Source organism: Shewanella cutis, assembly GCF_022410515.1.
GTDB classification, from domain to species: domain Bacteria; phylum Pseudomonadota; class Gammaproteobacteria; order Enterobacterales; family Shewanellaceae; genus Shewanella; species Shewanella cutis.
The window spans coordinates 1-115343 of record NZ_JACSDI010000003.1; the positions used below are offsets into that span (position 1 = coordinate 1).

Sequence of the window (115343 nt, forward strand, 5' to 3'; positions counted from 1 at the left end):
CTTTTTCATCATCATTACCTTTCTTAAGTTTTTGTATTATAAAAATTAAATTACATTTCTTTGAACCAAGTACGGTGACACTCAGCGCACACGGGAGCCTTTTTCTCATGCTCGCCGTGGCAGGCTAAGCAGCTGGCGCCTTCGTTGTAGTGCAGCGATTTGTGTGGATGGGCTTCAGGGATGGCAAGTTTGGACTCATCAACCGGAATACTGGTGATTTCGCCATGACATTCAACGCAGGCCGCATCGGTGGCATTTTGTTTACCCGAACCTTGGTGGCATCCTTTACAGCCATCTTGGTAGATAAATTCGTGGTTGGTTCTGCCTTGGGTGCTGCCTTTCATCTTGACGAGGTCTCCGGCATTGGCGGCGCCAGTGAACAGGGTTGCAACAACCAGTGTGAGTAGTAATGTTTTCATCATGATTTAAGCCTGCATGTCAGATTTGATGGTTTCAGCAACAATAATTCCCATCGTTAAGCACTCCAGACAAGCTGTTGAACTTAAACGGGTTCCACCGTGAGTGCCGCCAGTTGCTTCACCAACGGCATAGAGATTTTTCATCGGAGCTAGGGTTTGACTATGCAGCACTCTCGCGCCTAAATCGGTTTTTAAACCGCCCATGCAGTAGTGCACCTTTGGCCAAATCCGCGACACAATAAACGGTGGTTTAAGCTCGACAGCCGTATCCATCATGCGGCCAAACAAGGGGTCAATACGCTGTGGCACTTGCTTGTTGTACTCGGCAACGGTTTGTTTGAGCTGTGCAAGTGGAATATTGAATTGCTTAGCTAATTGCTCAAAACTATCGACTTTCCAAGCGATTTGGTCACGTACCGCGCGGGTGACTTCTTCTGCACCAATATGATCGTCATGGTTAAAAAACACCACAGGATAGGCGGGTGAGCCATCAGGATGACGGTTTTTCATAATGGCGTCGGAGCAGGTTTTTCTATCGGCGCGTTCGTTCATAAAACGCTTACCGTCTAACACATTGACTGAAATCCCTTTATGGAAACCAATCGAGAGCAGAGCATTTGACCAGCCAAAGCCGCCTTCATCGGGCGAGCCCCAGTGACCTGTTTGAATAAAGCTCATATGAACCGGGAAAGCACCGTGGGCCATAGCCGTTAGTGTGACTTCGCCCGTTGCGCCTAGGGCATTGGTACAATCTAAGGTTTTATCTAACGCAGGGTCGACCAGTTCACGTAGTACTAAGTTACGTGAGAAACCACCGTGGGCAAGGATAACGGCCTTATTGGCTTTGATGTAGATCGTTTTACCGGTTTTGAGATCTGGGAAGCGATAATTTTGACGTACTTTCAAGCCAACAATCTGTTGGCCATCCATGATGAAGTCTTCAACATAATGCTGCAGACGGTATTCAACGCCTTCTTTTTTACCCACTTCATACAGTTTAGTGGTGATATCGCCACCAACACCGTGTTGGGTACGGATGGCTCGGGCTTTATTGTGGCCACCTACTTGTTGGTTAAAGCCTTCGCGGAATTTGACTCCGGCGTCGATACACAATTGATAGGCATCGAGGGCGCGATTAGCCATTTGGCGCAGCATGTCGGTATTTTGCATGCCGCGGCCAGAAATGATTTGATCTTTCACTAGCTCTTCAGGTGAGTCATCGTTGATGCCTTGAGCTAATTGGATTGGGTTTTTAGGGATAGCTAACCAGCCACCGTTGATCGCTGAGTTGCCACCGATCACCTGCATTTTTTCTAATACCAGTATCGAACCTAAACCTTGACGCTTAGCATTAAGCGCAGATGACAAACCGGCAAAACCAGAACCTACGACGATAATATCGCGTGTTTCATCCCATTTAATGTTTGAGGCGCATTCAGTGGCCGATGCTGCACTTGGCAGTGCTGCTGCGATACCGCCTACCGCAGCGCCTGCACCTAGCTTTAAAAAACTTCTTCTATCATGCATTTTTGTTAACCCTCTATGTCTGTTGCAAGCAAGATAGAGGTTATGAACCGCGTCTAAGGAGAAGTGAGTCACGACTTTTTTTCAGTGACAATTTTATTCGTGAGTTATCTCGTGAATATCTTTTCTTTGATAATTGGGGGCGAGACATGACTAGGGCGTGTTGACGTTTCAGGGGGATTTTTGCAGCAATTTGGCTCTCCGTTTATGCAAGGCAAAGTCCGTGCAGTTATTTTACATAAACGGACGATAACGCAGCAGATGCGTCAGCCAAATACTGCCCGAAGGGGTCGTTTGGCAAGCCTTTGCGCTTACTTTCTGTCATAAGAGCCGCTCGTTATTTGAGTCGAATAACGACACATCATTCCTCGTTTCGCGAGCACGAGCTTGCCAGAACGAACAAATTTAATCTCGAAACGTCAACACGCCCTAAATGAACACAATTTAATTTATGACAAACTCCTGTTGATAAAATGTGTGTTTGAAGTAACTCACAAAGGTTGAAATTTAAGACTTTTAGGTGTGACCTTTATCCCGATTAACTGTTTATTGGCTATGCCTCGTATTTGTGAGCAACCCATAATGTACTTTTCGGTATGCTGGAATGAATAAATGAAATGTCCTTCGGACTCCCTGTCCATTTTACGTTGTAATCAAATATTGGATGCGGCTGAAAAGCTCATTGAGTCACAAGGTGTTGTGTCTTTTAAATTTTCTCAGCTTGCACATGAGGTGGGGTGCTCTACGGGTACCTTATATAAATTTTTTGAACGTAAAGAAGATGTGTTGGTTTGTTTATTTTTGAGAAGTGCTACCTCAAATCACTTACCGATATTTATCCATAAAAATCCAGAGTTAACCGCACAAGAAAAAGTGCTGTTACCCATTTTATTTACCTTTGAAACCATTAAGCGCAGTAGCAGCTTTTTTACGCTGCGTTCGGTTTCTGTCAATACCATGGTATGGAAACTGGCCAGTGACGAAAAAGTTGAGCGGTTTAAAAAACGCATTAATGCTTTTTGGAGTTGGTTTACTGATTCACTGCATTTAGCTGTTGAAAATGGCGAATTAGTGGCAACCCCATTACAAATTAAAGAATTGGTCCAAGGGATAACGTTTTATTTAACAGGGGCTTTGACACAATTTGAAAGTCAACTCATCGCCCCTGAGTTTTTGTCTGATCGTCGTGAAACCTGTTATCGGCATTTGGCAAACCTGATGGAGCGATACGAGTGGAAAAAGCCTTTAACCCTTGCACTGTTTGATTCGTTAGAGGCCAGAACCATCAAGTTTTTTGATCAGCATTATCGTGACCATATGACCTGCTCGGCTTGTTGCGCGCTGTCAAATACCGACACTAAGGCATTATCTCCCTGTACTCGTCATTGTGGTTAGGGCGTCCTGCAATTCTGGGTTTATTTCACCCGCAGTGAGCGTTGTCTCACTGCAACTAAAAATTAGGCATATTAAACATAAACTTAATTTCAAAGTTTATGATTGGCTAGCAACCAAGCAAGTTCGGCGGCGTTACTCACTTGCATTTTTTGCATGACTTTTTGCCTGTGTAACTCAATGGTTCGCTGTGCGATATCCAGTTCAGCCGCGATGACTTTATTCATTTTCCCTGCCAGTATGCCTTCCATGACCTGTGTTTCACGCTGGCTAAGGGTGGCGAGTCGATTGGCGATGTCTAATTGCAAATTTTGTTGATGCCATTTTTGCTCAGTATGTTGTTGGGCTTGGGTCAACAGCTGAAATAGTTTCTCGCCATCTACCGGTTTTTCAAGAAAATTGAGTGCTCCCTGTTGGATGCAGTCTACGGCCATTGCGATGGTGCCGTGGCCAGTGAGCATGATGACGCTGATTGCACTTTGTGCTTGATTTAAATGGTTTAACAGTGCCACGCCATCCATGCCTGGCATTTTGATGTCCAGCAGTAGTACGGCGGGTTGCTTAATATCGACACTCTTTAAAAATGCATCCGCAGCGTTAAAGCCTTTACAGTTAAGCCCCATCCCTTCAAGCATCCAACTTAAGGAATCCAGTACATCTTGATCATCATCTACAAGGTAAAGCGGTGTCATTTTGCTCTCCTAAGCTGGCTGCGAATTGAGTGGCAGGGTGACTTTAATGGTTAATCCTGGATTGGCGTGCTGTGCGTCAATTTTGCCTTTGTGCTCTTCAATAATACGCTTGCAGATCACCATGCCTAACCCAAGCCCTTGAGGTTTGGAGGTTTCAAAGGGGAAGAATAATCGCTCTAACGCGCTATCGCTAAGGCCGCAACCAGCATCGGTGATGTGAATATAGATGTTTTCGCCCATGGTACCCGTGTCAATAACCAGTGATTTGTGGGGGACATTTTCCATCGCATCCAGTGCATTACGTAATAAATTCACCAGCACTTGCTGCATCAAACTGGCGTCGGCAAATACGGGTAAGGTTTGTAAGCTGACCTTAGGGCTGAGTTTGAGCCGCTGAAACTCTGGTTGCATTAAGGTCAAGGTTTCTTCTATCACTGTGCGTAAATCGCAGTGCTGGTAATCACTGGTTTGTTGGCAAAATGTGCGCAATCGATGGATAGTAGTTTGTGCTCTATCGACCTGGTTTATAACCTTATTGAGCGCAGTGGCAAGCTCGGTTTGGGTGTTATCTAAACGATATATACAACCTTGGGTGAGATAACGAATACCAGCTAGGGGTTGCTTAAGCTCATGGGCAATGCCTGAGGCCATTTCGCCCGTCAGTAGCACCCGCTGGGCTCGATAAAACTGTTGTTGTTGCTCGAGTAAGATTTTTTGGGTGTATTGATGATGGGTTATTTCGGCGGATAAGGCTTGGGTGCGTTTAACCACTAAGCGCTTAACCCTTAAGTGATGAATATAGCCCAGTAACAAGGCAAAGATGAAGCTTGCGCCCCAAGGCAAGGCATTGTGCAGTAATCGCTGCCAGTTAGTGACAAAGGGCCATTGTTCTAATTGCTTTAACAGCTCAAATACTGGGCTATCGTCTACTGGGGCTGACCAATATTGATATCTTCCTTGCTGAGCCGCTGGATTGTCTGGGGTAATTTGCAGCAGGCTGGCGACCACTTGTGTCGCGAGTTTATGATCCGTATGGCCTAATTTGGTTAAGGCGTAGCCGGGGTATAATTGAGTCGATACTTCGCAGGCAAAATCTGGATGCGGTTGTTTAAGCACGACTTTTAATTTATTGGCTGGAACCAGCCCTTTATCTACTGCGTTCTCTAAAACGCAGCTAGGTAATACTGCAATATCAGCTTCACCCGATAACAGCATTTGCAACAGTTTTTGCTGTGGAAAACCAATAAAGCGCAGCTTGGGGATATCGCGGTAGGCATTGATGCCTTTGGTTGCCATTGTCGCTGCAAAAATTTGAAATCCACCAAAGGCTTGTGGGTCGCTTGATACTAACTTTTCATCTTTAAGTTGGTCCCATTGGCTCAGGTTGTTGTCAATCCGTGTGACGATGGCAGAGCCTATGCTCTGTTCTGGCGAACGAACTCGATTATGGACTAGGGTGAGTAAGTGACTGGTGCCATAGTTTTTTTTAAATGCGACCGTGGTGAGGGCATTGCCAATTAAAAAGTCGATACTTTGCTTAGTTAATGCCTCATCTAATTGAGATGGCGTTAATGGCGTGAGGTGTACAGGACGATGCAGCTGCTGACTCAGCCAATCAGCGGTTGGGTGCCAATTAGCCATGACTTCATCGGGCTCATTAAATGCCATGATACCAATCCGCACCGGATCACTTGCAGGGGGAGCAGCGGCAATGGCTGGCAGATTGAAGCCAATAAAAAAGGCCAGGATAAACATTAATCGAGTGAAGAATTGATACATGGTTTAAACCTGACAGGGCGATTTCATTAAATGGTTAACACACAAGACCTAACAGCTCGGCAGTAAAGAGGCTACGCGATGCTGAGCTGATGGCCAACAATATTGGCCATATTATGCCTATTAGTGATTGCTGATATATTGAGCCGCTTCACACATTAGCCTAAGGATTGAGCTTGGCGCGATATTGATCAAATTGTGGGGTGTTGATTTTGTGGCCTTGTTCATCCAGAAACCATACTGCTTCAATATCGCCGATACGCTTTATTAAATCTTGTGCTTCGGGCATCGGCAATAAAAATAAACTGGTTGAAATCACATCAGCTAGAATGGGTTTATTCTTCATAATAACCGACACTGAAACACCTTCTTTTTTCGGGTAAAGTGTCGTTGGGTCAATAATATGATGATACTCTTGACCATTCACTGCGTAATAATTGAGATAATTACCACTTGATACAATGGTAATATCTTCACCTTGAATAATTTCATGATAGATTTCACCGTTATTAATCTCGCTAAAATCTTTATGCTCTAATTGATATTTGCGAATTAATGGATTTTCGATAGCCGTAATAAATTGGCGACCATCAGGATGCGTACCAAAGTGGCGGATATTTCCTCCCGCATTAATCATAAAGGCGGTAATGTTATCGGCTTTCAATTGGTCATACACTTTTTCAACCATCCAACCTTTGGCTATACCACCTAAATCCAGCTTCATTCCGGCTTTCATCTGAATGGTATTATTTTTTTTGTCGAGTTTTATCTGTTTTATATCAATGTGTTTTGCTGCGTTGGCTAATTCGATATCGCTAGGTAGTTCGCATGCTCCGCCCTGTTGGCAGCGCTTTCGATAGCTTCGCCAAACCTCTAAAACTGGGGCTAAGGCAATGTTAAATCGTCCCTGGGTAATGCCATGCCATTCAATGCTGGTTGCTAATAGTTCGGTGAGTTTTACATCGATATGGTGTAATTTTTCAGGGTTGTTATTAATGGTCTGAATATTGGTGTAACCGGGGTAAGTACTAAAGTTTGATGCTAAATAATGATATTCCTGCACCACGTTAAGTGCATGGCATAATGCTAAATAAGCTTTATCTTTGTCCGCCTCATAAATATCAATGGTAATGGATGTGCCAAAATACTTTAGCGTATTCATACTGCCTTTACCTTGCTCGTAATTAAACGTTGCATTGGTATTGCAGTCAAACGGTGAAAAAACCGCATTTGCCGTTATTGGCATGAAAAAGATATAAATTAATACAGCAAAAGAAAAAACGTATTTCATACAACCCCCATCTTGATGACGGTTAAATTAGTAGCATGAATTGCCTTTGATGACAGCAATCAATCGGTAAAGTGTTAGCTAACTCAACTATTTTGAATTGAGGTTGGCATATTGCGGTTATCCGCAATTGTCGAATTATTTCCGAGGTCTATGCTGGCGGCAAGTTCATTAGTTGAAGAGCGTTATATGATGAAAACTGAATTACATTTCAAAAAAAGTTTGCTGGTTAGTGCGGTTGCATTGGCAACGTTTGCCCTAGCGGGTTGCGCTACTACTGCGCCTCAAGGGAAATATGTTGATGGTGTCCATCATGTCAGCGGTAAGGGCAAAAAGAGTGAAATCACCCTAGAGGTTAAGGTTGAGCAGGGCAATATCACTCAGGTCAAAACCCTGTCACATAAAGAAACCGAGTCACTGTACCTTAATGCTGAGCGTTTACTGCCAGAAATTGTGAGCCACAATGGCCATGAGGGTATTGATGCTATTTCAGGCGCGACTTACTCATCTAATGGTATTTTAAAAGCCATCAATGATTTACCCCGTGTAGATGGCACCAAGCCTGAGTATCAAAGCGTTGGGGCTCGCAGCCAATCAGGGGATGATGATTTTAAACTGAAATGGTCTATCCAACCCCGTTTAGGCATGGTGAAAGGTGACTACTACTTTGAAGAAGCACGTTTCCGTCAAGGGCATATGGGTAGCATGTTAGTGGTGGTGGATTCAAACAACCTTCAGGATGTGATTCTGGCCGAGTTTAATGAGAGTGGTCGTCCGAATTATTACACTCGCCTATACCAAAATGTGCCTAAGCGTATGTCTGAATACAATTTCTCCATGGGCAAAAAGAAAGGCACTGCGTGGGTACAATCTGCATTAACCATGGAAAAGTTAATGATGGAAAAAGACCAACTTACCTTTGAGTTAAATCCCAACTATGATCCAAAATTAGGTAACCAGCTAACTGAGCCTAATCGTCTTAAATATCAAGGTATTGATATTGTTGCTGGCGCCTCAAATAGTATCCAACAATCGATGATCCCCTTGACCGCTAAGATCCACAACCGCATTCAAGCGGGTGCGAGTGATGCGCTTTTTTATCAGCAAGCGGAAAAAATACTCGATGAAAAGGGCCGTTGGACAGGTGTAACTGCCATGCTGCGGTTAGTGGTTGATAAAAATAGCCACAAAATTACCCATGCCCATTACGATGAGATTTTTGCTGACGAGAAGAAAGATATTCAAGACGCCTCGTTGAAAGCATTTTATCGCCAATCTAAATATGACTCGATTAATTATGTTGAGCCCGCACGTATTGGATTCAACGTGATGATCGATGCCTTATCTTTGCACCTTAAAGAGGGCGGTTCACTGTTCAATATTAATGATTTACCCGCAGCAGGAGATACCGGTAGTTACGCACAAACTGGGTTTACTAAGCGTTCAGATGCATGGGACAACTATCTGCGACTCGCTGATGTGTTGTACAAACAAATGCGCGCCGATGGTGTGATTAATGAACATGCCTTACCTGCCCAGTAATATTGGATATTTAACATTATGAATAAATCATTTGCTATTTCTATGCTCACCTTGGCGCTGTGTGCTACACAGGCCGTGGCGGATGAACATAAATTTTATGGTCGTATCGATTACTCGGTAACCAATTCCGATAGCGGCAGTGCGACCCATAAAAATAAAAGCGGCACCGTATTAGAAAATAACTTTACCCGCATCGGCATTAAAGGCTCTAGCCAATTAACGGATAGCACCTCATTATTTTACCAAATTGAGGTTGGCGTAAATGGTGAGAGTCAAGATAGTGGTGATAAACCATTCTCAGCACGCCCAACATTTATTGGTGTGAAGCATAGCTCTTATGGTGCATTAGCCGTTGGACGCATTGATCCGGTATTTAAAATGGCTAAGGGGATGTCTGATGCAATGGACAATTACTCCTTAAAACATGACCGTTTATTTGCCGGTGATAAGCGTTGGGGTGACTCCTTTGAATACAAATCCGCCCATTGGAATAAGTTGCAATTAGGTGTGAGTTATTTGTTGGAAGACAATCATTACAGTAATAATGATAACCGCCGTGATAATGGCAATTACCAGTTAGCGGTTACCTATGGTGATAAGTTCTTTAAAACCAGTGATGTGTATGCAGCGGTCGCCTACAGTGACGGTGTGGAAGATATTGAAGCTTACCGCGGTGTCATTCAATATAAGTGGGATAAGTGGCAGTTTGCGACAATGCTACAACATTCAAAATTGGTCAATACGGATAAAACCGATTGGCAACAGCGCGAAGGTGACGGTGTTATCGTTAGTGCCAAATATCAATTAGGCCAATTATCATTAAAGGCTCAATATGGATTTGATAACTCCGGTACTGGATTAATCGCTAACCGTATTTATGCTAGTAAAAATACATTGATTGATGAGGTGCCAGAAATCTCCCAATGGGCGATTGGTGCTGAATATAAATTGAGTAAATCAACACGTCTACATACTGAAATCGGTCAGTTTGATGTGAAGCAGTATGATGATTTTGACGATACTATTGTCAGCCTTGGTATGCGTTACGACTTCTAACATATATCAATAATTTGTCACCTTGCTAAGTTATGTATTGTATTTAGCAAGGTGACAATTGTTAATTATCACGATATTAATTCAAACTAAGCTATCCTCCGTAGTTGATAAGATAGTGTTATTTAATTCAATTAGCTACTTGATTGAATTAGCAACTTGTTCTCCAGCTATCCTTCCAAATACGATAGTGTCCGCAATAGCATTGCCTGCCAATCTATTTGCACCATGCACTCCGCCAGTGACCTCTCCCGCTGCAAATAGACCTTTTATCGGTAAACCGTTCTGGTCAATGACTTCCGTTTTAGTGTTAATTTTTAAGCCGCCCATAGTATGGTGAACAGCGGGCTTAATTTTGACCGCATAAATAGGATATTGAAGATCATCGGCCATATTCTTACGACCAAAATCTGCATCTTTGCCTTTCACTTTAAAATCGTTATAACGTTTTATCGCTTGGTCAAATTTTTGAGCATTCATATTCGTCGCTTTAGCCATTTCATCAGCTGAATTGCCTTTGAAGATAATGCCTAAATCTAACATTCCTCGCAGTTGACCCAACCTATCTAAAACAGTTTCATCAAATACTAACCATGCATCTTTACCTTTTTGCGCCCAGATACATTCAGAGACTTTATCCCTTGGCCCCATCTCATCGCAGAATCGCTCGCCATCATTATTCAGCATAATAGCGCCCGCTCCCCGAGCAGTGCCTGAGATAACCATCTTACCTGCCGCTGCTGTCGGGAAGGCTTGAATTTCTTTAACATCAACAACATCTGCACCGACTTTGGGAGCGAAAGTGAGCGCATCGCCTACGTTACCCGGATTATTCGTGGCATCGACACCTTTTAAATCTGGGCGATATTTAGCCACTAATTCATTATTTCGTGCAAAGCCACCAGAAGCGATAATGACCGCTTTCGCGCCGAGTATATGTAATTTTGAGTGCTTTCCTTGAACAAGGACACCAGTAATAACTCCTTGTTTATCTTGCACTAGCCGGATGACTTTACTGTTGGTGCGGGTTTCAACACCGAGTTTTTTGGCGGTTTCTTTTAGGGTGTTGACGATTTCTGGACCCGATTTCGCTCCACCCGTTGGTCTATGTAAACGCTCAGCATTATGTCCGCCCGCACTTGATGCCGACGTTAAATCTGCCCCCATTGCTTGCAGCCAATCAACACCAGCACTGCCGTTTTCTGTCAAGATTTTAACGAGATCAGGGTTGTTTATGTTATGCCCACCTTTCATTGTATCTTCATACCACAGCGCCTTACTGTCAGGGTAATGCTTAAGGGCTTGTGTAACGGTTTCTGCGGCAGACATACCGCCAGCAGCTAACATGCTATTGCCACCAATGTAAGGTTGTTTTTCAAGAATGACGACATCTGCAACGCCATGTTGCCTCGCTGAAATGGCTGCCGCATGTCCTGCTGCTCCCGCACCAATGACAATGACTTGATGTTGTTCAAGTGGATCTTTTGTCAGGGCTGCATCAATCATTTCTTGGGTAACATCAGGAAACTGATAGTTATCTAGAATAGGTTTATCGCCAGAAAAGGGGATTTTAAACTCGTTTTTAAAAGAATCATGGCAAGTTTGGCAAACAAATACCGGTTGTTTATGACCGGAATGACAACTGGTACAGGACACATCAATAAGATGACTATGGTGTGGTGATAGTTTAGATTTTGATTTTGCAGCTAATTCGCCCATCGTTCCGTGACAACTTTCACAGGATTTATTTTCATGGTTTTCTGCATCATCAACTTTTATAGGTTTTGTGTGACACGTTTGGCAGTTGTTACCGTTATCAATATGGAATTCTGATAAAGATTGTCCATAACTAAATGTTGATATAAAAAAAGCCGACATGGCTAACGGTAATAATTTGGTATTAAACATTACTCTTACCTCACTAGTGTTTTAATTCATGTTCATCATTACTGCACGCTTAAAAATTGACAAAGCAAAAAAATTGATGTGTCAGAAGAGAAAAATTCACTTAACAGGATGGAAAGCATGAGAGTTATACCGCCGATAAAATCTATTATTTATTTTGAGGCCGCTGCTAGATTGCAAAGTTTTAAACTTGCTGCAATGGAGCTGAATGTTACGCCAGGCGCAATTAGCCATCAGATAAGCACATTAGAGGATTTTATTGGGAAAAAGGTTTTTGAAAGAGGTAGTCGAAGGGTGACGCTAACTTATTGTGGTTTAAGGTATTACTCCAGAATATCTATTATTTTACAAAACATGGAGGAGGCTACTGTTGATCTCGGTATCGAAGGCAGCAAACCAAAAATTAAAATAGCAATTCCACCCTCATTATTAAAAAATTGGTTACTGCCCAGATTGGTTGATAACAAACTAAAAGATCTCAATCGTAGTGTGGAATTTATTGATACATTAGATTATCTTGAATTTTCTAAGTGTGATTTAGATCTAGCAATACGTTATGGTTATGACTCGTGGGATAATCTTTACTCTGTTTTTCTATTTCATGAGGAAATGATTCCAGTATGCCATCCTAATTATTTTGTTTCAGAATTTACGGGTTTTACTCAGGAGATTATCGATAACTACACGCTTATATTTACGAATAATCGCTTGGTTCAGTGGGATATTGTTATGCAATATTTTGGTCTAGAGCGAAAATCGACCCAGAGTAAGCTCATTTTTCAAAACTCGATTCAAGCAATTGAAGCGGCTATTCAAGGTGCTGGTATTGCCTATGTAAACCGAATTCTTGTGTCAAAGGAGCTGAGTAATGGCAGGTTAATTCAACCTTTTGACATTTATATGCCAAAACATAAATCGCCTGCATATCATCTGGTCAGTACCTATGAGCATATGCAGGACGAATCAACCTTTAAACTTTACCAAACGATATTGGAATTCGCGAAATCAACTCCGCATCAACACATTGTAAATGTTCAAGCTAAGCAAAATGCATGGCTTGAGCATGTTGTTTAACATTTTTATTACAAAGGTGGCTGCTCAGCCGTATTTTGCTAAACAGCATAAAAAATGTGGGAAATTTAAATTTAGCGACATTGCTGCGTTCAGTAATTGCATAAAAATAAAGTTGAGTTAGCTCTCTCAATTGTGTTGTATTCGCGCCTATTAACACATTCAACTTCATCCCCTTATTAAGGTAAAAATAACCTAATAATGTTGTTTATGGCCCATGAATGGGCATAATCAGTGTCTAATTATTTAGATACAAGGAATAACCATGAAGTATTTGGTTAGCGTAGTGACCTGTTTTCTATTATCGGCCTGCTCTTTTGGGGATGCTGATGTTGAGTTTAATCCCCAAAAAGGTGAGGAACGCGCGTATCAGCTGTATAGTAACACCAAGATCACCGTTGATAATGGCGGTCGTACCGAAACGGTTAATGCCGCATCCCATCAATTACTGCGTTATAAGGTTATCGAAACTGGTAAAAACAGCCAGTTTGAAGTGTACGTCGATTATTTGAAAATGCGTGATAGCCAAGGAAGTAGCGTAAGTAGCGGCGAACGGGCTGAGCTGAATCCCGAAATGCACGCTATTTTCTCACAGGGATTTGAATTTACGTTAAATATTGACGATGGCAGCGTTAAGGAATTTAGCGCGCTAAACAAACCCCTGTGGCAAGCGCAATTAGCAGAACGCGGCATTGAGCTTGAGCTGGAGCTCAAAAAGCTATTTAGCTCATCGGCCTTTATTAACACCATACCCGCTAAAGTTGGGGCTATCGTTGCGCTTCCTGCTTATCAAGGCCATGCTAATGCCAAGCTTACCGTGTTGCAGGTGACTGATTCCCATGTGTTAACCCAAGTTGAAAGTGTTGGTGATCAAACCAAAATTTACGGCCAACTGCTGTTAGAACGTGAACGTGGCTGGTTAGAGCAAATGGCCTTAGTGGCAGAGGTGCCTTTTGAGCGCTATGGCTATAAAGGGACAATGCGCAGCAATGTGCTTATGGTGCCGCAACAGCGGCGGTTAGGTGATCTGACGCAACGTGTGGGTTTGGATTATGATTTCCCCGCGCTTGAGTATCAAAAAACGCCAGAAGTAGTGCTGGATGATGTTAATAAACCCTTAACTCAAGATGATGTTTTTCACTTTGATACGGGTTACTTTGAGCAACAAGATGATCTATTAAATATTAGCTATCAACATGATTTTTCGGGTTATAAGCCAGAAGGTGAGTTTCGGCTAACCGATATCACAGCCCACAGTGCCGATGGTAGTGTTTTACCGATAAAACTGAACAAGGTAGGGAGTTACAGTTACGCTGAAAAGGATGGTTTTTATCGCTCCGTTGAGCAAAACCTGCTTATTGGTTGGAATGCGCCAGCTGAACTTTTAGCCCAGGTTGTTGAGTTTCGTGCCAAGGCCCATTATCAAGGGGCGAAACTGGTTAAATTGGAGCTAAAACCCGATCCAACCAAAACGGTGACTTTACAGTATAAAGATTTGCAGCTTGAACTTAGTCCAATCCCTGATAAACCATTGAGTTATTTGCTCAAATCGCGGGATGCGACCAATAAATTTTGGTTGGCAGGGCGATTTGATGGCGCTGAAGGCGCAATGGTGAAGTACCAATTCGCGTTGGCTAACGGACCTGATTGGTTAACATCAGCAGAGCAGAATATGTTGGCGCTAGTCTCATCAGTGAACTATGAATCCACCACGCTGTTTAACTTTCCTGCTGAGCCGCCGATGCTCACCATTTATGTTAATACTGCCGCGGATAGCAGTGAACTCACTAAAAATGTTCGCTTTATTCCGATAAACGATTATGTGCAAAACGCTGCATATCCTCCTGTATATCAGCAAACACTTTACAGTGATGATATGTATGCGAGCCATGATGACCAAGCACAACCTGCGATACCCGTTGACCCCGCATTACTGGAACCACAAATGGTGGCCAAATACGGCGTTAGTCTGTTGTTAACTGCCGAGCAGGCTGCGGTTTGTAGGCTAAGTGTTGTGGATGCACCTAAGGTAAATGGGCACACACTGCAATGGACTCATATAAGTTCTAACAGCAGTTTGGGTGGTGGGCTGGATAAATTAATGCTGTATCAACTGACGAGTGCTGATGGCATCCGCCGCAACTTTTACGATATCCAAGTGAGCAGTACCTTGGCTTGCTCGGGCACGCCCCAATGGCAAGCACTTGCCTATCAACCAGAACAAGGTTGGTTGATTGATATTACGCAGTTGCCAAATCTCGATACCAATCAAACCGTGGCTGACTTTATGCGGCAGTATCGTTTTTTAAATGCGCAGAATTTACCGTTAGCTCCTGCTATGCAAGTTGATAGCAGCGACTTTTATCAGCGTCCGTTGCAGCAAGTATTACGTGAGCAGCGTTGGTTCATGCTGGCGGGACGCGCTGCAGCAATTGAGTATCTGACGATAAGTGGCGAACCTGTTAATAAGCAGTGGGTTAACACCTTCTCTGCGTTACCTTAAGGAGTAGAATATGAGAGTCTTATTACTATTATCTGCGCTACTTCTATCGTTTAACCTGTCAGCTGAGCGGATCTTACTCGACGAACAATGGCGGCTTAGCGATGTGCCGGGCGAGGCTATCTACTACCTGAAACAAGCGGCAACAGAGCAAAATGGCGTTTGGCCAGTACAGTTATTTTATGTGGAGACGGATAAACCAGTCTTTAAGGGCAGCGTCAATGGACCCAATTTAGCGGAGAGTTATATCGTTGGTGATTTCGAGTTTTTCTACCCTGACGGCCAACTGTCTCGTAAGGGGCAGAGTGATGCTAACGGGAGCTATCAGGGGACACATTTGCATTACTGGGAAGATGGAACACTCTCGGGTGAGTACCACTATCTTAATGGCCAGTTGCATGGTGAGCAGAAAAGTTACTATACCAATGGCCAATTGCGCGATCATCAGCATCACGTGAATGGTACAGAGTCAGGATTAGCGCAAAGTTATTTTGACAATGGCCAGTTGCAAACACGCGTAACCTATGGCGCTAACGGTATGGAAGGGCTATATGAAAGCTTCCATAACAATGGTCAGCCGGAGCAAACCGTGAATATGGTGGCGGGAAAAAGAGAAGGTGAGCGACTGTATTGGACAAAGGAAGGTTGGCTATTCACTAAAGAGTTTTACATTAAGGGGAAATTACACGGTGAAGTGTTGGTTTATCAGGCCGCAGATGTGCTACGAGAAATTAAACACTATCAGCATGATAAGCAGGTTGGAAATCAGCAGCATTTTGATCAACTAGGGCGGTTAGCTGAGCAACAACTGTACGATAAAGATGGCCGTGAAATACAAAATACTACCTATGATAATGCAGGTAACGTTGCGACCAAAACTGACACACAATATCTTGCCAAAGGTCAGGTGACAACGGAAAAACGCTTCGATGCAGCAGGCGCATTAATCTATCAATATCAGCGTGATACCGTAAAGGACTGGAGCTTAAGTCAGCGTTTTACTGCAAGCGGTGAATTAATTGGACGCGAAGAACAACTCAAGGGGCAATACCAAGGTTTGTATATCGGTGATGGCTGGAATGGCTATATCAGACGGATAAACTACAGCAAAGGTAAAATGCACGGTGCATATCGCGAAGATAATGTCGTAGACGGCGGGTTTGTCACTGGGCAATATCACTTCGGTGCAAAAGTTGGCAAGTGGGTGACCAAAAACGCTGATATGACCCGTAATGAGCAGTTTAACCAACAAGGCCAGCTTAATGGCGAACAGATTGAAATCGCTACCGATGGTACGGTGATGCTGCAAGCGTTTTATAAAAACGATAAGTTACATGGTGCGTATTTACAGCGTGACTTTGATAAGCAACTGCAGGCCCAAGGCCAGTATATTAATGGTCAACGTGAAGGCAAATGGCTGGTTGATGAAAGTAGCTACAATCAGGTGAAGCTATGGCATGGACAGTATCGGGCTGGGCACGAAGTCGGTCAATGGCAAGCTTTTTCCGCGAACGGCCATTTATTAGGCCAAATGCAATATGACAATAAAGGCCAATTGCAAGGTAAAAGCTACAGCTTTAATGAAGATGGCAGTCTGTTGCGAAGCGAGGAGTATGTTGATAACCAATTGCACGGTAAATTGGTTTACTACTTCAATGGTGAAGCCTCATCCGAGTACCGTTATCAACATGGTGTCGATGTCGGTCAATAACCTATGAAACCTACCTTGGGTGGTTTTTGATTGAACAGGGTGTATTAGCTCAAGTCTGAGTTAGTACACCTAATTAATAGCGACGTTTGGTTTTAAAAAACGCAAGTAGTTGTTTTTGTTTACCGGCTTCAGTTAAAACATCGTGACAGGCTTTACTGGCGTTACCCACCCCCATCACATTTTGATCAACCATTTCTACAGTCGATGAGATATTTTTGGAAATATCTTCGGTGACGCTTGATTGTTCACTAGAAGCAGTGGCAACCACTGTATTGACGTTGGAAATCGCGCTGACGGAGGCTGAAATGCCATGGAAAGCGTTACGCACTTTTTCCGAGATAATTTGAGATTCATCCAACAAACTGGCATTAGCTTTCATATAATGGTCAGCTTTTTCCGCTTGAGACTGTAACTTTGAAATGATCCCCTGAATATCAACAGTCGATTGCTGGGTTTTAGCGGCAAGGGAGCGAACCTCATCAGCGACTACGGCAAAACCTCGACCCGCTTCTCCAGCCCTTGCAGCTTCAATAGCTGCATTTAATGCTAATAGGTTGGTTTGTTCGGAAATACTTGTAATTACTTCAATGACAGAGCCAATTTCAATCGAAAAGTCTTTCAATTGATTTACTATGGTGCCGGAATCTCGAATGGCCGTGCCGATTTTTACCGAAATGTTATTGGATTCACCGAGAGATTTGTTACCCTCAGTGACATTCTCCATCGCTTCGCTGGCACTGGTTTCCGCTTCTGTTGCATTTCTGCTCACTTCTAGAGCTGTGCTGGACATTTCATTAAGTGCAGTCGCTATTTGTTCTACCTGAACCAGCATTTTTTTGGAATTATTCTCAACCTGATTCATGGTGGAGGCGAGTACTTCCGCCGAGGTGGCGGTATTGTTGGCAACAGTAATCAACTGTTCCGTCATTTCAGATATTTTATCTGCAGTATGATTACAATCCTGGGCCAATAAGCCCAATTCATTATTACCGATATCATTAATTCGATCGGTGAGGTCACCATTAGCCAGCTTGGCAATAAAATGTTGGACTGTTCTGATGGAAGTAATAATGAATTTTGAGATAACAATAGATGTAGTTAAAACTAACAGCGAAACAATAACTAAGATGGCTATCATCATCTTGATGGATTCATCGTAAATCTCATCACCATAGTTGCTCGCAGCTTGGGCTCCTTTAGTATTTATATCAGATAATTGCAGTAATAAATCCGAGTATTCGTTGTAAGTTTTTAGTGATTTGGTCAGTAGTAGTTGTTTGGCATCCTCATTTTTATTTTCCCTTGATAAGATGAGGATCTTCTGTTGAATATTCAGGTATTCTTTGTATAATTTATTGAAACTATTAAATATTAACTGTTCATCATTGCTGCTAACCAGTTGTTGGTAAGAGCGGACAGAATCATCAATTTTCGATTTTATTTTTTCCAGCTCACGCTCAGTGTCTTGCATTTGATCATTATCTAGTGAAAGAATATGTCGAGATTCTAACACCCGTAAATCTGCTGTTTGGCCATTCAGTCGCTCGATTACACGGACCGAAGGCAACCAGTTGCTTGATATGACTGTTGACTGCTCATTGATGACTTGCATTTTACTTATCGCCAACATGGCTAACCCTATAATCGCAATTATGGGAATCGCAAAAGCTCCAAGTAAAAGATGAATTATCTTTAGATTACGCATTTAAACCCCGAAATGGTGATTATGCTTCAATTCACTTAGGTGCAGCCCAATGTAGGCTTGTTACATTCAATAGATATATTAGCCTGACTCTAAACTTTTGCTATGACCACACAGTTAATATTTTTAATCCTCGAACCTAACAAATAAGGATTGGCCGCCCGTAGTCGCGACCTTATCCCAAGTGTTGAACAAGCCAGTGCTAGTTATCACCAGATCGCATTTCGTTGATAAAGATAGGTAAACAAAAGGGAAGCCATGTAGCACACTCCTGTAGCACAGTTGTGTCAGACTCAAAAATAAAAATGACCAAAAAATAATTAAATCATAGCTTTAAAAAACAGTGGGCGCGTCATGTGAATCTGTATTGTGAAAGGCCATTGCTTTAATTTACAGATACAAAAACAGCAAAGCCAAGAGCTCAGCCAACGAGCTGGACTTTTTGTTTCTGCAGTACAGACAAACCCATCTATGCTCACCGAATTACATAAATAAATCCATCGAGTAAAGACGGGCGTGACTATGTCATTTGGTCATAATGATGTTTGCGACTATGTTGGCCATGCCTTAAATCAACTCCGGTTCAACTCCTAGGCGAGGAACTGAACCCGCGTCCATAAAAAACCATGCAGAAAACATCAACCATCAAATTCAGCCACGGAAACCAGCGCAGCAGAGAAACTAAGCCACGAAATCCGCACTCTTCCTCACCCTCCTGCGCGGTTTGCATCTTAATTTTTTTTCAGTTTTGGTTTATTGCAGTTCATAGGCACAACCAGCGCCATTCCTAGGGCTTTTAGAAGATCAAAGATCTGAAATGATCGCGGTTTATTTCACTGTTTTACAGTTCTATACAGCGCGTTTAAACGTGCGCGGGAAAGCTTAACTATTGATTTAATTAGTTATTGCGTGGATTTCGTGAGGTTTTTGAATTGGCTGTGAAAAATAATAAAAAGATCTAGTTAAGTAAAATCAACACCTTAGCTAGATCAAAAACTGAAATGAATTTTAGCAGGCTTAAGTGTTAAAGCGGCAGCAGGGAACGACAAAAAACCAAATCAGAAATATCTCGCTGTCGCCATTTTGCCGCCACTCAAAAGAAAAAAGGACTTAGCATTTCTGCTAAGTCCTTGTTTTATTTGGTGGAGGCGGCGGGACTTGAACCCGCGTCCAGAAAACCTACATCCAAGGCACTACATGCTTAGTCTTTCTATTGTTTAACCGTTTGAACTCCGAAAGACAGGATCCCACACGGTGAGTCCGGTACTGTTTCGCGGTTCACCCCCGGACAGGGTTCCCTCGCTAGCACGATGTGAGATGACCATCAAATCCACTGCCCATGTGCAAAGCGTGTGGTAGATGGCTAGCGGCATTAAGCGGCTAGAGCGTAGTTATCGTCGTTTGCAACTATAACTTTGCGGCTTTTTACGAGGCCAACCGCCCCTCGGCATGCTCCCAGGGTTTCGTGAATCCTGTCGAATCCAGAATCGCCCCCAAGAAAGTTGATTGTAACCCGTAGCTTGAAGATAACCTAGTATCATTTGCTGCAAGTTCAATCGTTTGTTCATTATCCGCGCGTTTTTTCCTTTTTCATCACACGGGCTTTTTCGACTTCCCATTCGCGTGCTTTGGTATCTTCACGCTTGTCGTGATCTTTTTTACCTTTACCTAGGCCGATTTCCACTTTGACCCATGCACCTTTGCGCCAGTACATGGAGATAGGGATAATTGAATAGCCTTGGCGTTCCACTAAACCTGCTAATTTGTCTAACTCTTTACGACTTAACAGTAATTTTTTTAGTCGTATAGGGTCGCAGACCACATGGGTTGAGGCGGTATTGAGTGGAATAATGGTACAGCCGTGCATAAAGGCTTCGCCATTTTTTAAGAAGACGTAGCAGTCCGACAGGTTGACTTTGCCCATGCGGATAGACTTCACTTCCCATCCCATGAGAGACAGGCCAGCTTCCATTTTTTCTTCGAAACGGTATTCGAAGGTTGCGCGCTTATTTCGTGCGATTGTCGCAGGCGCGGCTTTTTTTGAGTTTTTCTTTACCATAGTGGCGCCATTATACGCACGGTGAATCAATTTGAAATGGATATAAGGGTTTATTTGAGCTATTTCAAGCCTTCATCAATTCATTGCTGGTTTTTTGTGCAGTTCACTTGGTCATCATAGGGATATGTGAGGGATGCGTTTTTTGTGTATCGTGGTAGAATCCCAACCAATATTTGTTAGCTTCCCTAGAGATTAGGGCGCGCGGAGTTTGCTTGAGACAGCGTGTTTCCTTAGATTGAGAGTGCCAAGCTTTATGCCGCAAATTTCTCGAAGTGTGTTAGTTCGTTTTAGTGCCATGCAGATGTATGACTTAGTTAATGATGTTGAGTCATACAAAGAGTTTTTACCCGGTTGTGTGGGCGGTAAAGTGCTTGAGTTTGATGGTAAAACCATGGTGGCTTCGGTCGATGTGAGTAAGGCGGGGATCCGTAAGACTTTTACCACCCGCAATCAGGTGGTGCCGGGAAAGAGCATCGAGTTAAGACTTGAAAATGGGCCTTTTAAACACTTATTCGGCCAGTGGCGTTTTACCGAGTTGACGGAAGATGCCTGTAAGGTGGAGTTCGATTTAAATTTCGAGTTTTCCAGCTCATTGGTCGATATGGCTTTTGGTAAAGTGTTTAATGATCTTATGGTGTCTATGGTGACGGCATTTACCAGCCGCGCTAAGGTAATTTACAGTGACAAATGAAGCAGATAAGTTTGTAGTTGATGTTATTTATGCGTTGCCGACTCAGCAGAAGGTGATTTCGGTTAACGTATTACCCGGCACGAGTGCCATTGATGTTGTGCGCCAGAGCAATATGGTGAGTTTTTTCCCTGAGATTGATTTAGAGACGGTAAAACTTGGGGTGTTTAGCAATGTGGTTAAACATGATCAAGTGATTGTGCCTGGTCAACGGGTTGAGATTTATCGCCCATTAATTGCTGATCCTAAGGATGTGCGCCGTCGCAGAGCTGATAAGGCCAAGGATGAAGGCCGTGCTAATAAAGTCACTGGTGGGCGGGTGTCTTGAGCTGTCTTTCTCGTGAGTAAACAAAAAAGCGCCATTGGCGCTTTTTTGTTTAAGGCAAATGTTAAAACATAGCACTTACTTGATTGGCTTTTGAACTTGCGCTTCAGTTTGATTTTCTTTCACTAATGGCTTTTCGTCAGGGCGCTGTGCCGGCACCAGCGGCGCAGTTTCTGCGGTGTTTACCATCGGCAACTTACTTTGCTCAAGCGGCGTATTAAACTCTGGGCTTAATTCATAATCACCCTTTACTAAGCTTAATTTGTTACCCGTAAAGTGCAGGATCAGTTCTTTGTGGGTAATGCTCGCATCACGGCCACTCTTATAGTGGTAAACATAGTACCAAGTGTCATCGGCAAAGCTGTCACGCAGCACTGGGCGGCCAAGAATGTATTCGGCCTGCTCTTTAGTCATGTCGATACGCAACTTTTCAACCTGTTGCGGCTCCATGTAGTTACCTTGCGGAATATCGGGCTTATAGATCAGCCAATCAAACACGCTACAGGCACTGAGCGAAACTGAGAGCGCAATGGCACTCAGCAGGGTAAGACTTTGCTTTTTATTGATCATTGTATGCGCTACTTCTGAAAATCTGGCGGCCATCATACCCAAGCAGTCCCCCCTATGACAAGGGTAATTGGGCGTTGCGGCGCTTATCGTTGCAATTGTGTGAGTTTTCGACCTAAGCCGCAGGTTTTAGTTCTCTTTGAGTGAAGATTTTTATCATGGACACTGATTTATGGGGATTGTTACCAGCATCGTTTTTTGGATTGTGTTTATTGTGTAGGGCGCCAAAAAGGTCTGGAAACTTAACCAAATACAGTATTATGGTGTGGTATTGTTTCTGAAATGAGGGTAGTGTTGTGAAGATTTTGTGTTGGTGACGTTGGCGATGATGTCGGCGTGTATGGCGTAGCTTTAAGGATTCATTTTTAGCCCGTGATAAGTATGCTGTTGCTTGATTATTTGATAAGAAGTTTGCGTTAGCACCATTTAAGGAGAGGCATTTGGGATCACTCGTTTGTGTGGGTACGGGGTTACAGCTCGCGGGGCAAATTAGCGTGTTAAGTCGTAGCTATATTGAACATGCCGATATTGTGTTTTCACTCTTACCCGACGGTTTCTCGCAGCGTTGGTTGACGAAGCTCAACCCCAATGTGATCAATTTGCAGCAGTTTTATGCGCAAAATGGGGAAGTTAAAAATCGCCGAGACACCTACGAGCAAATGGTCAATGCCATTCTCGATGCGGTGAGAGCGGGTAAAAAAACTGTGTGTGCACTCTATGGTCATCCGGGCGTGTTTGCCTGTGTATCCCATATGGCGATAACTCGCGCCAAGGCCGAAGGGTTTTCGGCCAAGATGGAGCCGGGGATTTCGGCCGAAGCTTGCCTGTGGGCCGATTTAGGGATTGATCCTGGCAACTCAGGGAATCAAAGCTTTGAAGCCAGCCAGTTTATGTTTTTCAACCATGTGCCCGATCCCACTACCCACTTATTACTCTGGCAAATCGCGATTGCGGGCGAACATACCTTAACCCAATTTCATACCTCGAGTGATAGGTTGCAGATCCTCGTGGAGCAGTTGAACCAATGGTATCCCCTCGACCATGAGGTGGTCATCTACGAAGCGGCCAATTTGCCAATCCAAGCCCCGCGTATTGAGCGTTTACCTTTAGCGAATTTACCCCAAGCACACTTAACACCGATTAGTACGTTGTTAATTCCGCCAGCAAAAAAGCTGGAGTACAACTATGCTATTTTGGCTAAGTTAGGGATCGGTCCTGAAGATTTGGGCTAAATTGAAGTGTGATATTGAATCATTATTAACAATTAAGGAGAAAACATGTCTGCATTATCGGATTTTTTTACCCAGTTAGGCCAAGATGCGCAGTTAATGGAAGACTATAAACAGAATCCTGAGGCGGTGATGCGTGCCCATGGGTTAACTGATGAAGAAATTAACGCTGTAATGACTGGGGATATGGAAAAGCTAAAAGTCTTGAATGGCGACCAAAATTATCAAACCTTTGTTTTAGTTAATCACGGTAATAATTAACTTATCTTGAAACGGTTGCGTAGTGCCCTATTAGCCATCTTTGCTTTGTGTTCTACAGCGTTGATGGCTAACTCTCTCGATTTTGATCAGGCACTCAATGAGCTTGATGTATTACTGCAATCTGATCTTAGTACTGCGCAGAAAAAACTGGCCGAATATGAGAAAGAATTCAGCAAATTAACTTCAGTGCAACAAGGTCGACTGAGGATAGATAGAGCGATAGGTTATTTTTTCACTGGTGAATATGCCAAAGCGTTAGACGATCTGCATCAGGCCGAAACCTTAATCACAAGTTCTGAATTATTAGCATCGGTTTATAGCTATAAAGCCACGGTATATATAGGGATGCGCGACTATGATAAAGCCTTATCGGCTGTCGCCAAAGCATTAGCGCTAGTGGTAAATATCGATGATATTACGATTAAACGTCACTCCTATCTAAGAATTGCCAATATTTATTCCGAAATGGATGCTTATAGCGATATGGGCCTCTATGCCAATAAGGTGTTACAACTCGCTCAGGAAACCGATGTTCGCGATATTTGCCATGCCAAATTGCTGCAGGCGATTTACTTGCTCGGTGTAAAAAATCCCGACACCTTCGATGCCTTCGAAGATAGCCGTCAATATTGTGATGCGAAGCAATTTCCCCTTTTAGCAACGATGTCGATGAAAGGCAAAGGGATGGTTTTGCAGGAGCGAGGTGACTATTTAGGCGCGAGAGCGATTTTGCTATTAGCGTTAAAAGGGTATGAAGCTTTTCAATTTCAATTAGAAATCAGCCATGTGCATGCTCTACTTGCCGAAAATTACTTTGCAACGGGTGAACTGGTGCAAGCAAAAAGTCACGCTGTTAAGGTGCTCACGTTTCCCGATGATAATAGTTATATCGAACATAAGCATATTGCCTACAAAGTGTTTGCCGAGTTGATGGCTGCGGATAAACAATTTGAACAAGCCTATGAATACTCCAGAAAAGAGCAGCATTATAATCAACTGATTTTTGATGAGTCGAGGATGAAAACCCTTGCTTATCAGGCGGCTAAGTTTAATGCCGATGAGCAGGCGCGTGAAATCAACTTGCTGAATAAAGAGCGCGAACTTTACATCGCCCAGCAAATGGTAAAAGAGCGGGAATACACTAATATGTTGATGTTTATCACCATATTAGTGGGTGGACTGTTCTTCCTTGCAATTTTGTTAGTGGTGGGCCATTTGCAAAAGCGGCGTTTTATGCGGATGGCCAAAATGGATGCGCTGACGGGGGTGCTTAACCGTGGTGCGGGGCAAGATCTTGGCGAAAACCTGTTTGTGCAAGTGGCCGCCCGTGGTGAGGATTTCTGCGTTATCTTATTCGATTTAGATCATTTTAAACGGATTAATGACTCCTACGGCCATGGCACAGGTGACTGGGCACTTAAAAAAGTCGTTGAGGTGTTAAAACCTCATATTCGTAATGGCGATGTATTTGCTCGGATTGGCGGTGAAGAATTTGCGTTGTTCTTGCCTTATGCCAATGAGGCTAAGGGGCTGGACGTTGCCGAACAATGCCGTAGCCGAATTGAAGCGATTGATACTCATCTGTCGGGACATAAATTTACCATCACCGCCAGTTTTGGGGTCAGTGGTATGACAAAAGATGACTTAAGCTTGGATCCACTTTTGCACCGTGCTGATATGGCGCTCTACACCGCAAAATCGAATGGTCGTAACTGCGTATCTTGTTACCAGGATGCCTTAAAGTGCGATAAGCGAGCCACCAATCCCACAAGCGAGTTAGCAAGACAGCCCTAAGCGGATTTGTACTCTATCTGTAACTGATTGTTTAGGCTAATGTAAAACAACTCGATACTTTTACACTCTCTAGATTTTCCTGCTTTTTTCTGACGATTTTTAAGTCAACTTTTCAAACTTTTTACTTAACAAATAGAGTATGATTGCACGCAATTGCCTATTGTATTTTGCTCAATATTTTTGCCTTTCGCTAACGTTGTGGAGCCCTAATGGAAGAGTCGAGTCTGCTCACTTCTGTACTGTTATTTTTATTGGCCGCGGTGATTTTTGTGCCCTTGGGCAAACGTTTTGGCGCAGGACCGATTCTGTCTTATCTCGCTGCAGGGGTAATTTTAGGCCCAGGCGGCATGGCGCTAGTGTCTGATCCCGCCGCTGTGCTGCATTTTGCTGAGCTTGGCGTGGTACTCATGTTGTTTGTACTTGGGCTTGAGCTTAATCCGAGCAAGTTATGGGAGTTGCGCAGCGCCATCTTTGGTCTCGGCAGTGGTCAATTACTCCTTTCTTGGGCGGCAATTGGTGGCTTAGCTTGGGGATTTGGCTTATCCGTTGAGGCGGCATTAGTGGTGGGGGCGGCATTATCGCTGTCATCAACCGCCTTTGCAGTGCAGTTGATGAGTGAACATCGACTGCTAACCACGCCTCTTGGCCGCGATGCTTTCGGGGTGTTATTGATGCAAGATCTCGCGGTGATCCCCATGTTGCTGTTAACCGCTTACCTTGCGCCCAATTCGGCCCAGATTGAACACCATGCAGTGCCTTGGTATTGGACCTGTGTGGCTTTAATCGGTTTTGTGTTGGTGGGCAAATATCTGTTACCGCGGGTACTTAAACTTGTTGCCAGCAGTGGCGTTCGTGAGGTGTTAACGGCTTTTGCATTATTGCTGGTGATGGGCAGTGCCCAATTGATGGAGTGGCTGGGGTTGTCGGCGGGGATGGGCGCATTTTTAGCTGGGATTATGCTGGCGAACTCCAGTTATCGGCATCAACTTGAAACCGATATTGAACCCTTCAAAGGCTTACTGCTTGGGCTGTTTTTTATGGCAGTGGGTATGAGTATGGATCTCAAGCTGTTTTTAACCGATCCCTTGCTTATCCTCGCGATTTTGCTCGGCATGTTACTGATTAAGACCCTAGTGCTGATGCTGCTTGGGCGCTTGCGGCACCATACATGGCGCCCGAGTATCGCATTAGGGCTTATCTTGGCCGAGGGCGGTGAGTTTGCCTTTGTGCTGTTATCGCAGGCGCAATTATCCAGCATAGTGGATGATAAGATTGCCCAAATCTTAGTGCTCGCCATTGGTTTATCGATGGCGGTGACACCGATGATTTTTACCCTGTTTAGAGCCACTAAACCTAATATGGTGGATACGCGCTTGCCCGACACTATCAATGTCACTGAGTCTGAGGTAGTGATTGCCGGATTTGGTCGGGTAGGGCAGATCACCGGACGGATTTTAGCCTCCTCTGGCATTCCATTTGTGGCGTTAGATAAGGATGCCAGCCATGTGGATGTGATCCGTCAATATGGTGGTGAGGTCTATTTTGGCGATGCTAGACGTTTAGATATGTTGATGTCGGCGGGGATTGCACGCTCGCGCTTGTTGCTGCTGGCCGTTGATAATGTTGAGGATTCGATTGAAATTGCCCAGCAGGTAAAAACCCATTTCCCCCATATCAATATTATCGCCCGAGCGCGGGATCGTAACCATGCTTACCGATTAATGAGCCTTGGGGTGACCGATGTGTTCCGTGAAACCTTTGGTTCGGCTTTATCAGCCAGTGAGAAGATATTACAGGGCTTAGGTTTATCTCAAGTGCAGGCCAATGAACGGGTGAAGATTTTTGCCGAGCACGATAAAAAGCTTGTGATTGCCAGTGCCGCTCATCAACATGATTTGGCAAAACTTATTGATTTATCCAATAAGGGGAAAGCTGAACTGGAGTCTTTGATGCGTGGCGACCGGGAAAATGTAAGTTAAGTCCGCCAGCTAACACAAACAAGAGAGCCAATTGGCTCTCTTGTGGTTTATGGGTTTAAGGAAAACGCTTAGAAACTGTAGCTATATTGTAGTTTCACATTACGCTCTTCGCCTGGCATACCGCCGAGGAACATGGCTTTGCTGTAATAGTCTTTATTGAATAGGTTGTTGATATTCAATTGTAACTTCCAAGAGTCGGTAGCGTAACTGACTGCTGAATCTACCAGAGTATAACTAGGCACATAGCCATCAGGGATGCCAAAATCTTTTGAGTGAGTGCTTCTCTCATCCACATATTTGGCGCCTAAACTCAGCTCAATTGGGCTCGATAAGGCAAACCAGTCAGCGCCATAGGTTACCCAAGCACTGGCGGTGACATAAGGTACCCCTTTTTGACGGCTGTCGTAGTTGGCTTTGTCATTCGGGTTTTGTTTATCCCTTGCATCTTGATACATGCCATTGAGGTTAACGCGCCATTGATCATTTAGGTGGGCATTGAGATCCAGCTCAACCCCTTGGGTATCTTCACTGCCATCGTAAAAATACACTGGTACATCGGCAGTTGACACGCCGGCGTTATAGTCTGGGTTGTTGTAAGGCACATTAGTCCGTGAGCTTTTAAAGAACACCAGTGAAGCAAGCATTTGATCATCAAAGGCTTTAAAGCGCATGCCAAGATCATTACTGACGGATTCTGAGTCTTCGCGGTCGGTATTTTTCCCTGTAATTGAGCCTAAAATGCTATAGGCAGTGCGTCCTTTAGAGTGGTTAACAAAAAACGATAAATCGTCGATGGGCATATAGGTTAAGCCCAAGTTGTAGGTCACACCATTATCTTTGCTATCGGCTTCAGGGGTTGGGCTCGCTTGACCTGCGCTATAACGCGCATCGAGACCTAAATGCTCATAGCTTTGTTTAATTTCGTTAAAGGCCACGCCAACACGAGTGGTAAAGCCATAACCTAAATAACCCACATGTTGCACGCCTAAGCCCCAAGCGCTGACTTTTTTATTGTAGTTGGCGGTTTTGAGTGGATCGTAGTCCTCAAATTTACCCGTTCCCCAATTAGGATTGCGAATATCGTAAATATAGGGCAGCGAACCACGGTAGATGACGTTGTTTTTCTTGTCTTTAATGACTTGATCCGCATCGTAAATCGAGAATTGTTCGAGTCGAATCGTGCGATCTTCGTAGTTAGCATTTACCAGTAGTTCATTATCGATATTGCCGATTTGGAAGTCATAGCGCAGGTCGGCAAAATACTGCCATGAGGTTTCTTCGGCATCGAGTTTACGGTATTCCTGGCGTCTGGCGGCAAAGGGATAAAGCACACCATTTTCAACGAGCGGTGCTCTAGGATCTTCGTTAATCACATCAGTCTGCACGCCGCCAATCTTGATTTTACGCTTCCAGTAGACATAGTTGTAAGCGCCAGTTTGACGGGCAAAACCTGTGGTGTAGTCACGATATTGCAACTGCTGGTTGAGGAACAAATTATCGGTAAAGTAGATATTGTGGGTCAGCTTAAAGCGTAATTCTTCACCTTCATTATCTTTTGCCATGGGGGAAATTAATCCAGCATCACCAAAAGCATAGGGGGTTAAGCCATCACCACTGGCCAGTGACATCGCTAATTGCTGACGCTGCTCGTCGGTCAGTTGTATGCCTCGGCCATTTGGATCGTTAATCAAATCTTGCCAAGTCACTTCGCCTGCGGTTTTACCGCCTACAGAATCGGCGTTATAAATACGGATTGGATGGCCAATAGAATCAACGGCAATGGCGTCTTTGATATAAGCGCCCGACAGCATCACATCTTGGCTATCAGTTAATACCCACTTGAGTGAGCCGAACACTTCATCTCGGTCTGCACCTAAATCGCGATATCCTTCACTGCGGGCAGTTTTGGCCACTAAACGGTAAGCGACATCATCGGTTATTCCTCCCGTGCTGTCGACGGCGAGTGAGTAGGTGTCCCATTGACCAACTTCTGTGGTGAATTTATGTTTGGACTCAAATTGCGGTTTCTTTTCAATTAGGTTGATAACGCCGCCAGCGCTGCCCATACCATATAGGCCTGTTGCGGGACCTTTTAATACTTCAACGGATTCCACATTGGTTAAAGAACGTGTTGGGTTAAAGGTGTTGCCTAGGCCTGCACCGCCATACATACCATCAAAGGTGTAGTTTGCACCAAGTCCACGGATAACTAAGTTATCACCTATGCCGTAATTATTACCCGCTTGAGTCACACCGCTGATATTGCGAATTAAATCTTGGAGATTATCGACCCCTTGAGTACTGATCAGTTCTTGGTCTACTACCACCACAGCGGCGGGTGTTTCCATCAAAGACATGTCTGACTTAGTCGCGAGCCCAGAGTTTTTCACCACTGAGTTTTGTTTGCCATAAACCGTTATACGCTCGACGTTGGTGTCCGGTGCCGTGGATGTATTTTCGGCGTAGACGTTTTGCGCTAAAGCGCTGAAACAGGCGAGTGCAATTAATGATAAGCGAAATATAGGCTGTGATACTGGCATGTAAAGTTCCCCCAAACAGAATGGTCGCGAATGATAATGATTTACATCCTCTTTGCAACCTTTGATTGATGAACATTAGGTCCCAAAGGCTTGCCATCTTTACGTATGAAAAACGGTTAACCGATTTGTCCTGTGGCGAGCTTTGCCATCACTGTGGTGCTCAATTTGAAGTACCCTCGGTCAGATTTCTAATTTGTTTCATTTTTTTTATAAAAAAGTGATTTTTTTTAGGGTTAACCATTTGGACTAAGCTTTTTGATCGAGAAACATAACCCGTGACGACTATCACGGCTTTGTTATTGTTTGGTAAGTTTACGTAAACGTAATAATGAAACGTATGTTTGAATTTTGGTTTGGGTGAGTTTTATATATCTATATGATTAATAATTATTTTAATGCTTTCCTTTCACGTGAGTTCAAAACGTTTATCGTTTTCGACTTAGGTCGAATAGGTTAAAAGTGGTGTAATTATTTATTTTCACCTGGTAATTTAATTACGTATAAAATTACATTGATGTTTAAGTGGTAAAGTTGTCTGACAAATTTCACTAGATGTTAATGCTTGAAAAGTGTTTGTTTGAAAAAGCTATTAAAATCAAGTGTTAAGATGTTATTTTTTGTGTTGGTCAGACCAATTTTTTCGCTTTTTTTGGTCAAATTTAATTGTTGTTATGCCACTTTTGGATAGTTGCAAATACAAATGTTTGTCTGTAAGTTTTGGTTCTAAACGAACATTTGAATGTTTTGCGGTGAATGTTTGTACTGTTATTAATGTCTTTGCTGGTAATTGAGTCGTAAGCAAGCAAACGTTTAGCCTCTTGGGAGGGCGAGAAGATGACGGAACACACTTTAAGTGAGCAACAAGTAAATTTGACGCTGAATAAAGCCACTGCGAATGGCACTCTGGCTCTGGTGGGAAACACCATTCCTGGGCAAGAGGTGATTTTTACCGAAGGTGCAATGGCGTTGCTTGAATCACTTTGTCGTGAATTTGGGGCTGAAGTGCCAACCTTACTCGCCAAACGTAAAGATAGACAAGCGCGTATCGATAAAGGTGCTTTACCTGACTTTTTACCTGAAACTCGTGCGATTCGTGATGGCGCTTGGAAGATCCGTGGCATCCCAAACGATCTACTCGACCGTCGTGTTGAGATCACCGGCCCCGTTGAACGTAAGATGGTAATCAACGCGCTCAATGCCAATGCCAAAGTGTTTATGGCTGATTTTGAAGACTCTTTAGCACCAAGCTGGCAAAAAGTGGTTGAAGGCCAAATTAACCTACGTGATGCAGTGCGCGGAGAGATTGAATACACGGCGCCAGAAACGGGTAAGCACTATAAGTTAGGCCCAAACCCTGCGGTATTGGTCTGCCGTGTGCGTGGCCTGCATTTAAAAGAAAAGCATGTTGAATTTAATGGTTTGCCGATCTCCGGTTCCTTGTTCGATTTTGCGATGTACTTTTACCATAACTATCGTCAATTGCTGGCGAAGGGCAGTGGTCCTTACTTCTATATTCCAAAACTTGAGAGTCATATCGAGGCGCGCTGGTGGGCAAAAGTGTTTGCTTTTGTTGAGGAAAGATTCTGTCTTCAAGCGGGTACTATCAAATGTACTTGCTTGATTGAGACGCTGCCTGCGGTGTTTGAGATGGACGAAATTCTCTATGAATTACGCTCCAACATCGTCGCGCTAAACTGTGGCCGTTGGGATTATATCTTCAGCTATATCAAAACATTAAAACGTCATGGCGATCGTGTGTTACCGGACCGCCAAGCGGTGACTATGGATACGCCTTTTTTAAGCGCCTATTCAAGACTTTTGATCAAAACCAGCCACAAGCGTGGCGCGTTAGCGATGGGCGGCATGGCGGCCTTTATTCCAGCAAAAGATCCTGCGCAGAACGAAGCAGTGTTGCAGCGAGTTCGCAAAGATAAAGAGCTCGAAGCCCGTAATGGCCACGATGGTACTTGGGTTGCGCATCCCGGTCTTGCGGATACGGCCATGGGGATTTTTAACGAGTATATCGGCCAAGACCATCAAAACCAATTACACATTACCCGCGATGTGGACGCCCCGATTTTAGCCGCTGAGTTATTAAAAACCTGCGATGGCGAGCGCACTGAGCAAGGCATGCGCCTAAATATTCGCATCGCGCTGCAATATCTTGAGGCATGGATCAGTGGCAACGGTTGTGTGCCGATTTACGGATTAATGGAAGATGCGGCAACCGCTGAAATTTCCCGCGCCTCGATTTGGCAATGGATCCAACATGGTAAGTCACTCTCCAATGGCAAACTTGTTACTAAACAATTGTTTAAAGACATGTTGGTAGAGGAGTTGGCTAATGTGAAAAAAGAAGTGGGTAGTGACAGATTTACTCACGGCAAATTTACCCAAGCGGCGGTATTGCTTGAGGATATTACCACTTCGGATGAGTTGGTCGACTTCTTAACCTTACCCGGTTACGAGATGCTAACTGCTTAATTTTAAATGCGTTAACACTTAATGCGTCCTATGGAATGCGTTATGGCGGTGGAACCGTCAATTAAACCAATGGGCAGAGTGGCGCTGTGGGGCAGCGTCACTTGCTACAACACCACACAGAAAGGAGTGACACTATGACTAAGGCAACACAGACTTCACGTCAGGCGCAGATTGACGCGATCAAAAAAGATTGGGCAGAAAATCCACGTTGGAAAAACGTCCGTCGTCCATACACTGCAGAAGAAGTTGTGGCACTTCGTGGTTCAATTGTTCCTGAAAACACCATTGCCAAGCGTGGTGCAGCTAAATTGTGGGATCTCGTCAACGGTGGCGCAAAAAAAGGTTATGTGAACTCGTTAGGCGCACTGACTGGCGGCCAAGCGGTACAACAGGCTAAAGCGGGTATCGAAGCGATTTATCTGTCTGGTTGGCAAGTGGCGGCCGACGCTAACTTAGCGGGCACCATGTACCCAGATCAATCCTTATACCCAGCTAACTCAGTGCCTGCGGTCGTTTCACGTATTAATAATTCCTTCCGCCGCGCAGACCAAATCCAGTGGAGCAACGGTGTCAATCCTGAAGATGAAAACTTTGTCGATTATTTCCTGCCAATTATTGCCGATGCGGAAGCAGGTTTTGGTGGCGTACTGAATGCGTTCGAGTTAATGAAGTCGATGATTGACGCAGGCGCCGCTGGTGTGCACTTTGAGGACCAATTAGCCTCAGTGAAAAAGTGCGGCCATATGGGCGGTAAAGTATTAGTACCAACCCAAGAAGCAGTACAAAAACTGGTTGCAGCGCGCCTTGCTGCTGACGTGAGCGGTGTTGAAACCTTAGTGATTGCGCGTACCGATGCGAACGCAGCGGATCTGCTGACCTCTGATTGCGACCCATATGACCGTGATTTTGTCACTGGCGAGCGCACTAGTGAAGGTTTCTACCGCGTGAAAGCGGGTCTGGACCAAGCCATTTCTCGCGGTCTGGCTTACGCACCTTATGCGGATTTAATTTGGTGTGAAACTGCTAAGCCTGACTTAGAAGAAGCACGCCGCTTTGCTGAGGCAATCCATGCTCAGTACCCAGACCAATTGCTGGCCTATAACTGCTCACCTTCGTTCAACTGGAAGAAAAACTTGGACGACGCGACGATTGCGCGCTTCCAGCAAGCACTGTCGGACATGGGCTACAAGTACCAGTTCATCACCTTAGCGGGTATTCATAACATGTGGTACAACATGTTTGACCTGGCTTACGATTATGCTCGTGGTGAAGGTATGAAGCATTATGTTGAGAAAGTTCAAGAAGTTGAGTTTGCGGCAGCGAAGAAAGGTTACACCTTCGTGGCGCATCAACAGGAAGTGGGCACAGGTTATTTCGACCAAGTGACTACGGTTATCCAAGGCGGCCATTCATCAGTGACTGCGCTGACGGGCTCTACCGAAGAAGAGCAGTTTTAAGCCAACCATGTTGTTTTACCCGTAAGATGTTGTACCTGTAAACCCTGTGTTTAGCTGCATTGCAGCTGTTGTCCCCGTGCAGTTCTCCTACATGTGCTGCACGGGTTTTTAAGTCAACTCTTGTGACTTAACTTCCTACCCAGTCAATACTTTGCTTGCCTGTGCTTGGCGACTCTCTGAGTCGCTATTTTTTTATCATTATACCTCTGATGTTTGTGGTGCAACGCTGGCTCGAGTTGGTGCAAATTTTTAAACGTTTTACAAAGACATAATGCTATCTAATTGTTATTTAATGGTTATTTATCTTGGCCTAAATAATGCTATGAATTGGTTGTAAAACTTGGCATTCACAGTGAGGTCTCCGTCATGAAATATTACAGTCGTCGTTTAGTTAAACCCGAGCATTTAAATCCTGCAAATACCCTATTTGGCGGCCAGTTATTGAGTTGGATTGACGAAGAAGCCGCTATTTTTGCCGCCTGCCAGATGAAGACTACGAGTCATGTGACTAAATTGATTTCGGAAATCAATTTTATGACACCAGCGCGTCAAGGGGATGTGTTGGAATTTGGCTTGGAGCTTGTCAGCCTAGGGCACAGTTCAATTACGGTCAGCTGCCAAGTGCGTAATAAGATGACGCAAGCGCCGGTGGTAAGTATCGATAAGATGGTGTTTGTAAACGTGAATGCACAAGGGTTACCAGTCCCCCATGGTATTCGCGCTAATGCGGCATAATGCCTTGAGCTTGATAAGACCTTTAGCTAATACAGGGTGACGCACTGGCGTCACTCTGAGTCCTTCGTCAAATCTTCTTTTACCGATTTAACTGCATCTCGCGAGGCATGGCCAATGGCTTTGGTGGTGTCACGGGTCGCGTGGCCAATTTCTTTGGTGACATCCTTAGTGGTTGTGCCGATGGCGCGTCCGGCATCTTTTAAATCAGCGCAGGCTGTTGTCGCAAGTAGCAGTGACAGTATAAGGAGTGTGGCTTTTTTCATTGTAATCATCCTGAAAACTAACTTGTGCCACGCAAGATACCAAATAGTTGCGCACTGCGCCTTAAGAATCTTGCGAATGTTATTAGGGCGTGTTGACGTTTCAGGGTTATTTTTGCCGCAATTTGGCTCACCGTTTATGCAAGGCAAAGTCCGTGCGGTGTAGTTATTCTACATAAACGGACGATAACGCGGCAGAAAAGCCAGCTAAATGCTGCCCGAAGGGTTCGCCTAGCAAGCCCTTGCTCTTACTTTCTGTCATAAGAGCCGCTCGTCATTTGAGTAGAACAACGACACATCATTTCTCGTTTCGCGAGCACGTGTTTGTCAGAACGAACAAAATCTAATCTCGAAACGTCAACACGCCCTAATCTGAGCTCAGGATAAGTAGAGCCGCTGAATAGGCCTCTTTTCGGACCTCTCGGCGTTGCTCTGTCTAACCATAGCCCGCTATGGCGTAAGACAGAGCGCCTTGATATGCGCAAAAATCTGCACATTCAGTCAGGAAATAGGTTTTCCCTTTTTGAAATAATCATTTATGGCATTGATTTAGTTTGTTAAATTTAGATTTTTCGACAATCGTTACCCTGAGTTCAGGTTTATTACTGATATGAATCAAGAATGCGTTTAGCAAATATTAGCGTTTGGTAGTGCGTTGAGGGTCGATTTTGTGTTGGCACAACTTGTACTGCTTTAACAAATAAAAAAATGCCAGAGCTTTTGCACTGGCATTTTTGTTTGATTCGATTTGCTCGAGTTAACTGTAATTTACCAATAACAATTAAGCTTGCTCGAGTTTGGCTAAACGTTGCTGATAGTCTTGAATAAGGTGCTGCATAATTTCTTCTGGCGCAGCGTCGTCGCAGCATGTATCAAGGAAGATTTTAAAGGTGACTAGCGCATGGCCATCATTTTTAAGTCTATCGCTTTGCATCGAAAAATAGGCTTCTTCATTTTCGGCTTTGCGCACGACAAATTTGCTGGTTTCAAAGGATTTAGTGCCTGAGAGCTCATGCCATTTGGTGATACGGTTTAGTGCAATTTCACTCGACTGGTTTAATTCGATATGGTTTAACCAACTTGCGTTATGTTCAGGATCTTTATAATGCGGACATCTAACTGTGTAGTTGTATACATGAGTAATTGCTGTCATAGCGTACCTACCTGTAGAGGATATTGCTGCCATCATAGGCATCGTTTTTGAATTCGGTCAATCATTAATTACGCTGATATCGCCCGAGATAAATCACAGTTTTTACAAGTGTTTTTATATAAAAATGAGCCAGTTATTTGATTTCCCATAGGTCTTATTTAGCATGAGTTTTTAACGAATAACTTTGGGCTATCTCTCAGTTTTGCACTCAAATTCGTTTTTGCTTAACTACTGCGCAATAAAGCACCAATTACGAATGGGGTAAAATATAAAAGATGCTTTACGAGTAAGCCATTTAACATTAGCAAAATATGGGGGAAGTGTGTGCTTGGTGAGGGCTGGAATGGAAAGAGGCCCATTCCTTAGAATGGGCCTCTCAGCTGGCTTCATCTTTTGCAGGGAAAAAGCGAACTGAAGCCAGTCTAGCGGATTTGTAACAGCATGTAACCCACCAAGATCACGTTTTTGCGCTGTTTGAAAAAATTTTCGATCTCTGCGATCCCAATTGCTGAAAATTAAGGCTTGGTGGCGGTTTTATGAACGATACAATGACTGTTTGGCGCTCTTTGCGGATAAAAGAAAGGCCCAAACAAGTTCCCTTGTTTGGGCCGATCCTTATGTCGTTAGCTGGCGCTAGCCGAACAACATCCTGTCAATTGGTGCGCAAATTAACGGGCGCTAATGCGTATGCTCTATAAAGCGTATGGGCTTATAACCTTATAACGCGTTAGTAAAGATCTGACAGATCTCTGCATGGGTTGCCTGTTTAGGGTTTGTGAAACCACAGGCATCCTTCAATGCGTTTTCAGCCAACGTTGGAATATCTTCTGCTTTCACACCGAGTAATGTCAGGTTTTCAGGGATATTCACCGCAACGGATAAGGTTTTAATTGCGGTGATAGCCGAAGCTGCACCTTGCTCATCGGTCATATTGGCTACATCGACCCCCATCGCTTTGGCGATATCTTTTAGGCGATGTGGCACCACTTTAGCGTTGTATTCTTGAACATGGGGTAGTAATAGGGCATTACACACACCGTGGGGTAGATCGTAGAAACCGCCTAATTGGTGCGCCATGGCATGCACATAACCTAAGCTGGCGTTGTTAAAGGCCATACCCGCTAAGAATTGCGCATAAGCCATTTGCTCACGGGCTTCAATATCTTGGCCTTGTTTTACCGCATTCACTAAGTTGCCTTGAATGAGTTCAATTGCCTTAATTGCACAGGCATCAGTAATGGGGTTCGCGGCAATAGACACATAGGCTTCAACCGCGTGAGTTAGCGCGTCCATACCTGTTGCAGCAGTTAGGCTTGCTGGTTTTTTCAGCATCAGCTCTGGGTCATTCACTGACAGTAATGGCGTGGTGTGTTTATCGACAATTGCCATTTTGATATGGCGAGCTTCGTCGGTGATGATACAGAAACGCGTCATCTCACTGGCAGTACCGGCGGTCGTGTTGATTGCCACTAACGGCAGTTGTGGCTTAGTGGATTTGTCTAAGCCTTCGTAGTCTTTAATGCTACCACCGTTAGTTGCCACAAGGGCTATACCTTTAGCGCAATCGTGTGGTGAGCCGCCACCGAGTGAAATCACGAAATCGCATTGATTGGCTTTTAACAGCGCAAGACCTGCTTCAACGTTACCAACGGTTGGGTTAGGTTGTACCCCGTCAAATACGGTTGATGTAATGCCATTCTGACCGAGTTTTTCGGCCACTTCACCGACCAGACCAATATTGACTAAAGGTTTATCCGTTACGATAAGCGCGCGCTTAAAGCCTAAGGTTTTGATATCACCAATAGCATCATCTACAGCGCCTTTGCCTAGTACGTTGACGGAAGGAATAAAAAATTTAGCAGCCATATGTCCACCTATTTGCTTGTATATTAAATTTGTTTCTTTCTGGTGACCAAACTACCAATTAAGGGGTAGCCAAGTTGTGATCTAGATCGGTTTAGGTAGATTCCTGAGGTGAAATTCCCACTAAAGTTGGAACTAGATAACTAAATAATGAACTTTTATGACAGAGATTAAGGTTTGCATACGCTATGTTTTTGAAGGCTTTTTTCAGCTTTTGCTTGTTTAGCGATGCGAAGATAGATTGGTGATAATCTGGACATATTGCAGCTAAGATGGACGCAGATGAAATGGATGCGGGGCCCATGCCATTAGTTGGTAACATCCAAGGAGATGAATCATCCCTTCATACTATCACAGCACCAAAAAGCACTGAATCTCCAGTGCTTTTTAGCTTTTGTTCAGTTTGATTAAGCACTAAGCAGTGGGGCAGGTGGTTTCCTTCACGCTATTAATCAAAATCTCTTGTACGGGGGTGTCGCTAAAGCCGTTGCTTGATTTAGTCGGCACAATACTGATTTGGTCAGCGACATCCATACCTTCAACCACTTTACCGAATACGGCATAGCCATAGCTACTCGCTGAAGCATCGAGCTGCGGATTATCTAACACATTGATAAAGAACTGTGATGTTGCGGAATCCGGCACTGTGGTGCGCGCCATGGCGATAGTGCCACGTTTATTGCTGATACCGACAGAGGCTTCGTTTTTAATCGGGGCATTTGTGGGTTTGCTTTGTAATCCCGTGGTAAAGCCCCCGCCTTGGATCATAAAGTTATTGATGGTTCTGTGGAATAAGGTGCCGTTATAAAAAGACTTATCGACATATTGTTTGAAGTTTTTACCGGTAATGGGGGTATTAGTGAGATCGATGGCAAGGGTGATATCTCCCTTCGTCGTGCTCATTAAGTAGCACACATCTGCTGCTAACGTGGGAGGCGTTGGATCCGGTGTGGGGATAGAAGGGGTTTGCTCATCGCCACTGCCACCGCAGGCACTGAGGGCTAAGCTCAAACTGCTGGCTAATATCAGTCCCGTCATGCTTTTCATCTGAATTTCCTTATTGATTGCGCACCATCAGCCCTGCGACACACCTTGCTCGAATGTGTTGGGTAAGGTGATGGAATGTTGCTATTTGGTGTTGTTTTTGTTTTGTGCGCGGATAGTGACAGAGGTGTGAATAGGAGTTCAAGATGAAAAATGCTATTGATACAAAGTGTTGCAGCTAAACTATGATGACTTTCTCGCACGGCTAAGACAGGCCTAAGCCGAAAATTCGGGAGGTCGAGATAAAGCTTGCTCCTATAGTTGCTTGCGCCATTTAAGCGCGCTGCACCTTTTTTAACCACGTCCTGCTTCAATATTGTGCATTTGGATTGAGCGATAGATGAGAAAACATTGGCTTTTACTTCGATGCTTTTTATTCAAGATGCTGATTTATAAATTTTATTTGTTGTCATCTGGCTGACATAAATTTGTCTTCAAGCTGTTATTTTGGACTGGCATGGTTACTGCCTATCTAAGGCTATGGATGAGCGGTTGCGGGAGCGACAAAAATATGGGGCTGGAGAAGTTGCTGTATTTGCGGGGCGTAGGAGCAGACTTTACCGACTGCTTCGGCCAGTACATTCGCATTCCCGAAGCTGACAGGCAAGGGATTTTGACCTGTATGTTACAGGATACTTATGTGCCGAATGACGAGACCGGTGCTGAGCCACCTGTGGCAAATAAGCTGACTGAGGGCACTATTGCAGCCCAAGTTTATCAATTAGATGCACAGCATTGGACCCAAGTAATACCGGCATTTCATTGGTGTTATGTCGATGAACCATGGGTGTGCTTATATTTACCTCAATCTTACCGTGGCGATCTGCTGCTTAAGTTTGCTTGTGAGCAAGGTGAAGTGATTGTCTTTAAGGCGCTGTTCTCAGCCTTAAAGCCTATCGGCGATTATCGTATTGAGAAACCCGAGTTAGCGCGACATGGCGATAGCCCATTTGCCGACGAATGCCAGTTTATTCAATATCGTCTCGATCTTTTAGCGCATGAGTTTGATTGCGGCGATGCCTCTGAGCAAGGCAAGCTCAGCGATGTGTCCTGCCTCGGGCTGGGTTATCACAAAGTCAGCGTCAGCTTGGGTGATACGACTTCAACTTTGGGGGATTGCACTTCAGGGGATCACCACGTTAAGCCAACGGCAAGGAAGGTGAATGAGTTCCATGGCCACTTTATGCTGGCACCGCGAACCGCCTATCAAGGGGTTATGAGCGCTGTGGCTCAAGGAAGGCGACATAAACCTTGGGGCGTGAGTGTTCAGCTTTACAGTGTGCGCAGTGATAACCAATGGGGGATCGGGGATTTTGGCGATCTAGAGCAACTCATCACCTTAGTTGCCGAATATGGCGCTGATTTTATTCAACTCAATCCATTACATGCCTTAGATATTGCCGTGCCGGAACAGCCTAGTCCCTATAGTCCCTGTGATCGGCGCCGGCTTAATCCTCTGTATATTCACTTGTCGAGCGTGCCTGAGTTTGAGTTCTTGGCTGAGGAATTTGCCGCCAAGGAATGGCAAGAAGCCATTGCACTACTCAATACTGAAAATTGGCTCGATTATCCCAAGGTGAGTGAGCTTAAGTACCGTGCCTTTGCCCGTTTATATACAGTGTTTTGTGAAAGCCATTTACAACAACATACGATGAGGGCGCAGCGTTTTGATGATTTTGTCAAACAAGAGGGTGAGGCGCTACGGGAGTTTGCTCAGGCCGAATATTTACGTAGCCCTAGCGCCATTGCGCAGGATGAATGCTTTTATTTGTACCTGCAGTTTGTGGCTGAAGAGCAACTGCAACTGTGCCAGCTTAAGGCAAAAGAAGCGGGCATGGGCATCGGGCTTATTCGCGATCTTGCTGTGGGTGCAGCCTTACAAGGTGTTGAGGTACAAGCCAATTCACAACTGTTTTGTCTAAACGCTAGCATAGGCGCACCGCCGGATCCCTTTGCGCCCCAAGGCCAAAATTGGGGCTTAACCCCCCTCGATCCGATTAAGTTAAAGCAAGATCGGTATCGCCATTTTATTGCGTTAATCCGCGCCAATATGACGCACTGTGGCGCACTGCGAATTGACCATGTGATGGGGCTATTACGGCTCTGGTGGTGGCCTCTGGATAAACGTCTCGGGCAGGGCGCCTATGTCTATTACCCCGTTGAAACCTTGCTGGCGATACTCTGTCTTGAGAGTCAACGTGCCCGCTGTGTGGTGATTGGTGAAGACTTAGGTCTAGTCCCACCCGATATTATTCATCGCCTGTATCAGGCGGGAGTCTATTCCAACGAGCTTTTCTACTTCTGCAAAGACCATCAGGGCTTTAAGCCGCCGAGCCAATATAAGTTTCAAAGTTTGATGATGTTGGCAAACCACGATGTGCCGACCTTAGTCGCTTGGTGGACGGGCAGCGATTTGCACCTGAGGCGTCAACTCGAGTTGCTCACAACCGACGATCAATTAGGTGAGGCACTGGCGGGGCGTGAGCAGGAAAAACACCAGCTTGTGCACAGGTTAATCTCACAAGGTTTATTGCCTGAGACAGATATTCAACAGATTGATCTTGATGATTTATTAACCGCATGGATGGCATTTGGCGCTTCGGGCAACAGCGCGCTTTACAGCGTGCAGTGGTGCGATCTGCTGGCTGATCGCCATGCGGTCAATATCCCCGGCACTTGGCTCGAGTACCCCAATTGGCAGCGACGATTGCCGATCACCTTAAGGGATGCCGCGGCCCAAAACACTGTCGCTCTGCGTTTGCAACGCATTGCTGCTGCGAGACATTTGCCGGAAATCGCTGAACAAACAGATAACACCTTTGACTAAAAATGGAAGCCAAATGATGACTCAAGCCCAGACTTACTTCTATGACGGTAGCGATGTCGCACTGCTTAATGGTCAATATACGGATGTGTTTTCCCTGCTTGGCATGCACAGCATCAATGAGGGCAAGGCCTTGGTTGTGCGCTGTTTTTTACGCAATGCCCAAAAGGTTGATGTGATAAGCCTTAAGGATGGCCGTAAAGTGGCGAGCCTTGAGCGCGTCAATGAGGCGGGACTGTTTGCGGGCACGCTTGGCAGACGGGTTAAGCCGTTTTTGTATGCGTTACGGGTGACTTATCCTCTCTGTGAGCTCGATATTATCGACCCTTATCAGTTTGGCTCTTTCCTTAATGGTGAGGATTTATACCTCTTTGGCGAGGGATGCTCTGAGCAGGCCTATCGTTTTCTCGGTGCCAACTGGCGTCAAGTCGATAGCGTCGAAGGCGTGCATTTTTGCGTTTGGGCACCCAATGCTAAACGCGTCTCAGTGGTGGGGGATTTTAATCATTGGGATGATACTCGCCATGTGATGCGTCAACATATGGCCAACGGCTTGTGGGAGATTTTTCTGCCCAATGTTGTTGAAGGCGCGCACTATAAGTTTGATTTGGTTTATCAAAATGGCGAGCGTCACGTCAAATCAGACCCCATGGCGACTCAAATGGAATGCGCGCCGCACAATGCCTCCATCGTGCCGAAAAAACACCAACACTCGTGGGCGGATGCACAATGGATGGAAAAACGTGCGACCACGGCTTGGCACCGTGCGCCCATGTCTATCTACGAAGTGCAGCTGGGCTCATGGCGGCGAAAAGGTGAGTTTGGTGAGCAATATTTTGATTATCAAGACTTAATCGAACAGTTGATCCCCTATGTTAAGGAACAAGGTTTTACCCATATTGAGCTGATGCCGGTGAGCGAATATCCCTTTGATGGTTCTTGGGGTTATCAACCCGTTGGTCTGTATGCGCCAACCCATCGTTTTGGCGATGCTAATGGCTTAAAAGCCTTTATCGATGCCTGCCATCAAGCTGATATTGGGGTATTACTCGATTGGGTTGCGGCGCATTTCCCTAAAGATCCCCACGGTTTAGTGCGTTTCGATGGCACTTGTCTTTACGAGCATGAAGATCCGCGTAAGGGGACGCATCCCGACTGGGACACGCTTATCTACAACTATGGCCGTGGTGAGGTTCGCAGTTTTCTGCTCAGTAATGCCTGCTACTGGCTGCGGGAGTTTCACCTCGATGGCCTAAGGCTTGATGCGGTGTCGTCAATGTTATATCTCGATTACAGCCGTGAGCCGGGGCAATGGCTACCCAATGCCTATGGCGGACGGGAAAATTTAGAGGCGATAGATTTTCTGCAAATGTTGAATCAGCGTTTGTACCAAGCTTTTCCGGGTATTTGCATGATTGCTGAAGAGTCCACCGCCTTTGCTGGGGTGACTAAGCCGACGGACTGCTCTGGGCTTGGCTTTGGCTTTAAGTGGAATATGGGCTGGATGAACGACAGCCTAAGCTACTTAGGCCGCGATCCCATCTATCGCCAATATCACCATAACCAGCTGACCTTTAGCCTGATGTATGCCTATTCGGAGCAATTTATGCTGTCGATAAGCCATGATGAAGTGGTGCACGGCAAGGGCTCTTTGCTGCATAAAATCCCCGGCGATGATTGGCAAAAGTTCGCCACGCTTAGAGCCTATTACGGCTTTATGTGGGGGCATCCAGGTAAAAAATTATTGTTTATGGGCAGCGAGTTCGCCCAGCGCAACGAATGGAACCATAACCATAGCCTCGATTGGCATTTGCTCGCCTTCGAGCCCCATCAAGGCGTGCAGCGCTGGCTTCGCGATCTGAATCAGCTTTATCGACAATTTCCCGCCTTATCCGTGCTCGACTATGAGTCACAGGGTTTTCGCTGGCTCGACTGCGATAATGGCCGCGACAGTATTTTTAGTTTTGTCCGCTATGGTGAGGGCAGTGATGTGCCCTTGGTGTTTGTGGTGAACATGACACCAACCCTACACCAAGGATTTCGCATCGGCTTACCTCAAGGTGGGGATTTCTGCGAATACCTCAATAGCGACAGCCATCTCTATGGTGGCAGTAATCAGGGAAATGCGGGTAAGGTCATTGCCGAAGATTTACCTTGGCAGGGCATGGCATCGAGCGCGTTGATCACTGTACCGCCTCTGGGGTGCTTAATTCTCGGGCCTGCGACGGATGCGCCCGACAGAGATGTTAGCTTATGACGAATCCTGTGCCTGTAAATGCTGATGGCTCAATCGCCTATAACCTAAGCGCGGGGCAGCCTTTTCCCTTAGGGGCGACGGTCGATGATGGCGGGGTGAATTTCGCCCTGTTTTCGGCCCATGCCACTGGGGTGGAGTTATGTCTGTTCGATGCCCAAGGCGAGGTGGAAATTCAGCGCATCGCCCTGACGGAGCAGACCCAGCAAATCTGGCATTTGTATGTACATGGACTGAGTAGTGGTCAGCTTTATGGCTACCGTGTCTATGGTCCCTACGAGCCGCAATTAGGCCACAGATTTAATCCGCATAAATTGTTGTTAGATCCTTACGCGCGCCAGCTCGTGGGGCGTTATCACCATCATATCGCCAACTTTGGCTATGAGATAGATAGTCCTAATGAAGACTTGTCTTTCAGTACCTTAGATAACGCGGCTTTTATCCCCAAATGCAAGGTCGTCGATATTCGCCCACTGCTTGCTGCGGCAAAATTGCAGGCTATTCGGCCACTTTTACCTCATCGAAATCCACTACCGCTTGAGCAGTGCATTATTTATGAGATGCACTTAAAGGGTTTTACCGTGCTGCACCCTGAGATAGATGTGCCGCTACGTGGCACCTTTGCCGGGTTGGCATCAAAGGCTGCGATAGATTACTTGGTTAACCTCGGCGTGAATTGCGTTGAGCTGTTACCGGTTCAGGCATTTTTCTCCGAACCCTTTTTGCTTGAAAAACAGCTATCTAACTATTGGGGTTATAACAGCATAGGCTTTTTTGCACCAGAGCCGAGTTATCTGTCGAGTGAGAATATCGCAGAGTTTCGCACTATGGTGGATGCATTACATGGCGCGGGCATTGAAGTGATTCTTGATGTGGTCTACAACCACAGCGCCGAAGGCAGTCGCCTCGGGCCGACCTTTAGCTTTCGCGGTATCGACAATCTGAGTTATTACCGCCTACATCCAAATGATAAACGCTTTTATATCAATGATACCGGCTGCGGTAATACCTTAAACCTCAATCATCCTCGCATGTTGCAGTTGGTGTTAGATTCACTGCGTTACTGGGTCGAAGTGATGGGCGTTGATGGTTTTCGCTTCGACTTAGCCGCTTGCCTTGGCCGTGAAGCCTATGGATTTGACCCTGGTAGTGGTTTTTTTGATGCACTGCTGCAAGACCCGGTACTTTGCCGGGTGAAACTGATTGCTGAACCTTGGGATATTGGCCCAGGCGGTTATCAGCTCGGTAATTTTCCGGTGGCCTTTAGCGAGTGGAACGACAGATACCGCGATACCATGCGGCGTTTCTGGCGTGGTGATCATGGCATGCTGCCGGAGTTTGCGCGGCGATTTCATGGCTCGGGGGATTTCTTTGAGCATAGCGGCCGCCCGCCCGCTGCCAGTATCAATTTTTTAACCAGTCACGATGGTTTTACCCTGAAAGATTTAGTGAGTTATTGCGAGCGGCACAATTGGGCCAACGGTGAGGAGAATCGCGATGGACACCATGCGAACTTCAGCTATCACTACGGAGTGGAAGGGAACACTACAGACGCCACCATTCTGGCACTTCGCGCCCGTCAGCAACGCAATTTGCTGACCAGCTTATTCTTATCCCAAGGCGTGCCAATGCTGCTCAGCGGTGATGAAACGGGCCGCACTCAAGGCGGAAATAATAACGCCTATTGCCAAGATAACCCGATGAATTGGTTTGATTGGTCATCTGAGGGAATGGATAAAAATCTGCTGAGTTTTACCCAACAACTTATCGCCCTGCGTAAACGCTTTCCGCTGTTGTGCGCCAAACGTTTTATCCATGAACAGCTGGTGGCTCATTCTCTCGAATCGCCCTCAGAGTCGCCTTTAGGTGCTGCAAAGTTCTTAACCCAGCCAAGCGCGAGGTTAGATTGGTTTAGTCGACAAGGTAAGCCAATGACAAAAAGCCTGTGGAGCGAGTCTATGTGCCGCAGTCTCTGCGTGGTGTTATCCGGTGATTTAACCGCCGGCAGCGATGTGGCTGGTGACAACCACTTTCAAGCCTTGCTGTTAATGGTGAATGCCGATGAGCATCCATTGGCTTTTACCCTGCCTGTTTTTGAGCATTTAGGTCCGTGGCAATGCTTGCTACATACTCAAACCGAACCGCAATACCTTACTCCCACTGAGCCGCTGGATGCTCAGTCCTCACCAACACGATACTTACTACAAGATCGCAGTCTTATGCTGTTTCATGCTGATTTTATAAGGAATTAATTATGAGCCACGACAGTGAGTTGAGCCCAAGTACCAGCGGCGTTACCCCTAAAAAGCGTGCAACGATAGCTGTTGAGAGTCTAAAAACGCTTGCCCATGAACCCTGTGACCCCTGCGATGCTTTGCCCGCTTCTTTTACTCGCCATGTGCGTTACGGATTAAGTCGTGGCGAAGGCGCTAGAGGAGAGTTATTTCAGGCTTTTGCCCTTAGCGTTAAAGAGCAAATGCTGGACGATTGGCGTGAGACTCGCATCAAAGATAGTAGCTATGACAACAAACAAGTTGCTTATTTGTCACTTGAGTTTTTAATGGGCAGGACACTAGGTAATGCCTTGTTAAGCTTAGATTTAGAGCAAGATAGTCGTGAAGCTTTAAGTCATTACTCGGTTTCTCTTGAGGAGCTTGAAGAGGCCGAACATGATGCGGGGTTAGGCAATGGTGGCTTAGGACGACTCGCGGCTTGCTTTCTCGACAGTTGCGCAAGCCTAGATTTATCCGTCACTGGCTATGGTATTCGTTATGAATACGGCATGTTTGCCCAGAAAATTGTTGATGGTTATCAGGTTGAGCGCCCAGACCGCTGGTTACGTGAGGGTAATCCTTGGGAGGTACGTGTTCCCCATCATAATGTGACTGTAAAGTTCTTCGGTCACACCGAATCCTATGTCGATAAACAAGGGCGCAGACACATGATTTGGGTTGATACCCAAGATGTACTCGCCGTGGCCTACGATATGCCTGTACCCGGTTATCGCAATGGCCGTGTCAATACCCTCAGACTTTGGAAGGCTGAAGCTACCGATGACTTTGATTTAGCAGAGTTTAACCAAGGAGACTATACCGAGGCGGTGGCGCGCAAAAACCTCGCCGAACAGATCACTATGGTGCTGTATCCCAATGATGCCAGTGAGAACGGTAAGGAACTGCGCCTGCGTCAGCAGTATTTTTTGTCCTCCGCCAGTTTGCAGGCGATTTTGAAACGTTGGGTGCATCACCACGGCCATGACTTCAGCCATTTTGCGGCAAAAAATGTGATGCAGCTGAATGATACTCACCCAAGCATCGCCGTACCTGAGTTAATGCGTTTACTGGTGGATGAATACGCCCTCGAGTGGGATGCCGCTTGGGCGATAACCAGCCAAACGATGGCTTACACCAATCATACGCTGTTACCCGAAGCATTAGAGCGTTGGCCTGTGCGCATGATGGCGCTGATGTTGCCGCGGATTTTAGAAATCATCTATGAGATCAACGCCAGATACCTCGATTTAGTCGCTCACCACTGGCCAGGGGATGCTGACAAGCTTGCCAGTATGTCGATTATTCAAGAAGGCCCCGATCCCCATGTGCGGATGGCGTACTTAGCGATTGTGGCGAGCTTTTCGGTGAACGGTGTCGCTGGATTACATACCCAATTATTAAAGTCGGGTCTGTTTAAGGATTTTTACAGCCTCTGGCCGCAGAAGTTTAATAATCGTACCAACGGAGTAACGCCAAGGCGTTGGTTAGCCCATTGCAATACTGCGCTCGCCAAACTGTTAAGTAGCCATTTGGGGCAGGGTTGGGTAACGGATTTAAGCCAGCTTATGGCGCTCAATGCCTTAACCCAAGATGCCAGTTTTATTCAACAGTGGCGTGAGGTGAAGCAAGCCAACAAGGTATTGCTGGCAAATATGATCGCCAAGGAATGTGGCGTTGAGTTTGACCCTTCTATGCTGTTTGATGTGCAAGTTAAGCGGATCCACGAGTACAAGCGTCAGCTACTCAATATTCTGCATGTGATCCATCTTTATCATCAAATTCAACAGGGGCATACAGAGCATCTGGTACCACGCTGTGTGCTGATCGGCGGTAAGGCCGCGCCCGGTTACTTTATGGCGAAGTTGATTATCAAACTCGCCAGTAATGTCGCCCATATGGTCAATTCCGATCCTGTGGTGGCGCCTTATCTACGTTTTGCGTTTTTGCCCAATTACAACGTCAGTGCCATGGAAAAAATCTGTCCGGGCACCGATGTCTCCGAACAAATCTCCACCGCGGGAAAGGAAGCCTCAGGTACGGGCAATATGAAGTTTATGATGAACGGCGCACTTACCATTGGCACCTTAGATGGCGCCAATATCGAGATGCTTGAAGAGGTGGGCGAGGATAATTTTTTCCTCTTTGGACTCAATGCTGAGCAAGTTGCTGCTATGCGCTTAAATTATCAACCAAAACGCATTATCGCTGAGTCTCAAGCCTTATCTGAGGTGATGGCGCTACTAAAAAGTGGCCACTTTAATCTGCTGGAGCCGGGGATTTTTGACCCCATTATCGCCGCGATTGAAAGTGAGGATGATCAATGGATGACGGCGGCGGATTTTGATAGTTACCGCTTAGCTCAGGAGGCTGTCGCTAACGCTTACAAAGATCAGCAAAAGTGGACCCAAATGAGCATTCGCAACACGGCGGCCAGCGGCCGTTTCTCCAGCGATGTGACGATTGCAGGCTATCGGGATGAAATTTGGAAGTTATAAGGGAGTCGGAATATGAGCGAAGGAACACGCAGGAAAACGCCGCTATGTGGCCTATTCGGTCCTGAAATGAGTGGTGGAAAAGTCATCGGCACTAATGTGCTATTTGGGGAGTAGAGCCTATGTCTAATGTACGTTATATCAGTAATTTAACTCGTGAAACCTATGCATTGATTCTGGCTGGTGGCCGAGGCTCGCGTTTACATGAACTCACTGACTGGCGGGCTAAACCCGCGTTGTATTTCGGTGGCAAGTTTAGGATCATCGATTTTCCACTGTCGAATTGTATCAACTCGGGGATCCGCCGCGTTGGTGTGGTGACCCAATATAAATCCCACTCGTTAATTCGCCATGTGATGCGCGGTTGGGGCCACTTTAAAAAGGAGTTGGGCGAGTCGGTAGAGATTTTGCCTGCCTCACAACGCTACTCTGAGAATTGGTATCAAGGCACGGCGGATGCGGTATTCCAAAATATCGACATTATCCGCCACGAGTTACCTAAGTATGTGATGGTACTGTCGGGTGACCATGTGTATCGCATGGATTATGCAGGCTTACTGGCCGCCCATGCTGAATCTGGCGCCGATATGACCGTCTCCTGCCTCGAAGTGCCAGTGGCTGAAGCGGCGGGCGCATTTGGGGTGATGGAAGTCGATGATGATATGCGTATCTTAGGCTTTGAAGAAAAGCCTCAGCTACCAAAACATTGCCCCGGTAATCCCGAGAAATGCCTAGCTTCGATGGGCAACTATGTGTTTAACACAGAGTTTTTATTCGATCAGCTAAAAAAAGACGCGCAGAACGCCAACTCCGATCGCGATTTTGGCAAAGATATTATTCCCTCGATCATCGAAAAACATAAAGTGTTTGCCTATCCCTTTAAGAGTGCCTTCCCGAACGAGCAAGCCTATTGGCGCGATGTGGGTACCTTAGACTCCTTTTGGCTGGCCAATATGGAATTGTTATCGCCTACACCCGCATTAAACCTTTACGATGCGAAATGGCCCATTTGGACCTATCAAGAGCAATTACCGCCCGCCAAGTTTGTATTCGACGATGATGATAGACGCGGCATGGCGGTGGATTCGATCATTTCCGGTGGCTGTATTATCTCGGGCGCAACCGTACGTCGCAGCGTATTGTTTAATGAGGTGCGAGTCTGTTCCTACTCGCTGGTTGAAGATTCGGTAGTGCTGCCCGACGTGGTGGTGCTGCGCCACTGCAAGATTAAAAACGCCATTATCGACCGGGGTTGTATTATCCCCGAAGGTACTGTGATTGGTTATAACCACGACCATGACAGGGCAAAAGGCTTTAGGGTGTCCGAGAAGGGCATCACCTTAGTCACCCGCGATATGTTAGGGCTGCCGGTGGGCTACGAATAATGCTAAGCCGTTAATGAGCTTGAATATTAACCTTGTTGGAGTATTAAGTTAGGTGAAACGCATATTAATGGTCGCAGCCGAAAATGGGGCACTCAAAGGAGCAAAAGTAGGGGGGATGGCGGATGTGATCCGCGACTTGCCCCAAGCTCTCGCGGGCGTTGAGATCCAAGCCGATGTCATTATGCCCAGCTACGGTTTTTTAACCGCCCAAGGCGCTAAGCAAATTGGTGAGTTTGAGGTGAGCTTTGCTGGGCGCAACGAGCCGATTAAGTTGTATTGGCTGGCGCATCCAAAGGTGAAGGGCGCCAATATTTACTTGCTTGAGCACGGGCTTTGGCAATCGATCCCCGGGCAAATTTATAGCCAAGGCACAAAGGATCGCCCCTTTGCCGATGATGCGACTAAGTTTGCCTTCCTCTGCGTAAGCGTTGCCAAAGCCTTAGTGACTGGGCTTGTGCCTATGCCGCATTTGCTGCATTTGCACGACTGGCATACGGGCTGTTTAGCCATGTTGCGGGCATTCGCGCCTGAATATCAGGCATTGCAAGCCATTGAATGTGTGTTTTCAATTCATAATCTGGCGTTACAGGGGATTAGGCCGCTCAGCCATGATGCATCCTCTTTCGCGGCTTGGTTTCCTAGCCTGTTTGCCCACTTGGATGTCACTCAACTCGCGGACATTATTGATCCGCGTTATCCCCATTGTATTAACCCGATGCGGATGGGTATTCGACTCGCCGATAGAGTGCATTTAGTCTCACCCACCTATGCCAAGGAAGTGCTATTACCCTCGCAACCCGAGCGAGGTTTTTTCGGTGGCGAAGGGCTTGAGGCCGATTTGCAACATAAAGCTGACCAAGGTCGGGTGCTGGGGATTTTAAATGGTTGTGAATATCCCCAAGCGTTGACGAAAAAGTCTTTCAAGCGAATGGGATTAGCTGAGTTTACGGCGCTACTGAGTGGTATTGAGTCGGCTTTAGTACAGTGGCAGGCAGCTCAAAGTCAGGTTAGTGGCGTCGATATGATTGCCTTTACTCGGCTGCAGGCGCTGTGGCGCCAAGCCTCTGTGGGGGAATTTCCGACTTTTCTGCTGACGTCAGTTGGCCGACTTACCGATCAAAAAGTACTGATCCTTCGCCATATTTTACCTTCTGGCTTATCGGTATTAGAGACGTTACTGCAACAGTTACAGCAGACGCAGCCCAAGGCGTTATTTGTGCTGCTTGGTAGTGGTGACCCAGAGATCGCGCAGTTTTTTCAAACCCTTGCGGCTAAGTATGCCCATTTTGTGTTTCTTCAGGGCTACCATGAGGAACTCTCCCAATGCCTTTACCAAGTGGGTGACTTGTTCCTGATGCCAAGCTCCTTCGAACCCTGCGGTATCAGCCAAATGCTCGCCATGCGTAGCGGTCAACCCTGCCTCGTCCATGGGGTGGGCGGATTACGAGATACGATCGAGGATGGTGTCGATGGCTTTGTGTTTTATGGCGAAGATATCAAAAGTCAGGGCGAGGCTTTACTGGCGAAGCTGGTCGAAGCACTAGAGAGATTTGACAGTAGTGATTGGACGCAACTAAAACGTAAGGCAAAGGCTCGGCGGTTTGATTGGCATAGCATCGCCCTTGATTACAATAAACAACTTTATAACATTTTGTGAGTTAGCCCTTGTAATTAGAGCATGATTTGTAAGCAATTCTGCTACACTTGTGGGAAAAAGTTATCGTAAGATAATTCTCTCACTCATTTCTGGAGTTGCTTCCACATTCATGGATAAAAGCATTTTCTTACCTTTAGTGCAAAATGCGGCTTTATTGCTGGCGCTGGTATTTTTGTATGATGCGATTCCTAAAAAGCATCAGCGGCAGTATTTTTTACTCTGGCGGCTGGGAATTGGCGTACTCATAGGTGGCATTGGTGTCGCGATTATGAGTACACCATGGATGTATGAACCTGGGATTATTTTCGATACCCGTTCAGTGCTTTTATGTGTTTCAGGTTTATTTTTTGGCGGTTTGCCAACGGCAATAGCCGTGGTTATCACCGCGCTTTACCGGCTGAGTATTGGTGGTGTTGCCATGTGGGTTGGGGTTGGAGTGATTATTACCTCTGGCCTTATTGGTGTGATATGGCGCCATTATCGAAAGGCTCACCTAGCGAGTATTTCGGGCACAGAAGTGATTAGTTTTGCTTTCTTAGTGCATTTAGTCATGTTGTCATGGTTTTTTCTATTGCCTGGCCAACATGTAGTACCTGTTCTGTCTAAAATCACCTTACCGATATTATTGATTTATCCCCTCGCAACATGGTTGTTGAGTCGTTTACTGTCCCGCCGCTTTGAATTGGAGCGAGATGAACAAATCCGTTTGCAAGATGATTTCTTGTTCCGTAGCCAATTTAACATCGGCAATATTGGAATTGCGATAACGGGTATTGATCAAAAGTGGATAAAGGTGAATCCAAGGCTGTGTCAGATGCTGAAGTACTCAGAGGATGAGTTGTTGCATATGACCTGGAAGCAGCTTACTCACCCAGATGATCTTGACGCTGATGTTGCCAAATTTGAGCAGATGCTTGCTGGTAATATTGATAATTATGAATTAGATAAACGCTTTATCGCTAAGGATGGTTCACTGGTTTACACCCATATGACGGTGGCCTGTAAGCGTACGAATCATCAGGTATTACTGGTTATTTCGGGGTATTTGGATGTAACAGCTCAAACCCTTGCCGATAGAGAAGTACTTGCCAGTCGTGAACAGCTCGAATTGGTATTAAGCAGTAGTGATCTTGGGGTATGGGACTGGGATATTCGCAATGATCATATTGAGCGCAATACTCGCAGCGCCGATATTTTAGGATGTGATATCGACATGCTTAATGCCAATAGTCGCCAGTGGATGGACTCGATTGTTGCAGAAGATCGACCTCAAGTGCTGCAATCAATTGAAGCCCACATTCGCGGAGAAACGCCGCAGCATAGGATGGAATACCGCTTAAAAACCCTCAACCGTGATGTTCGCTGGATATTAGATACGGGCAAGGTGGTGAGTCGCGATGCCAACAATAATGCCCTAAGAATGTGTGGTACTTATACCGATATCACTGAAGCTAAGTTGATTGAAGAGTCCTTAAAACTCTCGGCATTGGTGTATGACAATAGCTCAGAAGCCATGAGCGTGCTCGATGAAAACGGTGTGATTATTACCGTAAACGCTGCCTTTACCGAAATCACAGGCTATAGCGAGTCTGAAATCCGTGGGCAGCATATTCGTATGATGTATTGCGACCTCAATGGCCATGAGTTTTATCAGCAGATGAATGATGATATCCGTGATAAAGGTCAGTGGCAGGGGGAGATGCGGCAACGGCGCAGAAACAATGAAGAATATGTAATTTGGTTAACCATCAACACCATCAAAGATAAAGACGGTTTACCGTACCGCCGTGTTGCACTCTTTTCCAATATTACCGATAAAAAACAAAGTGAACATTTAATCTGGAAGCAGGCAAACTACGATACCTTGACTGGCTTACCTAACCGGCGCATGTTGCTCGAATATTTAAGTGCTGAAATTAAAAATGCCGACCGTAACCGTACTCACTTTGCCTTGATGTTTCTTGATCTCGATTACTTTAAAGAAGTCAACGATACCTTAGGTCATGCTATGGGGGATCAATTACTGATAGAAACCGCTATTCGCCTAAAATCCAGCGTGCGAGAGGCGGATGTGGTTGCGCGACTTGGCGGCGATGAATTTACCGTTGTGCTCAGTTCAATGGCGGATCATAAGGGGATTGAGCGCGTTGCGGAACATATTTTAAGGCGTATTGCCGAGCCCTATTACTTAGGTGAAGAAACCGCCTATATCAGTGCGAGCATTGGGATCACGCTTTATCCGGACGATTCGACCAGCATTGAGGGTTTGCTAAAACATGCAGATCAAGCCATGTATGCTGCAAAAGATCAGGGGCGTAATCGTTTCAACTACTTTACCCCTTCGATGCAGGAATACGCAAAATATCGCATGCGATTAATCCACGATCTCCGCCAAGCCGTGCTTAACAAAGAATTTGAGCTGCACTATCAACCTATAGTGACCATGGCGACGGGTGAAGTGCTTAAGGCTGAAGCCTTATTACGCTGGTTCCATCCGGAGCGGGGCTCGGTGTCGCCGGCGGAGTTTATTCCCGTCGCTGAAGATACTGGGCTAATTGTTGAGATTGGTAATTGGGTATTTGAACAGGCCGCGCGCCAAAGTGCCCAGTGGCGTAAGACCTTGGGCGTTGAAATTCAGATCAGTGTGAACAAATCGCCCATTCAGTTCCGTGATGAGGGGGCATTGTTACACAATTGGCTCGAGTTACTGCAACAGCTTGATGTTACGGGCGCGGGCGTTTGCGTCGAAATCACCGAGGGCTTATTGCTCGATGCCAGCATGGGGGTGACCGAAAAACTGTTAGCCTACAGGGATGCGGGTGTACAAGTCTCTTTAGATGATTTTGGTACTGGCTATTCATCACTGGCGTATTTGAAAAAATTCGATATCGATTATTTAAAAATCGATCAATCATTTACTCGTAATATTGATACGGATGAAAACGATCACACCCTGTGTGAAGCCATTATTGTGATGGCCCATAAATTGGGCATGAAAGTCATCGCAGAAGGGGTTGAGACCGAGGCACAGCGTCAAGTGTTACTCGACGCAGGCTGCGATTATGGTCAAGGTTACTTATTTTCAAAGCCGGTGAACGCCAGTGAGTTTGCGAACAAGTATTTAGTGAAAGATATTTAGTTGATAGCAGTGAAACTATTGCCCTGCGCTGATGGTCATTTTTTGCCTATAAATGCGCCGTAAACTTTGCTAGACTCCGCGGCCCCGTAAAGGGCTATATGGCAGCTGATTCGAATGGCAGTTCATTCTTGCCGCAGTTGATTAGAGTGGCGGTTGATAATGACAGCTAACGACGCCGCACTTTATTCAACCAAGCTGCACTCAGTGGTTTTGCATTAACACTTCGCACTAACAAAAAGAGCTTTTATGAAATTTGACACACTCGACTTATCTTCCCCTATTTTGAATGCGATAGCTGAGTGTGGCTATCAACAGCTCACGCAAGTGCAGCAGCAGGTGATCCCCCTCGCGCTCGAAGGAAAAGACATTATGGCCTGCGCCCAAACGGGCACGGGTAAAACCGCATCCTTTGCCTTACCCGTACTTGAGCAACTGTCAAAGCAGCCAAATGATAAGCCTTTGCTTAGGGCGCTGGTGATGACGCCAACCCGAGAACTGGCGATTCAAGTGTGCGCGAATATTCAGAAATATAGCCAGTTTTTGCCCCTGAAAACCTTAGCCGTTTATGGCGGCGCGAATATGAATCCCCAGCGTAAAGGGGTGGAGCAGGGCGTGGATATTCTGGTGGCAACGCCAGGGCGACTATTCGACATTATTGGCCAGTTCCATTTAGATCTCTCGACTGTGACCACCTTAGTGATCGACGAAGCGGACCGTATGCTCGATTTAGGTTTTGTGCGCGATATTGAAAAGGTAAAACGTCTAATCGCCACTGAGCATCAAACCATGTTGTTTTCAGCCACCTACAGCGATGCGGTCAAGCAGCTTTCCCATAAGATGCTCAATCAACCCGAGTGGGTCAATGTGGCTGAAAATACCACGGCATCCACCGTTGAGCAGCTCGTTTATCGAGTCGATAAGCGCCGCAAGGCCGAGTTATTGTCAGAGCTTGTCGGGCGCAATAATTGGCGTCAGGTGCTGGTATTTGCTAGCACCAAGGAATGCGCTGAGCATCTATTGCAGGAGCTCACCCTCGATGGGATCAGTGCGGGCGTGTTCCACGGGGATAAAACCCAAGGTGCGCGTAATCGCGTACTCGATGATTTTAAGGCGGGCAAACTGCGGGTGCTGGTGGCGACCGATGTGGCGGCGCGCGGCTTAGATATTCAGGCGCTGCCCTTAGTGATAAACCTAGAGTTGCCTTTTTTGGCGGAAGACTATGTTCACCGTATTGGTCGCACTGGCCGTGCGGGGCTCTCGGGGCGTGCGATATCATTTGTGTCTCCTGCTGATGATGAGATGCTGGCCGAGATTGAGGCCTTGATTGGCCAAACCTTGCCAGTGACGGTGCAACCGGGTTACGAGGAAGGCACACCGCTGCCTGCGCGTTACCGTGAGGCGCCTACGACAACCACAAAGCCAGCTAAGTGGAATTACAAGAGTAGTCGCAATACAGGGGCTAAAGGGGCGGGCGGCAATGGCACTAAAGCTAATGGCACGCGAGGTAAGGGTGGCTTTGGCGGCAACGCCGGATTTGGTCAATCGAGCGAAAGCCAAGCTCGGGCGCGTAAATCGCCAGCCCGTGAAGGTAAATACGCTAAAAATAAGCCGAATACTCAAAAGGGTAAATAATTTATCAGCATCGGTTTATCCATTTATCAGCGCGCCATTGGCGCGCTTTTTGTTGAGCTTTAACGGGATAATCCCTACACTCGAGTGCCCTCAATTCTGTTCGTTGCCATGAGAGTGTCGTCCATGATAGCCAAAGCTATTCCCACCAATATCATCACAGGTTTTTTAGGCGTCGGTAAAACTAGCCTTATCAAACAGTTCCTTAAGACTAAACCCGAAGGCGAAACCTGGGCGGTATTAGTCAATGAGTTTGGCGAAGTCGGGATTGATGCAGGGTTGATGGATGCCAGCGGCTGCGGCGTACAAATTCGAGAGGTGGCGGGTGGCTGCATGTGCTGCGCCGCAGGCGTGCCGACTCAAGTGGCCATTAATCAACTGATCGCCCGTGCTAAACCCGACAGATTGCTGATAGAGCCGACGGGGCTTGGGCATCCCAACGAGATAATCAAAGTGCTAAGTGCGCCCCATTATCACAATGTTATCAGCTTACAGAGCACCCTATGCCTTATCGATGTCCGCAAATTAAGGGATGAGCGTTACCATGGGCACGATAATTTTATCCAGCAGTTGCAAGTTGCCGATGTGATAGTCACAACGAAAACCGATTTATACCCCGAGTTTGAAGCGGCAGAGGGCGGACACTTGAAGCACGACTTAAGTCAATATTTGAATGAGTTACAGCTGAGTGATACTCGTGTGATTGAACACAATGCGTCACAGGGATTATCCAAAACGTTGCTCGACAGCCTTAAGCTGCCACGGCGTCAAAAAGCATTGAATGGCAAATCCGCCGCTTTTACACCAGTGACAGCATCTTCAAGTTTTTTGCGTAAACCTACTGACAACTTAGGATTACAGGGTGTTTTTGCCGAGGGCGCGAGCGAGCAACGATTTCAATTCGATGCGCGCGGCCTAGTACGTAAACACAATCAGGGGGAAGGCTGTTTTAGCTGCGGCTGGGTCGTTGAGCCAATGCAAGAGTTTGATTTTGATAAATTCATGCAGTTTATTTCGGCGCAGACTCAAGGCCATTCTGCACTTTTGCGATTAAAGGCTGTGATGATCACCAACGAGGGTATTGCTGGGATAAATTGGAGTGATGGTGATATGGCGGTGACAGAGCTGGACGATAGCCTAGATTCCCGACTGGAAATTATTGCCACCGAGGCATTGAATTGGGATGCCATTGAACAAGCGCTGCTTGATTGCTTAGTCGTCTAAGTGTGGTTAAGAGATTAATCGATAAGCGCTGTGCTAGGGATGGTAACCTCTCTGATTTTTGCAAGCTTTGCAAGTTCTCCTGAGTCATGCATTGCTTGTAAAAATTGATCAAAATCTTGCTGAAGCGGTTGAAACTTCGGATATTTGGGGAAGGCCATAAAACCATCTTGAATATCAATGACCGGCATAATAGGTGTAATGGCCTGCGGGATTTTGATTTGCGAAAGCACGGCTTGAGTATTACGCACATTGGTGGCAAGTAAATCGAGATCGCCGCGGGATAAGCGCTCTATACCACTTTTGAGATCGGCAAATTCATTAATTGTCAGTGTTTTTGTTCGCTCATTAAACCGATAGCCGTAACTCCAGCCCTGCATTTTACCTATCCGCAAGCCGTGGATACTGTCATAGCTGCCATCCCAAGTTGTAGGATTATTTGTTTTCGCATAAAAAACAATTTCATCGCGATAAAAGGCGAGGGACGAAAAGGCTAAGACTTTTTGCCGTGCTTCTGAAATATAGGGGCCAATTAGAATATCCGCTTGTCCTCTTTCGACCATTGCCTGAGCCCGTCGCCAAGGAGCGATTTGATAATGAATAACGACTTTCTGTTGTTCGGCAAATCGATTGAGAATATCTACACCTAAACCGCTGTATTCACCATTCGATTTTTGTTCAAAAATCTGGCTAAAAGAGGTGCCAACGGCGAGCAATTCTTGCGCTTTTACGGGAGTGATTAAGCAAGTTAGAATTGTTAATGCCAACTTTATCAATGTGTTAGTAGATACCATGGCATTCCTTTTAACGCTGCTCATCCCAAGAGGAATATAGTGCAAGTATGAGGAGTGTGTTAATTGAATGGTCACTCATTTTGGATATTGGCAAATTGTACATGACTATGTATTCCTACCTGCGCGTACCAGTCCTTTACTTAAGAGCAACTTATTTTGATGATTAATTGTTTAACTGATTGAATTTATCCATAATTAACCGATTTGTTAACGCAGACTTATTGGTTTAAATTTGTATCATTGCCCCTTTTTCTTAATATGTTGAGGCTTTTATTATTCAGGCAAGCTCAAGCAAACTGGGTTATGCTGCGCCGCAAACGCGTATTTTGGTAAAAAGTGAGTCCATGAAGTTACAGCAAATTGATAAAACCCTTTATCGCAGCAATATGAACCGGTTTATGGTGGCCTTAGTATTAGGTTTGATTGTCTTATCCCTAAGCTTTGGAGCTGGGTTGATTGCGCTCTTTGGTGTTGAGGCTGTGCCCGGTGAGCCAACAGGGAATTTCCACTGGAATCTACTCGGGGTGATATTGGCGCTATTGCTTTGTAGCGCCATAGTGTATCAGCTAAAAACACAGCCTTTTTTGAAAGAAATTTATTATGTATGGCAGTTAAAGCAACTGCAAAATCGCATTTACCGTAAGCTGAATAAAATCAAAGCCGCAGCCACGAGCAATGATATAAATTCATTGATTACACTACTGTTTTATTTCACCAGTTTAAGACAGGTGTATTTGCTGGATGATAATACGCTGACTTTATCAGCCGTTGATAAGGAGCTTTCGCAGGTACAGAAACAGTGTGAAGCTTTAGGGTTAACGCTATCGGCTGAGCAATTTGAGGTCGAACTGTTAGCTGGGTTTTAAGACTAGATTTAATGACTTAGTCGCGAATCAAGGCCGTTAAATAAAAAGTGAGTGCGTGCACACTCACTTTTTTATTGGAATCGATTAGCGGCTTAGATAACGCGGTTAATCCATTAGTGTGCTGCTTGCTGCGCCCGTTGCAGCGTCAGTAACCACTTACCATAGATATAAATACCGACAGCCGAAATGGTGCCGATCGCGGCGATAATATACCAAGCCATGCCGATATTGTGGCTGTGGTAGAGTAGCTGAGTCAGATCATGGGCGCTTTCGCCAGTAAAGCTCACTAAGGTGGTAAAGGCTTCCCCCTGTGGGATAGCACTCACATCCGTCGCACTCATGCCGCGCTCAAGTAATAAGTCGCGTGAGAATAACTCTTTAGAAGCATAAATCTCGTAAAGTTTAGGGCCAAAATAGCCTTCTAAGCCCCAACCAATTCCTTGGGGTAACATCACAAAGCCTAGGTACATGGCTTTTTTACCTTCGGGGGCAATGTTACCCATAAACTCGTTTTTCTTCGGGCTAATCATCATCTCGCCAAGGGAGAACATGGCGATGGCAAGTACGATAAACCAAGCCGCATGGAAGGCGCCGATAAACACAAAGGCTAAGATACTGAGTAAACAGCCAATTAGCATTGCTGTGGTAATACGGTATTTGGCAGTCAGGGCAGCAACTAAAAAGCAGCTGGTCATAATCAGGCCGGCGTTGAGGTTCAGCATACCTTCAGGCATCACCTTAGTGCCTTCGTTATTTAACCCAAGCCAGAATTGTAAAATGCCGTTGCTGGTTCCTTCGCTGCCAAACAGGCTGGTGACAATCACACTGGTATCGACCCATTCAGAAATATGGATGGGTAACACATCAAACAGTGAATTAAACAAGAACCAAAAGCCAGAGAACACCAGCATGTAATAAATCACTATAGGCTTTTTAAGCTCATGCCAAGCATCGCGCCAGAGGGCTTCTTGCTTTACTTCACCGGATTTAATTTGCTGATTACGGGCGATACGCTCGGCTTTACCCGGCTCGGTATAGGTTAATAAAAACAGGAAGTTTAGTGAGATAATTGCAGCACAAGCATAAAACACATTATCCCAAGAAAGTTGGCGCATATGTACGGCAACCAGTGGCCCTAAAAAGCCACCGATATTCACCACTTGGTAAAAAATCCCCCAGGCCATCGAGGTGTTATTACGATTGGTGGAGAGCACTAATGTCCCTTGGATGCCGGGTTTAAATATCCCAGTACCGATGGCGAGTAGTAATGAACCCGATAAAAATCCCCAAAAGGTGGGGAAAAATGCCATGGTCAAATAGCCCATGATTTTAATAATGGTGGAGCCAAAAATGGTTTCTTTATAGCCGACCCTATCGGATATCCCACCGGTAAAAACGGGCACAAAGGTCTGCATAATGGCCCAAAGTGAAATAATGATGCCATAGTCACTCAGACTAATACCCAAACCACCCGCCGATTCAGGCGCTTTTGCGTATAGGCCCGCACTGGCTTTAACGCCGTAATAAGCAATCCGCTCGACCAGCTCCATGCCGCCCACTAACCAAAAAATATAACTTAGGCTAGTGATGGAGGCCCACATGCCTAACTGTTTGACTTCGCGCAGATCATTCTCTGCATTTGGACTATTGTGACTCATGTCCTTCCCTTTATTATTGTTATTGAATTTAATTGTACTAATTGATTATTAATTAGAGAGTTAACTCAATTGTATAGGCAAATAACGCCACGATAATTAACCGCTATGGGGTCATTTAAGCCTACACTTTACCTAATTAAGGGTTAAATACCAAAAAAGTAGTTAAAAATGATGAGTTTCGCCACATCTGTTATTTAGTGGTTGCTAAATTGTCGCGGCGGATTGGTAAAAGTGTATTGTCAGTAAGATATTGTGCAGATTCGTTTTTGTGACAATGCAATCGTGCTAATCGGGTTTGGTATTAAGGTAAAATTTAGGTACAATCCACTGCCGCATTTTTGTTCATTCCTTATTTATTTGTGTAAATACCATCAGAACAAAGCCCGTGCGCCCTGCCTTTATTTTTTGTGAGACTTGGTTATGACTGCAATTTCCCATAGCGCAACGGATCAACGCCTGCTGCAAGAGCCGATCGCTAAGCTTTTCTGGCGCTATACCATACCGACAATCGCCTCCATGCTGGTGACAGGGGTGTATGTCACCATTGATGGTATCTTCGTGGGTCACTATCTGGGTGAAACAGGACTTGCGGGCATGATGTTAGCCTATCCCGTCGGTGCGATTTTATATGCCATCGGCGCCATGATTGGCATGGGCAGTGCGGCATTAGTCTCAATCAACCTTGGGCAAGGCAACGTTGCCAAGGCGCGTAAATTACTTGGTAATGCCTTTAGCTTATGTTTATTAGCGGGGGCATTTTTTGCTTTAGTGGGTGGGATCTTCTCTCGGGATATTTTAATTGCTCTTGGCGCTGAGGGAGAGATTCTCGAAAACGCCAACGAATACTTATTCTGGTATTTTGCGCTATGCCATTTCCCGATTATCTCAATGGCATTTACCACCTTGCTGCGTAATGACGGTCGCCCATCGATGGTCACCTTCGTGCTGATCTTAGGCGGTGTGCTTAACACCTTTTTAGATTGGCTGTTTATTGTGGTGTTTCCCTTTGGCTTAGCAGGCGCGGCGATTGCGACCATGCTGTCACAGGCGGTCACCGGACTGCTATGTTTGCAGCATTTTTTTGGCGCGCGTACTCAGCTCAAAATCAACCTCGAGCAGATGAAGCTTAAGCTTGATAACTGCATCAATATCGCCCGTGTTGGATTACCAAGCTTCTTGATGAACTTGTATCTGTCGATTGTGTTAACCTTGCACAACACGGCTTTTTTGTGGGTTGGCGCTCCATTGCACGTGGCGGCATACGGGGTGGTTAGCTATACCGAAGCGTTTTTTTATTTGATTTTTGAAGGTATTGCCCTCGGCACCCAACCCATTTATAGCTTTAATGCGGGAGCGGGGCGGTTTGATCGGGTAAAGCAAGCTCGCAATATCGCCTTTGGCATGACCCTACTCACCGCCGCGCTTGGCTTAGTGTTAATTTACTCGCGCCCTGAGTGGTTGGTGTATTTGTTTGCTGGCGATAATCCAAGCCTTACGCCGGTTGCGATTGAAGGGATGCGTTGGTATTTTTGGGGCTTGCCGATGGAAGGCTTGATCTTAGTTGGCGCGAGTTTCTTCCAAGCGATTAATTGTTCAAAACAGGCATCGATTTTAACCGGCGCAAAACTCATACTGATTGCCGCGATTATTTATTGTTTTGCTTGGGCTTTTGGCGTGATTGGCGTGTGGGTGTCGCTCGCGACCTGTAGCACTATGCTGGTGATTTGGATGTTTATCGCCATGCAGCGGCTTAAGGTTAATGCCTAACGATATCTTTATGAGCGAAACCGAGTTAATACTAGCGTGTCGGCATGCGCTCTGATACATTTCGCTGGTTTAATCCCAGCTTAAAATTAGCTCAGTTTTTAGCGTGTGTTATATCGATAAAATACCGCTAGCGACTGACGGTAAAAGCCGGTGAATAGGGTAAAATTCTGGGCCGTTCTTTGAGCTCTTCGTATGTTATTTATGTTTTATGAGGCTTTTATGCGCACCGCTGCAGTCATCTCAATGCTGTTGTTTGGCGTGTTAACCAGTGTTAATGCCAGCGCCAAAGATAATGAGTTAGTGTTTGCTAGCGATTTTGAGGGTAACCGTTTATCCCAACCTTGGTCTTGGATCATGGGTTGCCAATTTGATGGGGCAGAGCCCCACAGTGGCGAGAGCGCGTTGCTATGTGCCGAAGGCAATAGCAGTATTGTCAGTAAATACCCCGTGTCCGAAGCGGGGCTGTTGGAGTTTTGGGTGAAAACTCAAAATATCCAAACTCAATACCGGATTAATGTACTCACATCGCCCGTATTAAAACTGGATGCTCAGTGGCAGAACGTGGCGCTTATCGATGTCACTCCTGGCACAAATGAATATTTAGCTCACAGGGTATCGATTGACGATCCGAGCCGCCAATATATTCGCCTCGATATCGAAGCCATTAATGGCCCTATCAGTTTGGATGACCTAACCCTAGATAAAATTCGGCTCGATATTGCGCTGCAAAAAAACGAGCAAAAAATCATTGGCGGTATCTTAGATAAGCTTAAAGAAGACAAAAACTACGAGGTTCAGGCCGAATCCTTTAGAACCCTAGGCAAAAACTACGCCGCCCAGCTTGAAAGCCAAAGACAGTACCTTGAGTATTCTAATGCGATTTATTCCAGTATCACCTTTGTATTGGCGACCTCTGAGCGCAATAAGATGTCTAACCCTTTGGGTTATAACACCTTTAGGTCGGTATTAACCGATGCTAAGCGGATTGCGTCGCCCATTCAGCAGGCGCGTTTAGGCTCTATGGTCAAACCCTTTGGTGATTTAGCCACAGCGACCCTAAATGTGGTGAGTGCTGGTGCCTATTCAGCCTTTGCTGAACCCTTTAAATCCTTCCTTGCGGCGACCTTTGATCGATCAAACTACGACAACAGCGATTTAAGTCGCAGTGATAAAAAGTTTGCCGAGGAAAACGGCCTTAAGATCTATCAACAGGCCGAACGCTTTATGGCCGAAATCGAGAAAGAGCTGCAACAAGTGACGGCTCTCGATAATGATTTAGTCAGTATGCAGAAGAACTTAGATGCTTTCCGTAAGGATTTAGATAAGCATCTGCGTAGCTACCTGCAACATGCCAGCATTGCCCGCACGCCCGAAAATTACAGTAAGGTGATGAGCAAAGATGAGCAGACACGCTCGGAAATAATGGCCGATGTGAATACCAATATCAGCGCCAAGGCCGAAGCTTTACTTGCCTCTAATAGTAATGCTGAACTGGTGCAGTACATGATTAAAACGACTGAAAAAATGGATGAGTTTCAGGAGTTTAAAGAGCGTTTTAATCAAATCACCTCAGCGATGTTAACCTTCTACGATCGCTTTGAGCGCTCGATTGCCGCCGAGCAAAATCCCTTTACCGACCCAAGCGATAGGGCGGTATGGGAGCAACATGCCCAAAGTGCGCGTAATTATATTCGCCAATCGAAGGAAGCCTTTACTAAGGCCTTTATGTAGTGGATTGTTGTAGATAGGTTTACGGGGCTTGTTCATTAAAATGGCAGCGAAGGTTTTGCGCTGCCATTTTATGTTATCCATAGTGTTGTTCGTAAACTCAAAGTGCCCCAAAGCAAGATAGCTTGATCATTAGGTGTACTGAGTGAATTGTCATTGTTTCCCCAGTGACACGCCGTGAATATGTCCTTATAGGCTCGACGGCGACATCCATGCCGCCAACGGTCACTGTTGCAACAATGGCAATCTTAACGACCAATGAACTATTCACTCGGCTTAAAGCTTTGTGCCACAAAACTTGCTAACACTCGTTTAGTGAATCGAAAATTGACGAACTACTTTCCCTAACAGTTCTTATCGATGAACCCTGTTTTTAGTGCTTCTTCATGAGTGAGCGGAACTGGATGGGTGTACAGTCATATTCAAATTTAAGTAGCTTTTCGCGTTTTTAAACCCATTATTTTGCGCATTTTTCCAATCTGAAATTATAAAAACCATTTAAAATCAACTGTATATGGTTGCTGAGGATTAGTTAATAGGTTTGGAAAACGCGCATGCGCGTTTTTCCTGATGGTATATTTGAAGAGAAGCTGATAAGTTCTTTGCATACAGCTAGTTAACTGTGCGCGTTTTCACTGGTCCAACGAGGTAAACGCGCATGCGTACTAATAAAATGTTAGGGCTCATCGGTAGCATGCCAAATTTTAACCTTGATGATTTCTTTGAAGATGATATTCCAGCTGGTTGGAAGTGTGCTCTTATATCGAATCATTCCCACAGCCTTTCGCAAAGTGAAGCAGAGAAGCACTGGATGACATTTACTTCATTGTCCGGTGAAAGTGATCCTAATTGGGCTGAATTTTCTCAGGCTGAGAACAGCTTCAAAGAGCTATTTAGTGATTTGGAGCGCGACATTGGGCTTTATATCTGTGAGCAAAACATTAATGCTCACTCTCCCAAGTTAGCCTCCAGCAGTATCAGTGACGCTATCTCATACAATGTAAGAGAAAAAAGGTTTGATGCATTTACCTCAGACCAATTTGACTGCGTAATTTTAGGTAACTTTGACCTTACATTTCCGGTGTTTATCTCAGAGGAACAAGAGTGGGGAATTATTGAGAATGCGGTGTTAAAATCAGGCCTGTATCTGCTCAAATAGCCCTAACAAAAGCAAGCAGCCGGAGCGGTTTTAAGCTGCTTTCGTTTCACTCAATCAACTTAAAACACGCCCGCTGTTGCTGGCGTTAAATTTTTATATAATGATGTGTGTGTTTTTCATCTTTTGGCTTGTAAAAAGTAGTTGTATTTATGTTAGTTAAAACTTACTTAAGTAATATAGCTACCATTAGTCCTAGATCTATTGGCTTTTTGATAATTATTGGTGGGTGGGAGCCTATCTACCAAATACTTAAATTATTTCACCTTGTTGGTGATAACTTTAATGGTTTTTTCATAATCTTGGCAGTTGTATTGTCTGTAGCCGTTTTTCTGTTTGATTATGTAAAATTAAAGTTTAAAGCTAGAAAAAACTTGAAATGATATATGCGCGTCAAAACATAACAAATTAGGATAGGCCGCGCGTAGCCGCGACCCATTCTCAAAAGGCATGGCAAGTGTTGAACAAGCCCGATGCTGGTTGTTGACACGCTATTATGCCAATAGCGGATTGAGAATTTGAAGCTGCTAAGGTTGTATTTTGAAAGAGACTTTTGTGCAGATATGACCTGCCCTTAGAGAACAATTGGTAGAAGAGGATACTGGGCGAATCATTCGCAATGATAAACGTGGCGCCATCAGTGAAACTAGCACCAAGTTACTGACAGGATTAAATATCCCCCATGAAAATTGGCTCAAGCTCATTATTGAGTTTGGCAAGTTAAAGGGCCTGAGGAAAGTTAACTCAGACTCTAATAAGTACTCGGTTAAAGCGCTGGCCAAATAGAGGGTCTATTTCGGAGGAAGAGGGTTACACTGGCTTACAACACACACCATATCTTAAGCTCGCTCTGCGATGGAGTTCATAGACTTCACAACCTAACAATGGCTCAGTTCTATTCAGCACTGCACCAAAACGCTCAAAGTAGTCCTCATTAACTTGCTTTGCACTGATAAGTGGTACTTCAATACTGACATCTACACGACCTTTACGTATCAACGCAGGGTCAAGATGATCGAGATGATTTGTGGTCATTATGACAAGGCAGTCATCAAGAGGAATGACGCCGTCTAACGCGTTGAGTACGCCACCTAAAGTGAGTGGTGGGTTGTCTACGTTGCTTTCAGCTGTACGTGATACCGTAGCCTTTACACAATCACAGTCCTCTATTAACAACATCGCTCCGGGCGCTACTTTTCTAATCGCCTTATGAATAGTGGCATCATTGACAGTCGATAGATTCAATATGTATAGATCGCGATGATACTCAACCGCTAAGGCCCTCGCGATACCCGTCTTACCCGTGCCCGTTTTTCCATGTAGCAGTATGGTTAGCTTACTGACAACCGATTTTCCCCGACTTGCGAAGTTATCAACTTCCCTCATCAAGTCCTGCTTAAACCCTTCATCTAGCACTAAGTCACTAAAACCCGATGATTTCAATGTACCGTAGCGACACCATTCGGTTTCTTCGAAAATATTCACTTTCGGCTCAGTAGAAATGTCTCCACGAGTATCTTCTAAAAAACGATATAGTTTATCTTTTGCCCACCATGGTGCTCTTACAGTAATAGAATCGTATGCCATCGTACTATCGACCTTAGTACGGGTTGCCAACATAAAACAACCACCGTATTTAAACAGATGCATACCATAGCCGATAGACTTAACACTGACACGCCCGTCGTAATTCACACCATAGTCAAAGTACACAGCCTCAGAGATCGAACGTGAAAAAAACGGAATGGTAGTATTACTGATCAAAAAGGACAGCTTATTGAAGATCTCTGTGCGTGCCTGATGGCTATCGTCTATAGTGAGCCGCACAAATAGCAGGCTACTGAGCCAGCTTAACAGTTTCGCGGGGACATCTTTTAGCATGTAGCCTACGAGCCCAATTAACGTAAATGTTAATACTCCAACAATGACAGCCGTCAACAAAGGATCACTATTGGTGAGCGCCTTTATTTGTAGTAATACCTCGTTCATTTACTCACCTTTACTATAAATGCCTAATAGATATAGTCGAGAATACGACCAGCCGCGTCGAGTATACTCGTAAGGTATCCTCAGTATTGCGCTATCGCATCTGGTTAAAGCGACTTGATAAAGATCCTTTACTTATCACTAGCTATTGCTTTGGCTGCGGCGCTCATCAAAGAGCAGAACGGCGCGGCCTTGCATCCACTGATTGACTTGCACTACATCCGTGTTTAACAGCCCGTTCGCCATCTTATAGGCAGGACGCCTGAATGTCGTGCAATGCAGGGATACGTGAGAACGACCATGGCTCTCGTTCATAAGCTTAGAAATCCTAGATTTCTCTATTCACCGAGTCGGCGGCGAATGCCATGGTAAGCCTGTACCTGTAGGCGAATAATTCTTATAAATCAAATGTTTCAAATATTGTTATGCTAAATTTTAAATAAGAAAGCCGCCAATAAAGGTCGGCTTTCATGTTTCGATTGTCCCGTAACCTTTGCGTTTCTTGGTTACATTAAATCTTGAGGCATTACAGCAAATACACGTTCGAGCTGCAGGCGCCGTGAGCACCGACGACGAGGGCTTGTTCGATATCGGCGGTTTTTGAGGGACCGGCGATAAACACCCCAAACTCACCTGAGGCTAGCGTGATTTCTTTTGCCGCTTGATGCATGTTTGGCACAATCTTATTGGCTGGCAGGGCTAAGATCAGGTTTTCACAGATAAAAGGCGTTACTCTGTGGCCTAAGTTCTTATTGTTTACCCAAATGGCACCATTTTCGGCAACACCAATATCCCCAGGGATCACCGCATAATCGATATCCCTGAGCTCGTGAGCCGTTGGTGGCACATCACGGTTTGCTGTGATGCCCTCAACGAGGGAGATAACCTGTAAGCCTTGGGCGACAAGCTCATCCACTTTGGCTTGCAGTGCCGCGAGGCCGCCTTCACGGTGAAGTGTACCCGCAACGGTTTTCAGATTGGTTTCAAACTGGCCAACCAGATCTTCAACCCTTGGGGCGACATCGATGCTCGGCATAGGATGGTTTGTTAAAGCCGACAGTTTGAGCGCATTGAGAATTTCGTGCTTACTAGACATCTTATAGGCTCCTGTGTTTCTTAAACCAAGCTTCGAAGCTGGAGTTGGGGGCGACTGGCAGTTCACGGTATTTACCCCAGGCACCACTAAAGGGCTTGAGCAGACTACCCGGCAGAATGCGCAGTGCAGTTCGGGCCGCGCCCATTGAGCAATTGAGCAGAGTGGTGCTTGCCATAAATTTACCCACTAATGGCATATAGCCGTTTTTGCCGTAGGGGAGTTGTCCGGCTTCGGCCTTAAGGCGTCTGTGGTGGTGAATAATCTTATCGAGCGGCACCTTGGTCGGGCAGACATAGGTACAGCTACCACACAGAGTACAAGCCCAAGCGATGGAGTTGGTATCGTCATGCTTGGCACCCACCGCAATCCCAATCGGGCCGGGAATGGTGTAGTTGTAGCTGTAACCACCAGAGCGGCGATACACAGGACAAGTATTTAAACAACCGCCGCAACGAATACATTTCAATGATTCGGCAAGGATTTTATCCTTCATCATCTCGGTACGGCCGTTATCGACGATGATCACATGCATCTCTCCATCGACCTGTGGTCCACGGTAGAAGGCGCTATAAGTAGTGACGGGTTGGCCAGTTGCGTTGCGTGCGAGGGTGCGTAGTAACACGGCGGCGCTGTCGATATCGGGGACAATTTTGTCGATCCCCATTGAATGCAACTGCAACTTGGGCAGGTTAGCGCCCATATCGGCGTTACCTTCGTTAGTACAAACGACCACGGCGCCCTTATCGGCAATCGCCATGTTTACCCCTGTCATGGCGGCATCGGCGCTGAGGAATTTTTCACGCAAATGCGCGCGGGCGGCACGGGTTAAATACAAGGGATCGGCTGCCCCCGCTTTAGTGCCGAGTTTCTCATGGAAGAGGTCACCGACTTCTTCTTTTTTCATGTGGATAGCGGGCACCACAATGTGCGAAGGCGGCATTTTCGCGAGCTGAATAATGCGCTCACCTAAGTCGGTGTCGATGACTTCAATTCCACGCTGCTCTAAGTAAGGATTGAGATGACATTCCTCGGTGAGCATGGATTTGGACTTAACTAACTTCTTCACTTTATGGCTAGCTAAGATCTCGTGCACGATACGGTTGTGCTCGGCGCCATCTTTGGCCCAATGCACTTTGATGCCGTTGGCAAGACAGTTTTGCTCAAAGGTTTCAAGGTATTGTGCAAGGTTGGTTAAGGTATGCAGTTTGATTTCAGAACCTAACTGACGCAGTTGCTCCCATTCGGGTAAGCTGCCAGCGGCGCGATCGCGTTTTTCGCGCAGCACCCAAAGGGCTTTAGAGTGCCAGTCAACTCGGGTTTCATCGCGGCAGAAAATATCGGCTTTATGAGCGTGAACCTGTGAACCCGTGGCCCCGTGATTATGTTGATATGCCATAGTGGGTCTCCTAGAGCGCGGCGTTAAGCACTTGCGCTATGTGGCGAATTTCAATCGGCAATTGTTGTCTGCGGATCATGCCATCGAGGTGTAATAGGCATGAAGGGTCGAAGCCAACCACATATTGCGCGCCTGTTGCCGCGTGTGCTTGGGCTTTGTCTTTACCCATCTTGGCGGATACGGCACCTTCATCGACGGCAAACGTACCACCAAAGCCACAGCATTCATCGCGGCGGTCTGGATAGACAATGTCGATACCTGCGATATTGGCAAGCACGGCTTCAACTTTGTTGAATCGTGGGCCCATTTGCTCGCTTGGCGTGGCAAGGCTCAGCATACGAATGCCGTGACAGCTTAGTTGCAGGCTGATCTTATGGGCAAAAGGTTTGTTGAAGGCGGGAATGGGAGCGATATCGTGGAGGAACTCGGTCAGCTCATAGAGTTTGTCGATAACGGCTTGAGCTTCTGGGCTGCTATCAAACTCGTGGAAATTTTCTTTGGCGGCCACTAAACAAGAAGCGGCAGGACAAACAATGGCATCGCATTCTACACCTTTGAAAGCATTGAGTAATTTCAAGGTGGTACTGCGTGCTGCATCAAAGCAACCCGAGTTAGTCATCGGTTGGCCACAGCAAGTTTGGCCTGCGGGTAGAATCACTTGGTGTCCGAGTTTTTCCAGTAATTCCAGAGTGGCAATGGCCACATCCGGCATCATTTGGTTAACAAGACACGGGATGAAAAGGGCGATTTTCATTGTGCTTTCTCTTTCTTGTTAGTGAACGACATTGCCTTGCATTGTGGCCCCAAAGTCCACACAAATGCTAAGGTAGTTGATCCAATATAGGCTTATCTAAAGTAAATAAGTAGCCCTAATTTAGTAAATGATCTACTAGATTTTTGCAAAAATGAGAAGTTTTTAACAATATGATTTTAAATGATTAATTTGGTTTTTATTTTAAGATTTATTTCGTTAACTTTGCGGAGTTGTCGATAAATGAGAATAGTTATCTTCTAAAGAAAAACGGGGCTATCTTTAGCCCCGTTTGGTCAGTGTTTTAGCGGCTGCACTCTTCGAGCAGATACGCTAAGTGGCGGTAGGAAATACCGCTGTGCTGAGTCAAACCGACCTCGCACATCCGGTTGGCGTAATAGCCTTCCTTAACCTCAACTGGGATTAACTTTTTAATATTGCGCAGAGCACTGGCATTGATCTCAGGCTTGTATAAGCCTTTTTCGCCGGCGTAGCCACAGCACTCTATGCCAGCAGGTTTAAGTACTTGTGCAGAACAAGCATTGGCAATCGCTTGCATCTTGGGCTCTAACTTCATCTTGCGAGCGCTACAACCTAAGTGCAGAGCCACATTGACCTTTTTGTTGATGCTCAACTTATCCAGCAGTTTGTCGTGCATAAACTCAACAAGGTCAGTAATTTGCACCTGTGGGTTACCCGTGAGGGTGCGATAGGTACAAGACAGGGCATCGACTAACACTGGGATCTTGCCGCCATTGCTCATCTTGCTGAGCACATCGATAAGCTCTTGGCGTTTTGCGTCGGCATTTTTAAAGTCGCCCTTTGATTCCCACATTTGGCCACAGCATAAATCGCGGGTCTTTTCAGGGGTGATCACGTTGTAACCCGCACGTTCGAGCAGGGTAACAACCACCTCTGGCAAGGTGCGATTATCCGGATCCTTAGGTGTTGGGCCAAAGGTGCGGCCACCACAGGCTGGGAAATAAACCACAGTTTCTTGGCCTGCTTTGGCTGGTGATGGCTTAGGTAATTTACCGCCTTTGGGGAAGTCCGGATTCCAATAGGGCACTTCTTTAGAAATCAGCCGGCCCGTTTTCATCAGCGCGTTGGTGATACCATCGCCGGTGATTTTATGGATAACCCCAAGTACATCAAAGCCCGTACTGATCACTTGGTTGACGGCGCCAAAATGCTTGGCTTGGAAATCCAATACTTTTTGTTCAGTGGTGCTGATATAAGGCGTGCGTAGTTTACGTACCAACTGACCCATGCTGTTATCGACTGGACAGGCGATAGTACAAAGCTGACAAGCCGCGCAGGTATCAATTACATCGTACTTGGCATCAGCGCGCATTTGGGCGGCCGCGGCTTTGTCACCGGACTGCTCTAAACGCTCAATTTCACGCAGAGTCGCAATCCGCTGCCGTGGTGAGAAGTTGAGTGCTGATGTTGGGCAGGTTTTTTCACAGAAGCCACATTCAATACACTTATCGACAAAGTCATCAACTACAGGACAGGGCTTGATATTTTTAACGTGAACATTGCTATCGTCGTTAAGAATAACGCCTGGGTTTAGAATACCTTGAGGATCAAATACTTGTTTGATGCTCTTCATCAAAGTATAAGCATCTTGTCCCCATTCTTTTTCAACGAATGGCGCCACCGCACGACCAGTACCATGCTCAGCTTTCATCGATCCGTTGTACTTATTAATCACCATATCGGCAATATCGTCCATAAAGGCATGGAAACGATCGATATCGGCCTGAGTTGTAAAGGCGGGGGTGATAATGAAGTGGAAGTTACCCGCCAACGCATGGCCATAAATACAACCTTCTGGGTAGCCATGTTTATGGAAAAGCTCAGTGATATCGTGCGCAGCCGCGGCCAGGTGTTCAAGTTCAAAGGCGACGTCTTCGATAATGACCGAGGTTCCCTTTGGACGTTCACCACCTACAATCGGGAAAAGCCCTTTACGCATCGCCCAGTACTTGTCGTAAACCGCGGGATTGGTACTGAATTCCATCGGACGGATGAAGTCAAAACCAGCCAGTTTTGCAGTAACATCTTGGGTATAAGCTTCAAGGGTTTGCGCATCATCTGCACGGGATTCAATCAGTAAAATTGCAGATAACGCAGGCAGTTCCGACAACCAATCCGGCATGCCAGGCTTGCCGGTTACCGCTTTAATGGATGGCCAGTCGAGAAGCTCTGCCGCTGAAACACTTTCACCATTAATCAGTGGAATGGCGCGTGCAGCATCTTCCATATTATGGAAGACAGCCATGGCTGAAGCTTTAAATTTAGCTTCATTTACAGTGTGATAAGTGACTTCATTAATGAAAGCTAACGTACCTTCCATCCCAACCATTAAGTGGTTAATGATGTCAAATGGGTCGGTAAAATCGATTAAGGAGTTAATACCGTAGCCCGTGGTATTTTTAATGGAATACTTTTTACGAATGCGCTCTGCTAATGCGGTGTTATGGCGCGTTAGGTGGGAAAGTTCACTCAGATCTTGCAGTAATTTCCCGTGGGTCTTGGCAAACTCAGCTTTAGATTTTTCACAGCCAGTATCAAGTTCAGTGCCGTCGGCAAACAACAGTTTTGCCGATGCGATGGTTTGGTAACTGTTTTGCGCCGTACCACAGCACATGCCTGAAGCGTTGTTGGCGACAATCCCGCCAATTTTAGCCGAGGCAATTGTCGCAGGATCGGGACCAATTTTGCGGTTCAGTGGTGCGAGCACCGCATTGGCGTCTGAACCAATAACGGCGGCGCCTAAGGTGATTTTTTTCGCATCGCTACTGACTTCAATCTTTCTAAAACCATCATGGCCAAGGATAAGCAGTATCCCTTCACCGATGGCTTGGCCTGATAAACTTGTTCCTGCCGCCCTAAATGTGACGGGCGCATTATGTTTGCGGGCAACGGCTAAGGTGAGTTTTACCTGTTCTAAGGTTTCTGCATGGACAACAACTTCTGGCACGATTCTGAAGTAGCTGGCATCGGTAGACCAGGCGAAACGACGGACTGGATCATCTGTAACAGGATGATCACCTAATTGCGTTCTGAGATCATTGATGACCTCTTTATAGTTAATTGACATAACATCACTCTCTTTTTCAAAGGTGAAACTCGAAGTCACTCGCCGTGACTTCGAACAAGATGGATTAGAAGCCACCCCAAAGGGTTGCGATTGTGCCTGCCACTAATGCGTAGCCAATGGCAACTGGCATGGTTTTACGAATAATTTCAGATTCTCTACCTGCCATACCTACTACCGTTGCAGCGGCAACCACGTTCATTACACACATCATATTACCGGCGTTAGCACCGATACCTTGTAGTGCTAAAACCAGCGTGTGGTTCATGCCAATGTTGTCAGCCACACTGTATTGTAGGCCTGAGAACATCATGTTTGAGAAGGTAGCCGACCCTGATAAGAAGGCACCAAAAATCCCCACAATTGGTGCCATCCAGGCCCACACTGCGCCCATAGAACTTGCCAACATATCCGCTAACGCAACAGGCATCGACGCAAGACCTGCGCCATTTGCGCCTGAGTTTAAGAAGATTTTCACCATTGGCACTGATGCGCCCAATGAAATAATCGTCGGCAACATCGACTTACATGAAACACCGATGGATTGCTTAATCGCGGGACTTTTCATTTTGAACAGGAAGAAACCTAGAATACACACAGCAACAAAGAAGGCACCTGGTGCATATAGTGTTGCGAAGCTTGCTTTAAGCTCAGTCCCCAATAAACCTGTCCAGTTAATGTTAAAACCAGATAGCCAAGTTTTGAGTGGCGCTACAGTACGTGATAACACTAATAGCGCCGCCATGATGATGTAGGGAGTCCATGCGGCAATTTGTGAAAACTTAGCCGTGGTTTCGAGTTTTACACCATCTTGATTATCATTTTCGGCAAAGTCATTCCAAGGTGTTTTAGGCAGCAAATATCCCTTACGCGCAACAGGGATCACCATTGCCATACCGATTAATGCACCGATAACCGATGGGAATTCGGGGCCAGCAAGATAGTTGATGATCCAAGCGGGCACGGTAAAGGCTAGACCTGCGAAAATCGCAAACTTCCAAATGGCTAAGCCTTCTTTAAAGGATTTATTGCGTCCAAAAAATCCTGTCAGCATCGTCACCATAACCAGCGGAATTAATGAACCAGTGATTAAGTCGATAGTGATCATATGCATCGCAATGAATTGGGCATAATCGGCAAAGCTGCCACCATGCTCGGCAATTTGCGCAGCAGCCATGCTTACACCGCCTTGAAGCAGCCCTTGTTCCATCCCAAAGAGCACGGGTAGACCAATGGCACCAAAGGATACGCAAGCTGAGTCGGCAATCAACGCCACAACTGCTGCTGCAACAGGCGGGACGCCGAGCAAAACCAGTAGTGGTGCACCAATGGCTGCGGGTGTACCAAAGCCAGCACTACCTTCGATAAAGGCACCGAATAACCAGCAGATAATGATCACCTGAACGCGGGCATCGGCACTGATATTCGTAAAGCCTGCGCGGATAGTATCCATCGCACCTGAATATTTTAGGGTATTTAGAAGGAATACAGCCCCGAAGATGATGGTTAAGGGAGTGATCGCTGACAGCAGTCCCTCAACAACGGATGCGGCCAATAGGGTGGTATCCATTTGCCAAATAAACACGGCGGCGATAGCCGTAACTACCATAGAAATGGGCATAGCTTTTGACGCTGGCATTCTCAGTAATACTAGAAAGATCATTACACTGAGCACCGGCGTCAAGCTGGCGAAAAGTTGAAGTATTGTCATGCTTGCCTCTACATAAAGTGGTCTGTCTTATTTTTTATAGGAATCTAATTAGTGTTTCTATGTCGGAACTTATGGCGGATAAATCAGCAGTATTCACTACTCTTCACCGCTGTAACGACATTCTGTGGTGTGTACTAGACGCTATTCGGGGGCGAACTTATATGATCTAGATCATTTTGGCTGCTGTATGAAATGCTAATTTACAGTGCTGCGGGAGGCTTCTCTCATGGGATTTTTCTAACTGTGATCGGAGTCACTTAAAGAGTGGTCTGTATATAACTCTCTTCAAATATTTATTTAAAAAACATGTCATAGAGTTATAAAAAAGGAAATTTTCATTAAATTAGCTACCAGTATTGCAATTAACTGATCCATTTATTTCATTAATGAGTGTTTGATGATTTTTTAAGACAATTTTAAGCTGTGATTCATATCACTCACATTGTATTTGTTGAGCGGGATTGTCTTTAAGGGTTAAATATAAAATTTTGATAATTAGGGGTATTTTTGTTTTTTAGCTGCAAATTTGAGCGTGATTTAGATCACGCTTTGTCGTAATGGGGGAATTAGTGTGATCGATATCACTTAATGAAATTTGAGTTAATCTGAAATTTAATAACGGTTAATAAAAATATTTACAGCTGATTCGAACATGGATGTCTTGTTTTTAACAAAACCTCGGGCTGGTTAAACATTTGTTTCATATGTGCAAAGGGCTTTTGCTGCGATATGGCTCAAAATAACTTACTGCCCCAGCCAAGTTTGCTACGTAACACATGGAAGTAGTTATGGCCTTTGGGGTGGATAAGTCTGAGTTGTTCAGAGCTACGACGCACGATGATCTCATCACCGGGTAATACTGCTAAATGCACATGGCCATCGCAGCTAACCTCGAGGTTTTCGCCATTTTCAGGTGAAACGACCATTTTTATGGTGCTACAAGCATCCACCACGATTGGGCGACATGATAAGGTGTGCGGAAACATAGGGACTAAAATTAATGCTTGTAAATTGGGGGTAAGAATCGCTCCTCCCGCTGACAGGGCATAGGCAGTAGAGCCTGTAGGTGTTGAAACTATCATGCCATCGGCGCGTTGGCTGTACATGAATTGGTTGTCTATATAGACTTCAAATTCAATCATATGAGCGATTTTGCCCGGATGCAGCACTGCTTCATTGACCGCGGTATTACTGGCTTTTAGCTGACCATGACGATAAACCTCAGCCTCGAGTAAAAAACGGTGCTCGGTATCAAATTCACCGTCGAGCACTTTAGCTAAGGCTTCTTCAAAGGCATCGGGTGGTAAATCGGTTAAAAAACCGAGGTTACCGCGGTTTACGCCAATCACACCGACCTCAAAGCGTGCAAGCACCCTAGCTGCGCCGAGCATATTGCCATCGCCGCCAACGACGATGGCTAAATCACAGCGCTCGCCAATCTCTAATAAATCGACCGCCACAATATGTGGCCCTAACTCAGTCGCTACCCGTTCTTCCACGAGAACTTCATATCCTTGCATCGTTAGCCAATGGTGCAGACGTTTGAGGGTTTGATTTGTCCCTGGGTGGTGCGGTTTGCCAATTAGGCCAATGGTGTGGAACTTTGTGGTCATATTTATGCTAGATCTGGCCTTAGGCCTTGAAACGTCAAAATTGATCCCCATAATATGCCCAGAGTATTTAGAAACAAAGCATTTTTAGCTGGAGTGAAAATGAGCAACGAGTCGATTAAAGCAGAACAGGATCTGATCCAAGAGGGTGTAGAGTCTGAAGTTTCTACTGAAGAAGCGAGTCTGATTGATGAGCTTACCCAAGCCAATTTCCGTATTGAAGAGCTGGAACAGTTACTCGCTGACGCTTTGGCGAAAGTTGATGAGCAAAAAGATTCAGTTATACGTGCTGCAGCCGAAGTGGATAACATTCGTCGTCGCGCGGCAATGGATGTGGAGAAAGCCAATAAGTTTGCGCTGGAAAAATTCGCTAATGAATTGCTGCCAGTGTTAGACAATATGGAGCGAGCGCTGCAAGGGACTAATCCGCAGGATGAAACTACTAAAGCGATGTACGAAGGTGTTGAGCTTACGCAAAAAAGCTTCTTGACCGCTGTCGCTAAATTTGGGGTTAAACCTATCGATCCACAGGGGCAAGCCTTTAACCCAGATCAACATCAAGCTATTGGTATGCAGCCAAGTGTTGAGTATCCAGCCAATACAGTGATGTTAGTGATGCAAAAGGGTTATGAGCTAAACAGTCGTTTACTGCGTCCAGCCATGGTAATGGTGTCTCAAGGTGGCCCTAGCCAAGAATCTGCTTCGATTGACATTGAAGCGTAAGTGAAGCCTAAGTTAACGCGCTGAGCGTTAAACGTTACGTAATAAAAAGGACTGCAGATGCAGTCCTTTTTATTTGTCTGTTGCTTTTCTATTTGCCGTTAATCGTGAATTATCACGTTTGCAGTATTGATGGGAGCTTGGCCCCCATCAATAATCAATCGGCGAGATAGGCATTAATCTGCGCTAACATGCCTTCGGCATCAAGCTGTAAGTCATGGATCACTTCTTCTGGCGATCCATGTTTAATAAACTCATCGGGCAGGCCAATTTGCAGTACAGGTTTAGGCATTTTAAGCTGTTGTAACAACTCCAATACCCCAGAGCCTGCCCCGCCCATAATGGCGTTCTCTTCCACGGTGACTAACACATCATGGGTTTGTGCCATTTCTTTAACTAAATCTACATCGAGCGGTTTCACAAAGCGCATATCGACTACGGTGGCGTCTAAGCTTTCTGCGGCAGTGAGTGCTGCGGCCAAGGTGGTACCAAAGTTCAGCATGGCGATACGTTTGCCTAAACGCTTAATCACCCCTTTACCAATTGGCAGCGCCGTCATGGCTTCTACCTGAGTCGCGCCGGTGGCACTGCCTCTTGGATAGCGCACAGCGCTTGGGCCTGCGTCATAGCAGTAACCGGTATACAGCATCTGACGACATTCATTTTCATCCGATGGCGCCATAATCACCATATTGGGGATACAGCGCATAAAGCTTAAATCGAATGCTCCTTGGTGGGTTGGGCCGTCGGCACCGACGATACCGCCACGATCAATGGCAAATAGTACGGGTAAACGCTGCAATGCCACATCGTGGATTAGCTGATCATAGCCGCGTTGCAGGAAGGTCGAATAGATTGCGACCACTGGTTTATAGCCTTCACAGGCAAACCCTGCGCCTAAGGTCACCGCATGTTGTTCGGCAATAGCGGCATCGAAATACTGTTTCGGAAAACGCTGTGAAAACTCCACCATGCCTGAACCTTCACGCATGGCAGGCGTAATCCCTAAGACTTTTTCATCCTGCTCGGCAATATCACATAACCATTTGCCAAACACTTGGGAGAAGGTCGGTAGTCCTGGTTTAGTCGCTGGCTTCTTAAATTGTGATGGGTCAAATTTAGGGACGGCGTGCCAACCGATTGGATCTTTTTCTGCTGGCTCATAACCGCGACCTTTTTTGGTCATGATATGCAGTACTTGTGGCCCCTTGAGATTGCGCATATTTCGCAGGGTTTCCACTAACGCATCGACATCGTGGCCATCGATGGGGCCGATATAGTTAAAGCCTAATTCTTCAAACAGCGTGCCAGGGACCACCATGCCTTTGAGGTGTTCTTCAGTGCGCTTGGCCATTTCTTTGATGACAGGCATGCCCTTGAGCACTTTTTTGCTGCTTTCACGAATGGTGGTATAGAAGCGGCCTGACATCAGTTGGGCTAAGTGATTGTTGAGGGCACCCACGTTTTCTGAAATCGACATTTCATTATCGTTTAGCACCATCAGCATGTCATTGTGCAAATCACCGGCGTGGTTCATTGCCTCAAACACCATCCCGCCTGTCATCGCGCCATCGCCAATTACGGCAACCACTTTACGTCCTGCCTGCTCTTTCTCGGCGGCAACTGCCATGGCTAATGCGGCACTGATGGAGGTGCCAGAGTGACCCACACTAAAGGTGTCGTATTCACTCTCTTCCCGCCATGGGAAGGGGTGTAAGCCGTTCTTTTGCCTAATGGTGTGCATTCTGTCACGGCGACCAGTGAGGATTTTATGGGGGTAGGCTTGGTGGCCAACGTCCCAAATCAAACGGTCAAACGGGGTGTTATAGACATAATGCAGGGCGACAGTCAGTTCGACTGTACCAAGGCCTGAGGCGAAATGTCCGCTGGACATGCCAACGGACTTAAGAAGAAACTCCCGCAACTCATCGGCCAATTGGGGTAATAGGGCCTGTGGAAGCTGGCGGAGTTCATTAGGTGTGTTGGCCTGTGCCAACACCGGAAACTGAGAAATGTCCAAACTCATAGCGAGATACTTCGTCTCTTTTATATTCTTCGCTCAATAATATAGCGGGCGAAGTCTGCAATTAACTGGCTATTGTATGGCAATTTAGCCAGCGCTGATAGTGCCTCTTGGATCAGTTGCGTGGCGGTATCTTTGGCGCCTTGCAGTCCAAGTAGTTGCGGAAAAGTACTCTTATTTGACTCGGCATCGGAGCCTTGGGGTTTGCCGAGTTCTTCTGTGGTGGCAATAATGTCCAGAATATCGTCTTGCACTTGGAAGGCAAGTCCCACCGCATGGGCAAATTCCATCATAGTCTGATATTGATCTTTTGGCGCATTGGCGGCAATCAAGGCTAACTCAACGGCGCAGCTGATAAGCGCCCCTGTTTTCATATTATGTAGTTGAGTTAATGCTTTAAGATCAATGTGCTTATCGGTAGAAGCTAAGTCGATAGCTTGACCGCCACACATCCCCCGATAACCCGAGGCTTTTGCCAATGCCCTGACCATAGCGATATGTTGCTCGCTCGTAATCCCAGGGACTGCTTCAGTCACAATTTCAAAGGCTAAGGTTTGCAGTGCATCGCCAGCAAGTATGGCGGTAGCTTCATCAAAAGCGATATGCACTGTTGGTTGACCACGGCGAAGGTCGTCATCATCCATGGCGGGTAAATCGTCATGGATTAACGAATAGGCATGGATACATTCAATAGCGGCGGCGCAGGCATCGAGTTTTTCAAGTGCTACGCCAAACATTTGTCCCACACTGTAAACCAAGAAGGGACGAATGCGTTTCCCCCCTAAAAGGGCGCCATGGGTCATCGCGGCTTTTAACTGAGGAGCTGTATCTTCGAGTGTACTAAAACGTTGTTTTAATTGGTCATCAACCCGCAGTTGATATTCTTTTATTGCATTGACTAACACGCTTATTCGCCCTCAACGGCATAGGGAGATAGGGACACATTTTCATCTTGTTTAAGCAAAATGGCCACTTTTTGCTGAGCTTGTTCAAGTTTTGCCTGGCTGTTACGCACCAAATTGATGCCACGTTCAAATTGTTTTAACGCATCATCCAGAGAGACATCGCCCTGCTCTAACTCAGCAACGATGCGCTCGAGTTCACCAAGGGATTCTTCAAAACTGAGGTTTTCGGGTTTCTTCGCCACGTTAATAATTCCTTTGAAAGAGCGGACACAAGGTATATCAGGGCGGCTCAAGGGTCAAATTCAGACGACGGATATTTGCTCGATAGCACGCTTTGTTGCTGAATTTTTTTCAGAAAATAGAAATAGTCGCTAAACTTGCTGAGTGCTTGTCCGATAAATGACAATAATAGCATTATGCTTATAATCATCGTAAGACAACTTAAAATAAGGCTTGGGTTTAGACCTAAGTGTTAATCCTAGGTGGATGACATTTAGTGTTATTTTACCAATAGAGTCAGTATTATGTCGGTTAAACCGAACATTGAGGAGCCGTTGTGGATTTAGCTACAGTAATAGGATTAGTCGGGAGCTTTGGTTTTATCCTTTGGGCCATGGTAACCAGCGGCGGCATTGCAATTTTTATCGACATTCCCTCCGTCTTTATCGTGTTTGGTGGTTCCTTTTTCGTCGTGATGATGAAATTCAATCTAAAACAGTTTTTAGGTGCAGTAAAAATCGCCTTAAAAGCCTTTATGTTCAAGATTGATAAACCTGAAGATCTGATCGAGCAATCAGTGACTATGGCCGATGCGGCTCGTAAAGGGGGGTTCCTCGCCCTTGAAGAAGCGCAAATTTCCAACAGTTTTATGCAAAAAGCCGTCGACATGTTGGTCGATGGCCACGATGGTGAGGTGGTTCGAGCGGCTCTTGAAAAAGACATTTCGCTCACCGAAGAGCGCCATCGTAATGGCATCGCCATTTTCCGTGCTTTTGGTGATGTTGGACCTGCAATGGGAATGATTGGTACCCTAGTGGGCCTTGTGGCCATGTTATCCAATATGTCGGACCCCAAATCCATTGGCCCTTCAATGGCGGTTGCGTTGTTAACCACCCTATACGGTGCGGTGGTGGCAAACATGGTGTGTATTCCTATCGCTGATAAACTTAGCCTTCGAATGGGTGAGGAAATGCTAAACCGAAACTTGATTATGGATGCGGTATTGGCGATTCAAGATGGCCAAAACCCTCGAGTGATAGAAGGCTTTTTGAAAAACTATCTTGCTGAAAAACAGCGGAAAATCGATACAACGGACGGAGAGTAGCCCATGGCTAAGTGCAACTGTCCACCGCCCGGAGCACCACTCTGGTTGGCAACATTTGCCGATTTGATGTCCCTCTTGATGTGTTTCTTCGTGTTGCTGCTGTCATTCTCCGAAATGGATGTGATGAAGTTTAAGCAGATTGCAGGTTCGATGAAGTATGCATTTGGGGTGCAAAACAAAGTCGAAGTCAAAGATATTCCTAAGGGGACGTCTGTGATTGCCCTCGAGTTCCGTCCTGGTCGTCCCGATCCCACGCCGATTGAGATCATCAATCAACAAACCAATGAAATGACCGAACCCACGTTGGATTTCCAAGCGGGGGAAGACGACAGTGCGGGGGGAACTCAGCAGCAAAATGGTTCGCAGCGGGGTGGAGAAGCTTCAGCAACCGCCCAAGAAACTGCGGATGCGGTTAAAGCTGAAGCCGCTGCGGCTCAAGATAAGATCAATCAGCAAGTAAAGAAAATGGCGCAGGAGCTCAATAAAGAGATCACCGATGGCGCGATTGAAATTGAGTCACTTGGGCAACAAATCATTATTCGTATTCGTGAAAAGGGGTCATTTGCGTCTGGTTCGGGGTTCTTGCAACCGCGATTTAAACCTGTTGTGCGCTCTGTTGGTGAATTGCTCAAAGATGTGCCGGGAATTATTACCGTATCCGGTTACACCGACGATATGCAGATAAGCGATGAGCTCTATAGTTCGAATTGGGATCTCTCCAGTAAGCGGGCTGTGGCGGTCGCGGATGTATTGCTTCAGGTCAAGGGCTTTGATCCTAAACGGATGAAAGTGGTGGGTATGGCTTCAAATAATCCAATCGTCCCTAATGATTCACCTGATAATCGAGCCAGAAATCGCCGCGTTGAAATTGCAATTGAGCAAGGTAAAGCGAAAGAGTCGGAAGAGATTCAAGTGGATAAACCAAATTAACACGTCCTAATATTCGGCCGTGATGATATTGTCGCGGCTGTTTTCTGCGTTATTGTAGATTTTTTCTCCTGTGCGCTAACGCACGCCCTTAGCAGCTTGAATGTGGAAACAGGTGCGCCAATCGCGGTGAGTTTGGTATAATCCGGCGATTATTCTTTTATCCAATTTTGCTACTTACAAAATTGCCCGCGGAAATCCCATGAAGTTTATTGTAAAGCTGTACCCAGAAATCATGATGAAGAGCAAGCCTGTGCGGATGCGCTTCACCAAAATGCTTGAAACCAACATCCGTAACGTGCTCAAAAAAGTCGACGAAGACGCCAAAGTGCAGCGTCAATGGGACCGGATTATGGTGATGGTGCCAAAGAATAAACCTGAATTAGCGCAGGCTTTTGGCGAGCGTTTAGCTTGCATTCCTGGGATCGCCCACGTAGTGCAAGTGGATGAATACAGCTTTACCTCTGTGGATGATATTTATCAGCAAGTCTTGCCAGTTTACCGTGACCAAATAGCCGGTAAAACCTTTTGTGTGCGCGTTAAACGTACTGGCTCCCACGACTTCAACTCTATCGAAGTTGAGCGTTATGTCGGTGGTGGTTTAAACCAGTTTACCGATGCGATTGGCGTGCGTCTAAAGAATCCTGAAGTCACGGTCAACCTCGAAATCGAGGGTGATAAACTGTATATGGTGACTAAGCGTATCGAAGGTTTAGGTGGCTTCCCAATGGCCACTCAAGAAGATGTGTTGTCGTTAATTTCCGGTGGTTTCGACTCGGGCGTATCGAGTTATCAATTTATCAAAAAGGGTGCTCGTACTCACTACTGCTTCTTTAATTTAGGTGGCGCGCAACACGAGATTGGTGTGAAACAAGTCGCTTACCATTTGTGGAAAACCTATGGTGAATCCCACAAGGTGAAATTTGTGTCTGTACCATTCGAGCCTGTGGTTGCCGAGATTTTAGAGAAAATTGACAACGGCCAAATGGGTGTGGTCCTCAAGCGTATGATGATGCGCACCGCGGCACGTATTGCTGAACGTATGGGGATTCAGGCAATTGTGACCGGTGAGAGCTTAGGCCAAGTGTCGAGCCAAACCTTAACCAACTTAAACGTGATTGACCGTTGCACCGACATGTTGATTTTGCGTCCTCTGATCACCATGGATAAGCAAGATATTATTAACGAATGTCGTCGTATCGGCACCGAAGATTTTGCCAAGTCTATGCCTGAATATTGTGGGGTGATTTCACAAAAACCTACTGTTAAGGCGGTACTAGCTAAGGTGGAAGCGGAAGAGACGAAATTCTCTGAGGATTTGATTGACCGTATCGTAGAGCAAGCCGTGGCCATTGATATCCGGGAGATAGCAGAACAAATGAATACCCGTATCACTGAAACCGAAACCGTTGTTACTATCGACACTCACGAAGTGGTGATTGATATTCGTGCCCCAGAGGAAGAAGAAAATAAACCGCTTGAGATTGAAGGTGTCGAAATCAAGCGTATTCCTTTCTTCAAGTTAGCGACGCAGTTTGCCGATCTCGATAAGCAAAAGACTTACCTGCTGTACTGTGAGCGAGGTGTAATGAGCAAGTTGCAGGCGCTATACCTGATTGAACAAGGATATCACAATGTTAAGGTCTACCGACCTTAATCGATTGCCTTTGGGTTGATTGTAAAGGCCAAACTTAAGTTGTGGCCTTTACATCTGCACCAATATGCAAGTGAGAGGATATAAAAAAGCCGCATGATGATGCGGCTTTGTTGTTGATAAATTGGCTTAAGTTTATTCCGACTTGACCACTTGCTGAGTAGGTAACACCTCATCTGCAATTAATAACGTGGGTTCTTGCAGTGCTTCTTGGTGCATTTTGTCCATTGTTGCCGTCAGTTCGGCATTGATGCTTGTCTGTAAATCACTGGTGTCGATAATGATTTCAGCATTGATCACGTTTGCGCAGACGTTGGCACTGAGTGCACTGATAAATACTAACGCAAAAGCAGATTTTAAATTGAACATAGTCGCCTCCGGGCTGACAAAGTATTACTGTCAGGCATTCCCATCACCCGTTCGAGATTGCCCAATTCATGTGTTTCAATGGCGCAAAATTTAATCAAAAATGCTGGCCTTTACAAACGATTAAATGTAACAATACGGATTAGAAAAACTAATTAAAAATTGAGATAGAGATCACTATGTCAAGACGTTTACCACCACTGAATGCGGTTAAAGCATTTGAGGCTGCCGCACGGCATTTGAGCTTTACTCGCGCGGCTGAAGAATTGTTTGTGACTCAGGCTGCGGTGAGTCATCAAATTAAAGCATTGGAAGATTTTCTCGGATTAAAATTATTTCGCCGAAAGAATCGTTCACTGTTGCTGACAGAGGAAGGCCAGAGCTATTTTCTCGACATTAAGGATATCTTCATTCAATTGGCGGATGCGACCGACAGACTTTTGGCTCGCAGCGCCATTGGTTCGTTAACGGTAAGCATGTCGCCCAGCTTTGCAATTCAGTGGCTGGTGCCGCGTCTGTCTAAATTTAGTGAAAAAAATCCCGAGATTGACGTACGGATCAAGGCGGTAGACTCCGAGGCTAGCTCATTAACCGACGACGTGGACGTCGCTATTTATTATGGTTTAGGCAATTGGCCAGGGCTGCGCGCCGATAAACTTCGTAATGAAGTATTGATCCCCGTGTGTTCGCCAATGTTACTCAATGGTCCTAAGCCGCTTTCAAAGCCAGAAGATTTAAAACACCACACCCTGCTGCATGATATGAGTCGGCATGATTGGCAAGCCTGGTTTAGGCAATGTGGTATTAACGATATCAATGTAAACCAAGGACCGATTTTTAGTCATTCCTCCCTGGTATTGCAGGCGGCGGCCCATGGTCAAGGTGTGGCGCTGGGCTATAGCGTACTTGCTCGCCCTGATATCAAGGCGGGGCGACTTGTGTGCCCGTTTCAAGAGGTGCTAGTGAGTAAAGATGCTTACTATCTCGTCTGCCAGCAAAATCATGCCGAGCTGGGTAAAGTGGTTGCGTTTCGTGAGTGGATGTTAGATATGTTTGCCGAGGAGTCCCGCAGTGAGTTGTTGCCCGGATAACCCTTTGGTAAACGATTGCGTTGCACCAAGTCCCTTTGTGTTAGATGGCGTACCCTCCAACACTTTGATTTTATTTGCCCATGGCGCAGGTGCGAATCGAGACTCGACGTTTATGCAGCAGATGGCTTTAGGTCTGGCGGCTAAAGGCTATCAAGTAATGCGCTTTAACTTTCCTTATATGCAAGCCAATGCTGTGGATGGTAAAAAGCGTCCGCCAGACAGGGCGCCAAAGCTGCTTGCCTGTTTTAGCGAGATGCTCGATGTGGCACATGCTCAACCTAAGGTTAAACGCGTGGTATTGATGGGCAAATCCATGGGCGGACGCATGGCGGCGTCACTGGCCTGCGATAGCGCGCAAGCTAGCCGTATCGATAGGGTTATTTGCTTAGGTTATCCGTTTATTCCACTGAAGGGCGGTGAGCCTAGGTTAGCACCCCTGAACGACTGCCAAGTGCCCGTGTTAGTGCTGCAAGGGGAGCGGGATAAGTTTGGCGGCAAGATGCAAATCCCTAGCTGGCCGCTTAAGCGCGATATCCAAATTGAATACTTAGCCGATGGGGATCATAGTTTTGTCCCAAGAAAGTCGTCAGGCACCACCGAAGCGGCTAACCTTGCACTGGCTGTTGATTTATCAGCAAAATTTATTGGCTAATGTTTCTTCTTGATATGGCGTAAAGTGCTTAGAGTCTGGATTAACGGCTCGGGCGTCATCCGTCGTAAAGCCTATTGGTTTTTGGAGGTTAAAATGCGTAAAGGATTGTTGTTACTCGCCGCAGTAAGCGGTTTTTTGGCGGTCGCGCTGGGCGCGTTTGGTGCCCATGGGCTAAAAGCTGTGGCGCCACCTGAACTGATTGAAGTGTTTAATTTAGGGGTGCAATACCACTTCTACCATACCTTTGCGCTGATTGCGGTGGCCTTTGCGGGACAGTGGTTAACCTCACGTTTACTGGATTGGGCAGCGTATCTGTTTATTGCAGGTATCGTATTGTTTTCTGGGTCGCTCTACGGCTTGGCACTGGTCGGCAGTAAGTGGTTTGGCCCTATCACGCCGATGGGCGGTGGCTGTTTTTTACTCGGTTGGTTACTTCTGGCCGCAGCGGTATGGCGTCATAAAGTCGTGGATGGCAACGAGTCATAACCCGCCTTAAGCGTAAAGTATTGTGCCAATCCATGGCGCTAATGAGACAAAAGCCCGATAGCAAATCGGGCTTTTGTGTATTGAAATTGCTATACTGGCGCCCAAATTGTTAGTCGGCCATGTTTATGGCTTGGATTTCTTAAGGATCTCCATGAAAAACCTATTTTTATTTTGCCGTGCAGGCTACGAGAAAGAATGCGCAGCAGAAATCCAACAGCGAGCCGCCGAGCTCAATGTGGGTGGCTTTGTTAAGACCAATAATAACGACGCCTATGTGGTATACCAATGTTTTGAAGACGATGGTGCCGATACGTTAGTTAAGCAACTGCCGTTAGATTCGCTGATTTTTGCCCGTCAAATGTTCGCTGCGAGCGAGTTATTGGCTGATTTACCCGAGTCTGACCGCGTTAGCCCAATTGTGGCCGCACTCAGCGAAGTGAGCAAAGCGGGTGAGCTTAGGGTTGAAACCCCTGATACCAACGAAGCGAAAGAACTCTCTGCATTTTGCCGTAAGTTTACCGTGCCTTTGCGCCAGCATTTGAAAAAATCCGGCAGTTTACTCGCGCAGGAAAATCCTAAACGGCCGATTATTCATGTTTGTTTTATTGGCCCAGGACGTGCCTACGCTGGTTATTCGCTCAGCAACAATAGTTCACCCAATTTTATGGGGATCCCGCGTCTTAAAATGGCCGCTGATGCACCGAGCCGTTCTAGCCTGAAGCTCGATGAAGCGTTCGCACAGTTTGTGCCTAAAGAGGAACAGGAAGAACGGGTTCGCAGCGGTATGAATGCGGTGGATTTAGGCGCGTGTCCTGGCGGCTGGACCTACCAACTGGTGCGTCGTGGCATGATGGTCTCCGCGGTCGATAATGGCCCGATGAACGAAAAACTGATGGAAACTGGCCAAGTAAAACATTTCCGTGAGGATGGTTTCCGCTTCGAGCCACAGCGTAAAAACATCTATTGGTTAGTGTGTGACATGGTTGAAAAACCGGCGCGTGTAGCCGAGCTTATTGAGGCTTGGGCCATCAATGGCTGGTTTAAAGAAGCAATTTTCAACCTCAAGCTGCCGATGAAGAGCCGTTATAAAGAAGTGATGGCGATTTTGAATACCATGCAGGAAATCCTCAAGGAAAATGGCATCAACGAGTTCCAGTTGCAGTGTAAGCATTTATACCATGACCGTGACGAAGTGACGGTGCACTTATGGCTTAAACCAAGCCAGGCTTGGAACTAATGACGCTTATCATCACTTGGTTAGGGATCTGTGATTGTTTAGCTCTGAATTATCGAGCCCAGAATTAAGTCGATAGGGTTTTCATTTTAAAAGCCCCAATTCATAGTTGGGGCTTTTTTTATTTGGTGCTTAATACCAATCTCAATTGTGTTAATCAGCCTCAACTCGGGTTAACTCTTTTTCGCAGCAATAAAAAACGCACCCTAGGGTGCGTTTGGCTGACAGCAAAGCGATGATCACAGACGGTCAAGCACCGCTTGTGTGAAGTCAGTTGTGCCGTGGGTGCCGCCTAAATCGCGAGTCGTACGGTCGCCTTCTTCAATCACAGCAGATACCGCTTTACGGATCAGAGCCGCTTTATCGGCCATGCCTAAGTATTCCAGCATTTGGATTGAGGCTAAGATCACTGAGGTTGGGTTCGCGAGGTTTTTACCTGCGATATCTGGCGCGCTGCCGTGAACCGCTTCGAAAATCGCCGCATCACGGCCAATGTTGGCGCCAGGAGCCATACCTAAACCGCCGACTAAACCCGCACACAGATCCGACAGAATGTCACCAAACAGGTTAGTGGTCACGATCACATCAAAGTTTTCTGGGTTCATCACTAACTTCATGCAAGTCGCATCGACGATCATTTCTTCAGTTTTGATATCTGGATAGCGTAGGCTTACTTCACGAGCTACTTTCAGGAACAGACCTGAAGTTGACTTCATGATGTTTGCCTTGTGCACGATAGTGACTTTCTTACGGTTTTCTTTGCGAGCCAGTTCGTAGGCAAAGGTCGCGATTTGCTCAGCACCTTGGCGAGTGACGATACTGGTCGCTTCTGCCGTTAAACCATCTTCAGACACTTTTTGACCATGGCCAGAATACATACCTTCGGTGTTTTCACGCACTGTGATTATATCAATGTTTTCATAACGGGCTTGGGTGCCTTTGAAAGACAACACTGGGCGCACGTTTGCGTACAGGCCAAATTTTTTACGTAATGTTACGTTGATAGAGGTAAAGCCTTCACCCACTGGAGTTGTTAGCGGGCCTTTCAGAGTGATGCGGTTTTTTTCAATCAGTTCTAAAGTACGCTGCGGAAGTAACTCGCCTTGTTTTTCGAGTGCTGCTAAACCAGCATCGGCAAATTCATATTCAAAATCACAACCTGCTTTATCAAGAATTTTTAAGGCAGAATCAATAATACTTGGGCCAATTCCATCACCTGGAATTACGGTTATCGTTCTTTTTGACATGGAGAAGTCCTTCCACGGTTCGTCGTTACTGCAATTGTCCGACCCGGGATAAGCCGGGTAACATGACTATGAATTTGGTGTTTTTTCTCACTATTATTTTAACCATCTTTGGTCAAACTTCACAGGAAATAGTGAGCAATATCACGATTTTTTATTGAGTAAAACTTGTAAAAATACTGGGTTATAACGATGATGGAGAGTCAATCGTTTAAAAAGTCTACTTTAGTCTAACAACTACATAAAAGAGGAAGACATTGAAGTTATTACCTATCACATCTCTGGTGCTGTTATCCCTTGGAATACTGCCAGCCGTACAAGCTGAAACCAGTACTAAACCCCTTACCCTTACTGACATAATGCATTTTGAGTCCCTCGAAAAGCCTGTTATCGCTGACAATGGTCAAGTGCTAGCGGTCGAGGTGGCGCCCGATCGTGGCGATAGCCACGGCTTGATTAAACATCTGCAATCAGGAAAAGACTTTCAGATTGAAGGCGGCTCAGACCCTATCGTGAGTCGCACTGGTCGTTATGTGGCGATGGCCGTTAAACCCAGTTTGCTAAAAGTTGAAACTAGCGATGCTAAGGCCAAGAAAAAGCTCAAAGCCGATATGGTGCTGCTTGATACCCAAACTGGCACGCAAACTAAATTCGAGCGGGTGAAAGAATTTGTCTTTAGCGACGATGGTGCGCATTTAGCCATTTGGTTTGAAGCTGACGAAGAAGCTAAGAAAGATGCCAAAGATAAGACCGAAGGCACTGGGGATAAACCTAAAGCCGAGAAGGTGAAGGTCGATAAGTTCGATCAAGGTCGTCGTTTTAGTTTAGTGAATTTGTCTTCACCCTCGCAGCGGGTAGATGTGGAGCATGTGACCGCCTATCACTTCGATAAAGACAGCCGCCGCTTAGCAATTGCAGTCAATGATATCGAGGCAAAGCAACATCAATTACAGCTGATTGATTTAAAAAACTATAATAAATCAACGGCATTTGAATCCCAACATCAACAAATTGGTGCGCTAGCACTTTCAAAAAATGGCCGCTGGCTGGCCTTTACTCAAGGTGATGCCAGTGAATTACCCTATGGCCGCAGCTATCAGCTAAACCTAGTTGATATTGCTTCAGGTAAAGTTCGCACTGTACCAAACACCAATGAATGGACGCTAAACCGTTATGCCAGTTTGAACTTCTCCTTAGACAGTGAGCGGCTCTTCTTTGGCCGTGTTCCTGAGGTGAGTCAGCAGCTTAGCCTGAAAAAAATCGCCGACGAAAAAGATCTTTACGATAAAGAGATTGTTACAGGCCAGCGCGGGCTTAAAGTGTGGCATGGGGACGAACCACGGATTAAACCCCATGAAATCAAACAATATGAAGCGGAGCAAAAGCGCACTTATTTAGCCGTGTTGCATTTAGGCTCACATAATGTGGTGCAGCTTGGTGATAAAACGGTGCCAGATGTGGCCCTGTCGCAGCACAAGCGTTATATGCTGGCCAGCTCTGACTTACCCTATCGCAAGATGATCACTTGGGCGGGTTTTTACCAAGATTACTACTTGGTGGATATCAACACTGGCCGCAAGTTACCACTGCTAACCCAACAACCCAGCGATTCAGATCCCAGCTTATCGGGTGATGGCAAATTTGTGGTTTATTATCAACAAGGTCATGTGTATTTATACGATATTGCCCAAGGACGTCGCACCAATCTGACCCAGTCTTTAAAGGTGAGTTTTGCCGATGAAGACCATGATTCTCCTTCCAATGCGCCAGGTTATGGTTTTGGCCCTTGGCTTAAGGACGATGCTGGGATCCTCGTCTACGATAAATTTGATGTGTGGCAGTTTAACACCGCATCGAAAACGGGCTTTGCCTTAACAGCAGGGCAGGGACGCGCTCAAAAAATTCAATATCGCCTAGAAGGTTTAGTCGATAATCCCGATGAGCCAACGACGCTTGCCTACAACGCTACTGTGCTGCTCCATGGTTACAGCGACAAGACTAAGGCCGATGGTTTTTACCAAGCGACCTTAGGCGAAGCGGGCGTTAAGACCTTGATGGAAGGTGAGTATAAGTTAACTGTGCTTGGGCGCAGTAAGGATACCGATACCTTGGTGTTTTCCAAGGAGCGATTTGATTTATTCCCCGATTTATACACCGCAAGCTATCAAGCGCCACAACAAGCAGTGAAGCAAACCGATTTAGATAAACAGCGCCAAGCTTTTAATTGGAGCCAAGCCGAATTAGTGCATTGGACCAACGGCGATGGTAAACCGCTCGATGGTGTGTTGATAAAACCAACCAACTATCAAGCGGGCGAGCGTTATCCTGTGCTGGTGTACTACTATGAATTGATGACCGACAGACTGCATGCCTTCCCGCAAATGAAGGTCAACCACAGACCCAACTTCGCTTGGTATGTGAATAACGGTTATGCGGTATTCTTGCCGGATATTCGTTTCGATATTGGCTATCCCGGTGCCAGCTCAGTACAAACATTGACCTCGGGGGTGCAAAAGCTTATCGATATGGGCGTTGCCGATGCTAACGCCATTGGCTTACAAGGACATTCTTGGAGTGGCTATCAAACGGCCTTTGCCATCACCCAAACTAAAATGTTTAAAGCCGCCGTTGCTGGTGCCCCAGTGGCGAACATGACCAGTGCTTATAGCGGAATTCGCCATGGCACAGGCATTGCGCGCCAGTTCCAATATGAAACCGGCCAAAGCCGCATTGGTGCAAGTTTATTTGCGGCGCCACAAAAATACATTGAGAACTCGCCAGTGTTTTATGCCGATCGCATTAAAACGCCGTTGATGATCATGTTTGGCGATAAAGACGATGCGGTGCCCTGGGAGCAAGGTGTTGAAATGTACTTGGCGATGCGCCGTGCGGGTAAAGATGTGGTGTTTTTACAATATGAAGATGAACCCCATCATCTGAAAAAATACCCTAATAAGCTCGATTACAGCATTCGGATGATGGAATACTTCGACCATTATCTTAAAGGCAAACCCGCACCAGCTTGGTTAAGCCAAGGCGAAGCCTATGTCGAATATAAAGCCGATGATGAGTAACTCTCTGGTTTAGGTTTATCTATAAGCAAACGCCACCGAAATGTGGCGTTTTTTATGGCAATAAGGGTGCGAGCTAGCTCATTGAAATAGTCCTTTTATACCCTTGGAATTACCCTGCTTTAGCAAAGGAGGAGAAATAGAGGTCTAGACTAAATGACTCGTTGCTAAGTAACACAGATAAAGTTATCTCGCTTCCAAGCAGTTATGGTTCATAAATGGCAATGAATTAATATTGCACTGCCATTTTTGGTGTTGGCTTAATAAGCTTTGGATATTTAGCTTAGGGATGATAGCGATGTCAGAGCCAAATCAATTTTTGCTTGAGCTTTCAGCTTCTTTGGCGGTGCGGCTAACAATATCAGTTCCGGTTTCGAGATACTGTTTATAGGTGTCATTGCCCCAGGCGACGAGTTTATTATCCTTAAATATCAGTGGGGTACATTCCTCTTTTGTGGTGATACCATCAGATTTATCATGTTGGGTACGATAAAAGAGTACTTGTAGCTGGCCATCTTTAAGGGATTTAGCTTCTGAAAAATCGGCTTTGCCAAATAGGGTTTTGACCTCAGAAATATCCTGCCCAAGGCTTAAATCATTTAGTTTCTGACTGTTATAAACTTGTCTATCTTCCCAATCCATTTCGTCAGGTGTGGGTTCATACACCAGCACAACGACCGCGACAAAGGCGGTATAAGCGGCAAATATACTACCGATAATGACTGAAGCTTTTGATTTCATTGAATCTAATTCCTTTGGGTATCCAATGTGCTATTCGATTAGTCAATAAAATACGCTTTTGATCCCTGAAGGTAAACGGCTTAATTGCAACTTAGTGTTAACAACGGTCACAAGTTGTTCGATGATGCTTTAGTTGGGCCATTGACCCTAAAATCCCGTAAGTTGATATTTAAGGGTAAATCAGTCTGCAACTGCGCTAATTTATAACTTAGGCGCGCCATATCTCGACCTTCGGCCAGTTTTTTCGCTTGTTTCGCCCCAAGATTGGGCAAAGAGGAAAACAGGGTTGCTAAGGTCCTGAAGGTTCTCAGTAATTCTGCGGCCGATTTTGGGCCAATACCTGGGATGCCGGGGATTTTATTGCCGCTATCTCCAGCAAGCGCCATTAAATCTAGAAATTGGCTGCGATCCACACCCAGTTTTTGTTCGAGTTCGGCGATATTCAGGTATTGCTGATTGAAATGATCCCATTGACTGATACGGGGATGATTGAGCTGGCTAAAGCCTTTGTCAGTGGAGACGATAATGGCTTCGCCTTGGGCCTTGGCGGTTTTTGTCGCTAGGGTTGCGATAACATCATCGGCTTCTGCGGCGGCATAAATAGATTGGATTTGTAAGTTCTGAAGGTGTTCCTGTAATGCTATCAGCCCAGCAGCAAGGGGCTCTGGCATAGGTTTACGGCCCTTTTTATAATCGGGGTAAAGTTGTTTGCGCCATGAGATCTCATCCCCATCCCAGACGACAGCGACATGGGTTGGGTGGTGAATGCGCAGCAGTTTAGTACAGGCTACACTCACGCGCTCCGTTAAACTTTCCATATCATTCTCATCTGGTATCGCCGCATAAATGCGGCGAACCAAGTTGAGACCATCAATAATTAAAAACTTATTCATTGTAGGTTATTGCATTACTTCACTATTTTATAGCAGGGAACATAAGCGCTTCCAGGCAGTTTCATTCTATGTTGGGCGACAAAGGCACCGAGCAAATTGTCCATCAGTTCCATTAAATGCGGATCACCCTTAATGTGGAAAGGGCCTAATTGTTCAATCTGCTTGATGGTCTCTGATTTTACATTACCCGCAACGATACCGGAAAAAGCTTTACGCAGGTTGGCGGCAAGCTCCGCTTTGTTGCTTTGGAAATGTAAATTTAAGTTTGCCATGACATCATGGGTTGGAGTAAAGGGCAGTTGGAACTCGGGTTCAATCTTGAGTCCCCATTGATATTGGTAAGCATCTCCGGTGGTGCGGCGATGGTTTTTCACTTGCTCCATGCCTTGTTTCATCACCCGAGCCACTTCAGCAGGATTATCGATAATGATTTGATATTTCTGCTGCGCCTCAGCACCTAAGGTTGCAGCGATAAACTCATCTATTTTAATAAAATAATCCGCGCTTTCGCTGGGCCCCGTCAGCACCAGCGGGAAGGGGGTTTCCTGATTTTCGTTATTGAGCAAAATCCCAAGAATATACAGCAGTTCTTCGGCTGTCCCCGCGCCGCCGGGGAAGATGATAATGCCGTGGCCCAAGCGTACGAAGGCTTCGAGGCGTTTTTCGATATCGGGTAAGATCACTAACTCGTTAACGATTTGGTTTGGCGGCTCGGCGGCGATAATACTGGGTTCAGTGAGGCCAATATAGCGGGCGTTTTTAATCCGTTGTTTTGAGTGACCAATGGCTGCGCCCTTCATCGGGCCTTCCATTGCACCTGGACCGCAGCCGGTGCAGATATCCAATTCTCTCAAGCCAAGTTGATAACCCACTTCGCGGGTATATTGATATTCAATGGCATTAATGCTGTGCCCGCCCCAGCAGACGACTACGTTTGGATCTTTCATGGGCGCGATGGCACGGGCGTTGCGCAAAATATCAAACACGACGTTAGTAATGTGGCTCGCGTTGGTTAAATTGATATGTTTTAAGGTGTCGTACTTGTCGCTGATGTAGAGGATATCCCTAAGCACCGAAAATAAATGCTCTTGGATCCCAGTAATAATTTGGCCATCGACAAAGGCTTGTTCTGGTGGATTAATAAGCTCAAGTTTAACGCCACGTTCACGTTGTAGGACATGGATGTCGAAGTCACTATATTGCTCGAACAGTGCTTTAGAATTGTCGGTCTTGAGACCCGCGGCGAGTACTGCGAGGGAGCAGCTACGATACAGTTGATATAGGGCGCTTTGCGCGCTTTTTTTGAGGCGATCAACTTCAAGTTGTGAAAGCTGATCCATGCTGCCCTTTGGGCTGACTTTTACTATCATTTACCACTCCTTCGTATCGACAGGAGTGATAAAAAGTGACGTATAGTCTGACTTAGTTATACGTCAATCACGACCCTGTCTCTGCTTTCATGTTTTGCTTTGTAGAGTGCTGCATCGGCGCGTTCAAAGGTTTCATGAATGAGCTCATTGCCCATCACTCGCGCAGCCCCTATAGATACTGTAACGGTAATTCGCTGATTTTTAAATTTAAATGGAATATTTTTTACTTTTTCACGGACTCTGTTTAAAAGTTGAGCGATATCGCTATCATCAATATCTGGCAAAATGAGCACAAACTCTTCGCCGCCGTAGCGGGCGACAAACTCAGTATCCCGCAGGGAATTCTTTAATGCCATGGCGATAACTTGGAGGGTTTTGTCTCCTGTACTGTGGCCAAAGCTGTCGTTAATGCTCTTAAAGTGGTCGATATCTGCAACCGCAATCCACAGCGGTGATTTGTGACGCTGATAATTGCGATATTCAAGCTCCATGCGTTCTTCTAGGGCTGCACGGTTAGGTAATTGAGTTAGGCTGTCCAATAGATTAAGTTTTTGTTGCTCGAAAAGCCGCTCTTTGTAGGTATTGGCCTCATTACTCAGCTCGTTAAGCTCTTTTCGCATGGTTTCCATCGACTTACGCAGTAAGGCTTGCTCGCGCTGCTCTAAGGCTTCTTTACGGGCGAGGGCGGAGCGAATCGAATTGAGCTGCTCAGTTAAGCGTGCTTTGAGGTCGACAATATCATCGGTATCGATAATGGCTTCGCCCACATTATCGACTCGAGAATTAATTTCACGATTGAGCTGGGTTTTGAGCTGGAAACTACGCTGGTTATGGTTATAGGATTCGCTGACGACTTCCCGCACAGCCGCTAAGGCATCGTTTAAGGCGTAGAGAAATTCCTGTGAGGCCGATTTTTCCCGTGCAATATTGTCGAGCAGCAGGGATAAAATGGTTTGATAAGCCTCGAGTAAATTATCGATTTCGATATCAGAGGCTAGCATTTCTTTAATGACAAGCACTTGATCACGTTGATCTTTACGGAACTCAATTTCCGAAATCATCTGTGCTAACTCATGGGCGAGTTGTCTGTGCTTTGGTAACACATCTAACTTTTCAGTTTCATTAAACTGTTGTTGTAGGATGGTGTCGTAGAAGCCGATGATTTGTTTAACTTTAGGAATGTACTCCCACACCGTATGAAACGGCTTGGCGAGGTCCTGTTTAAAGTAGTTAATTTCTTTTTTGAGTTTTTCAGGTACAGAGTTAACTCGTTGAATCTGGCGGATAACCTGCGCAAGTCCGGCTCGACTTTCTTCAAGTTGTACCATCACATGGTGGTACTGACCTTTTAATAGGCGTTCAACATCGACCAACTCCGGCAAGGCTTCATCGACTCGCTCAAAGGTATTTAAGTTGTGGCGAAGTTTGGCAAGCTTATTATCCAACTCTAAGTTTTGGCCTTTACAGGCAAGACTTAAATGGCCAATAAATTGGAGTAAGGTTTGTAACTTAGCGTTTCTATCTTCATTGACTTCATCGAGGGCAAGTTTTGCCGAATGAAGCTTTTGTTGAAGTAATGCCAGTTGTGTAACGGTCGCGTTGGAATCCTTCATCCGGAGTATTTTCCTAACTCTGCAGTGCTAACAAGCATGACGTCCGCTGTCCAGATTAGCGTTTAACTCATATGCTTCTAATGTTATAACAATGGTTGTAGAGTGCAAATTGCTTTATTTATGCGTTTGTGATTAATTGTCGATATTGATCAAATATTTCCTAATAAATGTCGATTTTGGTTATTTTCCCAGCAGGGCCAAACAATGTCTTCCTTCATCGCATTGGTTTCGACTCGAATGAGGCCGCGCTCAATCCCTTTTTCTAGGTGTAAAAACAGTGGATCGGCAAACAGTGTCGGTGGCACAAAATCTAATGCTCTTAGACTCACATAATGGCAAGTATCGCTCGGCAAGCTTCGCGCGCCAGCGAGTGCCATTTGTACCGTTTCGAACAGCAATTTGGGGGCAATATTAATCTCGGTTTTGGTAAGCAGGGGTAAATTGATAAAGCCGAGATTAAAAATAGCCCTAAACGCATTCTTATCGAGCTGTTGCTGAAGTTGCTTTAATGCTTGCTGTGGCTCCACCGCCTCAGTAAATCTTACCGCGAACAAGCCTTGGCGGATCACATAAACCGGCATAAACAGACTATTGCTGATATGGCTTGCAAGCTGACGGGTCATAGCGTTGGCAAAATATTGGCCGTGGTTGAGGTCAGTAGTGAGATGATCGCGAAACTCAATTAAGGCCAGTGCCGTCGTTCTTGTATCGGATGTGTTTGGGCCGAGATCCCTTAATAATGCGGCATACCCCTTGTGGTGGGTAAATGGCTCTTCTAAGGTCAATTGAAGTAGAGATTCATTTTGATGTCTGCTTTTTTGGCGTTGATTTAGCAGGGCAATGATTGCAATCACCAGCAATGTTAGGATGACACCGCTTAGTGTAAGTAATTTATTGGTTTCCTTCGCGCTTTCAATGGCATCTTTTAATTTGCCTTGGAGCATATTGAGTTCAAGCTTAAGTTGCTGTTCGGCAAGAACAGAAGCGGCAACCGCGGGATCTTTGGCAGTATTTTTTGAGGTGTTATTTAACTCAATGATCCGTTTTTGCGTGCTGATGACTTTGGCCTGATCTTGCATCTTTTCTGCGGACAGGGCGATTTGCGTCAGTGCTGATTTTTGCTCATCCAGCAGTGCTAAATTGCTCGCCAATGCTAAAGCATGTTCAGCATGGCTCATCATCAGCGCCCAATCTTGCTTACTTTGAGCAATTTCACCAATCAGTAATTCGTTATAGACCAAGTAATGATGGCTTTCTTTGTCAGTGAAAATTTTATTAGCCATCAGCAAATATTTAAGCGCATTCACATTATCGTTGAGGTGCGAATAGGCTTGGCCTAAATTGTGGAAGTTAAGCCCTTGAGCGATGTAGTTGCCGCGTTTAGCATCAAGCTGTTGAGCGTTGAGATAGTAATCAATGGCGCGGTTCCAATCCCCTTGTTCGCCATACACCATAGCGATAACCGTCATACAACTTGACAGATAAGTGTCGTTGCCCATTTTTTTAAAGCCTGCAGCGGCCTCATGGGCATTTTTTAAGGCTTCATCCCATTGTTTTAAATCACGATATACCTTAGCGAGTTGCAACTGCAAATGGGTTTTCATCGACGGATAATTGGAACGATTCGATAGTCGAATGGCTTCACTATAGTGTTGTAGTGATTTGGTCAGCTGCTGGTTTTTATTGTAGTAATGCCCTAGTTTCGATTCGGCTGCCGCAATCAGGTAATCGTTCCTGAGTTTATAAGCAATATCGCGATAGGTATGAAAATGCATTAGGGCTGGCACATCTTGGCGGATCACTAAGTGCAAGCCGCCTAGATGTTCATGAATTGTATGTTTTAGCAACATAGACTCAAGATCAACACTGTCATTGATGAGTGTCAGAGCTTGGTTATAAAAGGCGATCGCTTCTTGGTATTTTTGTTCGGTACGGCCGATATAACGCCCCTTTAGCATGGCGACGGTAGCTTGTTGGAAGGGCGTTTGTGCGATGCTAGCCAACAGTTCAATTAAACTATTGGCGTCTTGAAATCCCACTTTGGATTTTATACTCGGCTCCAGATTTAACCGCGCCAGTAATTGTAGTATGTGTTCAAATTCATCAGGGCTATAGCCCTGCTCTTTGGCTGCGCGTTCAAATTGTTCACGGTTCTTAAAGCTAATAGGAAAAGAGATAGACTGATTAAGCCGGTCGTACATCTTTTGTGGCGTTTCACGCAATTCTATTTCTTCGATCTCTAAATCGGCCGCTAATGTTTGAACAGAAATAGATATCAACAAGGTCACGAAAATAACAATGAATTTATGCATGTGTAGGTGGCCCTATATTCCCTAAGTCAAGGAACTTATTTTGTTAGCTTTTGTTAGCGCCTAATGAGGATGCTACATCGACTTGTTATACTTGAAAAAAAATATAAGAAGCATAATAACAGAAGACTGAAGGAAGTAAGAGTGAAACCCAGTAGATTATCTATTTTTGCATTCAGTGCATTAGGTTCGGCTAACGTATTTGCTGACGTGAATTACAGCATTGATTTAAGCCAACCCCAACACCATCTCGCGCAGGTGAGTGTGACTTTCCCCGAGGCTAAAGCGGGAGAATTGAGTGTTCATCTTCCCGTGTGGCGTACGGGTAAGTATCAAGTATTACCCTTATCTGATGGGGTTCGTTTATTTACCGCAAAAGACAGCCAAGGTAACTCACTCGCATGGAAACGCACCACCAGTGGTGAATGGCAAATAGCCCTTGATAAACCAAGTCGCGTGACTGTTAGTTATCAACTCTATGCTAACGAATTAGGCCAACGGGTGCGACATATTGATGCCACACATGCTTACTTAGATGCTAGCGGTGTATTGATGTATAGTCCCCAATTTCGCCAAGACCCGGTAAGCGTGCAGTTGACCGTACCCGAAAACTGGCAGAGTTATTCGGGCATGTCATCGGGCCAAATGGCACATTCCTTTATCGCACCCAATTATGATGTGTTGATTGATTCTCCCATTGAAACAGGTACTAGCACCCATAAAAAGTTTACGGCCAATGGCAAAGACTATGAGCTGGTGTTTTGGGGCGAAGGTAATTACGATGCGGATAAAGTGGTTAAAGACTTAACGGCATTGAGCGGGCAAGCCAAGGCGATTTGGGATGATTATCCCTTTGAGCGCTATGTGTATATGGTGCATGCCACCAGTGGTGCCAGCGGTGCAACAGAGCATTTAAACTCGACGGTTATTCAGTTACCACGGTTTAGTTTTCGTGAGCGAAATGACTATTTACGCTTTATCAGTACCGCTTCCCATGAGTTTATTCATACCTGGAACGTTAAAGCATACCGCCCAGCGGGTTTAGTTCCCTATGATTATCAACATGAAAATATGACTGAACTCTTATGGATTGCAGAGGGGTCTACCAGTTATTTCCAAGGGCAATTGTTGCTGCGTGCGGGCGTGATGACGCCAAAAGAGTTTTTGGAAGACTTAGCGAAACGTATCGAAAAAAGCGAGCTAACCCCAGGGCGTGAAATTCAATCGGTTGCCGAGGCAAGTTTAGGTCAGTGGAGTAGCACGGGCGGAGATTATGCGATTAACCATAGCGTCAATATTTACTCTGAAGGCTATTTAGCCTCATTGGCGCTGGATTTTTCCTTGCTCACTGACTCGAACCTCGCCCATTCATACCGCGATGTACACCGTAAACTCTACCAAGATTACCGTGTGCCTAAGGGGTACACGGTGGCTGATGTGCAGCAAATCCTGAAGGACTTGTCGGGCAAGGATTATGGCCCATGGTGGCAAAGGCATGTAAATAGCCCGATGAGACTCGAGTTTCCAAGCTTGCTGTCTCAGGCGGGGTTAGTGATGTCCTACGGTAAAGACGCCAAAGCGGAACCTTTTACTGGCATGACTTTAAGCAGTGAACATGGCTCGTTAGTACTTTCCCAAGTATTGCGTAATGGTCCGGCATGGCAGTCGGGGATCGTGGCGGGAGACGAGATTATCGCAATTAATGGGCTAAAAGTGACCGCTCAAGGTTTTGATAAGCGGATCAAAGACTTTAAGGTAGGTGATAAAGTAGATGTCATCTTATTTAACAATGATAAAATTAAGCAAGTGACTTTAACCCTTGGTGAGAAACAAAGCGGTAAGCTCGTACTCAAAGGCGATGTGAAGGCGACTAAGCAGCAAAAAGCCTTCTTTAAAGCTTGGTTAGGTATTGATTGGCCGTTTGATAATAAAGGCGAACTAGTGACCAAAAGCTAATTCGTTGCTGGCTTGAGTGAGTTGTGACTGCACCAGTGATGACTTACTCGAATCGTACCATACGCTTTGTGTCAGAAATTGATATTAAAAAGGTGCCGCAGTGAATTGAGTGAGTCCAACTGCTGCACCTTTTTACTTTTGTAAGCTTAAGCTCACTTAACGCTTTTGCTCAATCTATTGGTTTTCAATATATAGGCTTAAGACTTAAGCCTGAGTCTCTTCAATGCCGCCCAATGCAGAAACCAGGGCGTGCATTAGGGCAACTAACTCACTGCCCATTAAGGCGAAGTCGGCATCGAGGCGCGCCATTGGATCTTCATTACCCAGTTCATCATTACCCGCTCTAAATTCTTCGGAGAATTTTAAGCGTTTCACACTGGCATCGGATTGCAGTAAGAGCGCAATGGATTGGCCAAAGTGTAGCGCTAATTTATGCACTTCTTTGCCGGTTTCGAGGTGAGCTAGCACTTCATCTTCTTTCAGATCTTGTTGCTTAAAGCGTACGATACCGCCTTCATCCGCAGCTGATTTCAGCTCGGCTTCATCTTGCATTTCAAAAGGTAAGGGCGCACTGCCATTTTTAAGCCATTCAGTTAATTGGCTTTCAATCGGCGCTTTAAAGCTTAATGGGATCACGGGCAAGCTGCCTAATGCCTTGCGTAGCAAGGCTAATAATTCTTCGGCTTTAGTGGCGCTGGAGCTATCGACGAGGATCATTTCAAGCTCGGGTAAAATCAGCGCGCGAGTTTGGCTGCGACGTGAAAAGGCGCGCGGCAATAGGCTGGTGATGATCTCATCTTTTAGCGCATCCTTTTCTTTTTTGGCAAGTTTGCGATTTTCTTCGTCTTCAATTTGTGCCACTTTTTCTTCTAACGACTCTTTAATCACTTGGCCAGGCAGAATTTTTTCTTCTTTAGTGACACAGACTAGGTGACGATTATTGGCACTGTGTACTAAGGTGCTACCTTTTTTACCTAAGGCATTCGAAAAACCAAATTTGCTGACGTCTTGGCTGCCGCACGGAGAAAATGTGAAATCGGCAAGTGCGGTTTCAAGTGCTTCTGTCTCGATGGAAAAAGGTTTATTGAAACGATAAAGAGTAAGATTTTTAAACCACATAAGATGCGCTCATTGGAAAATAAAGTCGCAGTTTACGGCATAGTTGCAGCGGGGTAAACCTATCCTAAATCGTTAAATTTTGGCTAAGTTGCAGAATTCATCAAAATGTAACATTGGGAAAAACTTAGCTGTAGCCCTTGGTGTATCTGGATTTTGCCGCTGAGGTATAAGGGTGTTTTGTGTATATAGACCAAAGCTGTCACATTTGAAATAAAACTGAAACAGATTCATTGCAAACTTTCGGTCGTTCCAAACCAATAACCAAGACGAACATAACGTCGAAAGGATTAAATGATGAACGTTTTTTGTAAAACTCTACTTGCTTCTGCGCTAGCTTCTGCAACTCTGGCTTCTGCTTATGCCGCTGAGCCACTGACTGTTTATGGTAAGTTGAATGTTACCGCTCAATCAAACGATGAGAAAGGTGACGCTACAACATCTATTCAAAGTAATGCTTCTCGTTTTGGTGTGAAAGGTGACTTCGAATTATCAAGCTCACTTACCGCTTTTTATACTGTTGAGTATCAAGTCGATACAGGTGCCGCATCGAGCGACAACTTTACTGCCCGTAATCAATTTGTTGGTTTAAAAGGTGGCTTTGGTTCTTTGTCCGTTGGTCGTAACGATACTTTGCTCAAGATTTCTCAAGGTGATGTTGACCAATTTAACGATCTTTCTGGCGACTTAACAAAATTATTTAAAGGTGAAGTTCGTGCCGCTCAAACAGCGACTTACCTAACACCTTCTTTTGGTGACTTCGTGTTTGGTGTCACTTATGTTGCGGAAGGTAATGATGTAAAAAGTCAATTTGCTCAAGATGGTTTCAGCGTTGCAGCCATGTATGGTGACGCTAAGTTAAAGAAAACCGCTGTCTATGCAGCTTTAGCCTACGATTCGGATGTGTCTGGATATGAAATCGTGCGTGCTAGCTTACAAGCCAAGTTAGCTGGTATCAAGTTAGGTGGTATGTATCAGCAACAGGAACAAACATACAAATACAACACAACAACGGGCGAACCTGTTGAGGTGACTGCAGATAGTGCAACTGGTTACCTGTTGAGTGCTGCTTATGATATCAACGCTGTTACCTTAAAAGCTCAATTCCAAGACATGGAAGACTTAGGTGATTCATGGTCAGTAGGTGCGGATTACAACTTAGGCAAGCCGACTAAAGTGTTTGCTTTCTACACCAATCGCTCTTTAGAAGCGAATACTGATGATGACAAATATATCGGTATTGGTTTAGAGCACAAGTTCTAATCTCAGTATTAAGATTGAATTAAGGAGGCTTTTGCCTCCTTTTTTATTGCGATAAACAAACAGTTATATAAACTTAATGTGACAATTATCGCGACTATATTGCTTGTGCGGCACTCTTATTCATAAATCTGTAATAAAAATGACTAATAATAGCCGTGTTGACATTCACTGACAGAAAATCACCTATGACTGCAAGGATATTGATAGTAGAAGACGAGTTAGCCATCCGCGAGATGCTGACTTTTGTAATGGAACAGCATGGGTTTACCACCTCTGCGGCAGAAGATTTTGATTCGGCCATTGCGCTGCTAAAGGAGCCTTACCCCGATCTGATTTTGTTGGATTGGATGTTTCCTGGTGGAAGCGGCATTCAATTAGCCAAACGCCTTAAGCAGGATGAGTTTACCCGCCAGATCCCTATTATTATGCTTACCGCGCGCGGTGAAGAGGAAGATAAGGTTAAGGGGCTCGAAGTCGGCGCCGATGACTACATCACTAAACCTTTCTCCCCCAAGGAACTAGTCGCCCGCATCAAAGCGGTGTTACGCCGCAGTGCGCCAACTCGCCTTGAAGAAACCATTGATGTACAAGGATTGTTACTCGACCCTGTCAGTCACAGGGTGAGTGTTGGCGATACTGTACTCGATATGGGGCCGACGGAATTCCGTTTGTTGCACTTCTTTATGACACACCCAGAACGCGTCTATAGCCGTGAACAACTGCTTGATAACGTGTGGGGCACCAACGTGTATGTTGAAGACCGAACCGTTGATGTGCATATTCGCCGCCTACGTAAAGCGGTTGAAGAGTCGGGCCATGATCGTCTTATTCAGACGGTTCGTGGTGCGGGTTATCGCTTTTCTACACGTAGTTAGTGCCAAATTAGAGATAGGCACAGGTTAGCTTTTCGGCTATCTTGTGCTCTCCTTATTTAGCCTGATGTTTGGGTTTATTTATGTTCGACTCTTATTCAGGGTACCGGTTATTTACGCGCTTAGCCGTATTCTTACTGCTTTGTTTGCTTATTGGTTTATTGGTAGGGAAACCCCTCTGGATACTGATCATTGGATTGCTAGGTCTCGTGATCTGGCATTACCGTCAGTTAGCGCGACTTAATTTTTGGTTATGGCGAGATAGAAAATTAACTCCTCCCCAGGGCAGTGGCAGCTGGGAAGGCGTGTTTAACGGTATTTACCGCCTGCAAGGTAAAAACCGTCGTCGAGTCGGCCAATTAGCCGCGTTACTTGGGCGTTTCCGTCAAGGTGCTGAAGCCTTACCCGATGCCGCTGTGGTGCTCGACTCAGAGCATAATATCTTATGGTGTAATAAATTAGCTCAGTTAATGTTGGGTTTTGTTTGGCCACAGGATAATGGGCAGCGTATTGATAACTTAATCCGTCATCCCGATTTTTCCGCTTATATTAAAGCTGGTAAGTATAAAGAGCCCTTAGAGCTAGCATCGCCAGTATCGGAGAGGCGTTTACTCGAAATCCGTATCATGGCCTATGGTGATAGGCAACTACTGCTGATCGCCCGTGATATTACTCGAATAAGACAGCTCGAAGGTATGCGTAAAGAATTTGTCGCCAATGTGTCACATGAGCTTAAAACACCGCTCACCGTTTTGCAGGGATACTTGGAAATGATGCAAAGCATGGCGGAGCCGGATTCGATGAACGCAAAGCCATTAGCGTTAATGCAACAGCAGACGCGGCGAATGCAGTCTATGGTGGAGCAGTTGCTGGTGCTATCTCGCATCGAAGATGCGGCGGATATTAATCTTGAGAATACGGTTAATATGTCGCAGCTAATGGAAGTCTTGAAGGAAGAGGCCAAAGCGTTAGCGCAGGACAAATATGAGTTAAGTTTCCATTGTGAGCCGGGCTTAGATTCACATGGAAACGAGCTACAACTTAGAAGTGCTTGTTCTAACTTAATTTCTAATGCTATTCGTTACACTGAACCTGGGGGCAAGATTAGTGTGCAGTGGCGCAGTGTTGCCAGCGGAGGTCTCTTTAGTGTGGCCGATACAGGGGAAGGGATTGCACCGCAGCATATTAGTCGCTTGACCGAGCGTTTTTATCGAGTCGACAGCGCGCGATCAAGACAAACGGGAGGCAGCGGCCTTGGTTTAGCCATTGTGAAACATGCGTTAAGTCATCATCATAGTGAGCTTAATATCAGCAGTGAATTAGGAAAGGGTAGCACTTTCAGCTTTGTGATCCCGCAGCATTTGATTGAACGTAAAAAATAATTGCTATTTAATGTAACGTTATTTTTGTTATTAAAAACAGGCCATTATGGCCTGTTTTTTTTCAGACTTCGAAAAGAAGTGATTTTTCAAAAAAATGCAAAAAAAGTGTTTTGTCATCTAAGTGTCATATCTTGGACATAGAATTGTCATTGTGGCGATTGATACTGGCTGCGTCTGAAGAAACCTAAGTTACAAATTAGTTAGCTTACAACTGGAGCACATAATGAAACTGAAAAAACTTGTCGGCGCGATGACCCTCACAGCCGCTGGTGTATTCTCTACAACTGCCATGGCAGCTATTGACCCATCTCTACCTACTTACGAGAAAACAAGTGGTGTGTCTGGCAACTTATCATCTGTAGGTTCAGATACTTTAGCCAATATGATGACACTTTGGGCTGAAGAATTTAAACAGATGTATCCAAACGTCAATATTCAAATTCAAGCGGCTGGTTCTTCAACTGCGCCACCAGCGTTGACTGAAGGTACTTCACAATTCGGCCCAATGAGCCGCAAGATGAAGCCTAACGAAGTAGAAGCGTTTGAAAAGCATTATGGCTACAAGCCAACTGAAATTCGTGTTGCAATTGACGCTTTAGCAGTATTCGTACATAAAGATAACCCAATCAAAGGCTTAACGGCTGAACAGGTTGACGGTATCTTCTCTTCTACTCATAAATGTGGTGGTGCGGATATTCAGCGTTGGGGTGATTTAGGTCTTAGTGGTGATTGGTCTGCAAAAGACGTTCAATTATATGGACGTAACTCAGTATCAGGTACTTACGGTTACTTCAAAGAGAAAGCGCTTTGTAAAGGCGACTTTAAGGCGAACGTAAACGAGCAACCTGGTTCAGCATCAGTCGTTCAATCTGTATCTCAATCTTTGAATGCGGTTGGTTACTCTGGTATCGGTTATAAAACTGCAGGCGTAAAAGCCGTTGCAATCGCTAAAAAAGGTAATGAGTTTATCGAAGCGACTGCAGAAAACGCCGCTAATGGTACTTACCCATTATCACGTTACTTGTATGTATACGTGAACAAGCAACCAAACAAAGACTTAGCACCAATGGAAAAAGAATTCATCCGTTATGTGTTATCTAAGCAAGGTCAGCAAGTTGTAGAAAAAGACGGTTACGTGACGCTGCCTAAGAGCGTAGTTGCCAAAGATTTAGAACAGTTAGGCATCCGCCTCTAATTCTTTATCGCTAAACGTTAAGGGTCTCTTCGGAGACCCTTTTTGTTTTCAGTCCTAAACCACCAACTTTTTGTTGGTGGTTATCATTTTTGGGGATTGTTCACTGAGGCTGAAAAGTGGGCATAAAAAAAGCAACCTAATTAGGTTGCTGTAAATTCCAATTCGGAATCCGGGGACGGTCGCGCTAGAAACCATCTAAAGGAGAATGATGATGAACGAAGAAACTCATTGCAAAGATTCGGTTCATAATATCTGACTCAAGGGCGAGAAATTAGTTCAGCAAAAATAGAAAATTTTTGAAAATATTTTTTCTTACAACCCTTATATATTGAAAAATATGTGAATTTTATTATTACGAGTTAACTAAAGTCGACAATGACTAGGTATGGGCTTAAGCATTGTTACAAAATTAGGATGTGGGAAAAGCTTTATTCGATTGCGCATGAGTAAATCAGCGACCGATAATATGATCAGATAATTTATCCTCCACAGGTTAGCTAAGTGATACATTCAGAAGACCAGCAAATGCCAATAGCACCCACAGCATGGGATTTAACTCGGGATTATCATTCTTTTGCTAATACTGACCAAGTGCAGGTAACCCACCTTTCCTTAACGCTTACGGTTGACTTTGAGGCTCGTACCTTGCTTGGTGAGGCAGTGCTCTCTCTCAGGTATATAGAGTCGCAGGTTGCTGAATTATGGCTAGATACCAGAGGTTTAGCTATTTTATCGGTAATGACCGAGGCTCAAGTTCCCCTTGAGTTTTCACTCGAGGAGTCGAATGAAATACTCGGCCAAAAATTATCCATTCGTTTACCGCAGTTACAATGTGAACGGGTGTGCATTCGTTATCTCACATCAATGCAGGCACAGGGATTACAGTGGCTAGCGCCAGAGCAAACGGCAGGTAAACAGTTACCTTATCTGTTTAGCCAATCGCAACCGATTAACGCCCGCAGCTGGATACCATTGCAGGATACGCCTAAGGTACGGATTACCTTCGATGCTAAAGTTCAAGTACCTAAAGGAATGCGCGCTGTAATGAGTGCGATGAATCATCCTGAGACGCCACTAGAAGGGACATTTCAATTTGAGATGGAAAAGCCCATCCCCACACATTTATTGGCGTTAGCCGTTGGTGATTTAGCATTTCAAGCCATTGGCCCACGTAGTGGCGTCTATACCGAACCTTGTATGTTGGAAGCTGCGGCAACTGAGTTTGCCGATACCGAACATATGCTTGATGTGGCGCAATCATTATTAGGCCCCTATGCCTGGGGGCGCTACGATATGATCATCTTGCCTCCGAGTTTTCCCTTCGGTGGGATGGAAAATCCGCGTTTAGCTTTTTTAACCCCAACCCTGATTGCGGGGGATAAGAGCCTAGTCTCAACGGTTGCCCATGAGCTGGCTCATTCATGGACAGGAAATTTAGTCAGTAATGCCACGTGGCGAGATCTCTGGTTAAACGAAGGTTTTACGACCTATTTCACCAATAGGATTGTGGAACAAGTCTATGGCAGGGAACAGGCCGAACTGGAATGGGTGATTGAATTTGGTCGACTACAAGAAGAAATCGCTGCCTTGCCACTTCATCGGCAAACCTTGCCCGCCAATGTGCAGCAGGCCGATCCTAATTTGGCCTTTAATCGCTTTACCTATGATAAGGCGTCGATGTTCGTCCATGATTTAGAGCGTCGTCTGGGGCGAGCCGAGTTTGATAAGTTCCTGTTTACCTATGTGCAGCACTTCGCTTTTAAGGCGATAACTACAGAAATGTTTGTCAAATACGCAAAAGCGGCTTTAGTCGAAGCCTATCCGGATAAGATAAGTGAAGCCGAACTGCTGGAGTGGATTTACGGTGAGGGGTTGCCTCAGGGATATGTGGGGCCGACATCGCGAAGTTTAGATAAAGTCGATGATGCCTTGAACGATTTTTTACAGGGTAAGGCTGCGGCTCTGCTTAATGTAAAAAGCTGGCGTGTGCATCATTGGCAATATTTTTTGACTCAATTACCTGAAGTGCTGTCGCAAGTACAATTAATGGATTTGGATGACAGTTTTAAATTGACCGAATCGAACAATGCTGAAATTGCCTGTGACTGGTTTAGAGTTGCCATCCGTAATCATTATGATCCCGTTCTGCCAGCACTCAGCCGCTATTTGCAGCGTATCGGCCGGGGCAAATTTGTCCGTCCGCTTTACGCCGAATTAAAGATAGCTGGTTATCATACTGAGTTACAAAGCATTTATTCAAGCGCGCGCTCGGGCTATCACCCATCCATTCAAGTGCAGTTGGATAGAATGTTTAAGTCGTAAAAAGAGATAAAAAAATGGCAACCCAAGGTTGCCATAAAAAAATCAAAGAAGGAGACAAAGGAATTCAGTGCGCTAGCGTGTATTCGATTGCTTCCCCAAAGGGAGATGATGAACGACCAACCAATTCAACTCTATGCGATAACGTGAAACGGTTCATTGAATTAAGTGGTGATTAAACCTGCTTAACTCACTACTAAACACATCATTTAGTAGTTAATTGTGCATTAAAGCGTATTCGTTAATCCTTACACTTAATCAGACTAAGGCATTTTTAAAAAGTTCAGTGCGTGATAAAAATTTTTAAAATTATTTTCGGTTTCGGTTTCGGTTTCGGTTTCGGTTTCGGTTTCGGTTTTGGTTTCGGTTTTGGTTTTGGTTTTGGTTTTGGCAGTAAATACCGCAATCGATAAGTGGCTAGATTTATTTTACAAATAAATCATAGGTATAAAAAAAGGCAACCAATTGGTTGCCTAGTGACCTCTTCCTGGGTCAAGGGGGCCGCGCTAGAAGCCCCTGGGAGAATGATGAACATGAAAAAGACATTCGCTGTTCAATCTATTTGAGGTGTTCATGGGACGAAAGTTCCACCTCAAATCAAAAATTATTCAAATTTTTTATTAAACATAAGTTTCAACGAGATAGTGGACTACTTATTTTAAAAGTGACTCTATTTTGTCGCGAATGTCTTCTGGTTTGGTTGTCGGTGCAAAACGAGCGACAGCTTCCCCCTGACGATTGATTAAAAATTTGGTGAAATTCCATTTTATGCGTTCTGTGCCTAACAGGCCGGGAGCGGCTTTCTTTAAATATTGGTAGAGAGGATGGGTATGTTCACCATTGACTTCAATTTTCGAAAACAGTGGAAAGCTTACGCCAAAGTTGAGTTCGCAAAAGCTTTTGATCCCTTGCTCATTAGCCTTTTCTTGGGCGCCAAACTGGTTACAGGGAAAGCCCAAAACCACAAATCCACGCGCTTTGTATTCTTGATAAAGCGCTTCTAACCCCTTGTACTGTGGTGTAAAACCACACTCGCTGGCGGTGTTTACAATCAATATCACTTTACCTTGATATTGTGTCAATGGGGTTGGATTACCCTGAATGTCGATTGCGTTATGGCGATAGATAGTGGATGTCATCATTACCTCCTTAAGTGTGAAGATTAGCATAAATAAAACTTCTATTGCGATCAATCAATTTGCGTGCAACTTATTTTGTTGGTTTGCTAATCTTCTTCAATATCAATATAGTTACGTTAATTTTTATCTCAGTAGAAGGGTGTTTAGGTGACTGAACATGAAGCCGAATACGAAACAAACACACAGGCCGATGTTGGTCAAGTTGTTCAGCAACTCACTGAAGTTGAAGGTGAAGAACAAGCTGAAGTGTTCAGTGAAATCTTAAATGAAGCTGAGCCAGGCACGATTGCATTAGCACTGGAGTCCTTGCCTTTAGACGAGCGTTACGAGCGTTGGCAGCAGGTTGAGTTTAGTGAACGTGTAACGGTGCTGAGTTTAATGCGTGCCGATCCCCGTATGGGGATCCTCAAGCAGATGCCCGATCACGAGGTCGATCTGCTTTTTGCCCAATTAAGTCCTGAGGATTTGATTGAGTGGAGTGATTATCTCCCCGAAAGCTTTACTGACCGAGCCTTGGCCCAAATGGGCGAGCGTCAGCGGCAGCGGTTTGAGTTGTACGATCAATATTCTGAAAATGAAATTGGCCGTTATACCGATCACCAAATGTTAGTGCTCAGCGATAAAGCCACAGTCGCACAGGCACAGCGTTTTTTTAGACGAATAGAACTCGACTGTAACGACAATTTATTTATTGTCGATGAAGCGGATAAATACCTCGGCACTGTTAGACGTTATGATATTTTTAAGCACGAACCCCATGAGCCGCTGATCTCGCTGTTATCGGAAGATAGTCGTGCCTTAACCGCGGACACAACATTACTCGATGCGGCTGAAGCGATAGAACATAGTCGTGAAATCGAATTACCTGTCATTGATGACGCAGGGGAGCTAATCGGCCGTGTCACCTTAAGAGCTGCTACCGCCTTAGTGCGTGAGCACTATGAAGCGCAATTAATGGCAACCGCAGGTATGGATGAGTCCGATGACTTATTTGCCCCGATTTTAAAAGGTGCCCAGCGCCGAGCGGTGTGGCTAGGGATTAACTTACTCACCGCTTTTTTAGCGTCGGCAACCATTGGCTTATTTGAAAATGTATTATCCCAAGTGGTAGCGTTGGCCGTGTTGATGCCGATAGTCGCTTCTATGGGCGGGATTGCGGGAAGCCAGTCGCTCACGCTGATGATCCGTGGTATGGCAATGGGGCAAATTTCTGCTGGTAACTTATTCTCTTTGATGAAGAACGAGTTAGGGATTGGATTAGTGAATGGCACCCTGTGGGCGATAGTGATTGGGTTAGTTGCGGGTTGGTGGTTTGCCGACAGTATCATTGGCATAGTGATTGGCTGTGCAATTTTGATCAATATGGCGGTTGCGGCCTTAGCTGGGGTGTTTGTGCCGATGATTCTACAGCGGTTTAATCAGGATGCGGCGCTCTCTGGTTCAGTGATTTTAACCACGGTGACAGATGTAGTGGGTTTTTTCACTTTCCTTGGCATGGCGACAATGCTGTACCTTTGAGTTTGATATTAAGCGTGTAATTGGTTGATATGAATCACAACGATATTCACTACGTCTTATGCAAAAGCCCTGAAGAGTTAGCGGCCGCGGCCGCATTAATTGACCAGCGGGATGACAATGCTCACCCGCTCGATCATCAGGCATTTGCGCGCTCGCGCGCGGTAGTGTTGGCGAAAACCATCGCAGGCGAGATTGTCGGCTGCGCCGCGATTAAAGCGGGCACAGGCAATGTGGCGGAGCTGGGTTATCTGGTGGTATCGCCTTTATTTCGTCGCAAAGGTATCGGCCAAGGATTAACACTTAAGCGGATTGAAGTGGCTAAAGCGCAGGGGGTTGCCTTGTTGTTTGCCACGATCCGAGATGAGAATCACGCCAGTCGGGTAAATTTACTCAAAGCCGGGTTTCACTTTTGGCGTAATTACTTGAGCATTCGGGGGACGGGTAATACTGTGGGGTGGTATTACTTAGCCTTGGGTGACGAAGTCGATATTGTCGGCACGATGCAAACTCTGGTGGGGGAGCGTGTACCTGTGAGTTAAATGTTTTGCAGTTGTTTGCTTTTGGTTTTCTCGGTGTTTTATATCGGTTTCTGTTTGGTTTCAAATTCAAAAATCTTGGCTCCAAACGCCTAAATATGCAGATTTTCTTTTTTTATTCGGTATGATCCGCGCCATTACCCACAGTCATTATTGAGGTGTTTTATGGCTAAGTTCCGAGTTGCAAGTGTCTTATTATTGAGTGCAGCTGCGCTGCAAGTGAATGCGTCAGAATTTAATCTTGGTTTAAACAACGATGTCGTTTCTACTGAGTTAGAACTGCAAATGAATAAAGATACCAATGCCGTATTAGGGTACATTTATTCAGACGATAGCGGTCATATTGCCCAAGGCGCAATTCATATGACTCACGATGCCGGTGTACATCATTTTGAAGTTGGGGCTAAATTAAGCCAATTATGGGCTGACGAGGCGCCAAACGGAAGCACTGTATCAGTCGGTGCTCGTTATGCCTTAGCGTTAGGGCCAAATATTTCTTTGCAAGCCGCAGCTTACTATGCGCCATCGGTATTGTCTTTCGGTGATGTCGATGGTCAATACGAGTTGGATTCAAAGGTACAATACAACATAAATCCGAATATGGCGCTTTATGTCGGTTACCGTAAAATTGCCTTCGAATACGATAATGCCCGTGATTTTACCTTTGAAGATGGTGCATACATTGGCGGTAAATTCCGCTTCTAATCGAAGCAGCAAATTGGCGGCCTAAATTAGCTACCTCGAATTTAAAGCCGGCCAAGGTTACCTTCGCCGGCTTTTCCATTTTGCTTTCAGTTCACCATAGCTTGGCAGTAAGGATGAAAAAATCACCAAGCCAATGCCTATGCAAACGACAACGCTTAGGGTTTCATCTAAAAAACACCAACCAAGCAGTGCCGCAAAAATAAGACCAGTATATTCCACCGGTGCAATTTGGCTGGCATCTGCGCGTCGATAGGCGTGGATAATCAGGTAGGTCATTCCGATATAAAACACGCCTAAAGTTAACCCAACTTGGGCTACAGGTAGACTAAAATCTGCGCCCTCATAGCAGGTTGCTGGTATCAGAAAAACCATCGCAAAGGCATTAGACCAAAAGAGTGTTGAAAATGGATGCTCATGGGTTGAATATGCCTTCAAAATGAGGCTATTTATTGCTGAGATCATTGCACCAAAAAAAGCTAAGCCAATATAGAGATTAACTTCGGTCGGCTGGCTAATCAGCAATATTCCCGTAAAACCAATGAGGCCAGCTACTGAGCGTCGGTAGCCTATGCGTTCATTTAAAAAGAATGCTGACAATAACAGCAGTATCAGCGGTGAGGTGTAAATAACCGCGGTGACAGTTGCAAGGGGTAAATGTAATACTGCTAACATAAAAATGGCGTTACCTAAGCCGATTAACAAGGCTCTGCTTAAGTGGACTTTGTAAAAGGGACTTAACTTTAGATTTCCCTGTAGGTGCCAGACAAAAGGCAGTACCAAAAGAGTGGCAAATAATTGGCGATAAAGCACAAGTTGAAACACTGGCGCGTTAGTTTCAAGCAACTTAACCAATAGGTTACCGCTGGCTATCAACAATTGGGCCGCTAAAATCATCAATAAAGGTGCCATAGATATCCAAGTTAAAAGCTGATATTGGAGCTAAAGTGTGGTTCTTTACGTTAACGACTAAAATATCATCATAATGCCCCTAATTGCCGACTAATTTAGCCTAATGAATTGTAAAAAATAAAATGTAGTCATAAAGTTAACACTCTAAATTGATTTTCTGCGTAGGATTCGACGCGGGTATATAAACCAAAATACCGATGAGCAAAACTAACTTGCATAATTTCTGGTGCTTTTTGTTGCTGTTTTGGACTTTTAGTCCGTTTACCCTTAGCGCTGAAATTGCGTTGGATTCCCCCTA

Annotated in this window: 84 protein-coding genes, 1 other RNA gene and 1 pseudogene (1 of these 86 running past the window's edge); 48 read left to right on the forward strand and 38 right to left on the reverse strand. The window is 45.5% G+C overall.

What is annotated here, in order from left to right; genetic code table 11:
* Window positions 1–50: 50 nt before the first annotated feature.
* Window positions 51–422 carry a cytochrome c3 family protein gene (locus tag H9J30_RS06835; RefSeq protein ID WP_014609639.1) on the reverse strand — a complete coding sequence of 124 codons (372 nt, stop codon included), beginning with the start codon at window positions 420–422 and terminating at the stop codon, window positions 51–53.
* 3 nt (window positions 423–425) lie between these two features.
* Window positions 426–1946, reverse strand: a complete 1521-nt coding sequence (locus tag H9J30_RS06840; protein ID WP_240130348.1) for a flavocytochrome c — start codon at window positions 1944–1946, stop codon at window positions 426–428.
* A 609-nt stretch (window positions 1947–2555) separates the two neighbouring features.
* Between H9J30_RS06840 and H9J30_RS06845 the strand changes: the two genes are divergently transcribed.
* On the forward strand, window positions 2556–3338 hold the full coding sequence (locus tag H9J30_RS06845) for a TetR/AcrR family transcriptional regulator (RefSeq protein ID WP_240130349.1): 783 nt from the start codon (window positions 2556–2558) through the stop codon (window positions 3336–3338).
* Between the two features lie 89 nt (window positions 3339–3427).
* Here the strand turns inward: H9J30_RS06845 and H9J30_RS06850 are convergent, their stop codons facing one another.
* From H9J30_RS06850 to H9J30_RS06860, 3 genes are all read right to left on the reverse strand, one after another.
* Complete coding sequence (locus H9J30_RS06850) at window positions 3428–4027, reverse strand: response regulator transcription factor (RefSeq protein ID WP_240130350.1); 600 nt, start codon at window positions 4025–4027, stop codon at window positions 3428–3430.
* 9 nt (window positions 4028–4036) lie between these two features.
* Window positions 4037–5806, reverse strand: coding sequence for a sensor histidine kinase (locus tag H9J30_RS06855; RefSeq protein ID WP_240130351.1), 1770 nt, complete (start codon window positions 5804–5806; stop codon window positions 4037–4039).
* Between the two features lie 160 nt (window positions 5807–5966).
* Window positions 5967–7094: an FAD:protein FMN transferase gene (locus tag H9J30_RS06860; protein WP_240130352.1), complete on the reverse strand. Its 1128-nt coding sequence runs from the start codon at window positions 7092–7094 to the stop codon at window positions 5967–5969.
* A gap of 186 nt (window positions 7095–7280) precedes the next feature.
* Between H9J30_RS06860 and H9J30_RS06865 the strand changes: the two genes are divergently transcribed.
* Window positions 7281–8633 carry an FMN-binding protein gene (locus H9J30_RS06865; RefSeq protein ID WP_240130620.1) on the forward strand — a complete coding sequence of 451 codons (1353 nt, stop codon included), beginning with the start codon at window positions 7281–7283 and terminating at the stop codon, window positions 8631–8633.
* Between the two features lie 18 nt (window positions 8634–8651).
* Window positions 8652–9689, forward strand: a complete 1038-nt coding sequence (locus H9J30_RS06870) for a porin (RefSeq protein ID WP_240130353.1) — start codon at window positions 8652–8654, stop codon at window positions 9687–9689.
* A 135-nt stretch (window positions 9690–9824) separates the two neighbouring features.
* Here the strand turns inward: H9J30_RS06870 and H9J30_RS06875 are convergent, their stop codons facing one another.
* The gene (locus H9J30_RS06875) at window positions 9825–11594 is read right to left on the reverse strand and encodes a flavocytochrome c (RefSeq protein ID WP_240130354.1); all 1770 of its coding nucleotides are present in this window, start codon (window positions 11592–11594) and stop codon (window positions 9825–9827) included.
* 117 nt (window positions 11595–11711) lie between these two features.
* Between H9J30_RS06875 and H9J30_RS06880 the strand changes: the two genes are divergently transcribed.
* The 3 genes from H9J30_RS06880 to H9J30_RS06890 all read left to right on the forward strand — a co-directional run bounded on the left by H9J30_RS06880 (window position 11712) and on the right by H9J30_RS06890 (window position 16873).
* Window positions 11712–12665 carry a LysR substrate-binding domain-containing protein gene (locus H9J30_RS06880; RefSeq protein WP_240130355.1) on the forward strand — a complete coding sequence of 318 codons (954 nt, stop codon included), beginning with the start codon at window positions 11712–11714 and terminating at the stop codon, window positions 12663–12665.
* A gap of 262 nt (window positions 12666–12927) precedes the next feature.
* Window positions 12928–15165 (forward strand): hypothetical protein, encoded by a 2238-nt coding sequence (locus H9J30_RS06885; RefSeq protein ID WP_240130356.1) that lies wholly within the window; start codon window positions 12928–12930, stop codon window positions 15163–15165.
* A gap of 10 nt (window positions 15166–15175) precedes the next feature.
* Window positions 15176–16873 carry a toxin-antitoxin system YwqK family antitoxin gene (locus H9J30_RS06890; protein ID WP_240130357.1) on the forward strand — a complete coding sequence of 566 codons (1698 nt, stop codon included), beginning with the start codon at window positions 15176–15178 and terminating at the stop codon, window positions 16871–16873.
* 73 nt (window positions 16874–16946) lie between these two features.
* Here H9J30_RS06890 and H9J30_RS06895 read toward each other — a convergent pair whose 3' ends face one another.
* The 3 genes from H9J30_RS06895 to smpB form a co-directional block, all read right to left on the reverse strand.
* Entirely contained in the window at window positions 16947–18578 is a 1632-nt protein-coding gene (locus H9J30_RS06895; protein WP_240130358.1) for a methyl-accepting chemotaxis protein, read from the reverse strand.
* A 1137-nt stretch (window positions 18579–19715) separates the two neighbouring features.
* Window positions 19716–20070: a transfer-messenger RNA gene (gene ssrA / locus H9J30_RS06900) on the reverse strand.
* 72 nt (window positions 20071–20142) lie between these two features.
* Complete coding sequence (gene smpB / locus H9J30_RS06905) at window positions 20143–20634, reverse strand: SsrA-binding protein SmpB (protein ID WP_011071661.1); 492 nt, start codon at window positions 20632–20634, stop codon at window positions 20143–20145.
* A 253-nt stretch (window positions 20635–20887) separates the two neighbouring features.
* Between smpB and H9J30_RS06910 the strand changes: the two genes are divergently transcribed.
* Window positions 20888–21325 (forward strand): type II toxin-antitoxin system RatA family toxin, encoded by a 438-nt coding sequence (locus H9J30_RS06910; RefSeq protein ID WP_011623526.1) that lies wholly within the window; start codon window positions 20888–20890, stop codon window positions 21323–21325.
* Window positions 21315–21650: an RnfH family protein gene (locus tag H9J30_RS06915; RefSeq protein ID WP_240130359.1), complete on the forward strand. Its 336-nt coding sequence runs from the start codon at window positions 21315–21317 to the stop codon at window positions 21648–21650. The genes H9J30_RS06910 and H9J30_RS06915 overlap by 11 nt, the downstream gene beginning before the upstream one ends.
* Before the next feature lie 75 nt (window positions 21651–21725).
* Here H9J30_RS06915 and H9J30_RS06920 read toward each other — a convergent pair whose 3' ends face one another.
* On the reverse strand, window positions 21726–22217 hold the full coding sequence (locus H9J30_RS06920; protein WP_240130360.1) for an outer membrane protein assembly factor BamE: 492 nt from the start codon (window positions 22215–22217) through the stop codon (window positions 21726–21728).
* Between the two features lie 437 nt (window positions 22218–22654).
* On the opposite strand from H9J30_RS06920, the gene H9J30_RS06925 reads away from it, so the two are divergent.
* The 4 genes from H9J30_RS06925 (at window position 22655) to H9J30_RS06940 (ending at window position 27477) form a co-directional block, all read left to right on the forward strand.
* Window positions 22655–23446 carry an SAM-dependent methyltransferase gene (locus tag H9J30_RS06925; RefSeq protein WP_240130361.1) on the forward strand — a complete coding sequence of 264 codons (792 nt, stop codon included), beginning with the start codon at window positions 22655–22657 and terminating at the stop codon, window positions 23444–23446.
* Window positions 23447–23491: 45 nt separating this feature from the next.
* Complete coding sequence (locus H9J30_RS06930; RefSeq protein WP_240130362.1) at window positions 23492–23704, forward strand: hypothetical protein; 213 nt, start codon at window positions 23492–23494, stop codon at window positions 23702–23704.
* A gap of 63 nt (window positions 23705–23767) precedes the next feature.
* Entirely contained in the window at window positions 23768–25498 is a 1731-nt protein-coding gene (locus tag H9J30_RS06935; protein ID WP_240130363.1) for a GGDEF domain-containing protein, read from the forward strand.
* A gap of 209 nt (window positions 25499–25707) precedes the next feature.
* The gene (locus tag H9J30_RS06940) at window positions 25708–27477 is read left to right on the forward strand and encodes a monovalent cation:proton antiporter-2 (CPA2) family protein (protein ID WP_240130364.1); all 1770 of its coding nucleotides are present in this window, start codon (window positions 25708–25710) and stop codon (window positions 27475–27477) included.
* Window positions 27478–27545: 68 nt separating this feature from the next.
* Here the strand turns inward: H9J30_RS06940 and H9J30_RS06945 are convergent, their stop codons facing one another.
* Window positions 27546–30017 (reverse strand): TonB-dependent receptor, encoded by a 2472-nt coding sequence (locus tag H9J30_RS06945; RefSeq protein WP_240130365.1) that lies wholly within the window; start codon window positions 30015–30017, stop codon window positions 27546–27548.
* A gap of 834 nt (window positions 30018–30851) precedes the next feature.
* On the opposite strand from H9J30_RS06945, the gene aceB reads away from it, so the two are divergent.
* The 3 genes from aceB to H9J30_RS06960 all read left to right on the forward strand — a co-directional run bounded on the left by aceB (window position 30852) and on the right by H9J30_RS06960 (window position 34693).
* On the forward strand, window positions 30852–32501 hold the full coding sequence (gene aceB / locus H9J30_RS06950) for a malate synthase A (protein ID WP_240130366.1): 1650 nt from the start codon (window positions 30852–30854) through the stop codon (window positions 32499–32501).
* Window positions 32502–32635: 134 nt separating this feature from the next.
* Window positions 32636–33958, forward strand: a complete 1323-nt coding sequence (aceA, locus tag H9J30_RS06955) for an isocitrate lyase (RefSeq protein ID WP_240130367.1) — start codon at window positions 32636–32638, stop codon at window positions 33956–33958.
* Window positions 33959–34324: 366 nt separating this feature from the next.
* Window positions 34325–34693: an acyl-CoA thioesterase gene (locus H9J30_RS06960; protein ID WP_011790136.1), complete on the forward strand. Its 369-nt coding sequence runs from the start codon at window positions 34325–34327 to the stop codon at window positions 34691–34693.
* 50 nt (window positions 34694–34743) lie between these two features.
* On the opposite strand, the gene H9J30_RS06965 is transcribed toward H9J30_RS06960, so the two are convergent.
* From H9J30_RS06965 to H9J30_RS06980, 4 genes are all read right to left on the reverse strand, one after another.
* Window positions 34744–34956: a hypothetical protein gene (locus H9J30_RS06965; protein ID WP_240130368.1), complete on the reverse strand. Its 213-nt coding sequence runs from the start codon at window positions 34954–34956 to the stop codon at window positions 34744–34746.
* A 778-nt stretch (window positions 34957–35734) separates the two neighbouring features.
* Window positions 35735–36106: a hypothetical protein gene (locus H9J30_RS06970; protein WP_011071674.1), complete on the reverse strand. Its 372-nt coding sequence runs from the start codon at window positions 36104–36106 to the stop codon at window positions 35735–35737.
* A 717-nt stretch (window positions 36107–36823) separates the two neighbouring features.
* Window positions 36824–37972 (reverse strand): L-threonine dehydrogenase, encoded by a 1149-nt coding sequence (gene yiaY / locus H9J30_RS06975; protein WP_240130369.1) that lies wholly within the window; start codon window positions 37970–37972, stop codon window positions 36824–36826.
* 411 nt (window positions 37973–38383) lie between these two features.
* Window positions 38384–39016, reverse strand: a complete 633-nt coding sequence (locus tag H9J30_RS06980; protein WP_240130370.1) for a peptidylprolyl isomerase — start codon at window positions 39014–39016, stop codon at window positions 38384–38386.
* Between the two features lie 508 nt (window positions 39017–39524).
* Here H9J30_RS06980 and malQ point away from each other — a divergent pair.
* From malQ to H9J30_RS07025, 9 genes are all read left to right on the forward strand, one after another.
* Window positions 39525–41840, forward strand: a complete 2316-nt coding sequence (gene malQ / locus H9J30_RS06985; RefSeq protein WP_240130371.1) for a 4-alpha-glucanotransferase — start codon at window positions 39525–39527, stop codon at window positions 41838–41840.
* Window positions 41841–41853: 13 nt separating this feature from the next.
* The gene (gene glgB, locus H9J30_RS06990; protein ID WP_240130372.1) at window positions 41854–44094 is read left to right on the forward strand and encodes a 1,4-alpha-glucan branching protein GlgB; all 2241 of its coding nucleotides are present in this window, start codon (window positions 41854–41856) and stop codon (window positions 44092–44094) included.
* Window positions 44091–46343: a glycogen debranching protein GlgX gene (gene glgX, locus H9J30_RS06995; protein WP_240130373.1), complete on the forward strand. Its 2253-nt coding sequence runs from the start codon at window positions 44091–44093 to the stop codon at window positions 46341–46343. The genes glgB and glgX overlap by 4 nt, the downstream gene beginning before the upstream one ends.
* Window positions 46344–46345: 2 nt before the next feature.
* Complete coding sequence (locus tag H9J30_RS07000) at window positions 46346–48859, forward strand: glycogen/starch/alpha-glucan phosphorylase (protein WP_240130374.1); 2514 nt, start codon at window positions 46346–46348, stop codon at window positions 48857–48859.
* Window positions 48860–48978: 119 nt separating this feature from the next.
* Complete coding sequence (gene glgC / locus H9J30_RS07005) at window positions 48979–50241, forward strand: glucose-1-phosphate adenylyltransferase (protein ID WP_240130375.1); 1263 nt, start codon at window positions 48979–48981, stop codon at window positions 50239–50241.
* 67 nt (window positions 50242–50308) lie between these two features.
* A complete protein-coding gene (locus tag H9J30_RS07010) occupies window positions 50309–51898 on the forward strand; it encodes a glycogen/starch synthase (protein ID WP_240130621.1) in 1590 nt (529 codons plus the stop codon).
* 109 nt (window positions 51899–52007) lie between these two features.
* The gene (locus H9J30_RS07015; protein WP_240130376.1) at window positions 52008–55037 is read left to right on the forward strand and encodes an EAL domain-containing protein; all 3030 of its coding nucleotides are present in this window, start codon (window positions 52008–52010) and stop codon (window positions 55035–55037) included.
* 246 nt (window positions 55038–55283) lie between these two features.
* Window positions 55284–56669: a DEAD/DEAH box helicase gene (locus H9J30_RS07020; RefSeq protein WP_240130377.1), complete on the forward strand. Its 1386-nt coding sequence runs from the start codon at window positions 55284–55286 to the stop codon at window positions 56667–56669.
* A 123-nt stretch (window positions 56670–56792) separates the two neighbouring features.
* On the forward strand, window positions 56793–57890 hold the full coding sequence (locus H9J30_RS07025; RefSeq protein WP_240130378.1) for a CobW family GTP-binding protein: 1098 nt from the start codon (window positions 56793–56795) through the stop codon (window positions 57888–57890).
* Between the two features lie 14 nt (window positions 57891–57904).
* On the opposite strand, the gene H9J30_RS07030 is transcribed toward H9J30_RS07025, so the two are convergent.
* On the reverse strand, window positions 57905–58681 hold the full coding sequence (locus tag H9J30_RS07030; protein WP_240130622.1) for a substrate-binding periplasmic protein: 777 nt from the start codon (window positions 58679–58681) through the stop codon (window positions 57905–57907).
* Between the two features lie 344 nt (window positions 58682–59025).
* On the opposite strand from H9J30_RS07030, the gene H9J30_RS07035 reads away from it, so the two are divergent.
* Window positions 59026–59547, forward strand: a complete 522-nt coding sequence (locus tag H9J30_RS07035) for a DUF3087 domain-containing protein (RefSeq protein ID WP_240130379.1) — start codon at window positions 59026–59028, stop codon at window positions 59545–59547.
* Window positions 59548–59660: 113 nt separating this feature from the next.
* On the opposite strand, the gene H9J30_RS07040 is transcribed toward H9J30_RS07035, so the two are convergent.
* The gene (locus tag H9J30_RS07040) at window positions 59661–61205 is read right to left on the reverse strand and encodes an MFS transporter (RefSeq protein ID WP_240130380.1); all 1545 of its coding nucleotides are present in this window, start codon (window positions 61203–61205) and stop codon (window positions 59661–59663) included.
* A gap of 420 nt (window positions 61206–61625) precedes the next feature.
* Between H9J30_RS07040 and H9J30_RS07045 the strand changes: the two genes are divergently transcribed.
* The 4 genes and pseudogenes from H9J30_RS07045 to H9J30_RS07060 form a co-directional block, all read left to right on the forward strand.
* Complete coding sequence (locus H9J30_RS07045; protein WP_240130381.1) at window positions 61626–62972, forward strand: MATE family efflux transporter; 1347 nt, start codon at window positions 61626–61628, stop codon at window positions 62970–62972.
* Between the two features lie 219 nt (window positions 62973–63191).
* Entirely contained in the window at window positions 63192–64703 is a 1512-nt protein-coding gene (gene bdpA / locus H9J30_RS07050; RefSeq protein ID WP_240130382.1) for a BAR domain-like protein A BdpA, read from the forward strand.
* Between the two features lie 655 nt (window positions 64704–65358).
* The gene (locus H9J30_RS07055; protein WP_240130383.1) at window positions 65359–65859 is read left to right on the forward strand and encodes a hypothetical protein; all 501 of its coding nucleotides are present in this window, start codon (window positions 65359–65361) and stop codon (window positions 65857–65859) included.
* A gap of 594 nt (window positions 65860–66453) precedes the next feature.
* Window positions 66454–66579: pseudogene (locus H9J30_RS07060) on the forward strand (transposase); the annotation flags it as partial.
* Window positions 66580–66666: 87 nt separating this feature from the next.
* Here H9J30_RS07060 and H9J30_RS07065 read toward each other — a convergent pair.
* The 8 genes from H9J30_RS07065 to nadK all read right to left on the reverse strand — a co-directional run bounded on the left by H9J30_RS07065 (window position 66667) and on the right by nadK (window position 77515).
* A complete protein-coding gene (locus tag H9J30_RS07065; RefSeq protein ID WP_240130384.1) occupies window positions 66667–67845 on the reverse strand; it encodes an AAA family ATPase in 1179 nt (392 codons plus the stop codon).
* Between the two features lie 138 nt (window positions 67846–67983).
* The gene (locus H9J30_RS07070) at window positions 67984–68157 is read right to left on the reverse strand and encodes a hypothetical protein (RefSeq protein ID WP_224020834.1); all 174 of its coding nucleotides are present in this window, start codon (window positions 68155–68157) and stop codon (window positions 67984–67986) included.
* Window positions 68158–68368: 211 nt separating this feature from the next.
* Window positions 68369–68938 (reverse strand): LutC/YkgG family protein, encoded by a 570-nt coding sequence (locus H9J30_RS07075; RefSeq protein ID WP_037425853.1) that lies wholly within the window; start codon window positions 68936–68938, stop codon window positions 68369–68371.
* Between the two features lies 1 nt (window position 68939).
* Window positions 68940–70334 carry a lactate utilization protein B gene (locus H9J30_RS07080; RefSeq protein WP_055648002.1) on the reverse strand — a complete coding sequence of 465 codons (1395 nt, stop codon included), beginning with the start codon at window positions 70332–70334 and terminating at the stop codon, window positions 68940–68942.
* 10 nt (window positions 70335–70344) lie between these two features.
* Window positions 70345–71088, reverse strand: a complete 744-nt coding sequence (locus tag H9J30_RS07085; protein WP_037416062.1) for a (Fe-S)-binding protein — start codon at window positions 71086–71088, stop codon at window positions 70345–70347.
* Between the two features lie 301 nt (window positions 71089–71389).
* On the reverse strand, window positions 71390–74194 hold the full coding sequence (locus H9J30_RS07090) for an FAD-binding and (Fe-S)-binding domain-containing protein (protein ID WP_240130385.1): 2805 nt from the start codon (window positions 74192–74194) through the stop codon (window positions 71390–71392).
* A gap of 64 nt (window positions 74195–74258) precedes the next feature.
* Entirely contained in the window at window positions 74259–75902 is a 1644-nt protein-coding gene (locus H9J30_RS07095; RefSeq protein ID WP_240130386.1) for an L-lactate permease, read from the reverse strand.
* Between the two features lie 734 nt (window positions 75903–76636).
* Window positions 76637–77515 (reverse strand): NAD(+) kinase, encoded by an 879-nt coding sequence (gene nadK / locus H9J30_RS07100; RefSeq protein WP_011071702.1) that lies wholly within the window; start codon window positions 77513–77515, stop codon window positions 76637–76639.
* A 99-nt stretch (window positions 77516–77614) separates the two neighbouring features.
* Between nadK and grpE the strand changes: the two genes are divergently transcribed.
* A complete protein-coding gene (grpE, locus tag H9J30_RS07105) occupies window positions 77615–78235 on the forward strand; it encodes a nucleotide exchange factor GrpE (RefSeq protein WP_240130387.1) in 621 nt (206 codons plus the stop codon).
* Between the two features lie 154 nt (window positions 78236–78389).
* On the opposite strand, the gene dxs is transcribed toward grpE, so the two are convergent.
* The 3 genes from dxs to xseB are packed head-to-tail and all read right to left on the reverse strand — an operon-like array spanning window position 78390 to window position 81402.
* Entirely contained in the window at window positions 78390–80258 is a 1869-nt protein-coding gene (dxs, locus tag H9J30_RS07110; RefSeq protein ID WP_240130388.1) for a 1-deoxy-D-xylulose-5-phosphate synthase, read from the reverse strand.
* Window positions 80259–80278: 20 nt separating this feature from the next.
* Window positions 80279–81160, reverse strand: a complete 882-nt coding sequence (gene ispA, locus H9J30_RS07115) for a (2E,6E)-farnesyl diphosphate synthase (RefSeq protein WP_240130389.1) — start codon at window positions 81158–81160, stop codon at window positions 80279–80281.
* A 2-nt stretch (window positions 81161–81162) separates the two neighbouring features.
* Complete coding sequence (gene xseB, locus H9J30_RS07120; protein WP_240130390.1) at window positions 81163–81402, reverse strand: exodeoxyribonuclease VII small subunit; 240 nt, start codon at window positions 81400–81402, stop codon at window positions 81163–81165.
* Window positions 81403–81716: 314 nt separating this feature from the next.
* Between xseB and pomA the strand changes: the two genes are divergently transcribed.
* From pomA to thiI, 3 genes are all read left to right on the forward strand, one after another.
* Window positions 81717–82484 carry a flagellar motor protein PomA gene (gene pomA, locus H9J30_RS07125; RefSeq protein WP_240130391.1) on the forward strand — a complete coding sequence of 256 codons (768 nt, stop codon included), beginning with the start codon at window positions 81717–81719 and terminating at the stop codon, window positions 82482–82484.
* Window positions 82485–82487: 3 nt separating this feature from the next.
* Window positions 82488–83414 carry a flagellar motor protein MotB gene (locus H9J30_RS07130; RefSeq protein ID WP_240130392.1) on the forward strand — a complete coding sequence of 309 codons (927 nt, stop codon included), beginning with the start codon at window positions 82488–82490 and terminating at the stop codon, window positions 83412–83414.
* 199 nt (window positions 83415–83613) lie between these two features.
* The gene (gene thiI, locus H9J30_RS07135) at window positions 83614–85068 is read left to right on the forward strand and encodes a tRNA uracil 4-sulfurtransferase ThiI (RefSeq protein ID WP_240130393.1); all 1455 of its coding nucleotides are present in this window, start codon (window positions 83614–83616) and stop codon (window positions 85066–85068) included.
* Window positions 85069–85200: 132 nt separating this feature from the next.
* On the opposite strand, the gene H9J30_RS07140 is transcribed toward thiI, so the two are convergent.
* Window positions 85201–85434, reverse strand: a complete 234-nt coding sequence (locus H9J30_RS07140; protein ID WP_011071710.1) for a hypothetical protein — start codon at window positions 85432–85434, stop codon at window positions 85201–85203.
* A gap of 176 nt (window positions 85435–85610) precedes the next feature.
* Here H9J30_RS07140 and H9J30_RS07145 point away from each other — a divergent pair, with 176 nt between their 5' ends.
* The 4 genes from H9J30_RS07145 to rlmM all read left to right on the forward strand — a co-directional run bounded on the left by H9J30_RS07145 (window position 85611) and on the right by rlmM (window position 88897).
* On the forward strand, window positions 85611–86522 hold the full coding sequence (locus H9J30_RS07145) for a transcriptional regulator GcvA (protein ID WP_240130394.1): 912 nt from the start codon (window positions 85611–85613) through the stop codon (window positions 86520–86522).
* Complete coding sequence (locus H9J30_RS07150; RefSeq protein WP_240130395.1) at window positions 86503–87174, forward strand: alpha/beta fold hydrolase; 672 nt, start codon at window positions 86503–86505, stop codon at window positions 87172–87174. Before H9J30_RS07145 ends, H9J30_RS07150 begins: the two co-directional genes overlap by 20 nt.
* Before the next feature lie 93 nt (window positions 87175–87267).
* Window positions 87268–87660 (forward strand): DUF423 domain-containing protein, encoded by a 393-nt coding sequence (locus H9J30_RS07155; RefSeq protein ID WP_011071713.1) that lies wholly within the window; start codon window positions 87268–87270, stop codon window positions 87658–87660.
* A 151-nt stretch (window positions 87661–87811) separates the two neighbouring features.
* Window positions 87812–88897 carry a 23S rRNA (cytidine(2498)-2'-O)-methyltransferase RlmM gene (gene rlmM, locus H9J30_RS07160; RefSeq protein WP_240130396.1) on the forward strand — a complete coding sequence of 362 codons (1086 nt, stop codon included), beginning with the start codon at window positions 87812–87814 and terminating at the stop codon, window positions 88895–88897.
* Window positions 88898–89133: 236 nt separating this feature from the next.
* On the opposite strand, the gene H9J30_RS07165 is transcribed toward rlmM, so the two are convergent.
* Complete coding sequence (locus H9J30_RS07165; protein ID WP_240130397.1) at window positions 89134–90141, reverse strand: isocitrate dehydrogenase; 1008 nt, start codon at window positions 90139–90141, stop codon at window positions 89134–89136.
* A 254-nt stretch (window positions 90142–90395) separates the two neighbouring features.
* On the opposite strand from H9J30_RS07165, the gene H9J30_RS07170 reads away from it, so the two are divergent.
* A complete protein-coding gene (locus H9J30_RS07170; RefSeq protein ID WP_240130398.1) occupies window positions 90396–93212 on the forward strand; it encodes a S9 family peptidase in 2817 nt (938 codons plus the stop codon).
* A 309-nt stretch (window positions 93213–93521) separates the two neighbouring features.
* Here the strand turns inward: H9J30_RS07170 and H9J30_RS07175 are convergent, their stop codons facing one another.
* The 5 genes from H9J30_RS07175 to H9J30_RS07195 form a co-directional block, all read right to left on the reverse strand.
* Window positions 93522–93950: a DUF3192 domain-containing protein gene (locus tag H9J30_RS07175; RefSeq protein WP_240130399.1), complete on the reverse strand. Its 429-nt coding sequence runs from the start codon at window positions 93948–93950 to the stop codon at window positions 93522–93524.
* Between the two features lie 107 nt (window positions 93951–94057).
* Window positions 94058–94843 (reverse strand): flap endonuclease Xni, encoded by a 786-nt coding sequence (gene xni, locus H9J30_RS07180; RefSeq protein ID WP_240130400.1) that lies wholly within the window; start codon window positions 94841–94843, stop codon window positions 94058–94060.
* Between the two features lie 14 nt (window positions 94844–94857).
* Window positions 94858–96213, reverse strand: coding sequence for a nucleotide 5'-monophosphate nucleosidase PpnN (gene ppnN / locus H9J30_RS07185; RefSeq protein ID WP_240130401.1), 1356 nt, complete (start codon window positions 96211–96213; stop codon window positions 94858–94860).
* A gap of 56 nt (window positions 96214–96269) precedes the next feature.
* Complete coding sequence (locus H9J30_RS07190; RefSeq protein ID WP_240130402.1) at window positions 96270–97826, reverse strand: GGDEF domain-containing protein; 1557 nt, start codon at window positions 97824–97826, stop codon at window positions 96270–96272.
* Between the two features lie 149 nt (window positions 97827–97975).
* Entirely contained in the window at window positions 97976–100138 is a 2163-nt protein-coding gene (locus H9J30_RS07195) for a tetratricopeptide repeat protein (RefSeq protein WP_240130403.1), read from the reverse strand.
* 141 nt (window positions 100139–100279) lie between these two features.
* Here H9J30_RS07195 and H9J30_RS07200 point away from each other — a divergent pair, with 141 nt between their 5' ends.
* Complete coding sequence (locus tag H9J30_RS07200; RefSeq protein ID WP_240130404.1) at window positions 100280–102091, forward strand: M61 family metallopeptidase; 1812 nt, start codon at window positions 100280–100282, stop codon at window positions 102089–102091.
* A gap of 204 nt (window positions 102092–102295) precedes the next feature.
* On the opposite strand, the gene rdgC is transcribed toward H9J30_RS07200, so the two are convergent.
* The gene (gene rdgC / locus H9J30_RS07205) at window positions 102296–103210 is read right to left on the reverse strand and encodes a recombination-associated protein RdgC (RefSeq protein ID WP_240130405.1); all 915 of its coding nucleotides are present in this window, start codon (window positions 103208–103210) and stop codon (window positions 102296–102298) included.
* A 291-nt stretch (window positions 103211–103501) separates the two neighbouring features.
* Here rdgC and H9J30_RS07210 point away from each other — a divergent pair, with 291 nt between their 5' ends.
* The 5 genes from H9J30_RS07210 to H9J30_RS07230 all read left to right on the forward strand — a co-directional run bounded on the left by H9J30_RS07210 (window position 103502) and on the right by H9J30_RS07230 (window position 110241).
* Window positions 103502–104470: a porin gene (locus H9J30_RS07210; RefSeq protein ID WP_240130406.1), complete on the forward strand. Its 969-nt coding sequence runs from the start codon at window positions 103502–103504 to the stop codon at window positions 104468–104470.
* A gap of 185 nt (window positions 104471–104655) precedes the next feature.
* Window positions 104656–105345, forward strand: coding sequence for a phosphate regulon transcriptional regulator PhoB (phoB, locus tag H9J30_RS07215; protein WP_011071727.1), 690 nt, complete (start codon window positions 104656–104658; stop codon window positions 105343–105345).
* Between the two features lie 80 nt (window positions 105346–105425).
* A complete protein-coding gene (gene phoR / locus H9J30_RS07220; RefSeq protein ID WP_240130407.1) occupies window positions 105426–106724 on the forward strand; it encodes a phosphate regulon sensor histidine kinase PhoR in 1299 nt (432 codons plus the stop codon).
* A gap of 223 nt (window positions 106725–106947) precedes the next feature.
* Window positions 106948–107919 (forward strand): PstS family phosphate ABC transporter substrate-binding protein, encoded by a 972-nt coding sequence (locus H9J30_RS07225; RefSeq protein WP_037416594.1) that lies wholly within the window; start codon window positions 106948–106950, stop codon window positions 107917–107919.
* A gap of 525 nt (window positions 107920–108444) precedes the next feature.
* On the forward strand, window positions 108445–110241 hold the full coding sequence (locus tag H9J30_RS07230) for a M1 family metallopeptidase (protein ID WP_240130623.1): 1797 nt from the start codon (window positions 108445–108447) through the stop codon (window positions 110239–110241).
* A gap of 650 nt (window positions 110242–110891) precedes the next feature.
* Here the strand turns inward: H9J30_RS07230 and H9J30_RS07235 are convergent.
* Window positions 110892–111377, reverse strand: coding sequence for a glutathione peroxidase (locus H9J30_RS07235; RefSeq protein WP_240130624.1), 486 nt, complete (start codon window positions 111375–111377; stop codon window positions 110892–110894).
* Between the two features lie 147 nt (window positions 111378–111524).
* On the opposite strand from H9J30_RS07235, the gene H9J30_RS07240 reads away from it, so the two are divergent.
* From H9J30_RS07240 to H9J30_RS07250, 3 genes are all read left to right on the forward strand, one after another.
* Complete coding sequence (locus tag H9J30_RS07240) at window positions 111525–112895, forward strand: magnesium transporter (protein ID WP_240130408.1); 1371 nt, start codon at window positions 111525–111527, stop codon at window positions 112893–112895.
* Window positions 112896–112924: 29 nt separating this feature from the next.
* Window positions 112925–113434 carry a GNAT family N-acetyltransferase gene (locus H9J30_RS07245; RefSeq protein ID WP_240130409.1) on the forward strand — a complete coding sequence of 170 codons (510 nt, stop codon included), beginning with the start codon at window positions 112925–112927 and terminating at the stop codon, window positions 113432–113434.
* 162 nt (window positions 113435–113596) lie between these two features.
* Window positions 113597–114136 carry a YfaZ family protein gene (locus H9J30_RS07250; RefSeq protein WP_240130410.1) on the forward strand — a complete coding sequence of 180 codons (540 nt, stop codon included), beginning with the start codon at window positions 113597–113599 and terminating at the stop codon, window positions 114134–114136.
* A 57-nt stretch (window positions 114137–114193) separates the two neighbouring features.
* Here H9J30_RS07250 and H9J30_RS07255 read toward each other — a convergent pair whose 3' ends face one another.
* Window positions 114194–115045 (reverse strand): DMT family transporter, encoded by an 852-nt coding sequence (locus tag H9J30_RS07255; protein ID WP_345795839.1) that lies wholly within the window; start codon window positions 115043–115045, stop codon window positions 114194–114196.
* Between the two features lie 197 nt (window positions 115046–115242).
* Between H9J30_RS07255 and H9J30_RS07260 the strand changes: the two genes are divergently transcribed.
* Window positions 115243–115343, forward strand: the 5' portion of a protein-coding gene (locus H9J30_RS07260; RefSeq protein ID WP_240130411.1) for a diguanylate cyclase. Its footprint extends 1567 nt past the window's final position; only the first 101 of its 1668 coding nucleotides appear in the window; its start codon is at window positions 115243–115245; the stop codon falls past the right edge of the window.

Excerpts from the sequence above, each read along its gene's own strand:
- H9J30_RS06835 (WP_014609639.1), bottom strand. The coding sequence starts at position 422 with ATGATGAAAACATTACTACTCACACTGGTTGTTGCAACCCTGTTCACT.
- H9J30_RS06840 (WP_240130348.1), bottom strand. The coding sequence starts at position 1,946 with ATGCATGATAGAAGAAGTTTTTTAAAGCTAGGTGCAGGCGCTGCGGTA.
- H9J30_RS06845 (WP_240130349.1), top strand. The coding sequence starts at position 2,556 with ATGAAATGTCCTTCGGACTCCCTGTCCATTTTACGTTGTAATCAAATA.
- H9J30_RS06850 (WP_240130350.1), bottom strand. The coding sequence starts at position 4,027 with ATGACACCGCTTTACCTTGTAGATGATGATCAAGATGTACTGGATTCC.
- H9J30_RS06855 (WP_240130351.1), bottom strand. The coding sequence starts at position 5,806 with ATGTATCAATTCTTCACTCGATTAATGTTTATCCTGGCCTTTTTTATT.
- H9J30_RS06860 (WP_240130352.1), bottom strand. The coding sequence starts at position 7,094 with ATGAAATACGTTTTTTCTTTTGCTGTATTAATTTATATCTTTTTCATG.
- H9J30_RS06865 (WP_240130620.1), top strand. The coding sequence starts at position 7,281 with ATGATGAAAACTGAATTACATTTCAAAAAAAGTTTGCTGGTTAGTGCG.
- H9J30_RS06870 (WP_240130353.1), top strand. The coding sequence starts at position 8,652 with ATGAATAAATCATTTGCTATTTCTATGCTCACCTTGGCGCTGTGTGCT.
- H9J30_RS06875 (WP_240130354.1), bottom strand. The coding sequence starts at position 11,594 with ATGTTTAATACCAAATTATTACCGTTAGCCATGTCGGCTTTTTTTATA.
- H9J30_RS06880 (WP_240130355.1), top strand. The coding sequence starts at position 11,712 with ATGAGAGTTATACCGCCGATAAAATCTATTATTTATTTTGAGGCCGCT.
- H9J30_RS06885 (WP_240130356.1), top strand. The coding sequence starts at position 12,928 with ATGAAGTATTTGGTTAGCGTAGTGACCTGTTTTCTATTATCGGCCTGC.
- H9J30_RS06890 (WP_240130357.1), top strand. The coding sequence starts at position 15,176 with ATGAGAGTCTTATTACTATTATCTGCGCTACTTCTATCGTTTAACCTG.
- H9J30_RS06895 (WP_240130358.1), bottom strand. The coding sequence starts at position 18,578 with ATGCGTAATCTAAAGATAATTCATCTTTTACTTGGAGCTTTTGCGATT.
- smpB (WP_011071661.1), bottom strand. The coding sequence starts at position 20,634 with ATGGTAAAGAAAAACTCAAAAAAAGCCGCGCCTGCGACAATCGCACGA.
- H9J30_RS06910 (WP_011623526.1), top strand. The coding sequence starts at position 20,888 with ATGCCGCAAATTTCTCGAAGTGTGTTAGTTCGTTTTAGTGCCATGCAG.
- H9J30_RS06920 (WP_240130360.1), bottom strand. The coding sequence starts at position 22,217 with ATGATCAATAAAAAGCAAAGTCTTACCCTGCTGAGTGCCATTGCGCTC.
- H9J30_RS06930 (WP_240130362.1), top strand. The coding sequence starts at position 23,492 with ATGTCTGCATTATCGGATTTTTTTACCCAGTTAGGCCAAGATGCGCAG.
- H9J30_RS06935 (WP_240130363.1), top strand. The coding sequence starts at position 23,768 with ATGGCTAACTCTCTCGATTTTGATCAGGCACTCAATGAGCTTGATGTA.
- H9J30_RS06940 (WP_240130364.1), top strand. The coding sequence starts at position 25,708 with ATGGAAGAGTCGAGTCTGCTCACTTCTGTACTGTTATTTTTATTGGCC.
- H9J30_RS06945 (WP_240130365.1), bottom strand. The coding sequence starts at position 30,017 with ATGCCAGTATCACAGCCTATATTTCGCTTATCATTAATTGCACTCGCC.
- aceB (WP_240130366.1), top strand. The coding sequence starts at position 30,852 with ATGACGGAACACACTTTAAGTGAGCAACAAGTAAATTTGACGCTGAAT.
- aceA (WP_240130367.1), top strand. The coding sequence starts at position 32,636 with ATGACTAAGGCAACACAGACTTCACGTCAGGCGCAGATTGACGCGATC.
- H9J30_RS06960 (WP_011790136.1), top strand. The coding sequence starts at position 34,325 with ATGAAATATTACAGTCGTCGTTTAGTTAAACCCGAGCATTTAAATCCT.
- H9J30_RS06965 (WP_240130368.1), bottom strand. The coding sequence starts at position 34,956 with ATGAAAAAAGCCACACTCCTTATACTGTCACTGCTACTTGCGACAACA.
- H9J30_RS06970 (WP_011071674.1), bottom strand. The coding sequence starts at position 36,106 with ATGACAGCAATTACTCATGTATACAACTACACAGTTAGATGTCCGCAT.
- yiaY (WP_240130369.1), bottom strand. The coding sequence starts at position 37,972 with ATGGCTGCTAAATTTTTTATTCCTTCCGTCAACGTACTAGGCAAAGGC.
- H9J30_RS06980 (WP_240130370.1), bottom strand. The coding sequence starts at position 39,016 with ATGAAAAGCATGACGGGACTGATATTAGCCAGCAGTTTGAGCTTAGCC.
- malQ (WP_240130371.1), top strand. The coding sequence starts at position 39,525 with ATGGGGCTGGAGAAGTTGCTGTATTTGCGGGGCGTAGGAGCAGACTTT.
- glgB (WP_240130372.1), top strand. The coding sequence starts at position 41,854 with ATGATGACTCAAGCCCAGACTTACTTCTATGACGGTAGCGATGTCGCA.
- glgX (WP_240130373.1), top strand. The coding sequence starts at position 44,091 with ATGACGAATCCTGTGCCTGTAAATGCTGATGGCTCAATCGCCTATAAC.
- H9J30_RS07000 (WP_240130374.1), top strand. The coding sequence starts at position 46,346 with ATGAGCCACGACAGTGAGTTGAGCCCAAGTACCAGCGGCGTTACCCCT.
- glgC (WP_240130375.1), top strand. The coding sequence starts at position 48,979 with ATGTCTAATGTACGTTATATCAGTAATTTAACTCGTGAAACCTATGCA.
- H9J30_RS07010 (WP_240130621.1), top strand. The coding sequence starts at position 50,309 with ATGGTCGCAGCCGAAAATGGGGCACTCAAAGGAGCAAAAGTAGGGGGG.
- H9J30_RS07015 (WP_240130376.1), top strand. The coding sequence starts at position 52,008 with ATGGATAAAAGCATTTTCTTACCTTTAGTGCAAAATGCGGCTTTATTG.
- H9J30_RS07020 (WP_240130377.1), top strand. The coding sequence starts at position 55,284 with ATGAAATTTGACACACTCGACTTATCTTCCCCTATTTTGAATGCGATA.
- H9J30_RS07025 (WP_240130378.1), top strand. The coding sequence starts at position 56,793 with ATGATAGCCAAAGCTATTCCCACCAATATCATCACAGGTTTTTTAGGC.
- H9J30_RS07030 (WP_240130622.1), bottom strand. The coding sequence starts at position 58,681 with ATGGTATCTACTAACACATTGATAAAGTTGGCATTAACAATTCTAACT.
- H9J30_RS07035 (WP_240130379.1), top strand. The coding sequence starts at position 59,026 with ATGAAGTTACAGCAAATTGATAAAACCCTTTATCGCAGCAATATGAAC.
- H9J30_RS07040 (WP_240130380.1), bottom strand. The coding sequence starts at position 61,205 with ATGAGTCACAATAGTCCAAATGCAGAGAATGATCTGCGCGAAGTCAAA.
- H9J30_RS07045 (WP_240130381.1), top strand. The coding sequence starts at position 61,626 with ATGACTGCAATTTCCCATAGCGCAACGGATCAACGCCTGCTGCAAGAG.
- bdpA (WP_240130382.1), top strand. The coding sequence starts at position 63,192 with ATGCGCACCGCTGCAGTCATCTCAATGCTGTTGTTTGGCGTGTTAACC.
- H9J30_RS07055 (WP_240130383.1), top strand. The coding sequence starts at position 65,359 with ATGCGTACTAATAAAATGTTAGGGCTCATCGGTAGCATGCCAAATTTT.
- H9J30_RS07065 (WP_240130384.1), bottom strand. The coding sequence starts at position 67,845 with ATGAACGAGGTATTACTACAAATAAAGGCGCTCACCAATAGTGATCCT.
- H9J30_RS07070 (WP_224020834.1), bottom strand. The coding sequence starts at position 68,157 with ATGAACGAGAGCCATGGTCGTTCTCACGTATCCCTGCATTGCACGACA.
- H9J30_RS07075 (WP_037425853.1), bottom strand. The coding sequence starts at position 68,938 with ATGTCTAGTAAGCACGAAATTCTCAATGCGCTCAAACTGTCGGCTTTA.
- H9J30_RS07080 (WP_055648002.1), bottom strand. The coding sequence starts at position 70,334 with ATGGCATATCAACATAATCACGGGGCCACGGGTTCACAGGTTCACGCT.
- H9J30_RS07085 (WP_037416062.1), bottom strand. The coding sequence starts at position 71,088 with ATGAAAATCGCCCTTTTCATCCCGTGTCTTGTTAACCAAATGATGCCG.
- H9J30_RS07090 (WP_240130385.1), bottom strand. The coding sequence starts at position 74,194 with ATGTCAATTAACTATAAAGAGGTCATCAATGATCTCAGAACGCAATTA.
- H9J30_RS07095 (WP_240130386.1), bottom strand. The coding sequence starts at position 75,902 with ATGACAATACTTCAACTTTTCGCCAGCTTGACGCCGGTGCTCAGTGTA.
- nadK (WP_011071702.1), bottom strand. The coding sequence starts at position 77,515 with ATGACCACAAAGTTCCACACCATTGGCCTAATTGGCAAACCGCACCAC.
- grpE (WP_240130387.1), top strand. The coding sequence starts at position 77,615 with ATGAGCAACGAGTCGATTAAAGCAGAACAGGATCTGATCCAAGAGGGT.
- dxs (WP_240130388.1), bottom strand. The coding sequence starts at position 80,258 with ATGAGTTTGGACATTTCTCAGTTTCCGGTGTTGGCACAGGCCAACACA.
- H9J30_RS07130 (WP_240130392.1), top strand. The coding sequence starts at position 82,488 with ATGGCTAAGTGCAACTGTCCACCGCCCGGAGCACCACTCTGGTTGGCA.
- thiI (WP_240130393.1), top strand. The coding sequence starts at position 83,614 with ATGAAGTTTATTGTAAAGCTGTACCCAGAAATCATGATGAAGAGCAAG.
- H9J30_RS07140 (WP_011071710.1), bottom strand. The coding sequence starts at position 85,434 with ATGTTCAATTTAAAATCTGCTTTTGCGTTAGTATTTATCAGTGCACTC.
- H9J30_RS07145 (WP_240130394.1), top strand. The coding sequence starts at position 85,611 with ATGTCAAGACGTTTACCACCACTGAATGCGGTTAAAGCATTTGAGGCT.
- H9J30_RS07155 (WP_011071713.1), top strand. The coding sequence starts at position 87,268 with ATGCGTAAAGGATTGTTGTTACTCGCCGCAGTAAGCGGTTTTTTGGCG.
- rlmM (WP_240130396.1), top strand. The coding sequence starts at position 87,812 with ATGAAAAACCTATTTTTATTTTGCCGTGCAGGCTACGAGAAAGAATGC.
- H9J30_RS07165 (WP_240130397.1), bottom strand. The coding sequence starts at position 90,141 with ATGTCAAAAAGAACGATAACCGTAATTCCAGGTGATGGAATTGGCCCA.
- H9J30_RS07175 (WP_240130399.1), bottom strand. The coding sequence starts at position 93,950 with ATGAAATCAAAAGCTTCAGTCATTATCGGTAGTATATTTGCCGCTTAT.
- xni (WP_240130400.1), bottom strand. The coding sequence starts at position 94,843 with ATGAATAAGTTTTTAATTATTGATGGTCTCAACTTGGTTCGCCGCATT.
- ppnN (WP_240130401.1), bottom strand. The coding sequence starts at position 96,213 with ATGATAGTAAAAGTCAGCCCAAAGGGCAGCATGGATCAGCTTTCACAA.
- H9J30_RS07190 (WP_240130402.1), bottom strand. The coding sequence starts at position 97,826 with ATGAAGGATTCCAACGCGACCGTTACACAACTGGCATTACTTCAACAA.
- H9J30_RS07195 (WP_240130403.1), bottom strand. The coding sequence starts at position 100,138 with ATGCATAAATTCATTGTTATTTTCGTGACCTTGTTGATATCTATTTCT.
- rdgC (WP_240130405.1), bottom strand. The coding sequence starts at position 103,210 with ATGTGGTTTAAAAATCTTACTCTTTATCGTTTCAATAAACCTTTTTCC.
- H9J30_RS07210 (WP_240130406.1), top strand. The coding sequence starts at position 103,502 with ATGATGAACGTTTTTTGTAAAACTCTACTTGCTTCTGCGCTAGCTTCT.
- phoB (WP_011071727.1), top strand. The coding sequence starts at position 104,656 with ATGACTGCAAGGATATTGATAGTAGAAGACGAGTTAGCCATCCGCGAG.
- phoR (WP_240130407.1), top strand. The coding sequence starts at position 105,426 with ATGTTCGACTCTTATTCAGGGTACCGGTTATTTACGCGCTTAGCCGTA.
- H9J30_RS07225 (WP_037416594.1), top strand. The coding sequence starts at position 106,948 with ATGAAACTGAAAAAACTTGTCGGCGCGATGACCCTCACAGCCGCTGGT.
- H9J30_RS07230 (WP_240130623.1), top strand. The coding sequence starts at position 108,445 with ATGCCAATAGCACCCACAGCATGGGATTTAACTCGGGATTATCATTCT.
- H9J30_RS07235 (WP_240130624.1), bottom strand. The coding sequence starts at position 111,377 with ATGACATCCACTATCTATCGCCATAACGCAATCGACATTCAGGGTAAT.
- H9J30_RS07245 (WP_240130409.1), top strand. The coding sequence starts at position 112,925 with ATGAATCACAACGATATTCACTACGTCTTATGCAAAAGCCCTGAAGAG.
- H9J30_RS07250 (WP_240130410.1), top strand. The coding sequence starts at position 113,597 with ATGGCTAAGTTCCGAGTTGCAAGTGTCTTATTATTGAGTGCAGCTGCG.
- H9J30_RS07255 (WP_345795839.1), bottom strand. The coding sequence starts at position 115,045 with ATGGCACCTTTATTGATGATTTTAGCGGCCCAATTGTTGATAGCCAGC.